This window comes from Algibacter amylolyticus, assembly GCF_014202225.1.
In the GTDB taxonomy this organism is placed as follows: Bacteria; Bacteroidota; Bacteroidia; order Flavobacteriales; family Flavobacteriaceae; genus Algibacter_B; species Algibacter_B amylolyticus.
In genome coordinates this window covers 735,378-850,720 of sequence record NZ_JACHGE010000001.1, presented here as the reverse complement: position 1 = coordinate 850,720, position 115,343 = coordinate 735,378, and the positions used below count along the sequence as shown (strand labels likewise).

General features: G+C 33.8%; 120 protein-coding genes and 1 riboswitch (2 of these 121 cut by a window edge). Of the genes, 45 read left to right on the top strand and 75 right to left on the bottom strand.

The window, feature by feature from the left end:
- Together dnaE and HNQ90_RS03675 are read right to left on the bottom strand one after the other, a co-directional pair.
- Positions 1 to 849, bottom strand: partial view of a DNA polymerase III subunit alpha gene (dnaE, locus tag HNQ90_RS03680; protein WP_144115283.1) — the 5' end (the start) only. Its footprint begins 3,540 nt before the window's first position; only the first 849 of its 4,389 coding nucleotides appear in the window; its start codon is at positions 847 to 849; its stop codon lies off the left edge, out of view.
- 167 nt (positions 850 to 1,016) lie between these two features.
- Positions 1,017 to 1,466: a ferritin-like domain-containing protein gene (locus HNQ90_RS03675; protein ID WP_144115282.1), complete on the bottom strand. Its 450-nt coding sequence runs from the start codon at positions 1,464 to 1,466 to the stop codon at positions 1,017 to 1,019.
- A 289-nt stretch (positions 1,467 to 1,755) separates the two neighbouring features.
- On the opposite strand from HNQ90_RS03675, the gene HNQ90_RS03670 reads away from it, so the two are divergent.
- The 3 genes from HNQ90_RS03670 to rimM all read left to right on the top strand — a co-directional run bounded on the left by HNQ90_RS03670 (position 1,756) and on the right by rimM (position 4,129).
- The gene (locus tag HNQ90_RS03670; RefSeq protein WP_144115281.1) at positions 1,756 to 2,823 is read left to right on the top strand and encodes a lactonase family protein; all 1,068 of its coding nucleotides are present in this window, start codon (positions 1,756 to 1,758) and stop codon (positions 2,821 to 2,823) included.
- Between the two features lie 96 nt (positions 2,824 to 2,919).
- The gene (locus HNQ90_RS03665) at positions 2,920 to 3,438 is read left to right on the top strand and encodes a 30S ribosomal protein S16 (RefSeq protein WP_144115280.1); all 519 of its coding nucleotides are present in this window, start codon (positions 2,920 to 2,922) and stop codon (positions 3,436 to 3,438) included.
- Positions 3,439 to 3,604: 166 nt separating this feature from the next.
- On the top strand, positions 3,605 to 4,129 hold the full coding sequence (gene rimM / locus HNQ90_RS03660; protein WP_144115279.1) for a ribosome maturation factor RimM: 525 nt from the start codon (positions 3,605 to 3,607) through the stop codon (positions 4,127 to 4,129).
- A gap of 71 nt (positions 4,130 to 4,200) precedes the next feature.
- Here the strand turns inward: rimM and HNQ90_RS03655 are convergent, their stop codons facing one another.
- The gene (locus HNQ90_RS03655) at positions 4,201 to 4,656 is read right to left on the bottom strand and encodes a DUF2383 domain-containing protein (protein ID WP_144115278.1); all 456 of its coding nucleotides are present in this window, start codon (positions 4,654 to 4,656) and stop codon (positions 4,201 to 4,203) included.
- Positions 4,657 to 4,802: 146 nt separating this feature from the next.
- Here HNQ90_RS03655 and HNQ90_RS03650 point away from each other — a divergent pair, with 146 nt between their 5' ends.
- From HNQ90_RS03650 to HNQ90_RS03630, 5 genes are all read left to right on the top strand, one after another.
- Positions 4,803 to 5,528 (top strand): tRNA1(Val) (adenine(37)-N6)-methyltransferase, encoded by a 726-nt coding sequence (locus HNQ90_RS03650; protein WP_144115277.1) that lies wholly within the window; start codon positions 4,803 to 4,805, stop codon positions 5,526 to 5,528.
- 100 nt (positions 5,529 to 5,628) lie between these two features.
- Positions 5,629 to 6,807: an acyl-CoA dehydrogenase family protein gene (locus HNQ90_RS03645; protein WP_144115276.1), complete on the top strand. Its 1,179-nt coding sequence runs from the start codon at positions 5,629 to 5,631 to the stop codon at positions 6,805 to 6,807.
- A 79-nt stretch (positions 6,808 to 6,886) separates the two neighbouring features.
- Positions 6,887 to 7,648, top strand: a complete 762-nt coding sequence (locus HNQ90_RS03640; protein ID WP_144115275.1) for an SGNH/GDSL hydrolase family protein — start codon at positions 6,887 to 6,889, stop codon at positions 7,646 to 7,648.
- A gap of 49 nt (positions 7,649 to 7,697) precedes the next feature.
- Complete coding sequence (locus HNQ90_RS03635) at positions 7,698 to 8,603, top strand: metallophosphoesterase family protein (RefSeq protein ID WP_144115274.1); 906 nt, start codon at positions 7,698 to 7,700, stop codon at positions 8,601 to 8,603.
- Positions 8,604 to 9,398 (top strand): DUF1853 family protein, encoded by a 795-nt coding sequence (locus tag HNQ90_RS03630; protein WP_144115273.1) that lies wholly within the window; start codon positions 8,604 to 8,606, stop codon positions 9,396 to 9,398.
- 184 nt (positions 9,399 to 9,582) lie between these two features.
- Here HNQ90_RS03630 and HNQ90_RS03625 read toward each other — a convergent pair whose 3' ends face one another.
- The 3 genes from HNQ90_RS03625 to HNQ90_RS03615 all read right to left on the bottom strand — a co-directional run bounded on the left by HNQ90_RS03625 (position 9,583) and on the right by HNQ90_RS03615 (position 11,496).
- Positions 9,583 to 9,912 carry a 2Fe-2S iron-sulfur cluster-binding family protein gene (locus HNQ90_RS03625; protein WP_144115272.1) on the bottom strand — a complete coding sequence of 110 codons (330 nt, stop codon included), beginning with the start codon at positions 9,910 to 9,912 and terminating at the stop codon, positions 9,583 to 9,585.
- A 198-nt stretch (positions 9,913 to 10,110) separates the two neighbouring features.
- Positions 10,111 to 10,353, bottom strand: a complete 243-nt coding sequence (locus HNQ90_RS03620) for a NifU family protein (RefSeq protein WP_144115271.1) — start codon at positions 10,351 to 10,353, stop codon at positions 10,111 to 10,113.
- 3 nt (positions 10,354 to 10,356) lie between these two features.
- Entirely contained in the window at positions 10,357 to 11,496 is a 1,140-nt protein-coding gene (locus tag HNQ90_RS03615) for an Mrp/NBP35 family ATP-binding protein (protein WP_144115270.1), read from the bottom strand.
- Between the two features lie 317 nt (positions 11,497 to 11,813).
- Between HNQ90_RS03615 and HNQ90_RS03610 the strand changes: the two genes are divergently transcribed.
- The 3 genes from HNQ90_RS03610 (at position 11,814) to HNQ90_RS03600 (ending at position 13,351) form a co-directional block, all read left to right on the top strand.
- On the top strand, positions 11,814 to 12,389 hold the full coding sequence (locus HNQ90_RS03610; RefSeq protein WP_144115269.1) for a hypothetical protein: 576 nt from the start codon (positions 11,814 to 11,816) through the stop codon (positions 12,387 to 12,389).
- Positions 12,390 to 12,518: 129 nt separating this feature from the next.
- Complete coding sequence (locus HNQ90_RS03605) at positions 12,519 to 12,932, top strand: hypothetical protein (protein WP_144115268.1); 414 nt, start codon at positions 12,519 to 12,521, stop codon at positions 12,930 to 12,932.
- 8 nt (positions 12,933 to 12,940) lie between these two features.
- Positions 12,941 to 13,351 (top strand): hypothetical protein, encoded by a 411-nt coding sequence (locus HNQ90_RS03600; RefSeq protein WP_144115267.1) that lies wholly within the window; start codon positions 12,941 to 12,943, stop codon positions 13,349 to 13,351.
- A gap of 115 nt (positions 13,352 to 13,466) precedes the next feature.
- On the opposite strand, the gene HNQ90_RS03595 is transcribed toward HNQ90_RS03600, so the two are convergent.
- The 8 genes from HNQ90_RS03595 to trmB all read right to left on the bottom strand — a co-directional run bounded on the left by HNQ90_RS03595 (position 13,467) and on the right by trmB (position 19,985).
- Positions 13,467 to 14,318, bottom strand: coding sequence for an SDR family oxidoreductase (locus HNQ90_RS03595; RefSeq protein WP_144115266.1), 852 nt, complete (start codon positions 14,316 to 14,318; stop codon positions 13,467 to 13,469).
- Between the two features lie 14 nt (positions 14,319 to 14,332).
- On the bottom strand, positions 14,333 to 14,995 hold the full coding sequence (locus HNQ90_RS03590) for an aspartate/glutamate racemase family protein (RefSeq protein ID WP_144115265.1): 663 nt from the start codon (positions 14,993 to 14,995) through the stop codon (positions 14,333 to 14,335).
- Positions 14,996 to 15,063: 68 nt separating this feature from the next.
- Positions 15,064 to 15,798 (bottom strand): flavodoxin family protein, encoded by a 735-nt coding sequence (locus HNQ90_RS03585; RefSeq protein WP_144115264.1) that lies wholly within the window; start codon positions 15,796 to 15,798, stop codon positions 15,064 to 15,066.
- Between the two features lie 46 nt (positions 15,799 to 15,844).
- A complete protein-coding gene (locus tag HNQ90_RS03580) occupies positions 15,845 to 16,792 on the bottom strand; it encodes an L-histidine N(alpha)-methyltransferase (protein ID WP_144115263.1) in 948 nt (315 codons plus the stop codon).
- 1 nt (position 16,793) lies between these two features.
- Complete coding sequence (gene egtB, locus HNQ90_RS03575; protein WP_144115262.1) at positions 16,794 to 17,942, bottom strand: ergothioneine biosynthesis protein EgtB; 1,149 nt, start codon at positions 17,940 to 17,942, stop codon at positions 16,794 to 16,796.
- Between the two features lie 403 nt (positions 17,943 to 18,345).
- Entirely contained in the window at positions 18,346 to 18,675 is a 330-nt protein-coding gene (locus tag HNQ90_RS03570; RefSeq protein ID WP_144115261.1) for an MGMT family protein, read from the bottom strand.
- 3 nt (positions 18,676 to 18,678) lie between these two features.
- Positions 18,679 to 19,308 (bottom strand): LysE family transporter, encoded by a 630-nt coding sequence (locus tag HNQ90_RS03565; protein ID WP_241678322.1) that lies wholly within the window; start codon positions 19,306 to 19,308, stop codon positions 18,679 to 18,681.
- A 2-nt stretch (positions 19,309 to 19,310) separates the two neighbouring features.
- Positions 19,311 to 19,985: a tRNA (guanosine(46)-N7)-methyltransferase TrmB gene (gene trmB / locus HNQ90_RS03560; protein ID WP_144115260.1), complete on the bottom strand. Its 675-nt coding sequence runs from the start codon at positions 19,983 to 19,985 to the stop codon at positions 19,311 to 19,313.
- Between the two features lie 329 nt (positions 19,986 to 20,314).
- Between trmB and HNQ90_RS03555 the strand changes: the two genes are divergently transcribed.
- The gene (locus HNQ90_RS03555) at positions 20,315 to 21,367 is read left to right on the top strand and encodes a glycosyltransferase (RefSeq protein WP_144115259.1); all 1,053 of its coding nucleotides are present in this window, start codon (positions 20,315 to 20,317) and stop codon (positions 21,365 to 21,367) included.
- Between the two features lie 18 nt (positions 21,368 to 21,385).
- On the opposite strand, the gene HNQ90_RS03550 is transcribed toward HNQ90_RS03555, so the two are convergent.
- Both HNQ90_RS03550 and HNQ90_RS03545 read right to left on the bottom strand, forming a co-directional pair.
- Positions 21,386 to 22,426: a sensor histidine kinase gene (locus HNQ90_RS03550; protein ID WP_144115258.1), complete on the bottom strand. Its 1,041-nt coding sequence runs from the start codon at positions 22,424 to 22,426 to the stop codon at positions 21,386 to 21,388.
- A gap of 2 nt (positions 22,427 to 22,428) precedes the next feature.
- Positions 22,429 to 23,109 carry a response regulator transcription factor gene (locus tag HNQ90_RS03545; protein ID WP_144115257.1) on the bottom strand — a complete coding sequence of 227 codons (681 nt, stop codon included), beginning with the start codon at positions 23,107 to 23,109 and terminating at the stop codon, positions 22,429 to 22,431.
- A 194-nt stretch (positions 23,110 to 23,303) separates the two neighbouring features.
- Here HNQ90_RS03545 and HNQ90_RS03540 point away from each other — a divergent pair, with 194 nt between their 5' ends.
- The 3 genes from HNQ90_RS03540 to HNQ90_RS03530 all read left to right on the top strand — a co-directional run bounded on the left by HNQ90_RS03540 (position 23,304) and on the right by HNQ90_RS03530 (position 25,382).
- Complete coding sequence (locus HNQ90_RS03540) at positions 23,304 to 23,645, top strand: T9SS type A sorting domain-containing protein (protein ID WP_144115256.1); 342 nt, start codon at positions 23,304 to 23,306, stop codon at positions 23,643 to 23,645.
- 239 nt (positions 23,646 to 23,884) lie between these two features.
- Entirely contained in the window at positions 23,885 to 24,865 is a 981-nt protein-coding gene (locus tag HNQ90_RS03535; RefSeq protein WP_144115255.1) for a LuxE/PaaK family acyltransferase, read from the top strand.
- Between the two features lie 46 nt (positions 24,866 to 24,911).
- Positions 24,912 to 25,382 (top strand): YHS domain-containing (seleno)protein, encoded by a 471-nt coding sequence (locus HNQ90_RS03530; RefSeq protein ID WP_144115254.1) that lies wholly within the window; start codon positions 24,912 to 24,914, stop codon positions 25,380 to 25,382.
- 99 nt (positions 25,383 to 25,481) lie between these two features.
- Here the strand turns inward: HNQ90_RS03530 and tyrS are convergent, their stop codons facing one another.
- A complete protein-coding gene (gene tyrS / locus HNQ90_RS03525; protein ID WP_144115253.1) occupies positions 25,482 to 26,777 on the bottom strand; it encodes a tyrosine--tRNA ligase in 1,296 nt (431 codons plus the stop codon).
- Positions 26,778 to 26,864: 87 nt separating this feature from the next.
- Between tyrS and HNQ90_RS03520 the strand changes: the two genes are divergently transcribed.
- A complete protein-coding gene (locus HNQ90_RS03520; protein ID WP_144115252.1) occupies positions 26,865 to 27,866 on the top strand; it encodes an NAD-dependent epimerase/dehydratase family protein in 1,002 nt (333 codons plus the stop codon).
- Here HNQ90_RS03520 and HNQ90_RS03515 read toward each other — a convergent pair.
- Genes HNQ90_RS03515 through HNQ90_RS03505 form a run of 3 tightly spaced genes read right to left on the bottom strand, consistent with a single transcriptional unit; the run spans position 27,841 to position 30,504 of the window.
- Complete coding sequence (locus HNQ90_RS03515; RefSeq protein ID WP_144115251.1) at positions 27,841 to 28,431, bottom strand: DUF4296 domain-containing protein; 591 nt, start codon at positions 28,429 to 28,431, stop codon at positions 27,841 to 27,843. The two genes, HNQ90_RS03520 and HNQ90_RS03515, sit on opposite strands and share 26 nt — an antisense overlap.
- Positions 28,428 to 29,768 (bottom strand): dihydroorotase, encoded by a 1,341-nt coding sequence (locus HNQ90_RS03510; RefSeq protein ID WP_144115250.1) that lies wholly within the window; start codon positions 29,766 to 29,768, stop codon positions 28,428 to 28,430. The genes HNQ90_RS03515 and HNQ90_RS03510 overlap by 4 nt, the downstream gene beginning before the upstream one ends.
- A 13-nt stretch (positions 29,769 to 29,781) precedes the next feature.
- Entirely contained in the window at positions 29,782 to 30,504 is a 723-nt protein-coding gene (locus tag HNQ90_RS03505; protein WP_144115249.1) for a polyprenol monophosphomannose synthase, read from the bottom strand.
- Between the two features lie 117 nt (positions 30,505 to 30,621).
- Here HNQ90_RS03505 and HNQ90_RS03500 point away from each other — a divergent pair, with 117 nt between their 5' ends.
- The 4 genes from HNQ90_RS03500 to HNQ90_RS03485 all read left to right on the top strand — a co-directional run bounded on the left by HNQ90_RS03500 (position 30,622) and on the right by HNQ90_RS03485 (position 34,312).
- On the top strand, positions 30,622 to 31,269 hold the full coding sequence (locus tag HNQ90_RS03500) for a DUF4271 domain-containing protein (RefSeq protein WP_144115248.1): 648 nt from the start codon (positions 30,622 to 30,624) through the stop codon (positions 31,267 to 31,269).
- 22 nt (positions 31,270 to 31,291) lie between these two features.
- Positions 31,292 to 32,041 (top strand): uroporphyrinogen-III synthase, encoded by a 750-nt coding sequence (locus tag HNQ90_RS03495; RefSeq protein ID WP_144115247.1) that lies wholly within the window; start codon positions 31,292 to 31,294, stop codon positions 32,039 to 32,041.
- A 228-nt stretch (positions 32,042 to 32,269) separates the two neighbouring features.
- On the top strand, positions 32,270 to 33,844 hold the full coding sequence (locus tag HNQ90_RS03490; RefSeq protein WP_144115246.1) for a T9SS type B sorting domain-containing protein: 1,575 nt from the start codon (positions 32,270 to 32,272) through the stop codon (positions 33,842 to 33,844).
- A 153-nt stretch (positions 33,845 to 33,997) separates the two neighbouring features.
- On the top strand, positions 33,998 to 34,312 hold the full coding sequence (locus HNQ90_RS03485; protein ID WP_144115245.1) for a hypothetical protein: 315 nt from the start codon (positions 33,998 to 34,000) through the stop codon (positions 34,310 to 34,312).
- A 49-nt stretch (positions 34,313 to 34,361) separates the two neighbouring features.
- Here HNQ90_RS03485 and pckA read toward each other — a convergent pair whose 3' ends face one another.
- Both pckA and HNQ90_RS03475 read right to left on the bottom strand, forming a co-directional pair.
- A complete protein-coding gene (gene pckA / locus HNQ90_RS03480; RefSeq protein WP_144115244.1) occupies positions 34,362 to 35,978 on the bottom strand; it encodes a phosphoenolpyruvate carboxykinase (ATP) in 1,617 nt (538 codons plus the stop codon).
- A 61-nt stretch (positions 35,979 to 36,039) separates the two neighbouring features.
- Positions 36,040 to 36,438, bottom strand: coding sequence for a DUF423 domain-containing protein (locus tag HNQ90_RS03475; RefSeq protein ID WP_144115243.1), 399 nt, complete (start codon positions 36,436 to 36,438; stop codon positions 36,040 to 36,042).
- A gap of 100 nt (positions 36,439 to 36,538) precedes the next feature.
- Between HNQ90_RS03475 and HNQ90_RS03470 the strand changes: the two genes are divergently transcribed.
- From HNQ90_RS03470 to HNQ90_RS03460, 3 genes are all read left to right on the top strand, one after another.
- On the top strand, positions 36,539 to 37,903 hold the full coding sequence (locus HNQ90_RS03470) for a saccharopine dehydrogenase family protein (RefSeq protein ID WP_144115242.1): 1,365 nt from the start codon (positions 36,539 to 36,541) through the stop codon (positions 37,901 to 37,903).
- 218 nt (positions 37,904 to 38,121) lie between these two features.
- Positions 38,122 to 38,592, top strand: a complete 471-nt coding sequence (locus HNQ90_RS03465; RefSeq protein ID WP_144115241.1) for a type II secretion system protein GspG — start codon at positions 38,122 to 38,124, stop codon at positions 38,590 to 38,592.
- A gap of 40 nt (positions 38,593 to 38,632) precedes the next feature.
- Positions 38,633 to 39,103 (top strand): Lrp/AsnC family transcriptional regulator, encoded by a 471-nt coding sequence (locus HNQ90_RS03460; RefSeq protein ID WP_092848265.1) that lies wholly within the window; start codon positions 38,633 to 38,635, stop codon positions 39,101 to 39,103.
- Positions 39,104 to 39,163: 60 nt separating this feature from the next.
- Here the strand turns inward: HNQ90_RS03460 and HNQ90_RS03455 are convergent, their stop codons facing one another.
- Positions 39,164 to 39,613: a GNAT family N-acetyltransferase gene (locus HNQ90_RS03455; protein WP_144115240.1), complete on the bottom strand. Its 450-nt coding sequence runs from the start codon at positions 39,611 to 39,613 to the stop codon at positions 39,164 to 39,166.
- A 155-nt stretch (positions 39,614 to 39,768) separates the two neighbouring features.
- A complete protein-coding gene (locus tag HNQ90_RS03450; RefSeq protein WP_144115239.1) occupies positions 39,769 to 41,310 on the bottom strand; it encodes a glycine--tRNA ligase in 1,542 nt (513 codons plus the stop codon).
- Positions 41,311 to 41,390: 80 nt separating this feature from the next.
- Between HNQ90_RS03450 and HNQ90_RS03445 the strand changes: the two genes are divergently transcribed.
- Together HNQ90_RS03445 and HNQ90_RS03440 are read left to right on the top strand one after the other, a co-directional pair.
- On the top strand, positions 41,391 to 42,068 hold the full coding sequence (locus HNQ90_RS03445) for a ComF family protein (protein ID WP_144115238.1): 678 nt from the start codon (positions 41,391 to 41,393) through the stop codon (positions 42,066 to 42,068).
- A gap of 62 nt (positions 42,069 to 42,130) precedes the next feature.
- Positions 42,131 to 43,735, top strand: coding sequence for an Ig-like domain-containing protein (locus HNQ90_RS03440; protein ID WP_144115237.1), 1,605 nt, complete (start codon positions 42,131 to 42,133; stop codon positions 43,733 to 43,735).
- Here the strand turns inward: HNQ90_RS03440 and HNQ90_RS03435 are convergent.
- The 4 genes from HNQ90_RS03435 to HNQ90_RS03420 form a co-directional block, all read right to left on the bottom strand.
- Positions 43,728 to 44,507, bottom strand: coding sequence for an amidohydrolase (locus tag HNQ90_RS03435; RefSeq protein ID WP_144115236.1), 780 nt, complete (start codon positions 44,505 to 44,507; stop codon positions 43,728 to 43,730). The two genes, HNQ90_RS03440 and HNQ90_RS03435, sit on opposite strands and share 8 nt — an antisense overlap.
- A 78-nt stretch (positions 44,508 to 44,585) precedes the next feature.
- The gene (locus HNQ90_RS03430; RefSeq protein ID WP_172625812.1) at positions 44,586 to 45,074 is read right to left on the bottom strand and encodes a hypothetical protein; all 489 of its coding nucleotides are present in this window, start codon (positions 45,072 to 45,074) and stop codon (positions 44,586 to 44,588) included.
- Between the two features lie 169 nt (positions 45,075 to 45,243).
- Complete coding sequence (locus HNQ90_RS03425; RefSeq protein ID WP_144115235.1) at positions 45,244 to 45,933, bottom strand: LytR/AlgR family response regulator transcription factor; 690 nt, start codon at positions 45,931 to 45,933, stop codon at positions 45,244 to 45,246.
- Between the two features lie 221 nt (positions 45,934 to 46,154).
- Positions 46,155 to 47,126 (bottom strand): sensor histidine kinase, encoded by a 972-nt coding sequence (locus HNQ90_RS03420; protein ID WP_241678321.1) that lies wholly within the window; start codon positions 47,124 to 47,126, stop codon positions 46,155 to 46,157.
- Positions 47,127 to 47,315: 189 nt separating this feature from the next.
- Between HNQ90_RS03420 and HNQ90_RS03415 the strand changes: the two genes are divergently transcribed.
- Complete coding sequence (locus HNQ90_RS03415) at positions 47,316 to 48,206, top strand: thioredoxin family protein (RefSeq protein ID WP_144115234.1); 891 nt, start codon at positions 47,316 to 47,318, stop codon at positions 48,204 to 48,206.
- Between the two features lie 43 nt (positions 48,207 to 48,249).
- On the opposite strand, the gene HNQ90_RS03410 is transcribed toward HNQ90_RS03415, so the two are convergent.
- The 5 genes from HNQ90_RS03410 to HNQ90_RS03390 form a co-directional block, all read right to left on the bottom strand.
- Positions 48,250 to 50,022 carry a MutS-related protein gene (locus HNQ90_RS03410; RefSeq protein ID WP_144115233.1) on the bottom strand — a complete coding sequence of 591 codons (1,773 nt, stop codon included), beginning with the start codon at positions 50,020 to 50,022 and terminating at the stop codon, positions 48,250 to 48,252.
- Between the two features lie 78 nt (positions 50,023 to 50,100).
- Positions 50,101 to 50,799, bottom strand: coding sequence for a zinc metallopeptidase (locus HNQ90_RS03405; RefSeq protein WP_144115232.1), 699 nt, complete (start codon positions 50,797 to 50,799; stop codon positions 50,101 to 50,103).
- A gap of 160 nt (positions 50,800 to 50,959) precedes the next feature.
- The gene (gene ald, locus HNQ90_RS03400; RefSeq protein ID WP_144115231.1) at positions 50,960 to 52,054 is read right to left on the bottom strand and encodes an alanine dehydrogenase; all 1,095 of its coding nucleotides are present in this window, start codon (positions 52,052 to 52,054) and stop codon (positions 50,960 to 50,962) included.
- Between the two features lie 168 nt (positions 52,055 to 52,222).
- Positions 52,223 to 52,483, bottom strand: a complete 261-nt coding sequence (locus HNQ90_RS03395; protein ID WP_144115230.1) for a SemiSWEET family sugar transporter — start codon at positions 52,481 to 52,483, stop codon at positions 52,223 to 52,225.
- A gap of 228 nt (positions 52,484 to 52,711) precedes the next feature.
- Positions 52,712 to 55,801 carry a leucine--tRNA ligase gene (locus HNQ90_RS03390; protein ID WP_144115229.1) on the bottom strand — a complete coding sequence of 1,030 codons (3,090 nt, stop codon included), beginning with the start codon at positions 55,799 to 55,801 and terminating at the stop codon, positions 52,712 to 52,714.
- Between the two features lie 139 nt (positions 55,802 to 55,940).
- Here HNQ90_RS03390 and HNQ90_RS03385 point away from each other — a divergent pair, with 139 nt between their 5' ends.
- Positions 55,941 to 56,855 (top strand): DMT family transporter, encoded by a 915-nt coding sequence (locus HNQ90_RS03385; RefSeq protein ID WP_144115228.1) that lies wholly within the window; start codon positions 55,941 to 55,943, stop codon positions 56,853 to 56,855.
- Positions 56,856 to 56,885: 30 nt separating this feature from the next.
- On the opposite strand, the gene HNQ90_RS03380 is transcribed toward HNQ90_RS03385, so the two are convergent.
- Positions 56,886 to 57,455 carry a porin family protein gene (locus HNQ90_RS03380; protein ID WP_144115227.1) on the bottom strand — a complete coding sequence of 190 codons (570 nt, stop codon included), beginning with the start codon at positions 57,453 to 57,455 and terminating at the stop codon, positions 56,886 to 56,888.
- A gap of 174 nt (positions 57,456 to 57,629) precedes the next feature.
- Here HNQ90_RS03380 and HNQ90_RS03375 point away from each other — a divergent pair, with 174 nt between their 5' ends.
- Positions 57,630 to 58,508, top strand: a complete 879-nt coding sequence (locus HNQ90_RS03375) for a cell division protein FtsX (RefSeq protein ID WP_092848300.1) — start codon at positions 57,630 to 57,632, stop codon at positions 58,506 to 58,508.
- 96 nt (positions 58,509 to 58,604) lie between these two features.
- Positions 58,605 to 58,859 (top strand): DUF3098 domain-containing protein, encoded by a 255-nt coding sequence (locus HNQ90_RS03370; protein WP_092848302.1) that lies wholly within the window; start codon positions 58,605 to 58,607, stop codon positions 58,857 to 58,859.
- 30 nt (positions 58,860 to 58,889) lie between these two features.
- Here HNQ90_RS03370 and HNQ90_RS03365 read toward each other — a convergent pair whose 3' ends face one another.
- The 5 genes from HNQ90_RS03365 to HNQ90_RS03345 all read right to left on the bottom strand — a co-directional run bounded on the left by HNQ90_RS03365 (position 58,890) and on the right by HNQ90_RS03345 (position 66,383).
- On the bottom strand, positions 58,890 to 60,020 hold the full coding sequence (locus HNQ90_RS03365; RefSeq protein ID WP_144115226.1) for a glycerate kinase: 1,131 nt from the start codon (positions 60,018 to 60,020) through the stop codon (positions 58,890 to 58,892).
- Between the two features lie 11 nt (positions 60,021 to 60,031).
- On the bottom strand, positions 60,032 to 61,678 hold the full coding sequence (locus HNQ90_RS03360; RefSeq protein ID WP_144115225.1) for a sodium:solute symporter family transporter: 1,647 nt from the start codon (positions 61,676 to 61,678) through the stop codon (positions 60,032 to 60,034).
- A gap of 12 nt (positions 61,679 to 61,690) precedes the next feature.
- On the bottom strand, positions 61,691 to 62,299 hold the full coding sequence (locus tag HNQ90_RS03355) for a GNAT family N-acetyltransferase (RefSeq protein WP_144115224.1): 609 nt from the start codon (positions 62,297 to 62,299) through the stop codon (positions 61,691 to 61,693).
- A gap of 14 nt (positions 62,300 to 62,313) precedes the next feature.
- Positions 62,314 to 63,624 carry an MGH1-like glycoside hydrolase domain-containing protein gene (locus tag HNQ90_RS03350; RefSeq protein ID WP_144115223.1) on the bottom strand — a complete coding sequence of 437 codons (1,311 nt, stop codon included), beginning with the start codon at positions 63,622 to 63,624 and terminating at the stop codon, positions 62,314 to 62,316.
- Between the two features lie 86 nt (positions 63,625 to 63,710).
- Positions 63,711 to 66,383, bottom strand: coding sequence for a TonB-dependent receptor domain-containing protein (locus HNQ90_RS03345; RefSeq protein WP_144115222.1), 2,673 nt, complete (start codon positions 66,381 to 66,383; stop codon positions 63,711 to 63,713).
- Positions 66,384 to 66,522: 139 nt separating this feature from the next.
- On the opposite strand from HNQ90_RS03345, the gene HNQ90_RS03340 reads away from it, so the two are divergent.
- The 4 genes from HNQ90_RS03340 (at position 66,523) to HNQ90_RS03325 (ending at position 69,985) form a co-directional block, all read left to right on the top strand.
- On the top strand, positions 66,523 to 67,545 hold the full coding sequence (locus HNQ90_RS03340) for a LacI family DNA-binding transcriptional regulator (protein ID WP_144115221.1): 1,023 nt from the start codon (positions 66,523 to 66,525) through the stop codon (positions 67,543 to 67,545).
- 51 nt (positions 67,546 to 67,596) lie between these two features.
- A complete protein-coding gene (locus HNQ90_RS03335; RefSeq protein ID WP_144115220.1) occupies positions 67,597 to 68,391 on the top strand; it encodes an undecaprenyl-diphosphate phosphatase in 795 nt (264 codons plus the stop codon).
- A gap of 12 nt (positions 68,392 to 68,403) precedes the next feature.
- The gene (gene truB, locus HNQ90_RS03330) at positions 68,404 to 69,120 is read left to right on the top strand and encodes a tRNA pseudouridine(55) synthase TruB (protein WP_144115219.1); all 717 of its coding nucleotides are present in this window, start codon (positions 68,404 to 68,406) and stop codon (positions 69,118 to 69,120) included.
- A gap of 109 nt (positions 69,121 to 69,229) precedes the next feature.
- The gene (locus HNQ90_RS03325) at positions 69,230 to 69,985 is read left to right on the top strand and encodes an energy transducer TonB (protein WP_241678320.1); all 756 of its coding nucleotides are present in this window, start codon (positions 69,230 to 69,232) and stop codon (positions 69,983 to 69,985) included.
- On the opposite strand, the gene HNQ90_RS03320 is transcribed toward HNQ90_RS03325, so the two are convergent.
- Positions 69,972 to 70,586, bottom strand: coding sequence for a thioredoxin family protein (locus HNQ90_RS03320; protein ID WP_144115218.1), 615 nt, complete (start codon positions 70,584 to 70,586; stop codon positions 69,972 to 69,974). The two genes, HNQ90_RS03325 and HNQ90_RS03320, sit on opposite strands and share 14 nt — an antisense overlap.
- A 129-nt stretch (positions 70,587 to 70,715) precedes the next feature.
- Here HNQ90_RS03320 and HNQ90_RS03315 point away from each other — a divergent pair, with 129 nt between their 5' ends.
- The gene (locus HNQ90_RS03315) at positions 70,716 to 71,279 is read left to right on the top strand and encodes a DNA-3-methyladenine glycosylase I (RefSeq protein WP_144115217.1); all 564 of its coding nucleotides are present in this window, start codon (positions 70,716 to 70,718) and stop codon (positions 71,277 to 71,279) included.
- Between the two features lie 7 nt (positions 71,280 to 71,286).
- Positions 71,287 to 71,970 (top strand): DUF2490 domain-containing protein, encoded by a 684-nt coding sequence (locus HNQ90_RS03310; protein ID WP_172625811.1) that lies wholly within the window; start codon positions 71,287 to 71,289, stop codon positions 71,968 to 71,970.
- A gap of 13 nt (positions 71,971 to 71,983) precedes the next feature.
- Here the strand turns inward: HNQ90_RS03310 and aat are convergent, their stop codons facing one another.
- From aat to HNQ90_RS03295, 3 genes are all read right to left on the bottom strand, one after another.
- The gene (gene aat / locus HNQ90_RS03305) at positions 71,984 to 72,613 is read right to left on the bottom strand and encodes a leucyl/phenylalanyl-tRNA--protein transferase (RefSeq protein ID WP_144115215.1); all 630 of its coding nucleotides are present in this window, start codon (positions 72,611 to 72,613) and stop codon (positions 71,984 to 71,986) included.
- Positions 72,614 to 72,710: 97 nt separating this feature from the next.
- The gene (locus HNQ90_RS03300) at positions 72,711 to 73,088 is read right to left on the bottom strand and encodes a DUF3127 domain-containing protein (RefSeq protein WP_144115214.1); all 378 of its coding nucleotides are present in this window, start codon (positions 73,086 to 73,088) and stop codon (positions 72,711 to 72,713) included.
- Between the two features lie 51 nt (positions 73,089 to 73,139).
- Entirely contained in the window at positions 73,140 to 74,009 is an 870-nt protein-coding gene (locus HNQ90_RS03295; RefSeq protein WP_144115213.1) for a flavin reductase family protein, read from the bottom strand.
- 212 nt (positions 74,010 to 74,221) lie between these two features.
- Here HNQ90_RS03295 and HNQ90_RS03290 point away from each other — a divergent pair, with 212 nt between their 5' ends.
- The gene (locus HNQ90_RS03290; RefSeq protein WP_144115212.1) at positions 74,222 to 75,376 is read left to right on the top strand and encodes a sensor histidine kinase; all 1,155 of its coding nucleotides are present in this window, start codon (positions 74,222 to 74,224) and stop codon (positions 75,374 to 75,376) included.
- Between the two features lie 8 nt (positions 75,377 to 75,384).
- Positions 75,385 to 75,735: a hypothetical protein gene (locus HNQ90_RS03285; protein WP_144115211.1), complete on the top strand. Its 351-nt coding sequence runs from the start codon at positions 75,385 to 75,387 to the stop codon at positions 75,733 to 75,735.
- Here HNQ90_RS03285 and HNQ90_RS03280 read toward each other — a convergent pair.
- A complete protein-coding gene (locus HNQ90_RS03280; protein ID WP_144115210.1) occupies positions 75,730 to 76,119 on the bottom strand; it encodes an HIT family protein in 390 nt (129 codons plus the stop codon). The genes HNQ90_RS03285 and HNQ90_RS03280 overlap by 6 nt on opposite strands.
- A 6-nt stretch (positions 76,120 to 76,125) precedes the next feature.
- Entirely contained in the window at positions 76,126 to 76,599 is a 474-nt protein-coding gene (gene greA, locus HNQ90_RS03275; RefSeq protein ID WP_144115209.1) for a transcription elongation factor GreA, read from the bottom strand.
- Positions 76,600 to 76,857: 258 nt separating this feature from the next.
- Between greA and HNQ90_RS03270 the strand changes: the two genes are divergently transcribed.
- A complete protein-coding gene (locus HNQ90_RS03270) occupies positions 76,858 to 77,286 on the top strand; it encodes a hypothetical protein (RefSeq protein WP_144115208.1) in 429 nt (142 codons plus the stop codon).
- Here the strand turns inward: HNQ90_RS03270 and HNQ90_RS03265 are convergent.
- The 15 genes from HNQ90_RS03265 to HNQ90_RS03195 form a co-directional block, all read right to left on the bottom strand.
- Positions 77,272 to 78,348, bottom strand: coding sequence for a HesA/MoeB/ThiF family protein (locus HNQ90_RS03265; RefSeq protein WP_144115207.1), 1,077 nt, complete (start codon positions 78,346 to 78,348; stop codon positions 77,272 to 77,274). The genes HNQ90_RS03270 and HNQ90_RS03265 overlap by 15 nt on opposite strands.
- A 21-nt stretch (positions 78,349 to 78,369) precedes the next feature.
- Entirely contained in the window at positions 78,370 to 79,479 is a 1,110-nt protein-coding gene (gene thiH / locus HNQ90_RS03260; RefSeq protein ID WP_144115206.1) for a 2-iminoacetate synthase ThiH, read from the bottom strand.
- Positions 79,480 to 79,488: 9 nt separating this feature from the next.
- Complete coding sequence (locus tag HNQ90_RS03255) at positions 79,489 to 80,259, bottom strand: thiazole synthase (RefSeq protein WP_144115205.1); 771 nt, start codon at positions 80,257 to 80,259, stop codon at positions 79,489 to 79,491.
- 50 nt (positions 80,260 to 80,309) lie between these two features.
- Positions 80,310 to 80,951 (bottom strand): thiamine phosphate synthase, encoded by a 642-nt coding sequence (gene thiE, locus HNQ90_RS03250; RefSeq protein ID WP_144115204.1) that lies wholly within the window; start codon positions 80,949 to 80,951, stop codon positions 80,310 to 80,312.
- A 1-nt stretch (position 80,952) separates the two neighbouring features.
- A complete protein-coding gene (locus HNQ90_RS03245; RefSeq protein ID WP_144115203.1) occupies positions 80,953 to 81,705 on the bottom strand; it encodes a hydroxymethylpyrimidine/phosphomethylpyrimidine kinase in 753 nt (250 codons plus the stop codon).
- The gene (locus HNQ90_RS03240) at positions 81,702 to 82,301 is read right to left on the bottom strand and encodes a thiamine phosphate synthase (protein WP_144115202.1); all 600 of its coding nucleotides are present in this window, start codon (positions 82,299 to 82,301) and stop codon (positions 81,702 to 81,704) included. Before HNQ90_RS03240 ends, HNQ90_RS03245 begins: the two co-directional genes overlap by 4 nt.
- Before the next feature lie 156 nt (positions 82,302 to 82,457).
- Entirely contained in the window at positions 82,458 to 84,317 is a 1,860-nt protein-coding gene (thiC, locus tag HNQ90_RS03235; RefSeq protein ID WP_144115201.1) for a phosphomethylpyrimidine synthase ThiC, read from the bottom strand.
- Between the two features lie 46 nt (positions 84,318 to 84,363).
- Positions 84,364 to 84,564, bottom strand: coding sequence for a sulfur carrier protein ThiS (gene thiS, locus HNQ90_RS03230; protein WP_092848353.1), 201 nt, complete (start codon positions 84,562 to 84,564; stop codon positions 84,364 to 84,366).
- A gap of 65 nt (positions 84,565 to 84,629) precedes the next feature.
- Positions 84,630 to 84,727, bottom strand: a riboswitch (TPP riboswitch).
- A gap of 37 nt (positions 84,728 to 84,764) precedes the next feature.
- Complete coding sequence (locus HNQ90_RS03225; protein ID WP_144115200.1) at positions 84,765 to 86,948, bottom strand: TonB-dependent receptor; 2,184 nt, start codon at positions 86,946 to 86,948, stop codon at positions 84,765 to 84,767.
- Positions 86,949 to 87,213: 265 nt separating this feature from the next.
- Positions 87,214 to 87,621 carry an alternative ribosome rescue aminoacyl-tRNA hydrolase ArfB gene (arfB, locus tag HNQ90_RS03220; protein ID WP_144115199.1) on the bottom strand — a complete coding sequence of 136 codons (408 nt, stop codon included), beginning with the start codon at positions 87,619 to 87,621 and terminating at the stop codon, positions 87,214 to 87,216.
- Positions 87,621 to 89,171, bottom strand: coding sequence for a DUF4301 family protein (locus tag HNQ90_RS03215; RefSeq protein WP_144115198.1), 1,551 nt, complete (start codon positions 89,169 to 89,171; stop codon positions 87,621 to 87,623). Before HNQ90_RS03215 ends, arfB begins: the two co-directional genes overlap by 1 nt.
- Positions 89,171 to 89,740, bottom strand: a complete 570-nt coding sequence (locus tag HNQ90_RS03210; RefSeq protein ID WP_144115197.1) for an AAA family ATPase — start codon at positions 89,738 to 89,740, stop codon at positions 89,171 to 89,173. The genes HNQ90_RS03215 and HNQ90_RS03210 overlap by 1 nt, the downstream gene beginning before the upstream one ends.
- Positions 89,701 to 90,333 carry a nicotinamide riboside transporter PnuC gene (pnuC, locus tag HNQ90_RS03205; RefSeq protein ID WP_144115574.1) on the bottom strand — a complete coding sequence of 211 codons (633 nt, stop codon included), beginning with the start codon at positions 90,331 to 90,333 and terminating at the stop codon, positions 89,701 to 89,703. The genes HNQ90_RS03210 and pnuC overlap by 40 nt, the downstream gene beginning before the upstream one ends.
- Positions 90,334 to 90,375: 42 nt before the next feature.
- Complete coding sequence (locus HNQ90_RS03200; protein WP_144115196.1) at positions 90,376 to 91,116, bottom strand: phosphoglycerol geranylgeranyltransferase; 741 nt, start codon at positions 91,114 to 91,116, stop codon at positions 90,376 to 90,378.
- Positions 91,117 to 91,169: 53 nt separating this feature from the next.
- Positions 91,170 to 91,796, bottom strand: coding sequence for a 4'-phosphopantetheinyl transferase family protein (locus HNQ90_RS03195; RefSeq protein WP_144115195.1), 627 nt, complete (start codon positions 91,794 to 91,796; stop codon positions 91,170 to 91,172).
- A gap of 130 nt (positions 91,797 to 91,926) precedes the next feature.
- On the opposite strand from HNQ90_RS03195, the gene ahcY reads away from it, so the two are divergent.
- Entirely contained in the window at positions 91,927 to 93,243 is a 1,317-nt protein-coding gene (gene ahcY, locus HNQ90_RS03190) for an adenosylhomocysteinase (RefSeq protein ID WP_144115194.1), read from the top strand.
- Positions 93,244 to 93,528: 285 nt separating this feature from the next.
- Here the strand turns inward: ahcY and murI are convergent, their stop codons facing one another.
- From murI to HNQ90_RS03150, 8 genes are all read right to left on the bottom strand, one after another.
- Positions 93,529 to 94,308, bottom strand: a complete 780-nt coding sequence (murI, locus tag HNQ90_RS03185; protein WP_144115193.1) for a glutamate racemase — start codon at positions 94,306 to 94,308, stop codon at positions 93,529 to 93,531.
- 71 nt (positions 94,309 to 94,379) lie between these two features.
- Positions 94,380 to 94,880, bottom strand: a complete 501-nt coding sequence (locus HNQ90_RS03180; protein WP_144115192.1) for an OmpH/Skp family outer membrane protein — start codon at positions 94,878 to 94,880, stop codon at positions 94,380 to 94,382.
- A 28-nt stretch (positions 94,881 to 94,908) separates the two neighbouring features.
- Complete coding sequence (locus tag HNQ90_RS03175) at positions 94,909 to 95,919, bottom strand: OmpH/Skp family outer membrane protein (protein WP_144115191.1); 1,011 nt, start codon at positions 95,917 to 95,919, stop codon at positions 94,909 to 94,911.
- A gap of 169 nt (positions 95,920 to 96,088) precedes the next feature.
- The gene (bamA, locus tag HNQ90_RS03170; RefSeq protein ID WP_144115190.1) at positions 96,089 to 98,770 is read right to left on the bottom strand and encodes an outer membrane protein assembly factor BamA; all 2,682 of its coding nucleotides are present in this window, start codon (positions 98,768 to 98,770) and stop codon (positions 96,089 to 96,091) included.
- Positions 98,703 to 99,443 carry an isoprenyl transferase gene (locus HNQ90_RS03165; RefSeq protein ID WP_144115189.1) on the bottom strand — a complete coding sequence of 247 codons (741 nt, stop codon included), beginning with the start codon at positions 99,441 to 99,443 and terminating at the stop codon, positions 98,703 to 98,705. The genes bamA and HNQ90_RS03165 overlap by 68 nt, the downstream gene beginning before the upstream one ends.
- 1 nt (position 99,444) lies before the next feature.
- Positions 99,445 to 100,131 (bottom strand): type IX secretion system protein PorG, encoded by a 687-nt coding sequence (gene porG, locus HNQ90_RS03160; protein WP_144115188.1) that lies wholly within the window; start codon positions 100,129 to 100,131, stop codon positions 99,445 to 99,447.
- 373 nt (positions 100,132 to 100,504) lie between these two features.
- A complete protein-coding gene (locus tag HNQ90_RS03155) occupies positions 100,505 to 101,392 on the bottom strand; it encodes an NAD kinase (protein WP_144115187.1) in 888 nt (295 codons plus the stop codon).
- Between the two features lie 9 nt (positions 101,393 to 101,401).
- Positions 101,402 to 102,061: a CBS domain-containing protein gene (locus HNQ90_RS03150; RefSeq protein ID WP_144115186.1), complete on the bottom strand. Its 660-nt coding sequence runs from the start codon at positions 102,059 to 102,061 to the stop codon at positions 101,402 to 101,404.
- A gap of 225 nt (positions 102,062 to 102,286) precedes the next feature.
- Between HNQ90_RS03150 and HNQ90_RS03145 the strand changes: the two genes are divergently transcribed.
- From HNQ90_RS03145 to clpX, 6 genes are all read left to right on the top strand, one after another.
- Entirely contained in the window at positions 102,287 to 103,000 is a 714-nt protein-coding gene (locus HNQ90_RS03145) for a pyridoxine 5'-phosphate synthase (protein ID WP_144115185.1), read from the top strand.
- Complete coding sequence (locus HNQ90_RS03140) at positions 103,000 to 103,770, top strand: alpha/beta fold hydrolase (protein ID WP_144115184.1); 771 nt, start codon at positions 103,000 to 103,002, stop codon at positions 103,768 to 103,770. Before HNQ90_RS03145 ends, HNQ90_RS03140 begins: the two co-directional genes overlap by 1 nt.
- Before the next feature lie 10 nt (positions 103,771 to 103,780).
- Positions 103,781 to 104,128 carry a phage holin family protein gene (locus tag HNQ90_RS03135; protein ID WP_144115183.1) on the top strand — a complete coding sequence of 116 codons (348 nt, stop codon included), beginning with the start codon at positions 103,781 to 103,783 and terminating at the stop codon, positions 104,126 to 104,128.
- 151 nt (positions 104,129 to 104,279) lie between these two features.
- Positions 104,280 to 105,608, top strand: coding sequence for a trigger factor (gene tig, locus HNQ90_RS03130; RefSeq protein ID WP_144115182.1), 1,329 nt, complete (start codon positions 104,280 to 104,282; stop codon positions 105,606 to 105,608).
- Between the two features lie 141 nt (positions 105,609 to 105,749).
- Complete coding sequence (gene clpP, locus HNQ90_RS03125; RefSeq protein ID WP_092848401.1) at positions 105,750 to 106,424, top strand: ATP-dependent Clp endopeptidase proteolytic subunit ClpP; 675 nt, start codon at positions 105,750 to 105,752, stop codon at positions 106,422 to 106,424.
- 71 nt (positions 106,425 to 106,495) lie between these two features.
- Positions 106,496 to 107,728 carry an ATP-dependent Clp protease ATP-binding subunit ClpX gene (gene clpX, locus HNQ90_RS03120; RefSeq protein ID WP_144115181.1) on the top strand — a complete coding sequence of 411 codons (1,233 nt, stop codon included), beginning with the start codon at positions 106,496 to 106,498 and terminating at the stop codon, positions 107,726 to 107,728.
- A gap of 171 nt (positions 107,729 to 107,899) precedes the next feature.
- Here the strand turns inward: clpX and HNQ90_RS03115 are convergent, their stop codons facing one another.
- From HNQ90_RS03115 to HNQ90_RS03085, 7 genes are all read right to left on the bottom strand, one after another.
- Positions 107,900 to 110,434, bottom strand: a complete 2,535-nt coding sequence (locus tag HNQ90_RS03115) for a T9SS type A sorting domain-containing protein (protein WP_144115180.1) — start codon at positions 110,432 to 110,434, stop codon at positions 107,900 to 107,902.
- A gap of 28 nt (positions 110,435 to 110,462) precedes the next feature.
- On the bottom strand, positions 110,463 to 110,966 hold the full coding sequence (locus tag HNQ90_RS03110; RefSeq protein WP_144115179.1) for a hypothetical protein: 504 nt from the start codon (positions 110,964 to 110,966) through the stop codon (positions 110,463 to 110,465).
- A 33-nt stretch (positions 110,967 to 110,999) separates the two neighbouring features.
- The gene (locus tag HNQ90_RS03105; RefSeq protein WP_144115178.1) at positions 111,000 to 111,590 is read right to left on the bottom strand and encodes a Riean_0653 family protein; all 591 of its coding nucleotides are present in this window, start codon (positions 111,588 to 111,590) and stop codon (positions 111,000 to 111,002) included.
- The gene (locus HNQ90_RS03100; protein ID WP_144115177.1) at positions 111,568 to 111,819 is read right to left on the bottom strand and encodes a hypothetical protein; all 252 of its coding nucleotides are present in this window, start codon (positions 111,817 to 111,819) and stop codon (positions 111,568 to 111,570) included. Before HNQ90_RS03100 ends, HNQ90_RS03105 begins: the two co-directional genes overlap by 23 nt.
- 14 nt (positions 111,820 to 111,833) lie before the next feature.
- Positions 111,834 to 112,349, bottom strand: coding sequence for a Riean_0653 family protein (locus tag HNQ90_RS03095; protein WP_144115176.1), 516 nt, complete (start codon positions 112,347 to 112,349; stop codon positions 111,834 to 111,836).
- 523 nt (positions 112,350 to 112,872) lie between these two features.
- Positions 112,873 to 114,495 (bottom strand): OmpA family protein, encoded by a 1,623-nt coding sequence (locus tag HNQ90_RS03090; RefSeq protein ID WP_144115175.1) that lies wholly within the window; start codon positions 114,493 to 114,495, stop codon positions 112,873 to 112,875.
- 436 nt (positions 114,496 to 114,931) lie between these two features.
- On the bottom strand, positions 114,932 to 115,343 hold the 3' portion of the coding sequence (locus HNQ90_RS03085) for an Rne/Rng family ribonuclease (RefSeq protein ID WP_144115174.1). Its footprint extends 1,136 nt past the window's final position; 412 of the gene's 1,548 nt are visible here — the last part of the coding sequence; its start codon lies off the right edge, out of view; its stop codon occupies positions 114,932 to 114,934.

The window sequence follows — 115,343 nt, the reverse complement described above, 5'->3', positions numbered from 1 at the left end:
AACAATATCGGCAACACCCATAGTAGATTGTAATACCGAAAATTGCGAATGATTGTGCAAGTGTACAAAATCAACACCGGCTAAATCGGAAACATTTTTATTAATTTCCTCCGAGGAAATATCAACCTCTTGCGCCTTTTTTAAACGTGCATTAATCTTAGCACTTTCCTTTTTAAGATTGATGTGCTTTAAACCAATAAGCTGAATAGTATCGGGGTTTTCCTTTTTGAAATCCTCAAAATATTCAGGTTCCACCTCTAGCTGCTCTTTGGTGTATTCGCCCAAACGAATTAACTCTAAAAAACAACGCGTTGTAGCTTCCACATCGGCAGTCGCGTTGTGCGCTTCAGAAAAAGGTACTTGAAATAAAAACTCGTGTAACTCTGTTAAGGTTGGGAGTTTAAATTTTCCGTAACGCCCACCAGGAATCTCACATAAATTTGCTGTATGTTCGGTACAGGTATCTAAAACCGGTAATTCTTGTAAAGGATTATCAACGGCACCACGAACAAATTCGGCACCCATAATATTTAAATCGAACTTTACGTTTTGCCCTACTACAAACTTTGTTTTTGCTAAAGCGATATTAAATTTCTCTAAAACCTCGGCTAAAGGGACACCTTGCTCTTGTGCTAACTCCGTAGAAATACCATGAATTTTTTCTGCATCATAAGGGATATTGAAGCCTTCTGGTTTAACCAAATAATCCTGACTTTCAATACAGTTACCCATACCATCGTGCAGTTGCCATGCAATTTGAATACATCTTGGCCAATTATCTGTGTCTGTAATTGGTGCATCCCAACGTTTTGGTAATCCGGTAGTTTCGGTATCGAAAATTAAATACATAAAAACATGTTTATTTATTGATGTGTGTATTCGTTTAGAGCAAAAAACGAAGTGTATAAAAATACATAGAATTTACACTACCATAAAGTGAATTTTTAAAGAGTTGTAAACAAAAAAAAGCGGAACCCAATGGATTCCACTCTTTACTAACCAAACTAACTATCATTTTATGATACTAACTCCTCGTGAACTTTTTCTAAATTTATTGCTGCTTGAATTTCGTTTCGTTGTTTAAATAACATCGAATCGATGGTTGGCGGTAAGGTTTTATCTTTTAAAATCTCATCGTATTCCTCAAGACTTGCTTTCTCGCCTCTTATGGCTTCCTGCAAAATAGCTTCTTCATCATTTGAAGAAAATAGCGATTTTAAACTCATCCAATTTCTGTGCATAGCGCCTTTAAAACTTCCTGAATCTTCCGGAATTTGTCCATATCTTAAGATTTCTGTCCTTAAGTTTTTGGCAAATTCACTGCGCTCGGTAGCCCTACGTTTAAAAAATATTTTTAAAGTTGGACTTCCTACGTTTTCAGCAGCATTAAGATACCCTTTTTCGGCATCATAATTTTTTACTAACAATTCATTTAATTTATTTGAAATTTCTTCTGTGTACTTCATAATATCGTTTTCATTTTAAATTTCATGTGTTTCATTTTATTGTTTCCGAAGGATATATAAATCCTTTGATGGTTAATTAAAGTATTAAACACAAATAAATAATTTTATTAGCCATTTCAATATCTTATTTATCGATGCATATTAGTGACATCGTTTACTCAAATATACATCTCAACAGGCCTTTTGTCAAGCGATTTAACAGGGTTTATGATGGATTTAAGAATCATTAACATTAAAGTACTCGATTTAACATAATTTATTATAATTTAGAAGCTTAAATTTTAACATTATGAACCCTAAACATTTAGTTTTACTGATACTACCACTAATTTTATTTAACTGTAAAGAAGAAAACATGCCACTTTACGTTGGCACCTATACATCGGGTGATAGCGAAGGGATTTATAAGTTTGATTTTAATACGGAAACAGGAGAGCTTTCCAATAGACAATTAGCAGTTGCCGTAGAAAACCCTTCATTTATAACATATTCGCCCAACAAAAAAGTTATATATGCTGTTGGCGAAGGACAATCGAGTGCTATTACAGCTTTTAAACGCAATGAGGACGGCAGTTTATCATTTATAAATTCTGGGAGTAGCCAAGGTAAAGGTCCATGTCATGTAAACGTTAATGAGTTGGGTAATAAAGTTGTGGTTTCAAATTATGGTGGTGGTACCGTTTCAATTCACGCTTTAAATGATAACGGCAGTATTGAAAAAGCACCTCAAGTTTTTAATCATAATGAAGCAGGCGAAAAACCAGCTCATACACATTCGGCACAATTTAGAAATGATGATTTATTCGTTTCCGATTTAGGCAGAAATAGACTCTATCACTACAAACTTAATAACGACATCTATAAATTAGAGTCTGAATCTATAATCAAAATTGAAGGCAATCCAGGACCAAGGCATTTTTCTATAACCAAAGACGGCAATTTCATGTACATCATTAACGAGTATGGCGGCTCTATAACTTCGGTTAAAAAAACAGATACTGGTTTCGAGCAGATAGACCACGATTCTACTCTAGACGAAAATTATAAAGGCCCAAACAAATGTGCGGATATTCATTTATCAAAAGACGAACGTTTTTTATATGGCTCTAATCGTGGCGAAAACTCGATAGCCGTTTTTAAACGCGATGTTAACACCGGAACTATTAATAAAATTCAAAATATTAGTGTACATGGCGATTGGCCTCGTAATTTCACGATAGATCCAACAGGGAAATTTCTACTTGTAGCCAATAAAAAAAGTAACAATATTGCAGTTTTTAACATTGACTCTGCAACAGGTAAACTATCATTTTCTCAGGACTTTAAAGCTCCTGAACCCGTTTGTTTATTGTTTTAAAATTCATCGAAAATAAACCGCTGGTAATTAAATATTTATATTATCTTTGCGCCCTCATTAATAACAGAGGTCGAGAACCTCAAATAATTAATTATTATGCCAGTAAAAATTAGATTACAAAGACATGGTAAAAAAGGGAAACCTTTTTACTGGATCGTAGCAGCTGATGCACGTTCAAAAAGAGACGGTAAATACTTAGAGAAATTAGGTATCTACAATCCAAACACAAACCCAGCAACTGTTGAATTAAACGTTGATGGCGCCGTAACATGGTTACAGAATGGTGCACAACCAACTGATACTGCTAAGACTTTATTGTCTTACAAAGGTGCAATGCTTAAAAATCACCTAGCTGGTGGTGTTAGAAAAGGTGCTTTAACTGAAGAGCAAGCCGAAGCTAAATTTACTGCTTGGGTAGAAGCAAAAGAAGCTAAGATTCAAGCGAAAGCTGATGGTTTATCTGATGTAGAAGCTAAAGCGAAAGCTGATGCTCTTGCCGCTGAGAAAGCTGTTAACGAAGCAAGAATTGCTGCAGCTGCTCCTGCTCCTGTTGAGGAAGAAGCAACTGAAGATGCTCCTGCTGCTGAAGCAGAAGCTTCAAACGAAGAAGAATAAAAAATATTTTTTTATACTTTTAAACTCCGATAGCAATATCGGAGTTTTTTTGTTAAGTAGTATTTTGGTTTACAAAATACATGATTGACCAAATCCCGCTGTAAAACGGGATCTAATTAAATTTGAAAAGATTTCCGCATTCACGGAAATGAAAAAATCACTTTCTATGAAAAAAGAAGACTGTTTTTATTTAGGTAAAATTGTAAAAAAGTACAGTTTTAAAGGCGAAGTATTAGCTAAGCTAGATACCGACCAACCTGATATTTATGAAAATCTAGACGCTATATTTTTGGAGTTAAGAAATAATCTTGTTCCATTTTTTATTGAAAGTTCTCAATTACATAAATCGGAATTACTGCGTATAAAATTTGAAGATGTAGATACAGAAGCAGATGCCGATTCTATTATGAAAAGCGGCTTATACTTGCCATTAGATTTACTACCCAAACTTGAGGGTAATAAATTTTACTTCCATGAGGTTATTGGTTTCACTATTACAGATAAAAACTTTGGAGATGTTGGTATCATTAAAGCTATTAACGACTCTACAGCGCAATCACTTTTTGAAATTGACAGAGATGGTATAGAAATTTTAATACCTATGAACGATGAGTTTATAATTAAAGTAGATAGAGATAACAAAACAATCCTTGTTGAAACTCCAGAAGGACTCATAGACCTATATTTATAACAACATGACAACACACAAAAAAAGCAACCCAATGGGTTGCTTTTTTTTATCAATTAAATAGAAACTTAATACTATGCAACAAGATTTTTTTCTATAATAATTGCATTTAAAGCTTTTTGAATTTGTGCTTTTTGACGCTCTAATACTGTAATGGTAGAATGCGGTAATTCCTTTTGATTTAACAAATCATCATACTTACTTATGGTCAACTCTTTTAATTTGCAAATCTCTAAATACAAATTAACTTTATCTTCAAATAGAAACAAACGTCTAAAATTCATCCATGTTACATAAAATCCGTTTTCTAATTTCCCATCAAATTTAAGCTCCATTTCGGTATTAAGATTTTCAATTTCTACCATTAAATCTTTGCCAAATTCATTACGCTCAAGCCCACGTTCTTTAAAAAAAGTTTTCAATTCGGTATCTGTAACGGCGTTCAATGCTTCTATATAAATTTTTTCAACCTCGTAATTTAAAGTCAACAAATCGTTTAATCCTTTTAACAATTTTTCAGAGTATTTCATAATATTATAATTTAGTTCTAAATAAGGGTTTATATTTCTAACTCTAAATAGACCGTTAATCGTATTTTATTTAACATAGTTTAATAAAATTTATAACACTTTAACACATTATTTCATACTATTGCCTAAATTTTTTAAAACCTATTATGTCTAAAAAGCCTTTTGTTTTCAAGGAATTTCAAATAAATCATGACCAATGCGCCATGAAAATTGGTACCGATGGTGTTTTATTAGGTGCGTGGACTTCACTTAAAAACCGTCCGTTTTCAATTTTAGATATTGGAGCCGGAACTGGCGTATTAGCTTTAATGCTTGCCCAACGTAGTGATGCCGAAATTATTGATGCTATTGAAATTGACGATAGTGCCTTTGAACAATGCGTCGACAATTTTGAGCAATCACCTTGGGGCGACCGCTTATTTTGCTATCATGCCTCATTAGCCGATTTTACCGAAGAACTAGAAACCGAAGAAGACCGATACGATATTATTATATGCAACCCGCCTTTCTATTCTGAAGATTACAAAACCGATAATAACCAAAGAGATTTAGCAAGGTTTCAAGATGCTATGCCGTTTAATCACTTACTGGAAAGCACTTCAAAATTACTATCAGAAATTGGTGTATTTTCAGTTGTAATTCCTTTTAAAGAATCATCAACTTTTATTCAATTAGCTTCAGAATTCAATTTATTTCCAAATAGAATTTTACACGTAAAAGGAAACCCTACCTCTGAAATTAAACGTGCTTTAATAGAATTTTCGTTCCGCAGTAGCGAAACCACTATGGAGTCCTTAATAATTGAAACCGAGAGACACCAATACACCGAAGCTTATATAAATTTAACTAAAGATTTCTACCTAAAAATGTAACAACATCTAGAAAGATTCTTTAAATTTGAGTTATTATATTGGTTTATTAATAAAAATAAAACCCTTTTACTAATAATTCTCATTTAAACACTCAAGCATAATGAAACCAGACTTATTCGAAGCTCCTGATTATTATAATTTAGATGAATTATTAACCGAAGAACACAAGTTGGTTAGAGACGCAGCCCGCGAATGGGTAAAACGCGACGTCTCGCCCATTATTGAAGACTATGCGCAAAGGGCAGAATTCCCTAAACAAATTATAGAAGGCTTAGCTAATATTGGTGCTTTTGGGCCTTATATACCAATGGAATATGGTGGTGCAGGTTTAGACCAAATTAGTTACGGTTTAATTATGCAAGAAATTGAGCGTGGCGATTCTGGGGTTCGCTCTACAGCATCGGTACAATCCTCGTTAGTTATGTATCCTATATGGAAATATGGTAACGAAGCACAACGCAGTAAATATTTACCAAAATTAGCTAGTGGCGAATGGATGGGTTGTTTTGGGTTAACCGAACCAGATCACGGCAGTAACCCTGGAGGCATGGTTACCAATTTTAAAGATAAAGGCGACCATTATTTGCTTAATGGTGCCAAAATGTGGATTAGCAATGCGCCATTTGCACAAGTTGCGGTGGTATGGGCTAAAGACGAAAGCGGACGTATTCACGGTCTTATTGTAGAACGTGGAATGGAAGGCTTTACAACGCCAGAAACACACAATAAATGGTCGTTGCGCGCATCGTCTACTGGCGAGCTTATTTTTGATAATGTAAAAGTACCTAAAGAGAATGTATTACCTAACAAATCTGGTTTAGGCGCACCGCTTGGTTGTCTAGATTCCGCACGTTTTGGTATAGCGTGGGGCGCTATTGGTGCGGCTATGGATTGCTATGCCACCGCCTTGCGCTACAGCAAAGAGCGTATGCAGTTTGGCAAACCTATTGGTCAATTTCAATTGCAACAAAAAAAGCTAGCCGAAATGATTACCGAAATTACCAAAGCCCAACTCTTAGCTTGGAGACTTGGCGTTATGCGCGAAAATGGTACAGCAACCTCAGCACAAATATCTATGGCGAAACGCAATAATGTGGATATGGCTTTAAAAATTGCACGCGATGCCAGACAAATGCTTGGTGGCATGGGTATTAGCGGCGAATATTCTATTATGCGACATATGATGAATCTAGAAAGCGTAGTAACTTACGAGGGTACACACGATATTCATTTGCTAATTACTGGACTGGATGTAACTGGGTTAAATGCTTTTAAATAGAAAGTAGTAATACATTTATAGCAACCATGAGATAAAACCAAGTAAAACATAGTTTCGTATATTTAGTAAAAAAGCGACTATGAAACTTCAAGTATATTTTCTAACCTTTTTAATTACCACGTGTTTAAGCTGCTCTAGCGAACCTATAAATTCGCAAGAACAAACACCCCCAAAAGTTTTACCGCCTATAGAAGTCTCAGAAGTTGAAGAAACAGACAATCCCGTAGGACCACAAACTATAAAATATTTAGCTTTAGGCGATAGTTATACCATAGGCCAAAGTGTCTGCGAAACGTGTAGGTATCCAGAGATTTTAAAGCGTGATATTCTAAAAAACCTAGATTCTGTTTCTAACTTAGTTCTATCCGTAATTGCAACAACAGGTTGGACAACCACCGATTTAATAAACGCCATAACAAACGAAAACCCTAGTTCAGATTTCGATTTGGTAACCCTTTTAATTGGGGTAAATAACCAGTATCAAAATATAGCATTTAACGTTTATCAATCGGAATTCCCAAAGCTTGTTAATACCGCTATTGCAAAGGCTAAAGGCAATAAAGAGCACGTAATCGTGGTTTCAATTCCAGATTATGCTTATACACCTTTTGGAAGAGGTAACACCAACATATCTGCCGACTTAGACAGATACAATACATTTGCTAAAAATTATTGCGACAGCAACAACATTACTTATGTTAACATTACAGATATTACTAGACAAGGGTTGGAAAACCCAAATTTAGTGGCTAACGATGGTTTACATCCATCGGAACTCGCCTATTCCATGTTTGTAGAGCGATTACTTCCTGTTGCTATTGAGAAATTAAAATTGGAATAATCTATATAAAACAGTTTCAATAGAAAGGCATTTTGTTTACATTTACTTCATGTTTTCATCCAAGAAAAGATTAGACAATGCTTATAAAAATGCTAAAATCATCGATTTTGATGATGATAGTAAATTTATTCTATTTAGCGATTGCCACCGAGGTGATAATAGTTTTGCCGACGATTTTGCCAACAACCGAAACATTTACTTTCATGCTTTAAAGCATTATTATACCGAAGGCTTTCAATATTGTGAAATTGGCGATGGCGATGAGCTTTGGGAAAACCTGTCGTTTAAATCTATACTTAATGCTCATAAAAACGTGTATATGCTTATGAAAGAATTTCATAAAAATGAGCGTTTACACATGATATGGGGCAACCATGATATGGTGTATAGAGATCCTAAATACGTTGAAAAATACCTTTCTACCTATTTTGACCCAAAAGTAGGAGAAGATGTAGAGCTCTTTAAAGATATAAAGTACCACGAAGGCATTATATTAAAACATTGCATGACTGGACAAGAATTATTTTTAACCCACGGCCACCAAGCCGATTGGTGGAATTTCTTATTTTGGAAATGGAGCCGTTTTATGGTTCGAGTACTTTGGAAACCACTAAATGTAATGGGTATTGCAGACCCAACAAGTCCTGCAAAAAACTACACCGAACTTATAAAGGTAGAACGTAGAACTAAAAGATGGATTATCGAAAACAATAATGTAATGACTATTGTTGGGCATACACACAGACCTCGCTTTCCGGAGCCTGGAGACATTGCCTTTTTTAATGATGGGAGTTGTGTGCACCCAAGAAGCATTACGGGTATTGAAATTGAAAACGGCAAAATATCACTTATTAAATGGCAAATAGATACTAACGATGATGGCGTCCTGCAAATTGTTAGAGTTTTGCTTGAAGGCCCAAGAAAATTGGCGGATTATAAAACGGCAAAAAATTAAATGCTCCAAAAAAGATATGAAGGCTTTTTAAAAACACCATGCTTATGGCAAGGTGAAGCTGTTTATAATTTACAACAATTTGAAGTAGATTCTAAAGTTGATAAAATTGATGTTGATATTGACGACAATTTACGTCTTGGAAAATATGTTGAGCGCTTTGTGTCGTTTGAAATTGAGCAACAGCCAGATATTTCTGTTTTAGCTGAAAACATACAAATACAAGACGGCAAAACTACTTTAGGTGAAATTGATTGTCTACTAAAACGAAATGGAAAACCTATCCATTTGGAGGTTATTTACAAGTTCTATTTGTATGACGCGTCTGTTGGCGATACGGAAATTGAACATTTTATTGGCCCGAACAGAAAGGACTCTTTAATTGAAAAGCTTACAAAATTAAGAGAGAAACAACTTCCTTTACTCTATACTGATGCTTGCAAACCATATTTAGATAAACTTGATTTAGCCCCTAAAGACATTACCCAAGAAGTGTATTTTAAGGCGCAGTTATTTTTACCTTTTGCTAAACAAGATACAGCGTTAAAAACGTTGAACCCAGATTGTATTGTTGGCTTTTACATGAACCAAAATGATTTGAAACATTTTGAGGATTGCAAGTTCTTTATTCCGAATAAAAAAGATTGGTTGCTTGAACCACAAACTTATGTAAACTGGTTAAGTTTTGATGCTTTTAAAATAAGTGCTAAAAATTATTTTGACGAGCAATTTTCTACGTTATGTTGGGTAAAATTTAAAACAGGTGAACTGAAGAAACTGTTTTTGGTTTGGTGGTGATGTTTGACTTTACTAAAAGGTTTGACTTTAGCAAATACGCCCGCGTTAGGGATTACAGCGGCATCCTTTTTTTGCTGTCATAAATGGCAAAAAAAGATACAGCGGAAAGCCCGACCCTTGTGGTAACGCCCAAATAGTTATTTTGAAAAATTAATTTAATGAGATTCCTGCTTACGCAGAAATTTTAGCTTTCTGGTGCCAACTCTACCTCTAAACCTTCCATTTCTGGAGTAATTTGGATTTGGCAGCCTAAACGACTGTTATCCTTAACATCGAAGGCTTCCGATAACATGGCCTCTTCATCGTCGCCCATTTCTGGTAATTCGGTTTTGCTTAACACATAGCATTGACAAGACGCGCACATAGCCATACCACCGCAAACACCAATGGTGCCTTCGGGCGCAAGCTCGTAAGAACGAACAACCTCCATAAGATTCATCGCCATATCGGTTGGGGCAACTATATCGTGAATTACTCCGTCTCTATCTGTGATTTTTATATTTACGTCTTCCATTACTTTATTTTGTACTTATGCTAAATGCATGTCATAATTCGTGCCACAAATTTAAGACTTGCAAATTTATTTTTTAATGATTTTTTAGCTAATTTAAATTGTGGGCTAAAAAATAAGGAATCGTCAAAATTTTGCAATTTTAAGATTCCTTTTTTATAAGATAGTATGTTTTAATTGAAACTTTTGTAGTTATTTACACTAAGCTTCAATATTAATAACTTGCTCTATTTGTGGCGCGTACTTTTTAATAGTCATTTCCACGCCCGATTTTAGTGTCATTTGATTTACACTGCAACCTACACATGCCCCTTTTAACTGTACTTTTACTAATTTATCGTCTTCGATAGACAGTAATGAGATATCGCCACCATCACTTTGCAGGAACGGACGAATTTCTTCTAGGGCGAATTCTACTTTTTCTTTTAGTTCTTCTGAGGTCATAATTTATTTTTTTACAGCTGCACAACCTGCCATAGTTGTAATTTTAATAGCTTCGGTTGGTGGTAAATCGTCATTTCGTCTTACAACTTCCTGCACAACATTTTGAGTTAATTTCTCGAATGCTTGCTCTAATGGCGTTGCTGTTTGTAATGCCGCCGGACGACCAACATCGCCAGCTTCTCTTATGCTTTGTACTAATGGCAACTCACCTAAAAACGGTACGTTTAAATCTTCGGCTAAATGTTTAGCACCTTCTTTACCGAATATAAAATATTTATTATCAGGTAATTCAGCAGGTGTAAAGTATGCCATATTTTCTATAATTCCTAATACTGGCACATTTATACTTTCTTGCTGAAACATAGCTACACCCTTTTTAGCATCGGCTAAAGCTACATTTTGCGGTGTACTAACTACAACTGCTCCTGTAATTGGTAAAGATTGCATAATACTTAAATGAATATCGCCTGTTCCTGGAGGTAAGTCTAGAAGCAAGAAATCTAATTCGCCCCAATGTGCATCAAAAATCATTTGATTTAATGCTTTTGCAGCCATTGGCCCACGCCATACTACCGCCTGATCTGGTTTTGTAAAAAACCCAATGGATAATACTTTTACGCCATAGTTTTCGACAGGCTTCATTTTTGATTTTCCTTCAATAGTAACTGCTAAAGGTTTCTCATTGGCTACATCAAACATTATTGGAATAGATGGCCCGTAAATATCGGCATCTAAAACACCTACTTTAAAGCCCATTTTAGCTAAAGTAACGGCTAAATTTGCTGTAACTGTAGATTTCCCTACACCACCTTTACCAGATGCCACGGCAACTATATTTTGAATACCCGGAATTGGTTTTCCTTTAATAACATTTGCTTTTGGCTTTTCGGCTGGAGCCTCAACTTTTACATTTACCGTAATTTTAGCTTTCTCATAAACCTTTTCGTGAATGGTTTTAAGAATATCAACCTCTGTACGCTTTTTAGCTTGTAGGCTTGGGTTTTGTATTGTAATATCAACAATGACCTCATCGCCAAAAGTGATGACGTTTTTTACCGCACCGCTTTCTACCATATTTTGTCCTTCACCAGGTACGGTAATGTTTTCGAGTGCTTTAAGTATGTCTTTTTTATCTAGTTTCATTTCTTTTATTCAGAATAATTCTAAGTGCAAAGATACGTAATAATGCCCGAAGAGATGAACCCAATGTTAGAAGATTTATTGATAGGATTATTAACTTTAGTTATAATATATCTTTGAGTAATAGGAAGAGCTTATTAAAATTTACTTGAAAAATTACCAAATTTTTTAACGTTATCTAAAAAAATCAAGATGTGTAATGCATTATTTACAATAATCAAGAAATACCTTTCAATACTACTAAAACATTTTATCTTTACTGTGTGTTATTTACATTAAATAGCATATAACAAATTAAATAATTAATTAAACTTTTTAAAATGTTAAGCAAAACACTTAAACGCGTAGTACTATTATTTTTATTTTCTACCACAATTTTTAGTTGCGAGAGTAGTGACGACACATTAGATACTTCTGGAGAGTTGCCAGGAAATTGGGAATTAATTAGCTACACAAATGATGGCAGCACATCCACCAATTTTCAAGGAAACCCATTAAGAACTACGTTTACTGGAAAAGCTATAAATATTGACTACATACTTACATTTACTGAAAACCCAAATAAAGCATTTACAGAGAATAGTAGTCTTGATTTTGAAATAACCTCTTCTGCTAATGGAACAAGCTCAACAGAAACTAGCACAATAAACAATATAACTTCTGAGTCAGATTGGAGTAGAGATGGTAATATTTTAACATTTTCTGGAGATTTTGGATCGTTTAACACTAGCGCTCCTGTTATAGACGATGAGATTTCTGCTAACCCAGAATATATTATTAAAGAGCTTACCGAAAACACTTTAGTACTCACAACAGGTGTATCAGAACAAGTTAGTGAATCTGGTTTTGATATAGATATTGATGTAAATTTAAGATTAGAATTTACTAGAATATAATTTACTAACTAGTTAAAAAGCCGCCTAAATAAACTTTAGGCGGTTTTTTTTATTTTTATAATCGCTCACTAAAATCAAAAACGGCATAATTTATGTGAAATTTTAATTCTGAATTTTCGAACTTAAATTATGAAGCACATTACTCTTTTTTTAATTACTATTATTTTTAGCATATCAAGTTACAGCCAAGGTAAAATTAAAGAGGCTGAAGAGAGCTTAAAAAAATCTAAAAACACAAGTAGTAACAGCCAAACTCAAACTACTTACGCAAACAACAATGGCACCTCGGATGGCAACTTTTTAACTGATGTTGTTGGTGGGTTATTTGTACAACTATTTGCTTACACCGCTTATGGTATTGCCATTGAAAGTCCTTTTGAAACCACACACCAAGCAAGTAATGCGTATTTAACTAAATATCCTAGAAAAACACTGATAAAGGCAACTTCTCTTATAATTGGGATGAAGACTCCGAAATTTTTACCACCTCTATTTCCACTAGATATATTTTTGAAACCAATAGATTATATGGCAATCATTTAAATGCCGATATGCGTTTTTTTAAACGCATAGGTTTAGAGTTAGATTATTTACAGCTTTGGGAAAACAGCCCAAACTTTGGCAAAAACGCTTTAGCTATTTACACAGCTTTAGCCAAATATAATCGGGTACGTACCGAACGCTTTAATGCGTATTGGGGTTTAGGTGCCGCTTATATTGATGGCGATGTGGATGCATTAGGTTTTACATACGGCTTAGGTGCCGAATGGTTTTTTGCTAAACCGTTTAGTTTGGCGTGTAATTTTAATCAGGTATTAGTTAATGATAATAACGTTAATAAATTTAATGGCCTTTTAAATTACCACAGAAAACAATATAAGTTTATTGGAGGCTACGAACACCTAAAAATTGGAAGTGTTGGCTTTAGTAATGTAAGCTTAGGCGTTGGCATTTCGCTTTAATTGGAGTTCTTATCATAAATTTAGAATAACAAACAATATGTGTTAGAACCTAACACCGCTCTTTACTTAAACGCGTACACCCTTAGTGTACTCCTACAATAAAATTACTTTAATTTTAATTAGCATTCTTATAAACCCTAATAACCTCCAAGATAGATTTATGCGGTCGACCAGCAACTTTTTCAAAATCTGAAGACACATTGTTAGCTCCATTTTTTATGCCTTCATAAATTCCAGCAATTACAGTGCCCAGAAAATCGCCCAACGCTGCTTTTCTTTCAGATAAATAATCTGCTACCGAAACCGATTTATAACTAAGTTGAGTTTTAAAAACTTGATTTATATAGTCTGCCAATTCACTTTGCGAAATAGCATCGCCCACTAAATTATAAGTTTTACCGTTGTGCTTATCTTCCATCAACATTTTAGTGTAGGCATACCCCAACTCTGCTCTACTTGTGTAGGCACATTTGCCATCGCCTGCACAGTTTCTAATCTCTCCTTCTTTAATGTAAGTATCTAAATATTCCAAATCGGGCTCAATATAAATACCGTTTCTACCAATAGCGTATTCAAGACCCGAGTTTTGGACGTCCTGTTCTGTTTTACGATTACTTTGTACAACAGGGCTAAAAGCGGTGTTTTTTTCATCGCCAACAATACTAGTATATACTATTTTTTTAACACTATTACTAACGGCAGCATCTATAACATTGCGGTGTTGTTGAATTCTTTTATCAGGCTCATCCATTCCTGAAAGCAACATAACAACATCTATACCTTGCAATGCGGCATCAAATTCTTCACGACTATTATAATCGCCTTTTCGTATTTCAATGCCAAGGTGTTTTGCTTTTTCTGGTGATCGGGCAATACCTATTACATGATCTTTTCCGATACTTTCAATTAAATTTTTCACAATGGTTGATCCTAATTTTCCATTTGCTGAAGTAACTGCTATTTTCATTGTATTAAAGTATTTTATAAAACGTTTATCGCTTCCATTATTTGAATTTCCACCATATCTAAAAGGCGCTTATTATTTTTAGGCTTAAAAACAGACAACTCTGTACAAGCCAACAACACTGTGGTTTTAACTGTGTATTTTTCAACAATTTCATGAAAATTTACTATAACTTCTTCGGTCTCTTTCTTAGCATAAACTTGTTTTCGAAAAGTATCAATTTGAAGTCGATCTTCTTCCGAAGGAATCTCTATTTCTATTTTATTTGCGTTGAAAACGGAACGTACATATGCTGAATTCATTGTGTATTCTGAAGCCATTAAAACTACTTTTGAGAGTTTTAAGATTTTAATTTTTGCAACCGTTAAATAAACAGGATGCAAAATAGTTTTCCGAACCTCAATTTGATCTATACTTTCGTGTAAAGTGATATTAGGAACTAAAATATGTGATATATCTAATTTTTCTATTTCGTTAATACAACCTTGAGTTAGCGAATTTAGTTCCTCTGATATATTTGGTAAAAGTGAATTTATAGCATCAAAATTTGCATTCCACATAATTAACGGACATGTACTATAACCTCCATATTTATCATTATATAATCTGTTTAACTCACTAATGTAAAACGTGGTCGTTTGACTTCCGAGACCTAAAACAGCAAGTTTTACGCTATCCATATTAAGAATATTTTAAAAGGGATTAACATTAGTTTTCTTCTAAAGCACAGGATTTCAATACCTTATTTTTAGCGGTATTCTGGATTTTCAAAATTCCACCTTCTACCATCATCCCAATCTTCTCTTGAGTTTCCATAACTTGGGTATCCACCTTGCTTTTTTAACATAGAGGCTAAATGTAGTAAATTATAGGTCATAAATGTTGTATTACGATTAGTGAAATCGGAGCCGAAACCCTTTGGTTTTTCTAGTTTTTCGCCCTTCCACTCTGTATCGCCATAACTTGGTCCGGGTCCTACTTCTCCAATCCATCCGCAATCGGCTTGTGGCGGTATAGAATACCCAACATGCTGAAGCGAATACAATATACCCATAGCACAATGTTTTACACCATCTTCATTACCAGTTACCATGCATCCACCAACTTTACCATAAAAACTATATTGTCCTTTATCGTTTGTTTGCCCGCTCATACCATACAATCTTTCAATTAATTTCTGAGCAATAGACGATTTTTCTCCAAGCCAAATAGGTGTACCAACAATAAGAATATCGGCATCAAATATTTTCTTAAAAAGCGATGGCCATTCATCTTTTTCCCATCCATGTTCCTTCATATCTGGATAAACACCAGTAGCAACATCATGATCAATAAATCGAATATCTTCTACCGAAACACCTTCGCTCTTCATAATAGATTTTGAAACCTCTATGAGTTTAGATGTATGACTCTCCATTGGAGATTTCTTCAATGTACAATTTACATAAATTGCTTTCAGGTCTTTAAATCTTTTCTCGCTCATAGCTATCGGTTTTATTATTAAATTCTATTATTCAAAACATCGTATTTTAATCTCTTCTAAGAATATAATCTGCAAAATAAGCTTTACTATCTAGTATTTTAGTTTCAAGATTAAAATCGGTTTTCTCGATTATTTTCTCAATTAACGCATCATTATATTTTCTAGATATTTCAGTATGAATTTTTTCTCCTTCAGTAAAATTATAGGTTTTTCCGGTGGCATTAATCTCGACAGACTGATTAACTGTGCTCACAATAAAGCTTTTGGCAACACCTTCGCGCTCATCATATTCAGGCTGATGTTTAAACTGGTTTAGATTAAAATTCCCACCTAATTCGTTATTAATTCTATCTAATAAATTAAGATTGAATTTTTCTGTTATTCCCCGACTATCATTATAAGCCGGAAGCACAACATGTCTCGCCTTTATTAAATCTACACCCAATAAGAGTTTATCTCCTGCTTGCAGGTTAGATCCTAAATTATAAATAAATTCGGCCGCCATATCATCGGACATATTCCCTATGTTAGACCCTAAAAACAGTACTATTTTAGGTTTCTTACTCTCCTTTAAGGACGCTAAAACCTTAAAATAATCGCCTTCTTGAATTTGTACAGACAAATTTGGAAGCTCGCTTTTTAAATCTTTTTCCAATAAACTCAATGCATTGGAAGAAATATCGATAGGAAAATAATCGAAATTATAATTTTGAGCACCTAAAGACCTAAGTAGTTCTTTTGTTTTTGTACCATCTCCAGCTCCTAATTCTATCAACTCAAAATAAGAATCTGTTGAAACGCTAAAGGATTCAATAAGCTCTTGGGTTTTATTCTGAAAAATATCTAACTCACATCGGGTTAGATAATATTCCGGTAGATTCATAATTTCTACAAAAAGCGCATCACCTATCTTATCATAAAAATACTTTGATGGCAATGTTTTGTTATCCTCTTGTAATCCTTTATCAACTTCATTTTTAAAAACTTCTGTCATATTACTTTACTAATCTTATTCCGGTAAACTGCCAACGTTCCGAAGGGTGAAAAAAATTGCGATACGTCTTTCGACTATGGTTTTGAGATGTTGCCACCGAAGCGCCTCTTAACACCATTTTATTACTCATAAACTTCCCGTTGTACTCTCCAACAGCTCCGTTTTCTTTCACAAAATTTGGGTAAGGCAAATAAGCACTACTGGTCCATTCCCAACGTTTGCCCCAATCTAACTTTTGAGCAGCAACTTCCCACTCAAACTCGGTTGGTAATCGCATACCTTTCCATTCGGCATACGCATTGGCTTCGTAAAAGTTAATGTGACTTAAAACAGCATTTTTATCTACTTTTTGTATTCCGGCAAGGGTATAAACATGCCATTCTCCATCTATTTGGTGCCAATACATGGGAGCTTTAATTTGCTCCTTATTTAACCAAGCCCAACCTTCATCTAACCAAAGATTAAAATCGGAGTAACCGCCTGCTTCCATAAAAGCCATGTAATCTCCATTGGTTACCAAAAAGTTATTAATTTCAAAATTGGGCACATAAACCTTATGCACACCTAATTCATTATCATAACAGAACCCATTATCCTGATGTCCTATCTTGTACACATCTGCTGATATTTTTACAGTATCGGCAGCTGTGTTTTCATCTTTTATTAAATTAAAATCTTTATTAAAAACGGGAAACAGCGCGTTATTACCAAGCATATACTTTACATCGGTAATTAGTAATTCTTGATGTTGCTGTTCGTGATTTAGACCTAAAACCACTAAATCTAATACGTTCTGCTCTAGCTTAGTTTCAAAGAAATTCAACATATGTTTATCTACATAATCTCTGTAAGCAAAAATAGCATCGGTACTTGGCCGAGACATATTACCTCTATTAGACTGGAGGACTCTGCTACCAACATTATTATAGTAACTATTAAATAAAAAGTTGAAATTTGAATCGTATTCGACATAACCATCCAATTCTGTTTTTAAGATAAAAGTTTCGAAAAACCAAGTGGTATGCGCCAAATGCCACTTGACAGGACTCGCAAATTGAACTACTTGAATAGCATAATCTTCTGGTTGCAAATAACTACAAAAATCAATAGTTTGTTGTCTAACACTTTTATAGCGTTCGTTTATATTCATAAATATTATTAACGTGAAATTTGTATTGTTTTATGAAGGTTAAAGTCATAATTTTTACCATAATTATGTCTCCGAAAAACAGATATACTTACAGAAAAGCTTAATTAAGCTTCACTTTTTTTCCTAAAGGACAATGATAAGATAAAACAAAAAATGGAATCAGTTGAATTTCAAAACTTTTAAAAGGGTTCTTAAACATTTTAAAAAGTTTATAATTGAGATAAACACGAATTTAATGGTACAATTTACCTTCGAAAATATCCCGATAAAACCTTCTGCTTATAAAAATATGATAAAATATAGCCAACTCCAAATCGTTAGAAACTTGATTTAATTGGCTTCCTACTATTATCAAATGAACTATAGAAAGAAATTAATCTTAAAAAAAGGATGAAATAAACCACTACAATTCCTTAGAAGGATCCCAATACACGGTTTCTAAGTTTTGAATTTGATTTTCTACAACAGTAACACCTTCACTTTCTAGTAGTTGTTGCATGAGGTTTGTACCATCAAAATGATGCTTACCTGTAAGCAAGCCTTTTCTATTTACAACACGATGCGCCGGTACATCTTTACCGTGAGAACCATTCATGGCATACCCTACCATTCTTGCACTTCGGGCAGCACCTAAATACTTAGCTATAGCGCCATAACTTGTAACACGACCGTAAGGAATTAACTTAGCTACCTCATAAACTTTATCGAAAAAATTAAGGGTTTCTTGTTTCATTCTTTAAAAATCTTGTATCATGTTAATAATGGTTACAATAGAAATAACCCCTGTAATTCCGCCAATAATACGGTTCATGTTTTTTTGAGAGGTGAAGGTTTTTCCTTTTATTTTATCGAAAAAGAAAATATACATATATAGGGTTACAAATGTACCTGTAGCCGCCCCAACTACATAAGCCATAATACTAGTTTGCTCGAAGGTCATCCAACCAAAAGAAGCTAAAGTAATAGTCATATAGGCTTGATATGGTATAGGAAACACATTAATACCAGATAAAAACATACCTTGAAAAAACCGACTATGTTTACTACGTCTTTTTGGTTCCTTTTGCTGCTTGGGTTCCGATTTGGCTATAAATAAAAAGTAAATGGTTATTAATATAAAAATAACCAAAGCAACGGCTCGTAAAATACCTATAACTTCGTGATGCTTGCTTAAATAGCGAGCAAAAATACTTGCTAAATACGTTTGTATAAAAACAATAACGCATACGCCTGCGGAAAACACAATACCTCGAACATGGCCTTCTTTTAGACTTATTTTTGCTGCTGTCATGTTTAACAACCCTGGCGGAATAACGCCAATCATTGCAAAAAATAAACCTAAAAAGAATATAAAGGTGATATTCACGCTTATTTTATTTTGAATTTAATGTAGGTAATGGCTTTGTTTTTTTCTAAATATTGCGACTCGTAAAAGGTTTGAATGCTTGTAACTTCCTCTGGGCTTCCTTCTTGCTTATACACATTGTGGTTAGCATAAAGCACCTCGTGTCCTGCACCATGTAATAAACCAAGCGTGTAACCATGCATAAATTCGCTATCGGTTTTTAGGTTAACCTCGCCTTCTGGTTTTAAAATTTGCTTGTAACGCTCCAAAAACGTAGCATTAGTCATGCGGTGTTTGGTGCGCTTATATTTTATTTGCGGATCTGGGAAGGTTATCCAAATTTCGTCTACCTCGTTTTCGGCAAAGGCATGGTCTATTAATTCTATTTGTGTACGTAAAAAAGCTACGTTAGGTATGTTTTCTTGAATGGCTGTTTTGGCACCTCGCCAAAAACGAGCGCCTTTTATATCGATACCTACAAAGTTTTTATTAGGATATTTTTTTGCTAAAGCCACAGAATACTCGCCTTTACCACAACCTAACTCTAAAACCAAAGGGTTATCGTTTTTAAAAACTACTGCTCTCCAGTTGCCCTTGTGCTTAAAATTTGAGTTTACCAAATCTTCTCTTGAGGGTTGAACGACATTTGAAAACGTTTCGTTTTCTTTAAATCTTCTAAGTTTGTTTTTACTTCCCAAAGTGTATTAACGATTTCTTATTATTATATAATTTTTGGTAAAAGTAGAGAATTTATTGGAACAAAAACGGCTACTTTAAATTCCTGTATTATTGTTTGGTAAATATTTTACATTTTACCGCCTTGTTTATTTTATTGAAAAGGTTAAGGTTGATACTAAGGGAATTTCTTAATATTATAGAAATATACCCGAACCATTATATCTTTATCTTTGAATTTAGCAAATAAGTGCGTGAGGGATTGAAGCGGTATCCTTTTTTTGCTGCCATAAATGGCAAAAAAAGATTTAGCGTAAAGCCCGACCCTTGGGGCACGCCCAAATAATTAGTTATGAAAAAACGCATTTTAGTTGCGCCTTTAAATTGGGGTCTTGGGCATGCCACACGTTGCATCCCTATAATTAACGCCTTAATGAGTGCGGGTTTTGCGCCTATAATTGCTAGCGATGGTGTGGCTTTATCGCTGTTACGGAAGGAGTTCCCGAGTGTTCCTACCATAGAGTTACCATCGTACAATGTAATGTACTCTAAAAACGGAAAACTTTTTAAGCTGAAATTACTTAAGGATTCGCCCAAACTTTTAAAGGCTATTAATGCTGAAAAAAAAGCGATTAAGGCTATTGTTGAAAACAATGATATTTGCGGGATAATTTCGGATAATAGATTAGGGGTTAGACATAAAAATGTGCCGTCGGTTTTTATTACACACCAACTGAATGTATTGAGCGGTAATACGACGTGGTTAAGCACAAAAATGCACCAGAAAATAATAAAAAAGTTTAATGTTTGTTGGGTTCCGGATGCTGCTGGCACTTTAAATTTGAGTGGTAAATTAGGGCATGTTGATGCGTTTGAGGTGCCAATAAAATATTTGGGACCGCTGAGTAGGTTTACAAAAATGGACCCAGAAATTAAAAATGATATTTTGGTTTTATTATCAGGCCCAGAACCACAACGCACTTTGCTTGAAGAAAAATTACTTACCGAATTTGAGAACTATAACGGTAAAGTGGTTTTTGTAAAAGGTGTGATGGAACCAGAACAAAGCATACAGCTTTTGGGCAACTTGACTATTTATAATTTTATGACCTCTAAATTATTAGAAAAGACCATAAATGAAAGTGCTTTGGTAGTATCTAGATCTGGTTACACTACGGTAATGGATTTAGCTAAACTGAATAAAAAGGCTTTTTTTATACCTACGCCAGGGCAGTTTGAGCAGGTTTATTTAGCAAACAGACTTAGCGAGATGCATTTGGTACCAACCTGCTCTCAAGATAACTTTACATTAGATAAATTGAATAACAACGGGAAGTATATGGGCTTAACGGCTTTTGATTTTGATACGGATTACGCGGACTTGTTTTCGGTATTTAATAGCTAATTTAAACGCTTGAGAAACCTATGCTTTTTCTAAAGTAAACGAGAACTCGCTACCCACACCAAACTCGCTCTCCACATATATTTTTTCGTGATGCGCCTCGATAATATGCTTTACTATAGAGAGTCCTAAACCAGAACCGCCTTCTTTACGAGAGCCACTTTTATCTACACGGTAAAACCGCTCAAACAATCTTGGTATATGCTCTTTAGCTATACCTTCGCCATTATCGGTTACACGAACAATAACTTTGTTTTTAATAAGGTTTTCTATACTAATTTCTGTGGTTCCTTTATCGGCGCCGTATTTTATAGAGTTTACAATTAAATTGGCTAATACTTGCTGTACACGCTCTCTATCGGCATTTACCATAATAGTATTTGGGTAATCTCTATCGAAAATTAGTGTTATTCTTTTCTTGTGGGCTTTCATTTCTAACATATCAAATACGTTATCTACAAGCTCAACAATATCAAAAACTTCCATATTTAAACTTAAATCGCCAACTTCTAGTTTGGTAATCATGTCTAAATCTTTAATAATATAGCCCAATCTCTCAATACCTTTACTGGCACGTTCTAGGTATTTTTCTCTAATATTTTTATCGTCCATGGCACCATCAAGCAAGGTTAAAATATAACCTTGTACTGTAAACAATGGCGTTTTTAACTCATGCGATACATTACCTAAAAAATCTTTTCGGTAAGCCTCTCTAACTTTTAAGGCTTCAATTTCGAACTTTTTGTCTCTAGCAAAACGATCTATTTCTTGGGTAAGTGTTTGCATATCGGTAGTAATAGCACCTTTAGCCAAACTTGCCGATTCTAAAAGCGTTAAATCGTCGTATATTTTTTTTACACGCCTATATATAAAGCGCTCTACGCTATATTGAATAATTAAAAAAGAAAACAAAAACACGGCTAGGGCAAACAAGATTGGAAAATACCATAGCAATTGGAAGTAGAAATACAAAAAAACACTCATTAAGAGTGTTGTGTATAACGTTATAAACAATGCTGTACGAGCAGCAAATCGATATGATTTTTTAAATTTTGCCTGCATTATTAATCTACAAACTTATAGCCTACGCCTTTTATTGTTTTAAAGCTTTTATCGCCTAATTTTTCGCGAAGTTTTCTAATATGGACATCAATAGTTCTGCCACCTACAACAACCTCGTTACCCCAAACAGCATCAAGAATTTCGTCTCTTTTAAATACTTTTCCTGGTTTGGATGCAAGTAAAGATAATAATTCAAATTCTTTTCTAGGCAAAACAAGCTCTTTACCTTTAGATATAATTTTATACTCGTCTCTATTAATAACCAAGCTACCAACCTTTAAAGTATCGGCAACCTCAGCCTCTTTAAAGCGTCTTAAAAGCGCTTTAACTTTACTTATTAAAACCTTTGGCTTAATGGGTTTAGTAATATAATCATCGGCGCCAGCATCAAAACCAGCCACTTGAGAGTAATCTTCGCCTCTAGCCGTTAAAAACGTAATTATAGAATTTTTTAGCTCCGGAATTTTCCTAATATTTTCGCAAGCCTCAATACCATCCATTTCTGGCATCATTACATCTAGAATAATTAAATGCGGAAGCTCACTTTTAGCCTTCTTAACTCCATCTAATCCATTCTCTGCAGTAGTAACTTGATATCCTTCATTGGATAAATTATAACCAACTATTTCTAAAATATCCGGCTCATCATCAACCAATAAAATCTTAATATCCTTGTTTTTCATTATAAAAATAATTGTTTCTTGAAGTAAAGATAAAGCTAATAATATAAGTTTATAAAAATATTAAAATAAATAACAATTACGTAACAATAGACTTACTTGGGGTTAACATTTCGACCAATTACGTTAATCTTTAACACAATTTTGGCATCACTTTTGTAGTAATTTATTACTTTTATAACACCAAATCGTATTATATGAAAAAAGTTTACTTTTTAATTTTATTTTTAAGCTTAGCGTGTTTTACCTCGCAACATGTCGGGGCTCAAGAGTATGCTCAAAACGCAGCTTCGCCTTCGAAAATTGAAGGTTTAAATATTTACCCTAACCCGGTAAGTGCATCAAAACCGTACATAAACATTAGCTCTAAACGTAGCCTAATTAAAAATATAGAAATTTTTGATGTGTTAGGAAAAAAGATTTTTACCACAATTTTGGCAGGAAAAGAGTTAAACGTTATTAACCTACAAAAAGGCGTTTACATTTTAAAAATTAGCGAAAATAACGTTAGCGAATCCAGAAAACTTGTAATTCGGTAATGCTTTAATTTAAAATATTACCAAGGCGTTGTTTATAACAGCGCTTTTTTTTGTTCTTTTTTGGGCGTTACCCTAAAGGGTCGGGCTTTACAATACAAGTCCTCGCACTTCCTTCGTCAGGATGTGGGCTTTCCTTTACAATCCCTAACGCAAATTCCAACTAAATTTCAACAGTTCTACTTGCATTAGAATACCCTATTAATAAATTGTATTACGTACTTTTGTTTCTTTGTTAAAGCATGATAGATATACAATCCATATTTAATATTAAAACCCAAACAGACTTTGAAGATGTAGCACTTAAAATCTTCAAGTTTCAGTTTGATAACAATAAAGTTTACAGATCGTTTTGCGATTTATTGTACATACACCCTAGCGATGTAAAAACACTTAAAGACATCCCTTTTTTGCCCATTCAGTTTTTTAAAACGCGAGACGTTTTAAGCGATTCTGCACCCACACAAACCACATTTACGAGCTCGGGCACTACCGGAAGTGAAACCAGTAAGCACCATGTTACCAATTTAGATGTTTACCAGCAAAGCTTTACAGAAGGCTTTCAAGACTTTTATGGCCCCATCGAAGACTTTGTAGTTTTAGGGCTTTTACCATCGTATTTAGAACGCCAAGGATCGTCGTTAATATACATGGTAGATGCCATGATAAAAACCTCTAAACATCCCGAAAGCGGCTTTTACTTAAATAACCTTTCGGAATTAAAAGACACTTTGATTACATTGGATGCAGCTGGTAAAAAAATTATTCTTATTGGTGTTTCGTTTGCCTTACTAGATTTAATTGAAACCTATCAATTTAATTTAAAAAACACCATTATCATGGAAACTGGTGGCATGAAAGGTCGTAGAAAGGAACTCATTAGAACCGAACTTCATGAAACGTTAAAAAAAGGTTTGGGTGTAAACCACATTCACAGCGAATATGGTATGACCGAGCTTTTAAGTCAGGCCTACTCCAAAGGAAACGGTGTATTTAATTGTCCGCCTTGGATGCGCGTTTTAACTCGCGATACCGAAGATGCACTTACTATTCAAAATCCTGGAAAAGCGGGTGGTTTAAACATAATAGATTTAGCCAATATTAACTCGTGTTCCTTTATTGCTACTCAAGATTTAGGACGCGTAAATAGCGATAATTCCTTTGAGGTTATTGGACGTTTCGATAATTCTGATATTCGTGGGTGCAACCTTATGGTGCTTTAATTTGTAAGGTATTGGTAATTTTTAGACTTATTATAAAACCTGTTTTATGAAAAGTTTAATTGCTCTACTTATATTAAGCATGACTACCGCAACGGCACAATCTATAGATTACAACTTAAAAAAAGGATTTATAGCCCATGGTTACGATGTTGTGGCTTATTTTAATAATAAAGCTGTTGAAGGGGATAAAACCTTTACCACCTCGTTTGATGGTGCCAAATACAAGTTTTCGAGCGCAGAAAATTTAAACACATTTAAAAAACATCCTGAAAAGTATATCCCGGAGTACGGTGGTTACTGCGCCTATGCTATTGGTGCAAAAAATGATAAAGTCTCTATAAACCCAAAAACATTTCAAATTAAAGACAATAAACTTTATTTGTTTTACAATGCTTGGGGCACAAATACTTTAGAGTTATGGAAACAGGAAAACGAAACTATATTAAAAGAAAAAGCCGATAAAAATTGGCAAAACATAAAATTTAAAAAATACTTTTTTAATCGTGTAAGTTCTTAAAAAGCATTACGACAAAAATAGAGCTAAGAAAAAGAAAAATTAGCTTTTAGTTAGTTGGTTAATTATAAAGCCTGAGTGAAAACTCAGGCTTTATTGATTTTATACAATTTGTAATACGAAGTAATTCTTTTTACCACGCTGCAGCAATACAAACTTATTGTTAATTAAGTCTTTTGCAGTAATACTATAATCGTCTTTTACTTTTTCTTTATTTACAGAAATAGAGTTTTCTTTTAGTGCTCTTCTTGCTTCGCCATTCGATTTTAAAAACCCTCCTTTTTCAGCTAAAGCTCCAATAATATCTAATCCGTTTTCTATTTCAGATTTCTCAATTTGCGTTTGTGGTACACCATCAAAAACATCTAAAAACGTTTGTTCGTTTAATTGCTTTAAATCTTCGCTAGTCGATTTTCCAAATAAAATACTACTGGCTTTAATAGCATTATCTAAATCTTCTTGCGAGTGAACCATTACAGTAATTTCTTCAGCTAAACGCTTTTGCAACACTCTTAAATGAGGTGCTTCTTTATGCTCTTCAATTAAGGCTGATATTTCTTCTTTTTCAAGAAATGTAAATATCTTAATGTACTTTTCAGCATCGATATCACTAGTATTTAACCAATATTGGTAGAATTTATAAGGTGATGTTCTTTTGGTATCTAACCAAATATTTCCACCTTCGGTCTTACCAAATTTAGTACCATCTGCCTTAGTAATTAAAGGCCATGTTAAAGCGTAACCTTTTCCAGCATCTACACGTCGTATCAATTCTGTACCTGTGGTAATGTTTCCCCACTGGTCACTTCCTCCCATTTGTAGAGTACATTGCTTGTTTCGGTATAAATGCAAGAAATCATATCCTTGTACTAATTGGTAGGTAAACTCGGTAAAACTCATACCTACCGAAGACTCAGAAGACAAACGCTTTCTAACAGAATCTTTCGCCATCATGTAATTAACGGTAATATGCTTACCTACATCTCTAATAAACTCAAGAAATGAAAACTTTTTCATCCAATCATAATTATTAACTATGATGGCTGCATTATCGGCATCGCTATCAAAATCTAAAAATCGAGACAATTGCTCTTTAATAGCATTTTGGTTATGCTCTAATGTTTTTTCATCTAGCAAATTACGCTCGGCAGATTTCCCCGAAGGATCTCCAATCATTCCCGTAGCTCCACCAACAAGCGCAACAGGCTTATGTCCTGATAATTGAAAATGTCTTAATCCCATAACACCTACCAAATGACCTATATGTAATGAATCGGCTGTTGGATCAATACCAACATAAGCCAAACGCATAGACTCTAATAGATGCTCCTCGGTACCTGGCATGCTATCTTGTATCATGCCTCTCCAAGTTAATTCTTCAACAAAATTCTTTATCATTATTCTTAAATTTTTACAAAACTATGCAAAGATAAAAATACAAGTATAATTCCTTATGGATTATGAATAATTCTTTAATTTAGTTGCATGATTTTAGTAACAGGAGGAACAGGACTAGTTGGAGCGCATTTACTATATAAACTTGCTTCCGATAATAAGAAAGTAAGAGCTATTTACAGAAATGAGCAAAAAATTTCTAACACTAAAAATGTATTTTCTTGCTATTCTGGAGATAGCGATACCTTATTTAACACCATAGAATGGGTTGAAGCCGACCTTTTGGATATTCCTGCGTTAATGGATGCTTTTACGGGAGTTACTAAAGTGTATCATTGCGCTGCATTTGTATCGTTTGAGCCCGATAAATACCAACTTTTACGAAAAATAAATATTGAAGGCACTGCAAATATTGTAAACCTTTGTATTTCTGGCAATATTGAAAAACTTTGTTATGTAAGTTCTATAGCTACTTTAGGCAATACTTTAAATAATACGGAGATTACAGAAGATACCATTTGGAACCCTGAAGACGACAATAACGTTTACGCCATTACAAAATATGGTGCCGAAATGGAAGTTTGGAGAGGCACACAAGAAGGTCTTAATGCTGTAATTGTAAACCCTGGTGTTATTTTAGGCGCAGGCATTTGGCGTTATGGCACAGGGAATTTATTTAAAAAAGCTAAAAAAGGTTTTAAGTACTATACTTCTGGCACTGTTGGATTGGTAGCCGTAGATGATGTCGTAGATATAATGATTGCTTTAATGGATAGCGAAATTAAAAACGAACGCTTTATTTTGGTTGCCGAAAACTGGACTTATAAATCCTTTTTAAATGCTTTAGCAAAGGCTGTAAACGGAAAACCTCTTAAAAAACAAGCGAGTAAAAACCTCTTAAAGATAGCTTGGAAAATGGATTGGCTAAAACATAAATTAACAGGTAAACGAAGGCTTATAACTAAACATTTAGCCAAATCGCTAACCACAGAGACGCATTATAGTAGTGCTAAAATAAAAACAGCTTTAAATTATAAATTTAAAGCTGTTGATAAAACTATTAACGTTATTGGAAATCTTTATCTGAAATAGGTTCTACTAAACCTTCTATTTCCTGAATACTTTCCTCTAATAATTTTTCTTCGTCTATGTCGTGAATTTGTTTCTTTAAAGCTTCGCCTTCTTGCATTTGAGAAAGCTTTTTATCAATTTTCTTCAAATCTAAAGAATCGCCATTACTCTTTTTTTCTTTTAAAACGACTTGCAAAGAATCTGCTTCTTTTTTAGTTTCTTCTTTCCACTCTTTAGCCTCCTGATCCTTTAAAGCTTCTTTTAATGCTTTTAAGCTATCGGTTAATTTGGTATAAATATCCTCGTACTCTTCAACATAATAAGAGTAATAACTATTACTTAAGGCAAATTGCAAACTATCAATATTATGTTTTTCAAATACATAATTATTCATATCCAAACCACTATTTCTCATGATCAGCTTGTTTTTAGAATTGGCAGAAGTAATGAGTCTCGCGTCAATTAAAATGTCCACCATTTTCTCCTTAGAGATTAAGTTTTTTGGCTTTTCCGGACCTTTTAAATTAGTGCACGCTAATGCCATAAAAAGTATTCCAACTAGAAGTAAAAGTCGTTTTAAAATCATCTATTAAAAGTTAAGCGTTTTGCTGCTTTAACATCATTAAACTTTGCATTATGGTATACCAAGGTACCATTTAAAAATGTATGTGTAATTCTAGATTTAAAAGTCGCACCTTCAAAAGGAGACCATCCACATTTATATAAAATATTATCTTGTGTTACCGTCCATGGATTATTTAAATCCACCAAAACTAAATCGGCAAAATAACCTTCCTTAATATACCCTCTTTTTTCCACTTGAAATAAAATAGAAGGGTTATGGCACATTTTCTCTACAATTTTTTCTAAAGATATTTTTTCTTTATGAAACATTTCTAACATGGCTGGTAAAGCATGCTGCACTAAAGGCCCACCTGAAGGCGCACTAGTATAAACGTTATTTTTCTCTTCCTTAGTATGTGGCGCATGATCTGTAGCAATAACATCAATTCTGTCATCTAAAAGCGCTTCCCATAATTGGTCTCTATCACTTTTAGTTTTTACCGCAGGATTCCACTTAATTAAGGTTCCTTTTTTATCGTAATCTTCATCAGAAAACCATAAGTGATGGATACAAACCTCTGCTGTAATTTTCTTTTCGGCTAAAGGAATTTTATTGGTAAATAAACTTGTTTCTTTTCCGGTAGATAAATGGAACACATGTAACCTTGCTCCTGTTTTTTTCGCTAATTCAATAGCTTTAGATGAAGATATATAACAAGCCTCCTCACTTCTAATTATTGGATGGTACTTTATAGGAATATCGTCTCCAAACTTATCTAAATGATCCTTTAAATTACTTTTTATTGTGCCCTCATCTTCGCAGTGTACAGAAATAACCATATCGGTACTTTCGAATATTTTCTCTAAAACTTCTGGATTATCCACCAACATATTTCCTGTGGACGACCCTAAAAACAGCTTTAAACCAGCTACTTTAGTTTTGTCTACTTTTAAAATCTCGTCTAAATTATCATTAGTACCACCAAACATAAAGGAATAGTTTGCAGACGATGTTTTTGCTGCAATATCAAATTTCTCCTCTAACTTTTCAATGGTTGTAGATTGCGGGTTTGTATTTGGCATTTCAATAAAAGATGTAATACCTCCTGCAATTGCAGCTCTAGATTCGGTTTCAATATTACCCTTATGGGTTAAACCTGGTTCTCTAAAGTGAACCTGATCGTCTATAACCCCAGGTAAAAGATATTTTCCTTCGGCATCATAAACTTGAACATCGGCAGATTTAGGACTAATAAACTCCCCAATTTGCTTAATATAGTCGCCTTCAATTAATACATCGCCATTAAAAATAGTATCTTCATTTACTATTTTAGCGTTTTTAATTAGTTTAGTTTTCATTTGCATACGTTTCTCATTTCTTAAATAAACTTTTCAACTTCATTGAGATAACCCCAAAAATAGCTTCAGAAATAATTCCTGAATGTAATTTTGATTCACCTAATGTTCTATCTGTAAATATAACTGGTACTTCTACTATTTTAAATCCTTTTAAGTAGGCCTTAAATTTCATTTCTATTTGAAAGGCATAACCTATAAACTTTACAGTATTTAAATCTATGGTTTCTAACACTTCCTTTTTATAACACACAAATCCTGCTGTGGTATCATGTATTTTCATGCCTGTAATAAGTCGCACATATTTTGATGCGCCGTAAGACATTAGAACTCTATTCATTGGCCAATTAACCACATTTACCCCGGTTTTATAACGCGACCCAATGACTAAATCCGCACCTTCATTATGGCAAGCATGATAAAGTTTTAAAATATCTTTTGGATCATGCGAAAAATCGGCATCCATTTCAAAAATATAATCATAACCTTGTGCTAAACTCCATTTAAAACCATGAATATAAGCTGTTCCTAAACCAGATTTTTCTTTTCTAACTTCTAAAAACAATTTATCATTAAATTCTTTTTGAAGTTCCTTAACCTTTAAAGCCGTTAAATCTGGAGAATTATCATCAACAATAAGAATGTGTAACATAGGCGATTGCGAAAACACCGCCCTAATAATGGCTTCTATATTTTCAATCTCATTGTATGTTGGAATAATTACAACCGTTTTCGACATATCCTTTGTTTGGTCAATCTTTTTTATTTTGGCAAATGTACATTAATCGATTTTTATTTATTTTAAATATTCCTTAATAATATCCAGTAATATTAAAAATTATGATAATTTTATGGCATGCTTCGACACCTCGTTTCAAACGAAATATTCACGGTCCTGTTAGTTATAGGCTTAATAATTGTAGCTATAGCAAAATTAACAGCGCCTAAACGTTTTGACGATTTTATTTTAGTACTAGGAAATGATAAGTATTTAAAGATTTACTCAAGAGATCAGAAATTTTTCGACAAATTTGATGCTTTACTTTTTACCAACTTAATTATTTCTGTTTCAGTATTCTGTTTTATTAGTTACAAACAACTTACCGACACCCAAACCATTTCTGCCAATACCATGTTTAAACTCACTTTTAGCATTGGTGTTTTTATCCTTATTAAAGTACTTTTAGAGCGATTAATTGGCAGTTTATTAGAAATTGATAAACTTATTGACCAATATATTTTTCAAAAAATAAGTTTTAAAAATTATTTAGGCCTTTTATTACTCCCAATCAACGCCTTATTATTGTACACCTTTACGCCAACATTAACAGTAATTTACGTAATTGTTTCCATAATGCTAATTGTTAATATTATTGGCTTAATTAGTTCATTTAAAACACATCAAAGTTTAATTAAAAACAACTTGTTTTATTTTATTTTGTATCTTTGCGCTCTCGAAATCGCACCCTATATCATTTTGTATAAGGTATTTATTTCAAATTAAAAGATAAAAAACGCTAGCGCTTATGAAAGTGAAAACCATTTTAGTATCTCAACCAGAACCTAAAATAGAGAACTCGCCCTACTTTGACTTACAAGAAAAGCAACGTGTGAAAATTGATTTTAGACCATTTATTCATGTTGAAGGTGTGTCTGCCAAAGAAATTAGGCATCAAAAGATTGATTTAAGCGATTACACCGCAATTATTTTAACAAGTAGAAATGCGGTAGATCATTTTTTTAGAATTGCTGAAGAAATGCGTTTTAAAGTTCCTGACTCAATGAAATACTTTTGTCAGTCTGAAGCTGTTGCTTACTACCTTCAAAAGTATGTAGTATACAGAAAACGTAAAATTTATGTTGGGAAACGTACTTTTGCTGAATTATCGCCTTTAATTAAAAAATACAAAGACGAAAAATTCTTACTACCTAATACAGACAAAGTAAAACCTGCTGTTCCTGAAACACTTGACTCTTTAGGTGTTAACTGGAAACAAGCTACTTTTTACAAAACTGTAGTTAGTGACTTATCTGATTTAGCTAACGTATCGTATGATGTGTTGGTGTTTTTCAGTCCTTCTGGAATTGAATCTTTATTTCAAAACTTTCCAGATTTCAAACAAAACGAAACTAGAATAGCTGTTTTTGGAAACACCACTATTAAAGCTGTTGAAGAAAAAGGATTGCGTGTAGATATTTCTGCTCCAACTCCTGAAACTCCTTCAATGACTATGGCGCTTCAAAAATATATTGAAAAAGCTAATAAAGGGAAATAAGACTTTATTATAACATTATAAAAAGAGGATGATTTTAAAAAATCATCCTCTTTTTTTGCTCTAAACTTTGCCTTAACCAAAACCAATAAACTATCAAAAATAAGACTATCACAAGGAAACTAAACGATAATTTATAACAATTGAATTTTAATTTATAATCAATCCCTTAACTATTCTGTATTATTGGGTATACTAAAACAATTCAATTATTCTGTCGAAATCAAATTCATGATAAAACATTGTTTAAATACATACTACATTTCTATTTTGTACTTAGTCCTATCAACAACAATGTATGGTAGCGTTTTATTAAATAGCGTTTCAACTTACAATGATACCTCAATTACAACTACTTTAATTCCTCCCAGCTGCACCACCTTAATTCAGCCATTAAATGGGGACACTAATGTACCCGTAGAAACCAATTTTACTTGGAATTTTATTCCAGATGCCACAGGATATAAACTTACCCTTGGCACAACACCTGGAGCAACAGATATTCTAAATAATTTTGATGTTGGCAACTCAACCTTTTACAACCTGCCGGTTAACTTACCTGGAAGCTCTAATATTTATGTTAAAATTACGCCTTATAACTCCGATGGTGACGCTACCACCTGCATTGAGGAAAACTTTATTACAGGAGCAACGGCACCAGGACTTACTTGCACGACACTTGTACAACCCTTAAATAATGCTGTAAACGTATCTGTTGCGACCGATTTAACTTGGCTTAAAGTTCAAAATGCAACAGGATATAAATTATCTATCGGCACAACGGTTAGCGGAGCGGAACTTTTAAACAACTTTAATGTTGGTAATACCACTACGTACAATCTATCTGGAAACTATCCAGCCAACACAAGTATCTATGTAACCATAATACCTTATGATGCATCTGGTGATAATTCCACGTGTTTGCAAGAACACTTTATTACAGGAGGTTCAGGTTTAGCACCAGATTGTACAACACTTTCTATTCCCATGGATGGTGATACCGATGTTCTTTTTAATACAAACTTAACATGGCTTACTGTACCCGAGGCCACAGGATACAGATTAAGTTTAGGAACTACAGCTGGAGGCACTGATATTTTAAATGCTTTTGATGTAGGTAATACTAACTTCTACGAACCAACTAGCGATTTCCCTGGAAACACACGAATTTTTGTTACCATAACCCCTTATAACAATCAAGGAAATGCCACAGGTTGTATAACAGAACGTTTTACAACAGGAACCGTATTTCCTGTTCCTAATTGTACCAAACTAATATTACCTTTAGCTGGAGCCTTTGAAGTTCCTGTTGATACCGATTTAGAATGGCTGCCCGTTGCAGACGCCACAGGTTACATATTAACAGTCGAAACATTTACCGATAATATTGATATTTTTAATCGTTTTGACGTTGGAGACATAACACGCTATAATATACCTGGCGATTTACCTGAAAACAGAAGAATCTACGTTATTATAGAGCCATACAATTTAGCCGGAGAAGCTATTGGATGTACTGAAGAAATTTTTACAACCGGAAAAGCCGGCATTCACGCACCTCCAAAGTTTTTCACACCAAATAACGACGGTGTCCATGACTATTGGATAACACCAAACCCTGTTAACCGGATAGCACAAGTGCATATTTACAATCGCTATGGCAAGCTTTTAAAAACAATAATTGAAATAGAAAAAGGTTGGGATGGCACAAGCAATGGCAACATATTACCAACAGACGATTATTGGTATCAAATCGTTTACACCGATGGTTCTACCCTGCAAGGTCATATGAGTTTAAAACGCTAAAAACTTCAACTTTACAAGATATCAAGCTTGAAAAAGGAATGATTTGTAAAACCACCTTTTATATTTTACTCTAAAATAAGGTCTATCAATTCAATTCGTCATTTATTTATTAAATTGTATATTTAGTAAATAACTAATTGAAAAACATAAATTATGAGAAAAAAAATTATTTGCTTGGTAGTGATCGTTTTATCATTATGTGTAGTTCCTAATACTGTTTATGCTTCTGAAACACCACCCATAAATAATACTGCTAAGGCTGAAGACATTCCGGAGGAGATTAAAATAATGTTAGACCGCTTAAATGAAATAAAAAGTATTGAAAAATCTTCATTAAGCCGTTTGGAAAAAAAGGAATTAAGAAAAGAAGTTAGAGCAATTAAAAAAAGCATAAAAGCTTCAGGTAATGGTATTTACATATCAAGCGGAGCAATTATTATAATTTTACTTTTAATTATTATTCTTTAAATAATTAAATCATAAAAAAAAAGCCGATTTAATTAAATCGGCTTTTTTTTTAAAACGCATAACGTTGTGGGCCACCACGTCTTATTTCTTCAGTGCAATGCGCTTCAAACTTTTTAAAGTTTTCTCTAAACGCATTGGTTAGTTTAAATGCTGTGGTATAATAGGCTTCATCATCATTCCACGTAGATCTTGGACTTAACACACTTGTTGGTACACCTGGACAACTTCTTGGTTGCGCTACACCAAATACCGAGTGAATGTGGTAATCATCATAATTATAAAGTCCTAAATCGCCATTTAAAACGGCATTAATCATGGCGCGCGTATACTTTAATTTCATTCGTGTACCAACACCGTATGGACCACCAGTCCAACCCGTATTTACTAGCCAAACATTAACACCAGCCTTAATCATTTTATCACTTAACATTTCGGCGTACTTAGCAGGATGCAAAGGCATAAAAGGTGCTCCAAAACATGCCGAAAACGATGGCACAGGCTCTTTAACACCGGCTTCTGTTCCTGCTACTTTAGCGGTATAACCCGATATAAAATGGTAAGCCGCTTGACTAGGTGTTAACTTAGAAATTGGAGGAATAACACCAAAAGCATCAGCCGTTAAAAAGAATATATTTTTTGGGTTTTTACCTATAGAAGGCACTTGTATATTTTCAATATGATGAATAGGGTAACTTACTCGTGTATTTTGTGTTATAGAGGTATCAGCAAAATCCACATCACCCTTATCATTTAAAATAACATTTTCTAGAATAGCTCCTTTTTTAATGGCATCGTAAATTTCAGGTTCGTTATCTCTAGATAAATTAATAACCTTAGCATAACAACCACCTTCAAAATTAAATACGGTGTTTTCGTTTGTCCATCCGTGCTCATCATCGCCAATTAAACTTCTATTTGGATCTGTAGATAACGTTGTTTTTCCCGTACCCGATAAGCCAAAAAAGATAGCCGTATCACCATCCTTACCCACATTAGCACTACAATGCATAGGCATAGTGTTCTTAAAAACAGGAAGTATAAAATTTAATGCCGAAAAAATACCTTTTTTAATTTCGCCGGTATAACCAGTACCACCAATTAAGGCTATTTTTTTTGTGAAATTTAAAATCGCAAAATTATGTTGTCGGGTTCCATCTTCTTCGGCTACAGCCATAAAACCAGGTGCATTAACAATGGTCCATTCTGGATTAAAATCTTCTAGCTCCGCCTCGGTTGGGCGTAAAAACATGTTGTATGCAAACTGATTACTCCAAGGATATTCATTTATAACACGAATTTTTAACTTATAATTTTCGTCTGCACAGGCATAACAATCGCGAACAAAAAGTTCCTTTTCAGATAAATAATCGACAACCTTATTATATAATTTATCGAAAGCATGAGGTTCAAACGGAATATTGACATCGCCCCACCAAATCTTATCTTTAGTTACATCATCTTTAACTATAAATCGATCTTTTGGAGAACGCCCCGTAAATTCACCAGTATTAACTGCCAAAGCACCAGATGCAGCCTCTACACCTAATCCTTTTGATACCGTAATATCATGCAATTCTTCGGGCGTTAATTGATAGTTTACATTAGCGTTTTTAATACCGTATTTTTCTAACGCAATCGTTTTCGTAACTTCACTGTTGTTTCCCATAACCTGACTCTAAATTATACTAAAACACAAAATAAAGACATTTTTTTCAAGTATCCTTAAATTAACCGACTTTTTTCGAAGAAAAATTCAAAAAAGACCCTAACATAAAACACCATGCCATAATTAATAACAAACCACCAATTGGCGTTATAAAACCAATAGATTTAAAATTAAAACCAGATAAACAATTTGTTGCCAATCCATAAATAGAACCCGAAAAAAACAAAACTCCTATAACCACCAAAAAGAAAATAATGCGCTTTGTTTTTTCCTTAATCAAAGGACTATGACCTATAAATAACAAAAACAATGCATGATACATTTGGTAACGCACCCCGGTTTCAAAAGTTTGTTGTGCCGTTTCGGGTATTAATTCCTTTAAAGCATGTGCGCCAAAAGCCCCCAAAATAATACTTAAAACACCCAAAATAGCACCGGTAACCAATATTGTTTTATTCATCTTCCTTTAATTATTCTTTAAAATTACACTTAATAATTAGTAAATTGGTACAATAAAATGCCAAAACAGCATATCTATAATCACAACAAATTTACTTAATATGCGAAAGATTTTAGTCATTGGTTCAGGAAAATCAACAGCTTACTTATTAAAATATCTGCTAGATAAATCGGCTTCCGAAAATTTATTTATTACCGTAGGCGATTTAAATTTAGACCACGCAAAATCCTTAATTGGCAGCCATAAAAACGCCAAAGCTATTCAGTTGGATGTGTTTGACAGCCCATCAAGAACACAAGCTATTAAAGATGCAGATATTGTAATATCCATGCTTCCGGCCCGCTTTCATATTGAAGTTGCTAAAGATTGCATTACATATAAAAAACACATGGTTACGGCTAGTTACGTAAGTTCAGAAATGCAACATCTAGATCACGATGCCAAGGCCAACAATCTAGTTTTAATGAACGAAATTGGAGTCGATCCCGGAATAGACCACATGAGCGCTATGCAAGTTCTAGACCGCATTAGGGATAAAGGTGGCAAAATTATTTTGTTCGAGTCCTTTACAGGTGGTTTAGTAGCTCCCGAAAGCGATAACAACCTATGGAACTACAAATTTACTTGGAACCCTAGAAATGTTGTGGTTGCAGGTCAAGGTGGCGCCGCCAAATTCCTTCAAGAAGGCGCTTACAAATACATTCCGTATAACCGATTATTTAGACGCACAGAATTTTTAGAAATTCCCAATTTTGGACGCTTTGAAGTGTATGCCAACCGCGACTCCCTAAAATACCAAAGCGTTTACGGCTTAGACCATGTTAAAACCCTATACCGTGGCACCATGCGTCGTGTAGGTTTTAGTCGTGCATGGCATATTTTTGCCACACTTGGAATGACCGACGATAGCTACACCATAGACGATAGCGAAAACATGAGTTATCGCGATTTTGTAAACGCCTTTCTGCCATACAGCCCTACAGATTCGGTCGAGTTAAAACTACGCCACCAACTAAAAATCGATCAAGATGATATGGTTTGGGATAAACTCATAGAACTCGATATTTTCAACCCTAATAAACCCGTAGAGCTCAAAAAAGCAACTCCGGCACAAATACTTCAAAAAATATTAATGGACAGCTGGACCCTATCAAAAACCGACAAAGACATGATCGTTATGTATCATAAATTCGGTTACGAGCTACACGGAAAACAACATCAAATAGACGCCAATATGGTTGTACTTGGCGAAGACCAAACCTATACCGCTATGGCAAAAACGGTGGGCTTACCCGTTGCCATTGCCACACTTGCCATTTTAAATGGCAAAATAAAAACTCCTGGTGTTCAAATTCCTATCACCAAAGAAGTCTATAACCCCATTTTAAAAGAACTCGAAAACTACGGTATTAGGTTTCAAGAAAAAGAAGTTCCTTATTTAGGCTATAACCCTTTAAATATTTAGTGTTTGGGCACCTGCCTACCGGCAGGCAGATTACCCATCCTTCATCTATGCTCAGGGCAAAGGGTCGGGCTTGAAGCCTGTCTTGAGCAAAGTCGAAAGGCTGCAAGTCCTCTCACCTCCTGCGTCGGGCTTTGGGCTTTCCACTGCAATCCATAACGCAACTTATAGTTTCAATTTAATATCAAATACTTACTTTTATATTTTAGAGTGAAATTTTAATGGTACAAATACTAGAATTTATTGGATTTTTCTTAGAGATTTTTGTTGATATCCAATTCTGGAGAGACAAAAAGAAAAGAAGGCAATTCGAGAAGGAGCACAATCTTCCTAAAAAATTAATGATTCATCCATACGCTAAAGCTGTATTTTATTCCATTGTAATAACAATCCTATTAGGAATTTCATTTTCACTTTACCAACACTATTTTTCTAATGCGAAAAACACCATTAAAAAACTAATTAAAGTTGAAGCCCTAATTATTGAAAATAAAGAAGTGGATGGCTATTATCCTAAAAAACTAGAAGATATTATTCGAAACAATCCATTACGAAAGAACATCACTCTAGACGCATGGGGCAATGAATTCCATTATATCGTATTAGCAGACACAAACACGTTTGCTTTAATTTCGAAAGGAAAAGACGGCATTTTAAATACTAAAGACGACTTAACTACAGCAAACAAATAAAATTCCCTCCTTAACGGGAATTAAAAAACAAGTGCTTTTTATGAAACAAAAAAACAAAGTAATTACTATAGATGGCATCGACAAAAAAATACTTCGAGCCTTAACCACAGATGCCAGAACACCTATTTTAGAAATTGCTAGAAACGTTGGTATATCTGGAGCAGCCATCCATCAACGTTTACGTAAACTGGAAAAATCTAAACTAATTTCTGGTTCAAAATTTATAATAAACCCAGAAGTTTTAGGGTTTACAACCTTAGCCTTTGTTGGTATTTATCTGGATAAAGCCGCCAACACAGACGATGTGGTTAGAGCCTTAAAACGCATACCCGAAGTTTTAGAGTGCCACTACACCACTGGTAATTACAGTTTATTTATTAAACTTTTAAGTAAAGACAATGCCCACTTAATGCGTTTATTACATGAAAAAATTCAAACCATAACCGGCGTACAGCGCACCGAATCCTTAATATCTTTGGACCAACAAATAAATAGGCAAGTGCATATATAACCAACAGGCTTTTGTAAAAAAAAGGGCCGTTTTACTTCAAGTACGCGACTATGCGATGTTTTATTCATTTTGGTAAACCTTCGGATTGTGTTTCTCCATATAAATTTCAGGTTGAGGCAATTTTGTAAAGCCGTACTTTTCATAAAGCCATTCCGCTGTGCTTGTTAATAGAATCCAACGTCTTAAACCTTGTAATTCTTTGTGTTCCATAATAACTTCCATAAGCCATTTACTCAACCCGAGTCCGCGATGTGCTTTCAAAATAAAAATATCCCCTAAATAGGCGATCGTAGAAAAATCGGAAATTACTCGTGCAAATCCAATTAAATTGTCGTCAAAATAGATACCAAAATTTAAAGAATTATTAATTGATTTTTCAACCTTTTCATAGGGTATCCCATTACTCCAACCCGACTCATTAGTTAAAAAATCATGAATTAATGCCACGTTCAACTTTTTTCTATCGGTTGAAATCACATAGCCATTTTTGTGGTTCTCTACAATTTTCAAATCTAGTTACGTTTTTTAATTAATACTACCCATCAACATATCAGGATATAGCAAATACATAGTTGTTGCCCTGTAAATATAATTAATTTATAACGCAAAAAACCCAAGCAATGCTTGGGTTTTTATTTTATGAGATTCCTGTTTACACAGGAATTTTACATTTTCATTAACCAAGTACGCACATCTACTTCTTGCTTAATAATAGTACGTAAATCTTCAATTTTAACACGCTCTTGCTCCATAGAATCTCTATGACGAATCGTTACTGTGCCATCTTCTTTCGAGTCATGATCTACAGTAATACAAAACGGTGTTCCGTTGGCATCTTGTCTTCTGTAACGACGTCCTACGGCATCCTTTTCATCATAAATAACATTAAAATCCCACTTTAGCTCTTCAACAATTTGTTTTGCTATTTCTGGCAAACCATCTTTTTTAACCAATGGTAAAATAGCTGCTTTTACTGGCGCTAAAACACTTGGTAATTTTAAAACGGTTCTAGTTGTTCCGTTTTCTAGTTCTTCTTCTTGTAAAGAGTTTGAAAAAACAGCTAAAAACATACGGTCTAAACCAATGGATGTTTCTAAAACGTATGGTGTATAGCTTGCATTATCTTCATGATCGAAATATTGTAATTTCTTTCCAGAATGCTCTTCGTGTGCTTTTAAATCGAAATCGGTTCTAGAATGAATCCCTTCTAATTCTTTAAAACCAAACGGGAATTTAAATTCTATATCGGCAGCGGCATCAGCATAATGCGCTAATTTCTCATGGTCGTGAAAACGATAATTATCGGCCCCCATTCCTAGAGATAAATGCCATTTCATTCTGTGCTCTTTCCAGTAATCGTACCATTCTTTTTGAGTACCTGGTTTTATAAAAAACTGCATTTCCATCTGCTCAAACTCACGCATTCTAAAAATAAATTGTCTTGCAACAATTTCATTTCTAAAGGCTTTACCTGTTTGCGCAATTCCAAACGGAATTTTTAGTCGGCTTGTCTTCTGTACATTTAAAAAGTTAACAAAAATACCTTGTGCCGTTTCTGGACGCAAGTATAAATCCATTGCAGATTCTGCCGAAGCTCCTAACTTTGTTCCAAACATTAAGTTAAACTGCTTAACGTCTGTCCAGTTTTTACTTCCTGTTAATGGATCGGCAATTTCTAACTCTTCAATAAGTGCTTTAACATCGGCTAAATCTTCGTTTTCTAGAGATTTTGCCATTCTAGAAAGAATTGAATTTATCTTTTCTTGGTAACCAACTACACGTCCGTTAGTTGAAACAAATTCTTCTTTATTAAAGGCATCACCAAAACGTTTTTCGGCTTTTTTAACTTCCTTTTCAATTTTTGCTTCAATTTTAGCACAATAATCTTCTATTAAAACATCTGCTCTGTAACGTTTTTTAGAATCTTTATTATCTATTAAAGGGTCGTTAAACGCATCGACGTGACCAGAAGCTTTCCATGTGGTTGGATGCATGAAAATTGCAGCATCAATACCTACAATATTTTCATTCATTTGCACCATGGCTTTCCACCAGTAGTCGCGTATATTTTTCTTTAGTTCTGCGCCGTTTTGTGCGTAATCGTATACTGCACTTAAACCGTCGTAAATCTCGCTACTTTGAAACACATATCCGTATTCCTTTGCATGCGAAATTACCTTCTTAAATTGATCATCTTGATTTGCCATAGGTGCAAAAATAAAAAACCGCTTAAAACAAACGTCATTTTGTTAAAAATAATTAAGTTTACAAGACTACATTTTTTATCATGCTTAAATCTATAGTAAATTTACTTTTCCCTAAAGTATGCTACGCATGCCATAATTTACTAAGTGATAACGAGAAAACCATCTGTTTAGACTGCCGACACGACCTACCCATTACCAATTTTCATTTTGATAATAACGATAGCGTAAAAAAGGTGCTTTACGGTCGTGCCCAAGTGGAAAATGGCACTGCTTTATTCCGGTTTGAAAAGAAAGGCCATGTGCAACGCCTTATCCACAACCTAAAATACCGAAAGCATGAGCATATTGGGTTTGTTTTAGGAAATTGGTTGGGTGGCGAATTAAAAACACTAGAAGCTTACCAAGATATTGATATCGTTATTCCGGTACCGTTACATAAAAACAAATTAAAAACAAGAGGTTTTAATCAAGTTGCTAAATTTGGACAACAAATAGCGGAAGCGCTTAATGCTCAATATGTGGATGATGTTCTGCTAAAGGTAACCAACACCAAATCGCAGGTTACTAAAAAACGTTTTGCGCGTTGGACCAACGATAATCAGCTATTTACACTTAAAAATCCACAAAAAATTGAAAACAAACATATTTTAATTGTGGACGACCTTATAACCACAGGTGCCACACTAGAAGCTTGCATTTTGGTTTTAAACGAAGCTAAAAACATAAAAATAAGTATTGCTGTTATGGCAATAGCATAAATATATTATCGTTATATTTTTTAACCGAATTCATGTACTTTTGCTAAAAATTTAAGTTGTTGATGAATAAGACCCTTTCAAATTTTATTTTCGCCTTAATTATTGGCTTAGTTATTATTAGTTGTGCTAATCGTGGAACACCACAAGGTGGACCAAAAGATGATACACCTCCTAGAATTGTAAAATCTGAACCAGAAAATTATTCAACCAACTTTAAGGGCGATGAAATTAAGGTATACTTTGATGAGTACATTAAAATAAAAGACATTAAAAAACAGCTTATTATTTCGCCACCAATGAATACTCCACCAGACGTTTCACCTTTAAGTGGCGGAAGTAAATATATTACCATTAAAATTTACGACACCTTACAACCTAATACCACTTACGCTTTTAATTTTGGAAATAGTATAACCGATAACAACGAAGGCAACCCGTATCCATATTACCGTTATGTCCTATCTACTGGCGATTATATTGATTCGCTATCTGTAAAAGGAAACATTGTTGATGCTTTAAAAAAGAAGCCAGAAACCTTTGTAAATGTTGCATTATACGAAGTAGATTCTACCTTTAGAGACTCTGTGGTTTATAAAGCTGCTCCAAAATATATTACAAATACTTTAGATAGTATTACCACCTTTTCTATAGATAACTTAAAACCTGGCAAGTATTTATTAATGGCCTTAAAAGATGGTAATGGCGACAACAAGTTTCAACAAAAAACAGATCAAATAGCGTTTCACAAAAATTATATTGAGGTGCCAACCGATTCATTATACACCTTACGCCTTTTTAACGAAACGTTAGATTTTAAGGCGACGAGACCGCGTTTAATTGCTGGCGAAAAAATTGCTTTTGGTTTTGAAGGTGATTATAATGGTATGCAAATAGACCTACTTTCTGATGCGCCTTCGGATTTTAAATACCGCATCACAAAAGATCCCGTTACAGATTCGTTAAACTATTGGTACAAACCTAAATTTGAAACCGATTCTTTACTTTTTAAAGTGACCAATACCGATTACGAAAAAGAGTTTACTGTTAGACTGAGTAAAAAAGACAAAGACACTTTAGTTATTGGAGCCTCGCCTTCTGGTAATATTGGGTACGACGAAGATTTTAAAATAGCAGGTACCACGCCACTTACAAAAATAGATGTTTCGAAGATTAGCATGATAGATAAAGACTCTACAGCTGTAAGCTTTAAAACAGATTTTGATACGCTAAACAACGCCTATTTATTTAAGTTTGATAAAACTGAAGACAACAATTATAAAATTAAAATTCTTCCTGAGGCCTTTGAAGATTTTTATGGCGACAAAAACAAGGACACTTTAAATTTAAGTTTAAGAACTAAAAAAGCTTCCGACTTTGGTTATGTGAGATTTACCATTGTAAATGCTACTTACCCACTTATTATTCAATTAACAAATAAAAAAGGAGAAGTTAAAGAAGAACGTTACGCCACAGAAGCAGGCCCCATAGATTTCTTAAATTTAACGGCAGGCATGTATTCTATACGCGTTGTGCATGATGTTAATGGCAATAGCATGTACGATACTGGAAACTACCTAAAACAGATTCAACCAGAAAAAATAAGTCATTTTCAAGAAATTGAGATTAGATCGGATTGGGGTATACAAGAAACACTTACGTTTAAGTAAATTCAAATTGATCTTTATCGTTTAAAAATTTAAACTTGTTTCTGTAGGCTTCCACATGTCTTTTTTCGAGTGTAGCGATTTTTATAGTGTCTTCATTTGGAGCACAGGTTACTAATTGCTGTCCTAGCACGTCATATACAGCCGAGTGACCAGAATACACAGCGTTCACACCATCAACTCCAACTCTGTTCACACCAACACAATAACTCATATTTTCTATAGCGCGCGCCTTTAATAAAGTATCCCATGCTGAAACTCTAGGTTTTGGCCAGTTGGCAACGTAAAGTAATACATCATAATCTTCGGTATTTCGCGCCCAAACAGGAAAACGCAAATCGTAACAAATTAAAGGGCAAATTTTCCAACCTTTATAATCTACAATCACTTTTTTGATGCCCGAAGTATATACTTTTTCTTCGCCAACTAAGGTAAACGAGTGGCGTTTATCATAATGCGATACCTGGCCAGAAGGCATTACAAAAAGCAAGCGATTATAAAAAGCATTCCCTTCTAAAATAACCATACTACCAATAATGGCAGCATCTACTTGTAAGGCTAATTCTTTTAACCAAGTTACTGTTTTACCATCCATAGTTTCGGCAACAGCCGAAGCATTCATGGTAAAACCAGAAGTGAACATTTCGGGAAGTACGATAATATCGACATCCTCTGAAATGTTTTTAATTTTCTTTGTGAAGTTTACACGGTTTTGTTCAGGGTTTTCCCAAACTAAATCCGTTTGAATTAACGCTATTTTAAGGTCTTTTTTCATAGATATTAGATCTAAACCTTAAAATAACGTTTTTTAATTCTATTTTAAAACAGAAACAGATTATTTATAATTAGCACCTTATAGTTTTTTCTTTGCTTTTGCTGAAGCTTCTTTATATTTTTCAATTTTGTCTAACCATTTTTCTTCATCAACTGGCGACAATTTCCCTTTACTTTTTAGCTTTTCGTATTTAGAAAGTGCGTCCTTATGCTTTTTAGCCGCTTTGTCGTAATTAGATTGTGCTTTTTGGCTTTTCTTTAATTCCTTTTCTGCCTTTTTTTGCTTCTTTTCAGCTTGTTTTTGTTCCTTTTCCGCTTTTTCCTGCTCTTTTTCAGCCTTTTCTACACGTTTTTTAGTTTCTTCAGCGTTTTTAATTTGAGCCATTTTACTATCAAAAGCTGCTAAAACACCTGCTTTATCTTCTTCCGATAAGGTTTCAGTAACATCGACCCCAGCTTTAAAAATTTTATCTTTTTTAATTTCATATGGCTCCCCATTAAAATTAACATCTTGGGCATTAACAACAAACCCTAAACCTAAAAATAGTACTATCAATAAATATTTCATTATGTCTTCTTTTTTTATATTAAATGTACTAATTAGACCCAATACTTTTACAAAAGTTACTTAAAATAACGTTAATAAATTCAAGGTGTTTAAGACGTGTACCCTTTAGGTAGATTTACTAACACGTAATACACTAAAGCTTTGCTGTTTAAGAAAAAAAAACTAGAGCTTAAACACCTAATACACGTAGCAGATCTTGCTTGTATGTTCTTCCAATTGGTATTTTATTCGCGCTTATATAAAGCGTGTTTCCTGAAATTTTATCGATAAACTTACTATTAATAATAAACGATTTATGCACTTGAATAAAATCGTTTTTAGGCAATTTTGTGTTCCAGTTTTTTAAGGCATCAATATAAGACAGCCGTTGAGTCTCTGTAACTACAGTAATATAATTTCGCTGAGATTCAATATAAAGAATTTTACTTATTACAATTTTATGCAGGGTTTTATCGACATTTAAAAAGATGGTCTCTTCATTTACATTGTTGGTTACTTGGGCAACCTCTAACTTATCTTTTGCTTTATTAACGGCTTTTAAAAATCTATCAAACGAAAAGGGTTTAACTAAATAATCTACAATGGTATCTAACTCAAAACTAGTAACAGCATATTCTGAATACGCCGTTGTCATGATTATTGCTGGTGGGTTTTGAATAGTTTTTATAAAATCGAGTCCAGACATATCTGGCAAATTAATATCTAGAAAAACAACATCGACGCTTTGTGTGTTTAAATAGGTGTTTGCCTCAATAGCAGCTTTAAAAGTCGCCAACAACTCCAAACTAGGCATTTTAGCTATAAAGTTTTTTAAGATGTTTTGCGCTGGTATTTCGTCTTCAATAATAACACACTTCATAGTTTTGTAATTGATTGGTTCTCGATACAATTTCGATAAAAATCGAAATCACTCGAACTGACATTTTAGTTTAAATTAAGCTCATTATTTATATTACTAAATTCTGTCAATTCGAGTAAATTTTACGATTGAAATGCGTAAAACTTGTATCGAGAATAAGAATTTTGGTTCTATATGGGTTCTCGATACCACTTTTTATCAAAAATCACTCGAACTGACATTTAGTTTAAATTAAATTTTAAAGTAACCTTAAACACCTCGTCTTTACTAATTTTAAACTGGTAATTACTTTTATAAATAAGCTCTAAACGCTTTTCAAGATTTTGTAAACCAATTTTTAAGTCGTTAGTACTTAGCTTGTTTTTATCAAAATTATTTTGGCACGTAAAATATAAAACACCTTGCTCTACTTTAATATCTACTACAATTTCGCTATTTAAAGTACTGTGTTTAAAAGCATTTTCAATTATAGTAATTAATAGCAAAGGTGCTATTTGATGGTTTAAAGCATCTATAGATTTATTGTAACTAATACGCTTTACGCCTTCGGTTCTTATGGTTTGAAATTTAATGTAATTATCGATAAAATGGATTTCCTTTTCTAAAGTAATGGTTTTCTCGTTGCTTTCATACAACACATGTTTTAGGTTATCTGAAAGCATTAAAATAAGCTCGGGTGTTTCGTTAGGTTTTTCAATGGAATATGAATAAATGGTATTTAAATTATTAAATAACACATGCGGATTTATTTGTGATTTTAAAAACTTAAGCTCCATTTCGGCATGTTCTTTTTTAATGTTTTCCACTGCTTCTTGCTCATCAATAAACCGATATAGAATCCATACAAAAGAGAAGAATATTAGCGGTACTAGGGTTTGCCATAAATAATCGCTTAAACATTTTGGTATACTACAGCCACATTGTGCAAAGGCATAGCAATATAATTGTGTGGCCGAAAAAGAAATTCCGGCAAATACAAAAGCGTAAAACAGATACCACTTTTTTTTAACAAAAAAAGGCAGTAAAAAAACGTGGTTTACATAAACAATGGCCACTAAAAGGATGACGTATTGTAAAAACGGATTTTCTTTCCAGTAATAATCTGAAAACAGAAATAAGGACACAAATACAAAGAGCATCCAAAACAAAATATGGACCAAAGCCTGCGAAGTGTGTTTTTTAGTAATCGTCATTTTTTAAAAGTAAACAGAAAAGCCAAAACCATCAAACATTATGTACAAAAGTCGGTTTTGTAGTTACCAACGTTAGTTTTGCTGTTTATAAACGCAAAACATCCATTAGTATGGTTGACATGGCTATGTATCCAGATTTTTAAAAATAGAAGTTTTATAGTTCTATTTTTGGTTAAAACAATCAAAATCATGCAACGAACAGGTATTACATTAATCATTTTATTGATTCTGAAACTCGGATTTTCGCAACCTTTAAATCATATTGAACTAGATACAAAGGGAAATGAGGTTTTACTAGGGAAAATCGATAAAACCGGACTAACAAGCCATACATTTAACTCGTGGTTTTCAAAAAACTATGAGGCGTATTTGGTTAACAATGCTATTACTAAAAATCTAAAAGACGCTTTAAAACCATACCATATAAAAGTTTTTCTAGGTAGTTGGTGTGGTGATAGTAAACTAGAAGTACCGCGTTTTTATAAAGTTATTGAAGCGGCAAAATTCCCAGAAAATCAGCTAGAAGTTATTGCTGTTAATAACACTAAAGAAGCTTACAAACAAAGTCCCAACCATGAAGAGAGAGGATTAAACATACACCGTGTACCAACCTTTATTTTTTATAAAAACGGAAAAGAAATAAATCGCATTGTAGAACACCCTAAAGAAACTTTAGAACGCGATATTCTAAACATTGTTACCAACAACACATACAAACCTAACTACATGACTGCAAACTACATGGATTATTTATTAAACTCTAAACCCATAGATAGCCTAAAACTAAACGAAGCTAATTTAGTGCCTAGACTTGCCGAATTTGTAAAAGGAAGCAGAGAATTAAATACGTATGGCTATTCGTTATTGCGATCTAACCAATTTGAAAAAGCTTTGTATGTATTTGATTTAAACACCAAAATTTTTCCTTACAAATACAATGTTTACGATAGTTTGGGAGAAGCACACTTTGAGGCAGGTAACAATAATGAAGCTTTAAAAAACTACTATAAAGTTTTAAGTTTAAAACCCGATGATGAGAATGCACTTGAAATGATTGGGAAGATGAAAAATGACCGATGACCGATGACCGAAGACTGAAGACTGAAGACTGAAGACTGCTAAATTATACAATCTCCATTTTCTTCAATAAAAACGATGCATTCATATTTTGGCAAACACCTGTTTTTAAAGTATAATCAAAATGAAGCTCATCGTTAATTATTTCGGCGTCAAAGTAATAATTTTTAACAGCCTCTAATTCCTTCTCGATTTCACAAAGACTTAAATCGTGGGTTGCTATAATTCCTGTAGCGTTCGATGCCACTAACTTTTCAACAAACTTTCTAGAGCCTATAGCTTTATCGGTACTATTGGTACCTTTTAAAATTTCGTCTAAAATTATAAAATAAGGTTCTTTTTGAATGGCATCTACAATGTATTTAAGCCGTGTTAATTCCGAAAAGAAATACGAACTATCATCGGCTAAAGAATCTGTTGTACGCATGCTCGTAATTAGTTTTACCGGCGAATATTGCGTTGATTGTGCACAAATAGGCAACCCAACGTTAGCCATTACAATATGTAGCGATACGGTTCTTAAAAAGGTACTTTTACCAGCCATATTTGCCCCAGTAACTATAAAAAACGCTTCGTTTTCTATGGTTAAATCGCTATCCACACGCTTGTTTTTATTTAATAAGGGATGCCCTAAACCTTTAGCTTTTATAACCGCTCCTTGTTCTAAAATCTCTGGAAATACAAATTCCGGATGGTTATAAACATAATTACCAAAAGAATTATAAGCATCGAAAAACGAAACCACATCAAACCAATCGGAAACCTTATTGCCATACTGCGCTATCCATTGTTCTATTTTATAACTATTTCTAACATCGGTTAAAAAATAACCGTTACCAAAAATGGCACCTATTAGGTTGTTTCTATTATCTAGAGCATCTAAGGACTTTGAAAACACTTTAAAAATTTCGGAAGCTTTCTTATTATCCGACTGAATTTGCTTCTGCTTTTGTTGTAACAATTCCGAAGTAAAGGATTCGTTTTCAATTAAATCTAACAAACTAGCATACTGCCTAAAGGTATCTTTAATCTTATCGGTATTAGACGCTAATACATTTATTTTTTTAAGGTAACGCCCTGTTATAGCTAACCCAATAAATAACCAATAGCCAATTATTGCCTTATTTTCAATAACATTTAATACCGTAAGCGCTAATAAAACAAGCGTTCCTAAACTAAATACTAGTGGCAACCCAGACATTATTTTTGGTAAAAATGATTTATGACTTTGTAACCACCCAATAATCTGTTTTGCTGGAGTTTCAACATGAACCAAACTCGATGTTGCTGTATAATGCTGGCGCCATTTAGGTTTATTATTTAGCTCATTAATAGCTTCTTGTCTAGCCTTAATACCATCTACATTATTAGCTTTAAGTGCATTTGCTAATTGCGCTGTGCCTTCTTGTATAGTGGTTCTGTTTATAAATTGAAAAAACGAACCACGACCAAACAAATCGATATCTAAACTATAATAATGTGTTGGGTCTTGATATTGTAAACCATCATTTCGGTCGTGAAAATCACCCGAGGCAATTTTAATTTCATCTTCATTAATCTGCACCAAAGCTTTATTAAAATCGCGTTGCCTTTTAATATCGGTATGCTTTGATAATAAATAAATGAACAAAACAACGCCAAAAACAGCTGTTGCCACTGCAATTTGCCACTGGTTAAAAAAGAAATACACCCCAAAACCAATACCCACAAACACCGCTAATCGATACAAGCTAAAAAGCGTCATGGTATTAGTTAAGCGTTGCACTTGCGCTTTATAAACCTGTAAATGGGTTTTATAGTATTCTAATGGATTTTTCATGACCTGTTATTATGCAATAAAGAAACAAAAAAGCCCTGAAAATATTCAGAGCTTTTAATAAGTAATTTTTATATGGTTTTAATCGCGCCCTCCAAAAACTTGAAGTGCCCAATACATTAGTGAAGCAATGGCACCAATGGCAGCAACCAAGTATGTTCTAGCCGCCCATTTTAAGGCATCTTCAGACCCTTTATATTCTTCTGGAGTTACTATGTTTTTATTTTTTAACCAAGCTAATGCTCTATTACTAGCATCGTACTCTACAGGTAAAGTAATAACACTAAATATGGTTGCAAAACTCATCATTACCAAACCAGTAATAGCCACCCATTGTCCGGCACCGCCTAAAGCGTTAGAAGCCATTAAAGCAACACCACCAAAAACGACCCATTGCGACATACTTGAGGTAATTTGTACCACGGGTACTAATTTAGACCTCATAGTTAAATAACTATATGCCGTAGCATGTTGCACTGCATGTCCGCATTCGTGAGCAGCAACAGCCGCCGCTGCCGCATTACGTTGGTTATAAACCGACTCACTTAAATTAACCGTTTTATTAGTAGGGTTATAATGGTCTGTTAATTGTCCTGCTGTAGATATAACCTCAACATCTCTAATACCATGATCGGCCAACATTTTTTCGGCAATTTCTGCACCACTCATACCGTTTCTTAAATGTACTTGCGAGTATTTTTTAAACTTCCTTTTTAATTGACTACTTACTAACCAACTCATTAAAGAAATGGCACCAATTAATATATAATATCCAATCATTGTTTTTATTTTAAAATTATAATTAAAGATAACAAAAATAACGCCAAATTTATAAACTGAATAAATGTCAGTTAAATAAAACACTAGGCATTAAAACAAAAAAACGCCTAAACCTTAACTAATAAGTATTTAGACGTTTTAAAATATAGTTAAAAAAGGCTTAAGCCATTTCCATATCAAAAGCTTCGGCAATCTCTTTATATACAATCTCGCCTTTTACAATGTTTAATCCTTTAGCTAAAGCCGCACTATTATCGCAAGCTTTTTCCCAACCATCATTAGCTAACTTAATAACATAAGGTAATGTTACGTTAGTTAAACCCATTGTAGATGTGTAAGGTACAGCTCCAGGCATATTGGCCACACTATAATGCACAACCTCATCTATAATATAAGTGGGATCTTGGTGTGTAGTAGGTTTTGTAGTTTCAAAACAACCTCCTTGATCTACAGCTACGTCAACCATAACGGTTCCTGGACGCATTTCTTTAAGCATATCTCTAGTAATTAATTTAGGTGCCTTAGCCCCTTTAATTAACACACCACCAATAATTAAATCGGAATCTACAATATGTTTTCTAATATTATACTCACTAGAAAACTCACTTATAACGTTATTTGGCATCACATCACTTACATGGCGTAACGCTTTCATATTAATATCTAAAACATGTACGCTAGCACCCAATCCAGAAGCCATACGTGCCGCTTGTACACCAACCACACCAGCACCCAAAATCAATACTTTTGCAGGAGGCACACCAGGAATTCCACCTAATAAAACACCACGACCCATAATTGGTTTTTCAAGATATTTAGCACCTTGTTGCACAGACATTCTACCTGCCACCTCAGACATAGGTATTAACAAAGGTAACGATCCATCGGCATCCTCAACCGTTTCATAAGCAATACAAACAGATTTACTTTCAATCATCGCGTTAGTTAACACCTCGCTACTAGCAAAATGAAAATACGTAAACACAATCTGGTCTGCTTTAATTAACTTGTATTCTGGCTCAATAGGTTCCTTAACCTTTACAATCATATCGGCAACACTATATACTTCCTCGATAGTATCAAGAATTGTAGCTCCGGCTTCAATATAATCTTCGTCTAAAAAACCACTATTAAACCCTGCGTTTTTTTGAATATAAACGTTATGGTTTCGCTTAGTAAGTTCAAAAACACCAGAAGGTGTCATGCCTACTCTATTTTCATTGTTTTTAATTTCTATAGGAACTCCAATTTTCATAATTAAGTTGTTTAGGTGTGAAAACTAAAGCAAAATTAAAACAATAATTTTAAATATTATCTGTAAAATACGCTTTTCGTTAAATTATTTTCATGCAAAAACAATTAATTCTAATTTTTATATAATTTACATCAAATTGGTAGGAATTACAATTGTGTACCTAAACAGCTATTTTTTAGAGTATTTTATTTTAAAAAACATCAGTAAAAAAGCAGATACCACTGTAATACTGTTAGCAAAAATCATAGATGGGCTATCCTTTAAAACCCCATAAATTAACCAAGCCACAATACCAGCAAAAAACATTAATAACATAGGTAAAGACAAACCGGTAACATCTTTAGTTTTCCAAGTTTTAAATACCTGCGGAAGAAAAGCAGCAGTAGTTAAAATGGCTGCTACAAATCCAATAGTTTCAGTATAATTCATTCTTATTTTTAATAAAATTATTAGGGCATTACCCAAGGGTCGGGCTTTCGGTAGTCGCTTTTTTGTGTTGCATAAGTGCAACAACACAAAAAGAGCTTCAACAAAACCTCAATCCCTAATGCGGGTTTATTTGTTAATGGTAGTACTTATTTTAAATTAAAACCAACCTATTTTAGTCCTTTTTACGACAACCAAAACTATGAAATAGCGCAGTAGTTAGTATTTAACTTACCCTACAATATTCACAATTTTACCAGGAACTACAATAACCTTTTTAGGTGTGCGTCCTGCTAATTGTTCTTGTGTTTTTTCGTTTGCTAAAACAGCAGCTTCAATATCGTCCTTACTCATATCCAGTGGTAATTCCATGGTAAAACGCGTTTTACCGTTAAAAGAAATTGGATAATTCTTGCTGCTTTCAACCAAATGGCTCGCATCAAACTCCGGAAAAGGTGCCGTTGAAATAGACTCACTATTCCCTAACTGGCTCCATAACTCCTCGGCAATATGTGGCGCATAAGGAGATATTAAAACCAATAGTGGTTCTAGAATGTCTTTCGAGGTACATTTTTGAGCCGTTAACTCGTTAGCCGCAATCATAAAGGTAGACACCGAAGTATTAAAAGAGAAATTCTCGATATCTTCCTGTACCTTTTTAATGGTTTTATGTAAGGTTTTTAGGTTGTCTTTAGTTGGCGCAACATCAGTAATTTTAAGTCCGTTATCATCGGCATACAACTTCCATAGTTTTTTAAGGAAATTATGAACTCCTGTAATACCAGCCGTATTCCAAGGTTTGTATTGCTCTAATGGGCCTAAAAACATTTCGTATAAACGTAAACTATCAGCACCGTAATCTGAAACAATATCATCAGGATTAACAACATTGTATTTGGATTTAGACATTTTTTCGACATCTCTACCAACCTTGTAAACGCCATCTTCTAAAATAAATTCGGCATCTTTATAATCTTCACCAAATTCTCTATCAGATTTTAAACCTTCAATATCTAATTCATCAGAAGCATTTACGTATTGAACCTTTACATGAATTGGTTTCAAATTAAAATTATTTAACTCTAATTCAACATCATAAAAATTCAACACTTGCTTATCTTCAACATTTTCTAAAACCTGATTCATTATACGATTCTTCCAGTATTCTTTATTAAAGTCAAATACAAAGGTTAAAGTATCAATACTAGGGTTAGTTCCTTTGTAACTTTCATAAATTGACTTAGAAACCAAATAATTACTATCAACACTTCCATCTTGTTCTTTCACTTTTCCAAAAGGTTGTGCATAGTTTAGTAATATTGTTTCTGGTAAAGGTTTTATCGTATAAATCAATTTAAATTCTAAATTAATTTTGTAAACAAAAGCACTTGTCCCCAAAATCATACCTTGGTTAATCAGTTTTTTAGCAAACTCATCAACAGGAACAACACCTTTATCAAACAAGAATTTTTGCCAAAAACGAGCATATAACAAGTGTCCTGTAGCATGCTCGCTTCCTCCAATATACAAATCGACATCTTTCCAATAGTCCATAGCTTCTTTCGATGCTATGTCGTTTTGGTTTTCCGGGTCCATGTATCTATTAAAGTAAAATGAGCTTCCTGCCCACCCTGGCATGGTATTCAATTCTAAAGGATGTATGGTTTCATTATCAATCAAGTCATTTGAAACCACTTCGTTTTTATTGGTATCCCAAGCCCAAACCGTAGCATTTCCTAAAGGTGGCTCGCCGGTTTCGGTTGGTAAATATTTTTCAACTTCTGGTAATTTTATAGGTAAGTGCGCAGCATCAATCATTTGTGGCATTCCCTTAACATAATACACAGGAAAAGGTTCTCCCCAATAACGCTGACGGCTAAACACCGCATCGCGCAAACGGTAATTCGTTTTACCTTCGCCTTGTTCAATTTGCTCCAACTCGTAAATAGCACGTTTGGTTGCTTTTTTATAATTCATTCCGTTTAAAAAATCACTATTTCCTATAACGGTTTTTTGTTTATCTGTAAATGGTTCTTCCGAGATATCAACACCTTCAAAAATATTAATAATTGGAATATTAAAGTGTTTTGCAAAGGCATAATCGCGCTCATCGCCACAAGGAACAGACATTACAGCGCCTGTACCATAACCCGCTAACACGTAATCGCCAATCCAAATAGGAATCAGTTTTTGAGTAAATGGATGTATAGCATAAGCCCCTGTAAAAACGCCTGAAATGGTTTTAACATCGGCCATTCTATCGCGCTCGCTACGTTTAGCAGTTGCTAAAATATATGCATTAACAGCTTCCTTTTGTTCTGGTGTTGTAATTTGTTGCACTAATTCGTGCTCTGGAGCAAGTGTCATAAAACTTACACCAAATATAGTATCGGGTCTGGTTGTAAAAACTTCTAATTCTGGAGCTTCTTTAACCTCGTTTGAAACTACCTTAAATTTTACTTGAGCACCAACCGATTTCCCTATCCAGTTACGCTGGCTTTCCTTTAAAGAATCGGTCCAATCAATAGTTTCTAAACCTTGAAGTAAACGTTCTGCATAGGCAGAAATTCGCATACTCCACTGTGTCATTTTTTTACGAATAACGGCATGTCCACCACGCTCTGAAACGCCATTTACAATTTCATCGTTAGCCAAAACGGTTCCTAAAGCAGGACACCAGTTAACTTCAGTTTCGGCTAAATAAGTTAATCTGTATTTTAATAAAATATCTTGTTGCTTTTCCCAAGAGTAAGCATTCCACTCCTCTGCTGTAAAAACCTCAACATTATCATCGCAAACGGCATCAATATTTCCATTTCCTGTTTCTTCAAAGTACGTTATAAGCTCCTTAATCTCGAATGCTTTTTGAGCATGTTTACAATACCAAGAATTAAATAATTGGATAAAAATCCATTGTGTCCATTTGTAATAACTAGGATCGGATGTGCGTACCTCGCGAGACCAATCGAAAGAAAATCCAATTTGATCTAACTGGCGGCGGTAGGTTGCAATATTATCTTTAGTTGTAATAGCCGGATGTTGCCCAGTTTGAATAGCGTATTGCTCTGCAGGCAACCCAAAACTATCATACCCTTGAGGATGTAAAACATTAAACCCTTGGTGACGTTTATAGCGTGCATAAATATCGGAAGCAATATAACCTAACGGATGCCCAACGTGCAATCCTGCACCGCTAGGGTAAGGAAACATATCCAAAACATAATATTTTGGTTTTTCGCTACCATTTACCGCTTTAAAAGTTTGGTTTTTTGCCCAATATTTTTGCCATTTGGCTTCAATTTCATTGAAATTGTATTTCATCTTCATCCGTTTTAAGAAGTTGCAAATTTACGTTTTATAAATCAACTTAAAAATCTTTTATTTTCATAAGTTAAAACCTTTAAAAAACATGCTGTTTTAACGAGATACTTTTACTTTTACACGCTTAAAACAAGACGAATTGAACGCAAACATCTACAAGGCCCATTTTGCACTTTTTGTTGCAAATGTTATTTACGGGCTCAATTATATTATTGCCAAAGGCATTATGCCACATAAAATTAGCCCGACGGCTTTTGTATTTGTCCGTTTAGCTTGCTGTGTGGTATTGTTTTGGGCAGTAAAATTTATATTTGTAAAAGAAAAAGTAGAACGTAAAGACTTATTACGTTTGGCCCTTTGTGGTTTACTTGGTGCAGCGGCCAATATGCTGTTTTTCTTTCATGGCATTAATAAAACCTCTCCGGTAGACGCCTCTATTATTATGACGGTTACACCTGTTTTGGTTTTTATTTTTAGTTTTTTCATTCTGAAAGAACGCATGACGAAGAATAAATTTACAGGAACCGTAATTGCGGGTATTGCGGCTATTTTTCTTATTGCATATGGTAATAAAGCTGAAGGCACGAGCTCATTACTAGGCAATTTTCTGGTGTTTTGTAATGCTGCCTGCTACGGACTTTACTTAGTTCTTGCAAAAACTTTAATGCGAAAATACCATGCTCTAACGGTTATTTGTTGGATGTTTTTGTTTGGATTACTATTTGTTACTCCGTTTTCCATTCAACCCATAATGGATACCGATTTTGCGGGCTTTACAACCAACACGTATTTAGTAATTGGTTATGTGGTGCTGTTTACCACGTTCTCCACTTACCTACTTAACTTGTATGCGCTAAACCACGTTATGCCATCGGTTACCAGCAGCTATATTTATTTACAACCCGTAATTAGTTTTGCTATGGTAAGTATTTATGCTTTTATATTAATGCAAGATGAATATGCGCAGGACATTAATCTAGTTAAAATACTAAGTTGCTTTATGGTTGTTGTTGGCGTCTACATAATAAGTAAACCAGAAAAAAATAAGGTCTAAAAATTTTTAGACCTTATTTTTTTTACGCACTTAAAACTTACGCCCAATGGAAAATTGAAATATGCCATTTTTAACATCAGGGTTTTCTGCAATGGTTGTAACACCGTAACTATATCGTATTTGAGAAAACCACTTATCGCTAATATCAATTCCTAAACCCGTATTTAAGGCAAAATCAAAAGTACTGGCATCAGTATCGAATTCTGGAACATTATCATCTTCAAACTTAGCTTTATCACCTACTAAAAAACCAAATTGAGGCCCAACATCTATACTCAACCTATCGGCTACATAAAATTTAAACATCACCGGAATTGAGATATAATCGAGTTGAAACTTTACTATATTTTCTTCTTCTGCACCTCCTCTAGAATATATTATTTCGGGTTGCAGGTTTATAAAATCATTAATCCGAGTTTCTGCAATTAAACCTGCATGAAACCCTATTAAACTATTCCTATTTATTTCATCTCCGGAACGATTTCCATTAAACGTAGAAACATTTAAACCTGCTTTAGCACCAAAACTAATAGTTTGCGCTTGGGTTGTTTTAAAAAATGTAACAGCAGCTATTACCCCTAAAATAATCGTTTTCTTCATAATAAATTGTGATTTTAAGATTGTTTGGCAATATTTTCAACAATCATGCCAACAAAATTATTTTCAACAACAACATTTATTATTAAGAGAAGTTATAGTAATATTAATGACACTAATTAATTATCCTTTTTCGTATTACTTTTAGTATTTTTACGCCGTTAATCCAATTAATTTATGAGTTCATCATTTGAGAAACACCAAAAACGCAGACTTATTTCTTCTTACTTTTCAGTGGTATTAAGTATTGCTTTGGTTTTATTTTTATTAGGATTACTAGGCATGCTTATTTTAAATGCCAAAAAAGTTTCAGACCATTTTAAGGAACAAGTTGTAGTTACAATTTATTTAAAAGACACCGCCAAGGAAGTGGAAACCAAGCAACTTGAAAAAAGTTTGGCTATGGCAGATTATGTAAAATCTACCGAATATGTTTCAAAAGAACAAGCTGCCGAATTTATGAAAGCTGAAAACGGTGAAGATTTCATGGACTTTGTTGGTTATAACCCATTGCAAAATTCTATAGATGTACATCTAAAAGCCGATTTTGTAACGTCGGAACATCTTGAAAAAATTTCAGCGGAAGCGACAAACAAAAACTTTGTTGATGAAGTAACTTATGATAACGACTTGGTTAACCTCATGAACGATAACGTTAAGAAAATCAGTTTTTGGGTGTTGGTTATAAGTGGCATTTTTACTTTAATTGCTGTTTTATTAATTAATAGCTCTATAAGATTAGCGGTTTACTCTAAACGTTTTACCATTAAAACCATGCAAATGGTTGGAGCAACAAAACGCTTTATAAGACGTCCGTTTGTATGGAAAAGTGTCCGTTTAGGCATGATTGGCGCTTTTTTAGCCTTAATTGGTATGGCCATTGTTTTATATTATTTAGACAAAACCTTTGCAGAACTCGAACTGCTTAGCAACCCTATTTTAGTTGCAGCCCTTTTTGTTTTTGTTTTTGCTTTAGGTATTATAATCACTTGGATAAGCACACACTTTGCAACCCAACGTTTCTTAAATTTAAGAACAGACGAGTTGTATTATTAAACGCAAAAAGTAAAAAACGATAATTTAGAAAATCATTAACAGCATTTTCTAAATAAATCTTTTACTTTGCACTAAATTATTCTGCGGAATTTAATCATGGGAGAAAAAAAACGTAAAGAAGAAGCAAAACCAATTTTTGTATTTGGAAAGAAAAACTACCAATTCATGTTTATTGGCTTAGCTATTATTGCACTTGGGTTTATTTTAATGTCTGGTGGCGGTAGTGATGATCCAAACGTTTTTAATCCTGAAATTTTTAGTTGGAGACGTATTCGATTGGCACCAACATTAATTCTTATTGGTTTTGGTATCCAAATTTATGCGATACTTTTAAATCCTGATAAAAAATAGATTAATTACGATACTACGTATATCTATAATTTATTCTTTTAAACATTTTCCGGAAAACACATTAGCTATTTCTTTTAGGTAAGAATACCCGTTTTTCATAGCATCATCTAGGTTTTTAGCATAATTGATAATTGCATCGGCATATTGAATTCCGAATTCGTCTGGACTATTACCCTCTAAATCTATTGCGCCGCAAAAGGCAGCCACTTTTATTTTTTCCGCTTTCGCGGAAGACAATACGCCTTGAATAGTCTTACCAGACATGGTTTGCGTATCTAACTTTCCTTCTCCAGTAATTATCCAGTCGGCACCTGAAATTTGACTATCAAAATTAGCCAAGTTTTTTATGAGTGTTATACCCGGTTCTAAAACGCCATTTAAAAACACTTTTGAAGCTATTCCCATGCCACCAGCAGCACCTGCTCCTTTTACAGATTGAGCGTCTACATTAAAAACGGCCTTTAAAAGTTTAGCAAAAGATTCCAAGCCTTTATCAAGCATTTCAATATCTTTACTTGAGGCTCCTTTTTGTGCGCCATAAATATATGCTGCTCCGTTTTTGCCGTGTAACGGATTGGTTACATCGCAAGCAATACTAAAATTAACATCAAATAAATTAGGATTAACATGGCTAATATCTATATCTGCAATTTGAGATAAATTTGCACCTATAGGCACTACTTCTTTATTATTTTTATCTAAAAAACGATAGCCTAATGCCGTTGCCATTCCAATACCACAATCATTAGTAGCACTGCCACCAATTCCTAAAATTATGTTAGTTGCTCCTTTATTAATAGCATCGAGAATCATTTCGCCAGTACCTAATGTGGTTGCGTTTTTACAATCAAACTGTTCTGGCTTTAAAAGTTTTACACCAGAAGCTTCAGCCATTTCAATGAATGCCGTTTTAGACCTTTCGGCATACAAATAAGTAGCCATTACAGGCTTAAAAAACGGATTATTCACCTCTACTTTTACAACAGATCCTTTTAGATAATAATTTACTACCTCAATAGTGCCATCTCCTCCATCTGCTAATGGAAGCTTTAAAATTTCAACATCTAAATTTAAAACTTCTATAGCATCTTTAACGGCATTACAAAACTCTAATCCTGTTAACGAATTTTTAAACTTATCTGGTGCTAAAACAATTTTCATGTACTTAGAATTTAACTTAAAAATGAAGGTAGAAAATAACTAAACACTAAAATGAACACAAAAAACGCCAAGAGAATATAAACCTCTTTAATCATGAAATCCTCTTTTTTAATGGCAACATTAAAGTTTGAAATGCTTTTAACTTCAGTTTTACGAGTTAGCGCAGTAACAGTATAAGCCACTACTAAAGCTATAATTACACCTGTAAAATTAAGCCAAATCCAAAAGATATTAAATCCTAAATCGATATGGAATAGCTCTTGTATCGTTTTTGAAAATATTAAGTTAATAAGAACTGCCGAAATAATTGCCGCATTCATTCCAATATGGTTTACTTTTTTTGAAAAGAATGCTAAAAAGAAGGTTACTAATACCGGCCCGTAAAACACAGATCCTATAGCGTTAATAATTTCGATAACAGCACTTTTGCTTCCTCCAAAAAGAAAGGCCGCTGCAATACAAACCACACCCCAAAATACTACCGAACCTTTAGAAATTAGCATGTATTTTTTTGAACTTAACTTAAGTTTTCCTCGGTTAAAAAAATCCTCGACGGTTACGGCAGATAACGAATTAACTGTTGAACTTAGCGAAGACATGGCCGCAGAAAGAATACCAACCATTAAAATACCTATTAAACCATGTGGTAAATATTTAAGTATAAAAACAGGCACCATTAAATCTGCTTTAACGCCATGAGCTGCATACTCGTCCGGGAAATATTTTTGAGTAGTAATGGCTATATCTTCTAGGAAATCGGGTGCTAATGTTATTAAACCGCCTATTACTAACCCCATAATGCAGTATATTAAAACCACGGGGAATCTTAAAAGTCCATTTGCCATTAAAAGAGTTCTAATGGTTTTTTCATCTTTTGCAGAAAGCAAACGTTGTGCTTGCGTTTGGTCGCAGCCATAATACGAAGCATAAAGAAAAAAGCCTCCAATAATCATGGGCAGTAAGCCATATTCATTGCCTTCGCCTATACCTAAATTATGATCGATAACCTGTAATCTTTCAGCATCAAACCCAGCGGCTAACCCACCATGTTCTTGTAAAAGATTCCATCCAAAATACAAGCAAATAATTAAGCCTGCGAACAAAATAATCATCTGTATAGCATCTCCCCAAACAACCGCTTTCATACCGCCTTGCCAAGAATAAATTATAGTAATAACACTTATTATTAAAATGGTGTAAACAAAATCTATATTTAAAACAGCTTGTAAAATAATGGCAATGGTATACACCATAACACCGGTACCTAATGCACGACTAATTTGAAATACAATACTTAAAATTAAACGTGTTGATGTGCTAAAGCGTTTCTCGACAAACTCATAAATACTTACTACTCCCGATCTAAATAAAGGCGGTATTATCACAATCATTATAAAAATCATGGCCAACGGAACAGCAAACTCGAAAGTTAACCATTTCATGCCTCCGCCTATTTTTAAACCGACAAAGGCTGGGGCCGAAATAAAACTAATTGCCGATAATTGGGTTGCCATTGTAGACAAACTTAAAGGGAACCAACCCATACTTTTTCCTCCTAAAAAATAATCTTTAGAATCTTTATTATCCTTAAAAAAGAATCCCATTCCTAAGAAAAATACAATATAAAATATGACGATACTATAGTCTAGCCAATTCATAATCTTTAAGTTTTAGTCTGTGTTAGTTAGTTTGTTTTTCAATTTAAATTGAATTGTATTATCCCATTCTTCTTTTAAAACGCTTAATAAAATAATGTTAGCTCTTCCTGTATTGTTTAGTGAAGGCATAAAACTTCTTAAAACACCTTCCTCCTTACACCCTACTCCTTTCATTGCCGCTATACTCACTTTATTTTCGGCATGTGCTCCAAAGCCAACACGCTCAACCTTTAGTTTTTCAAAGGCAAATTCGAATAATAAATACTTAGTATGTTTATTTAAACCAGTACCTCTAAATGATTTGCCATACCAAGTATGGCCTAATTTAATATTTTTTAATTCTTTGGAGTAGTCATAAAATCGAGTTGTACCAGCATATCTGTTTTTAATTTTATCGAAAACGATAAAAGGATATTCTTTTTTATGCTTTCTGTTATTAACAGTGGACGATATATAGTTTGTCAAATTTTTTAAACCATTTCCTTTTTCAAGAAAATAGGTCCACAAATTGGTTTCTTCTGAAATATCTAGCAAAGATTCAACATGTTCCATTTTAAGAGGACTTAATCTTACTTTATCATTTTCTAAAATGTAATCTTTTGAAAAGTCCAACTCGCTCATTATTCACGTTATTATTATTCATTTAATAAATCAATAATTAAAGCTGCACTCCAAGAAAAATTATTCCCGCCATAACCTGCTTTTCCATGGTTATGCATGTCTTTTCGCGAATCAAAATACTCATAAAACCCATTTTTCTCTATAATTTCAATAGAATCCTGTTTTACTCTATTGGCAATATCTAAAAAACCGTATTGTTTTAAACCATTATACAGCATCCAATTAAGGTTTATCCAAACGGGACCTCTCCAGTACTTTTTAGGATTAAAACGTTCGCTTGTAGGATCGAAAGACGCACATAAATATTGGTGCTCGCCTCCAAACTTTTCCATCATAACATTTACCATAGACGCTGCCCTTTCCTTACTTGGAATATTAGCAAACAATGGTGAAAATGAAGATGAAGACAAATATTTTAATGGTTTTTCGTTTCTTAAATCGTAATGAATGTAAGCCCCAATTTCGTCGTCAAATAACTTATTATTGAAGGATTGAATACTCTTTTCTTGCCAGGTTTTAAGCTGCGCTATTTTATCGGCATTATCTCCAATAAGTTCGTACAGTTTTATTAAACTCTCATTCGATTTAATAAGCATAGCATTAAACAATGGATCTTGAACTAAAAACGGCGATAATTCGGCTATTTTTTCATCGCTATAGTTATGTTCTTTAGCGATATCAATAATGTATAAATAGTGGTCGTACTCTCTTTTTGATGGTCTTTCGGAAGCATCAACATGTGTAGTATCTCGTCTTTCAAAAGTATATTCTGGAGGATTCATGGTTTCCCAAATATCATCCCAAATAGGTGAATTATCGGTTCCTGACTCCCAATTATGATAGATATATACTAAGCCTTCATTTTGAGGATCTCTATTTTTATAAAAATATTCATGATTAAAATACACCTTATCAATCACGGTTTCTAGAAACTTTAAAGTTGCCTTTTTATCGGTACTAATTCTATATAATTCCTCTAACACAAAACCTGTAACTGGCGGCTGTGTCATTCCGGTAGATTTATATTTTTTTGAAGACAGCGGGTGTAAATCCGAACGATGAAAATCTGGTCCTGGAAAATACGTATCACTTTCGGTATGAAAAATAATATGTGGTATAAAACCATTACCCCATTGAGCATCTAGTAAAGTCTCAATTTCTGCTTCAGCTTTATGCATATCAAAATGCGCAAAACCAATAGCTATTAAACCAGAGTCCCAAAACCATTGAAATGGATATAGGTTTGCACAAGGTATACTAAAACCAACCTCATCTTTCCAGTTTCCTTTTAATACTTCAATTGCCTTATTTTTTAATTCTTCCATTATATATATTTTTTAAAAAAACTCACCACCTACACTTAGCTGTATAAGTGATGAGTAAACAAATCAAACTAAACTAATTATATTACTTAAAAGTTAAATGTTGCTGTTAAGAAAAATCTACGAGGTAAAATAGGTCTTCCGAAGAAGAACTCTGCGTCTCCTGCTTGATTTACATTTCTAGGATCGCCCTCCGTAACACCTTCATCATTGAATAAGTTGAAAACAGAAAACCCTAACCTTAACGTATCATCACTATCGTTATCTCCCATTGCAAATTCGTAACCAGCACCAATTCTAGCAATTGTAATGGCATCCAACTCTACTGTATTATTATCGGCCGCGAACTTACTTCCTGTATGGTTAAAAGAAAATAAAGCATCGAATGCACCATCATCATAATAAGCTCCTAAACTTCCTAAAAAGTTAGGTTGTCTTGCTAATTCATTCCCTTCGTTGGTTGTAGAAGATGTATTGGTAGTTAAATCTGTAGATACGTTTTTAGAAATCTCATGATCTTGGTAAGTAGCCGTTCCTCTTAAACTAAGGTTATCGGCTAAACTATAATCAAAAGTGGCCTCTAGACCTATAGTTTTAGTACTTTGTTCAGATCGAGTTAAATCGACTAAAGATCCGCTAACAAAACCTTGATCTATTTTAATCCTGTCGCTTAAACCTACGTAATAAGCTGCAACAGATCCTTTTAATTTTTCTGTTCCTAATTTGGCTCCAACTTCAAATTGAATAATTTTTTCTGAATCGTACTTACTTCCTGTAACGCCTGTTGCTATAGGAGCAAAACCTCTAATTTGTGGAAAAAAGAACCCTCTTGAAAAGTTGGCATATAAATTCACTTTATCGTTTAATTTATATAAACCGGCAGCAGAAAGTGCCCAATCTGTAGCGCTAACATCTGCTCTTGTAAAACTACCATCGGCAAAATTAACGTTTGCTAATTCTGGAGTTAATGTAGCATCATCATAAACTTGACTTTCTACAATGTTACCTTTACTAAAAGTACCTTGAGTATTTTCAATTCTTAAACCAACATCAAAACGCCATTTATCTAAAACCATCTCATCTGTTAAATAAACTGCTGTTTTATTTTGAGATAAAAAATTATTTGAAGTCATACCAATTCTGTTATACAATCCACCTGTAGAAAAGGTAACATCATTTCCGCCTGCATCAACATAGTTTAAGTTTACCAATTTAGGATTGTTATTAAACTCAGATAATACTCTGTATTGGTAATTAACATCTTCAGCTTCTGTTCTTGCCAAATAAACACCTCCAGTAATATTGTGTGTTCCGTTAGTTACCTCTATAGTTTTAGTTAACGACGCTTCTCCAGAATAATCTGTCATAGGACGTAATCTATCCACATGCAAATTATCTACAACTAAATCCGACCCATTAATAGCTGCACTAGTGCCTTGGTATTGTGCTGTAAACCCTAGGTTTCCGGGAGCCACATTTTCTACATATTCATTTAAAGTAATTGGGTTGTTGTTAGCACCATTACCACCAACATACAATGCAAAATTGTGCTTGTAATTTGCATATTTTACTTTCGATTTAAATTTTAAATCATCAGCAAAATCATATTTAAAATCTGCCATTAAATAACCACCTTGCGTAGAAACACCATCTTCAATAGGACTTTCGTAAGCACCACCAGCAGTTAAAAACGACGTGTTTGCTAACTCGCCAGATAGTAGCTGCTCCACAGCCTCACCATCATTACCGTTTATTCTTTTTCTGTTTCCATCTAATGGTAATGGCATAATAAATTGCGCATTATCATTTATAAATTGTCCATGCACTGTAAAAGATCCATTTTCGAACTTCTTTTTAATATTAGCTCTAAACTGCACTCCTTTTGTTGGCATTCCCGTTTCAATTGGCCCATCATCTTTTCTAACAAAACCAGTAAATGCGTAATATGTGTTAGAATCTTCGCCCCCTAATTTACCACCAGTATAAAAGTCGGTTTTTAAACGGCCTTTATCTGCCCATTCCATGTTAATAATATTTTCTTCGTTGGAATCTCCTGTTTTACTTGTATAGTTAATAATACCAGCTACAGACCCTGCTCCATATAATACAGCAGCACCACCACGAACAAACTCAACACCTTTAAAACCTATATCTGGTCTTGCATACACATCATGCGCAGAAGAGTTTAAACCAAACGTACTCATTAATGGCATTCCATCATATTGAAGCGGGTTAAATACATATTGCCCTCCAGATGGTAAACCTCTAACAAAAACATTTGAAGCTGTTTCTCCACCACCACCTTCAGCGGTAATACCAGGAATACTTCTTAAAATATCAGCTTGACTATTTGCAGAAAGCTTGGTTATTTCATTCTGCTTTAGCGAGCTAATAGACATTGGCGTGTCCTTTTGCGACCTAAAAGTTGCCGAAGCAGTAAGTACTACTTCATCTAAAGAGTTACCACCCTCTACCAATACAATTTGTAATGTAATTGGTGTTCCGTTAAGGGTTACGGTTTGCTCTTGAGCCTCATACCCTAAATAGGATATTTTAATTTTTTGAACTCCAGTTAAATTTGTTGAAAAACTAAAATTTCCATCAAAATCTGATGTGGCTCCAGATGTACTTCCAATAATAAGAACATTAGCCCCGGTTACTGGCACACCTAAATTGTCTTTAACAGTTCCTGAAACATCCGTTTGTGAAAACGTTGCAGCAATGCTAAACATACATAGTAGTGTAAAAATAATTTTTTTCATTTTATTTAGAATTAGTTAATTTAAAGACAAATTTATAATCACTTTGACAATATAAGTGCTAATTATTTATGATATTGTCACGCAAACGATTGCGGGAACGATTGCAATTTGCTTTTTTAACAAAAAAGAAATAAAAAACATGAAAAAAGAGCTAGTTACCTTAAAAAAAATAGCACAAATACTTGATTTATCGACCTCTACAGTTTCTAGGGCGTTAAATGATCATCCAGATATTAGTGAGGCCACTACTAAAAAGGTAAAACAACTTGCCCAATCCCTGAACTATGTACCTAATATTTTTGCGAAGGGGTTTAGAAAACATCGTTCTAACATAATTGGCGTTATTGTACCTAATATTACCCATTATTTTACAACCACTATGGTAAGAGGTATTTTAGAAGAAGCTGCCATAAAAGGCTATCGTGTTATTATATCTGAATCGAATAACGATGTATTAAAACAAACCGAAATGCTAAACACCATGATGCAATTTGGTGTAGATGGCATACTAGCCTCGTTAACTAAAATGACAAGAGATATAGATAACATACTACCTATACTAAATAAAGTTCCATTAATTCTATTTGATAAAGTATCCAATAAAATACCATGTACTCAAATTACAATTAACGATGAAGAAGCAGCATATAATGCTATTGAACACTTAATAAATATTGGAAAAAAGCGCATTGCCATTATTAAAGAGCGTGAGTTCTCATATACCTCAGAAAAACGATTTTCTGGATATTTAAAAGCCTTAAAAGATCATGATATTGAAATTGACGAAAAAATAATTATTAGTGTAGACGATATTTCCTTAATACAAGGTAAACGTATGGCAAATCATTTATTGAGTATTAAAAAGAGGCCCGACGCAATTTTTGCCATTACAGATAGTGCAGCAATAGGTGTGATACAAACCTTAAAAAAATTCAACATTAATATTCCTGAAGATATTGCTGTGGTAGGTTTTAGTAATTCCTCACACTCAACAATAATAGAACCTAAACTTACAACCGTAGACCAACCGGGAGAAAAAATTGGTAAAAATGCTGTTAAATATTTAATAGAAGAAATTGAAAGTACCACCGATATACTTACCAATAAAATGATAGAAATAAAAGGAAACCTAATAATTAGAGATTCTACTTTTAAAGTTTAATATTTTTATTCGAAATACATTTTACTTACTCAATTTTAATACTTTTGCGCCATGGAAATTATAGACGCAATCATATTAGGGATTATTCAGGGACTTACAGAGTTTTTACCTGTATCATCTAGTGGACATTTAGAATTAGGAAAAGCCATTCTTGGCGATAATTCGGTGCCAGAAGAAAGTTTATTATTTACAGTTGTGCTTCACTTTGCCACAGCATTAAGTACCATAGTTATTTTTAGAAAAGACATTTTAGATCTTATTAAAGGTGCTTTAAAATTTGAATGGAATGACGATTTACAATTCATTTCTAAAATTGCTATTTCCATGATTCCGGCAGTTATTGTTGGTTTATTTTTTGAAGAACAATTAGAAGCGCTTTTTGGAGGTAACATTTTATTAGTTGGCTGCATGTTAATCGTTACAGCTGTCCTTTTATTTTTGGCAGATAAAGCAAAAAACACCGAAAAAAAAGTAAGCTTCCAAAATGCATTTGTTATTGGAATTTCGCAAGCTATTGCTATGCTACCAGGAATTTCGCGTTCTGGAGCCACAATTTCTACATCGGTTTTACTAGGAAACGATAAAACTAAAGCAGCTCGTTTTTCATTTTTAATGGTCGTGCCTTTAATTTTTGGGAAAATCGCTAAAGATGTTTTAAGTGGCGATTTAACCTATGACTCTGGAAACTTTACGGCACTTTCTATTGGATTTGTTGCTGCCTTTGTTGCGGGCTTATTTGCTTGTACTTGGATGATAGCTTTAGTAAAGAAAAGCAAACTTTCTTATTTCGCTATTTATTGTGTGGTGGTTGGTATTATTGCCATTGTTTATTCACTATTAAACTAAAATCTAACACACTTGAAAACACTTGACGATTATCTTTCTGGAGAAGTTTTACTTATAGACAAACCCTTAAACTGGACGTCCTTTCAAGTGGTTAATAAATTGCGTTGGGAGATCCGTCAAGCTTTCAAAATAAAAAAGATAAAAGTAGGACACGCGGGTACTTTAGACCCATTAGCTACTGGCTTACTAGTGATTTGTACCGGAAAAATGACCAAGCAGATAGATACGTTTCAAGGTCAAGTAAAAGAATACACTGGAACTATTGTTTTAGGAAGCACCACACCATCTTACGATTTGGAAAGCGAGATAAACGAAACCTTTCCAATCGTTCATATTTCTGAAGATTTAATCTACAAAACTACCGAGCAATTTATTGGCGAAACGCAACAATTTCCTCCTGTATTTTCGGCATTAAAAAAAGATGGCAAACGTTTATACGAATTTGCTAGAGCTGGCGAGCATGTAGATATTCCATCGAGAACTGTAAACATTTCAGAATTTGAAATCACTAAAATTGATTCATCCATCAAAGATTCTATACACGTTAATTTTAGAGTGGTTTGCAGCAAGGGCACATACATCCGCTCCTTGGCAAACGATTTTGGAAAAGCCTTAAACGCTGGAGGTCATTTATCGGTATTAAGACGTACAAAAATTGGAAATTTTGATGTTTCAAATGCTAATTCTATTGAAGGTTTTATTGCCGGTTTAACTACCGAAAAGCAATAAATCTTTCTTAAAACTTGCTTCTTTCAGCATAAAAAAGAATCCTAAAGCCTTTAAATTTAACAGCCTAAAACGTTTAGAAGCTGTGCTAATTAAAACTTTTTACCGTATTTTGCCGTATATACTAATACGCCCCCTAATTGATAACAACGTATTGCACCTTAATAATCAACATAAATCCCTACTTATTACGCTTCTAATTTCTGGAACTGTAGTACTCTCTGTTTTCAATTTAAGCTTAAAACAACAAGATAAATATGCCTCTGAAAGTTACTACCTTATGGAACCGGAAGAAGAACCTACTGAAGAGGACATAAAAGCTATTGAAGCTTTGGAAAATCGTAACAACGCCAAAGCCGAAACTAACGACGCTTTTAATGAAACCCAAAAGGCAAAGCATTTTGCTCAAGCGTACAAAACCATAGCCCCACCCGAGGATTATGTTCCTAAAACGAACACCTCATCTAACGAATCTGCTCCCGCTAGGAAAACATATGAAATACCAGAAGTATCTAGTTTAAACAGCGAGGAACTATCTAAATTTAGTAAAGTAAATGATTTACTAAAAAAGCAGCAATCCGACGGAAACAACTCAAAAAGTTCTATTCGCTATTCATTATTAAACAGAAAAAAAATACACATACCAATACCAGTTTACTTATGCGAAGTAGATGGTAAAATTGTAGTTAACATTACGGTTAATGCCAACGGAAAGGTGGTTGATGCGTATGTAAACAATTCGTCTACATCAAACAATGCCTGTTTAATGGAACACGCTATCGATTATGCTAAACGTTCCCGCTTTACTCCCGATGCGGCTAAAGAGAGCCAAATAGGCACAATTACCTTCTTTTTTATTGGTAAATAGGTGTTACAGCCGTAAGTATTTCAACCACATCACTAATTATATTTTGCCCTTTATCCTTGTTATACCAGTGTTGTAAATCTTCTTTAAACTCTGGGGTAAGCGCACCATGTTTAGCCTTAAATCTATTTACATAACTTGTAGCTTCACTTGGTCTAGGTCCATAAGTATTTAAAACCTCGCCCGTTTCATTATCAAGTATAATAAGTTTTGCTATCGCTCTTCCTCCGTTGGTTAAAAACATATCCATAAGCTCTAAATTCTCATCACGAAACACGATTTTCACATCAATATTAGGATTTAATTCGGCTATTTTATTTAATGCAGGCACCACATGCGCCGCATCACCACACCAACTTTCCGTAATAATTAACCACGTTGTTTTTCTATTAAAAGCTTCTATTTTTTCCTTAGCCACTTCGGCTACCTTAATGGTTTTATCCCAACGCTTCATGCGCCTATCGTTAAGCTTTGTATAATTTGCTAAAGCTTCCGTTTTTTCTAATCCTGTATTAGATTTTTCTTCTGCTAATTGCTTTACCAAAGCTCTATATTCCTGATAAGTAATACTTTTAGCTAAACTTTCCTTTATAATTTGATTCATAATACGCGTTTTTAAAAAAATCCTTCAACAAAATTAAAGTCTTCAGATTTTATATAAGGTGATTTTTGTCATACTTTTACTTTAAACCTTACAGTCTTTTTAAGAAGATTGAATTATAGTGGTATCAAGATGAAAAAACACAGATGCGGTTGGTGTGAAGGCGACGCTTTATATGAAGCTTACCATGATAATGAATGGGGTGTTCCCGTTTATGATGATGACACCTTATTCGAATTTTTAATTTTAGAAACATTTCAAGCCGGTTTAAGTTGGATAACCGTGTTGCGTAAACGCGAAAACTTCAGAGCCGCTTTTGATAATTTTGACTACAAAAAAATAGCCAATTACCAACAAACTAAAATTGATGCTTTACTTCAAGATACCGGAATTATAAGAAACAAACTAAAAGTTAATGCTACCGTTAGTAACGCTAACGCCTTTATAAAGGTTCAAGAAGAATTTGGTAGTTTTAGTAAGTATATTTGGGGCTTTATTGATGGTAAACCTATTAAAAACAGAGTAAATCATTATAAAGACGCTCCAGGAAATACCCCTTTAAGCGATACCATTAGTAAAGATTTAAAAAAACGTGGATTTAAATTTGTTGGTTCTACAGTAGTTTATGCACACATGCAAGCTACAGGAATGGTAAATGACCACGAAGTGGATTGTTTCAGGTACCAAGAAGTTTAGTTTTTTTATGCTGAAAACATTTCTAAATAGCATTATACTGTTACACCTTTTAACCTGTTTTAATGGCTTTTCTCAAAACAACTTTAATGTTTTAGGTGAATCGTTAGTAGCCATAAATCATAAGACAACAGAAACATACAGTTATAACTTCACCTTTAGAAGTCGCTATTTTTTAAACCTAACCAATAATTTCAGCTACCAACAGCAACAGGTTGATGTCTTTCATTTTTCGCATTTTAAATTAAATACAAATACTAAACTTAGCCTTGGGGTTTATTACAGAAATCGAGATTGGTTTGAATCTGGACCCGACGAGTTACGTTTTACGCAACAATACAATTACACTAAAAAGAAATTAGGTAAAAGTTACGGGCACCGATTTAGAACCGAACAACGTATTTTAGGTAACAAAACTATTTACAGACAACGATACCGATTTTCTTTAAACAGCCCTTTAAAAGGTAATACTTTAGAAATAGGGTCTGCGTATTTAACAAATGCTATTGAAGGCCTTTTAAGTTTAAGTAAAGCCTATAAACCCGAAACGGATATAAGGATTTCAAGCCAAATTGGATGGCTTATTACAGAAGCTTTAAAACTTCAAACCGGATTAGAACACCGCTATGAAGCTTTTAATTTAAAGGCTAAACATAATTTATTTGTGTTGACTTCGGCGGTTTTGAGGATTTAGAAAAACAACCTTTTCACTCCTTCAAAAACTCCAAAAAAGTATCTCTAGAAACCTCTTCTGCACCCAGGCTTTCTAAATGATTCGTGTAGACTTGGCAATCTATAAGTTTATAATTAGTGTTCTGTATAAACGATATAAATCCCACTTTACTAGCGTTACTTACTTTAGCAAACATGCTTTCGCCACAAAACACGCCATTATTTAAATCGACTCCGTAAAGCCCACCAACTAACTCGTTATTTTGCCATACCTCAATCGATTTGGCAAATCCTAATTCGTGAAGTTTTACATAAGCCTCAATCATATCGTTAGTCACCCAAGTGCCATCTTGTCCGTTTCGCTTTACCAAAGCACATTGGGTAATTACAGCTCTAAAATCTTGGTTTACGGTGACTTTAAAATCTGAGTTTCTTAGCACCTGCCTCATACTTTTTGAAACCTTAAGCTTTTGGGGATATAGCACAAAACGCGGATCTGGAGACCACCACAAAATAGGGTTACTATCATCAAACCAAGGAAAAATGCCGGATTTATAGGCGAGTAGTAATCTTTCGGTAGATAAGTCGCCTCCAACAGCTATAATGCCTTCGGCGGATGCATTATCCACATCTGGAAACCATATTTTTTCAGTTAGATATTGCATAGTAGTAAATATAAAAAAACCTCAACATTTAGATAAATATTGAGGTTAGTGTTTTTATGACCCTTCCGTCTTTTAATTCTTTAAGGAATTAAAAAATTTAGAACGGTAAATCGTCGTGATCTTCTTCTTTTAAATCTCCTGCAGGCTCAAAAGCATCTGCTGGTGGTACTGGTGGTACATTTCCTGATGCACCTTCAGCTTGTGCAGCTTCAATTCTCCATCCTTGAATAGAGTTAAAGTATTTAGTTTCACCTTGAGGGTTTACCCACTCTCTACCACGAAGATTAATGCTTATTTTAACTTGTTGTCCTTCTTTATAGCTGTTTAACAAATCTGTTTTATCTTGAACAAATTCCACCATAATATGTTGTGGATATTGCTCTTCAGTTGTTACAACAATTTCTCTTTTTCTAAACCCATTACTACCAAAAGTTTGAGTTTCTCCTACCATTTTTATTCTACCTTGAACTTCCATTTAATCTATAATTTAATCTTTATTAATATTCTTTATGATCTGCCTTATTGTTTAAGACAAAAGTACTTTAATTGCGCTTTCTACATCACCAAAACTAAGATAGTTTTTAGCTAACTTATGTTTCTCGATGGCTGTTACCGATGCTATATTAGGATATCGTTCTGCCACGTCTTCAATAAAAGTTGTTATACTTTCTTGGGTTGGTAAGGCCTCAATATTCCCTAACATTCCTAAATCATTTCCGGTTAAAACCGTACTGTTTTTAACACCCTCTGGTAAAGCATCAACACCAATACCTAATGTAGCTATGGGCTTTGGTATTTCAAAAAAACCATCTTTAGCTCTGCTATAATAACTACCGCCTGCTCTGGCAATCAAATCTAACTTGTTTTGGTCTATAGCCCCATTTTCATCTAGTACAGCATCATCAATATGAAGTTTTACAACTTCGCATATTATCAAATTACCTGCACCACCTTGGCTACCTAATTTCACTATTTCATTTACCTTACACTCAAATTGTACTGGTGCTTCGGCTACTCTAAACGGTTTTACAAGGTCTGATTTAAGCATGGTTAAACCCGCTTTTTCAAACTCATTAACACCTTCAGGGTATTCTGTACTACTTAATGACATTTGGTGCACCATGTTATAATTTACAACGTTAATAACAACTTCTTTTGTTATTTCAGCATTCTGTAACGTATGCTTTGTTGTATTATTTTTTACGCGTCTTGCTGGCGAAAAAATTAAAATTGGTGGGTTTGCACTAAATACATTAAAAAAACTAAATGGCGACAAATTTGGGTTTCCCTCGGCATCCATCGTACTCGCAAAAGCAATAGGTCTTGGAGCAATAGCACTTAACAAATAACCATGTAATTTACTGGTTGATAAGCTTTTTGGATCTATTGACGGCATTAGTTAATTTTATTTTTACAAAACTAATCAAAATAAAGGTGAAAATTTAATCTAGTTTTCAACATTCCCCTAGTCTCTGTCAACAATCTAACTTTATTTAGCATTTTAAGCTTCATATGTAAGCAATAAAACATCTTAAAACAGAGTTACTAACAACTTGAACAATAATATTAGCAGATTTGCATTATATTACCACAAAATATCTATTGTAAATGATTTTCACCAAACATAGCAATGCATTCCGTTGGGCTATTGTTATAGCATCCTTTATTGTTGTTTCCCTTATACTCTGGAAAACTTACGAATTTTTTCAGCATTTTAAAGATGAGGAACGCACCAAGATGGAAAACTGGTCGTTTGCCCAAAATGAGATTATAAACTCGGATATAAATACAAGTTTAGAACTTACGTTACAAATATTAAACAGTAACAAAACAACACCCATGTTGGTTATTAATGAAGATGGCTCGCTATACAGCTCCAACAATATTGATGAAACTAAACTAACCGATTCTAAATATGTAAAAAAACTTATTGAAACTTTTAAGGAAGAAAATGAGCCCATTCCTGTAAAAATTGGAGATAGCATTTCTAGCACCATTTACTATGGTAATTCGCCTTTGCTTAATAAATTAAAATACTACCCTTTGGCGTTACTACTAATCATAGTGCTGTTCGTAGCACTTATTTTCTTTTTTTACAGCAGTAACAAAAACGCTACGCAAAACAAATTATGGTCTGGTATGGCTAAAGAAACGGCACACCAAATTGGTACGCCTTTATCTTCTTTAATAGGTTGGACCGAAATCCTTAAAACCGAAAACGTAAATCCGGATTACATTGTTGAAATGGAAAAAGATGTAGACCGGTTAAAAACCATTACCGAGCGTTTTAGTAAAATTGGCTCTTTACCTGTTTTAGAAAAGGCAGATATTATAAAAGAAACGTTAGACTCTTATGATTACTTAAAAACAAGATCTTCAAAACTTGTAAATTTTGACATTATAGTCCCTGAAGGCGAAATTTACGTAAATTTAAACAAGCAACTATACAGTTGGACTATTGAAAACTTAATTAAAAACGCTATTGATGCCATGAAAGGCAGAGGAAAACTTACTGTAGAAATTTCTCAATTAGAAAATAATGTAATGGTAAGTGTTACTGATACTGGAAAAGGTATTGCAAAAAAGAACTTTAATAGCATTTTCGAACCGGGCTTTACCACAAAAAAACGTGGTTGGGGATTAGGCTTGTCTTTAGCCAAACGTATAATTGAAGATTTCCATGATGGAAAAATTAAGGTCCTTCAATCTGAAAAAGATAAAGGGAGCACCTTACAAATAAGTTTAAAACGCGCTAGCCAATAGTTAAACATATGCCAGAAAAACTCATTGATATTAAACAAGTAGCACTACCAAACAACTGTCCGGAGTGTTTTAGTAAAGAAGGTTTGCGTTTAACTTTCAAACAAAAAATAAAAGAATCTAATTTTTATAAATCAATAACTACAGATATTAGTCATGAACTAAACTGTACCACCTGCAATTCTGTTATTTACCCTGTACAATGGACGGATGATATTGAACGTGTTTTTGAATATCAAAAGAAGGCCTTTACACCAAAAAAGGCATCAACTTACATAAAAAAAGCGTTGTGGATTATTATTATTTCAAGCGTTGTACTAATAGCTTTAATACTAGCTTTAGTGTTCTATTTAAAACTATAATTCAGCATTAATAGCTTCAGCTAAAGCATTAAATTCTTCAGTGGATAATTTAACCTTTTGAATAAAACGCGCATCTTCCATAGACTGTAAAGGAATTAAATGTACATGTGCATGAGGCACCTCTAGCCCAATTACAGAAACACCTATACGTTTACATGGCACCGCTTTTTTAAGCGCTAATGCTACGGTTCTAGAAAAAGACATTAATCCATTATAATCGGCTTCATCCAAATCAAAAATTTTATCAACTTCTTTTTTAGGAATACATAGCGTATGCCCTTTTGCATTAGGATTTACATCTAAAAATGCTAAAAAGTCTTCTGTTTCTGCTACTTTATAACATGGTATCTCACCATTAATAATTTTTGTGAATATAGATGCCATAATAATTTATCTAGTAATTTCTACGATATCAAATTTAATAACGCCATTAGGCACTTGAATTTCTGCAACATCTCCAACCGATTTACCTAACAAGCCTTTACCTATTGGTGAGTTTACAGATATTTTACCTGTAGCTAAATCTGCTTCACCATCTGCAACCAAGGTATAATTCATTTCCATACCGTTGGTTTGATTTTTTATTTTAACTTTCGATAACACCAATACTTTTGAGTTATCTAATTGCGATTCATCAATTACACGTGCTCCTGCTAAAGCATCTTCTAATTTAGAGATACGCATTTCTAACATACCTTGCGCCTCTTTAGCCGCATCGTATTCTGCATTTTCACTTAAATCACCTTTATCTCTAGCTTCTGCAATTGCTCTTGAAGCTTTTACGCGCTCAACATCTTTAAGTTGTCTTAACTCGGCTCTTAACTTTTTTAACCCTTCTGGTGTATAGTATGATACTTTACTCATTTCTTCATCGTTTAACTTAATAAAAGATGCTGATAAACTTCAAAAATTATGCTTTGAAGTATTCAGCAAATAAAAAAATCCCGCTTACACGAGATTGTAAAACAAAAGTACAAAATTTTAGTTAATTATGTATCGAAAACATTAATATACTTTACCTTAGACATTGATTGAAAAACTATTAAAACCTACTAAGGAAAAACGTTAAACTAACAAGTAGAAATACAATTTATTGTAAATTGCAATCCTATTCTTTTGATTATGAAACTATTTATTTGCTCCTTATTATTGTTAACATTAACCGCTTGCAGTAGCAATTCTGTAGATGACAGAAACTGTAATTTTTTGCTAGATATTGGAGTTAACTTCACCATAGATTTAAGTTTACCACAATACAGCCAATTAACGTTTGCAGGAAATTCGGTTTACCTGGAAAACCAAGGTAATGCCGGCATTATAGTGGCTAGTACAGGGGCAGATTTCTTTGCTTGGGATGCAGCGGATCCAAACCATGCGCTATCCGATTGCTCTGTAGTAATACCTTCTGGACTAAACGGCACTTGCGGTTGTGGTGATGAGAACACCTATAATTTTGTTACCGGAACCTTGGCTGGAAATAACGGATTGAACTGTCCGCTAAAAAACTACCGTGTTCAAGTAAATGGTAATTCGCTTTTAATTTTTAATTAAAAATTTAGCAGGTAAACCGTTTCTTAAATTTATTAGAATCGTGTTTAACAATACATCTCGCAAAAACAAAATAGCCTTTTTACTGCGCGTACCAGATTTACAATACACCACAAGTGGCTTGTTTGTGCTTATTTCATGGTAACGTTCTGGAAGCTGACTTAAAGGTATATGTAAACCACCTATATCATACTGTTCGCGTTCCGAAGTTTCACGAACATCTAGCAGATTATAATCGGATGTATTTTTAAGTAATTCGTCTATTAAAATATCTTGATCTACTGATTCTATCCCACAGAAAAAATTATAATCTTCCTCTAATATTAGGATATTTGATTCATCGGTTTTAGAGAAACTTAAAATTATCTGACGCATAGATAATACATCAAAAACCAATAATTTATTAACTAGCACGCCTTTTAAACCACAAATTATTTTAATAACCTCATTGGCTTGCAAACTCCCTATTATACCCGGTAAAACTCCCATTACACCAATATCGGAACAATTTGGCGATGTGTCTGGTTTTGGAGGTGTTGGATACAAACATCGATACGTTCCGCTGCCATTAAAATTAAACACACTTACTTGCCCTTCAAACTTAAATATGGAGCCATAAACCAATGGTTTATTTGTAATTACAGCAGCATCATTGCACAAATAACGCGTTTGAAAATTATCGCTTCCATCCACTATAATATCGAAGGCTTTAAAAAGTGAAAGGGCATTTTTTATGGTAAGCTTATCCTTAAAAATCTGAAATTGAACAAAAGGATTTAACCTAGCTAATCGCTTTACAGCAACCTCAACTTTTGGCTTACCAACATCATCTAGTGTGTATAAAATTTGACGTTGTAAGTTGGTTTGGTCTACCACATCGTCATCTATTATTCCTAGCGTTCCCACACCGGCAGCCGTTAAATATTGTAATATAGGGCAACCCAATCCGCCAGCACCAATAACCAAAACCTTAGCTTCTTTAAGTTTTAATTGCCCCTTAACACCTATTTCATTTAAAAGTATATGGCGACTATATTGCACCTGCTCTTCTTTGCTTAACATTATATTTATCTATTTATGATGCGTCTAATTGAAATGCTGCCAATCTTTCCAAACAACTTCTAAACCTTGGTTTTTAAGCATTTTGGTGAATGCTTCGGTACTTCTTTCATCTGAAATTTCAAACTGTTCTAGCGATTGCGGTTCTACAGCATATCCGCCGGGATTTGTTTTAGATTCCGAACTAATAGACGTTATACCTAATTGCACAATATGGTCTCTAAAGGTTTCACTTTCTCGCGTAGACATGGAAAGCTCTAAATCTTCATCCAATAATCTATAGGCACAAATAAGCTGTACCAAATCGGCATCGGTCATTTCAACCTTAGGCTCTAAACCTCCGGAGTGTGGACGCAGCCTTGGAAAAGAAATAGAGTACTTTGTTTTCCAATACTGTTTTTGTAAATATTTTAAATGGAGTGCTGTAAAAAAACTATCTGCTCGCCAATCTTCTAAGCCAAATAAAGCTCCTAAACCTATTTTATGAATACCCGCTTTACCCAAACGATCTGGAGTATCTAGGCGATATTCAAAATTAGATTTTTTGCCTTTTGGATGATGTTTTTTGTACTCATTTTTATGATAGGTTTCCTGGTAAACTAAAACCGCATACAACCCATTTTCAATTAGCAATTCATAATCATTTTGCTCTAAAGGCTGAACTTCAATACTGATATTAGAAAAATGCGGTTTTACTAATTTTATGGCATTGTTTAAATAATTGACTCCTACCGTATTATTAGCTTCTCCAGTTACCAACAACACATGATCGAAACCTTTATTTTTCAAGAATTTAACCTCTTTTAAAATTTCACTATCGGTTAAAGTGCGCCTGGGTATTTTATTAGTAAGACTAAAACCGCAATAGGTACATATGTTTTGGCATTCGTTACTTAAATATAAAGGCGCATACATTTGAATGGTGTTACCAAAACGCTTTTTAGTAAGCTCGCGACTCATTTGTGCCATTTGCTCTAAAAACGGCTTCGCCGCAGGAGAAATTAAGGCCTTAAAATCTTCTAAATTTCGTTTATTACTAGCCAAAGCCACTTCTACATCGGCTTTTGTTTTGGCGTTAATACTAGCAAGTGTATCGTCCCAATTAAAAGTATTAAAGTGTGTTTCAAATGTTGCCATAGCCTAAGTTTAATTCAAAAATGAGGTTAACGGACTACTAGCTTCGGCTTGTTTTTTAACTGGTGCTAGTTTTGCTTGGTATGCCATTCGGCCAGCTTGAACCGCCATTTTAAAAGCCTGAGCCATAGCTACAGGATTTTGAGAAACTGCAATGGCTGTGTTTACTAAAACAGCATCGGCACCAATTTCCATGGCATGTGCGGCATGAGAAGGCGCCCCAATTCCAGCATCTACTATTACCGGTACGTTTGATTGTTCGATAATAATCTCTAAAAAATCTTGTGTTTTTAAGCCCTTATTACTTCCAATTGGTGCACCAAGCGGCATAACACATTGCACGCCTACCTCTTCTAACCGTTTGCATAGTACAGGATCGGCATGAATGTATGGCATTACAACAAAGCCTTTTTTAACTAAAGCTTCGGCTGCTTTTAACGTTTCAATGGGGTCTGGTAATAAATATCTTGGGTCTGGATGAATTTCTAATTTTACCCAGTTAGTTTCTAGTGCTTCGCGCGATAATTCGGCTGCAAAAACAGCTTCTTTGGCATTTCTTACACCCGATGTATTAGGTAATAAATTAATTCGGGAGTGGTTTAAATGCAGTAAAATATCATCGTCTTTATCTTGAACATCTACACGTTTTAAAGCCACAGTAATTAACTCACTTTCGGAGGCTAACAAAGCGGATTTCATTAATGCCGAGGAGCTAAATTTTCCGGTACCAGTAAATAATCTAGAGGAAAATATTTTATCTGCTATTTGTAATTTATCATTCATAATAAAAGCAACTTTTATTAAAAGGTTGAGTTTTTTTTTTAATTTTTAGTTTATTCCGGTTTCCAGCGTTGTTCTGGTGCTGTACCGCCGTTAATTAGTTCTTTAAACTTTGTTATTTTGTTAAAATCGCGTGTAATATCGCCTGAAACGGCAATACCAAAAACTCCGGTAATCATGAGGTCCAACACATCATTTAAAGTAATGCCCCCAATAGCAATAATTGGCGTATTGGTGTTTAAAGCTGAAATAATTTCGGTATACCCTTTTTCTCCTAAAACAGGACTTAAATTATCTTTTGTTTCGGTAAAACGAAAAGGCCCTAAGCCAATATAATCCACACCCTTATCGATAAGCGTTTGGCAATCTTGAAGGGTATTTGCGGTACCACCAATAATTTGCCAAGAGGCTAATGCTTTTCTGGCTACCGTTGGGCAAGTATCCTTTTTGCCTAAATGCACACCATCGGCTTTAACTTCTGCGGCCACTTTGTAGTGGTCGTTAATAATTAAACGCGTTTGGAAATGACTGGTAATTTCTCTTGCTTTTTTTGCCGTTTCTAAAATGGTTTTGGAGTCGCATTTTTTTAATCGTAACTGAACCAACTCCGCTCCCGCTGCACAGGCACTATGAATATTATTTAAATGGTCTTGTGGCGTAGCGCCTTGCGATATGTAGTGTAATGTTGTTTTCATGTTATTTTTTAGAATGAAAGCCTAATAATGAGGTATTAGAACTTAAAAATTTTTCGGTGTATTGTTTTCCTTTTAAACACGCTTTAAATATTGGAAACTCTAAGGCTAAATAGCTTGTTATAGCAGATGATAATACACAACCGCTTCCATGTTTTTCGGTACAATTTTTAGATTTAGCATTGAACACAACATGTTTTTTGTTTTTAAGATGAAGTGTGTCTTGCCCTAATTTTTCGAGATGATGCCCACCTTTTAAAAACAGATTGGTTTTAGATTGAATATATGTAATAGTTTCGCTGATGGTTTTCTCTGGGTATAATTGTTGAATTTCGTTGTAGTTAGGTGTAAGCAGATAGATTTTAGATAAAATAACATCTAGTTTTTCTGTAGGATTGCTATGAAAATTAAAATTAGAACTCGATTTTAAAATAGGATCTAATATGATTTTCACATCAGGGTTTAGGCTATGTAATTTGTTGATGATAATTTCTAAAACATCCCAGTTTTGTACAATACCAATTTTTACGAAGTTGATTTGAAACCGTTTGAAAAGCACCTCTATTTGATTTAAAATAATTGAAACTGGCATCCAATGGCAAGTAATAAATGCCTTATCATCTTGTACTGTATTTGCTGTACAAACCGATAAACCATAACATTTTAAGGCTTCGAATGTTTTAACATCGGCGGTTAATCCGGCACCGTTGGTGGGATCGAAACCTGCAATGGTTAATATGTTTGGTCTATTTTTCAAAGTTTGATATTACTATGTGCTGTTTGTAATTGGATGAAACTTTTTACTGGGTTTTCTGCATTCCAAACACCACCTAAAACACCAACGCCTTTAAAACCGAGTTTGAAGGTTTCCAAAATGGTATTGGCATTGATACCGCCCATACCAACAATAAATTTATCGATATGGTTGACGTTAAAACCACGACCCTGGTAACCTGCTTTAGAAATAGATGAAAACACCGGACTTAACAAATGGTAATCGAACTCGAAATGACAGTCGATAAGATCTTGAATTTCATGAAAGGATGAGCTTATGGTTTTACCAAACATGCTTAGGTTTTTAAAATATTGCCCAGGATTATCAATGTGGTCTATTCGCTTTTGTTCTTGAAAATGAATGCCTTTTAAGGGATATGTATTAACAAGCTCATGAAAATAATGCACTACAACCCGGTTGTGATATTGGGCATCTATCTGGTTTAAATATGTACAATGCTGCTCGTAATTTTTTTCGGGTTTTCTAAGATGATAGTATTGCAAACCATGTTGAAATAACTGATTAAGTATTTCGATTTCGTTTGGAATATCGTGTTCTGGTGAAATTAAGACTATCATTTTCTTTATTTTTTGTTTGGCGTTGTGCTATGCCGTATCGCTGAGTTAGGGATTGCGGTGTAAAGCCCACAGCCCGACGTAGGAGGAGCGAGGACTTGCAACGGAAAGCCCGCCCGTGCTTTTAATAAAAAGCACGGGAACTCCCTTATTATTTTGTTAAAGATACACTTGCGATCCTTTTTCTTTGAATTCTTTTGATTTTTCTTTGAAACCTTTTGCAATAACCTCGTTATCGACAATATCGTTTTCTGCGGCAAAATCTCTAACTTCTTGAGAGATTTTCATGGAACAGAATTTTGGTCCGCACATGGAACAGAAATGGGCTATTTTGGCGCCTTCGGCAGGCAGGGTTTCGTCGTGAAATTCGCGTGCCTTTTCGGGGTCTAAACCAAGGTTAAATTGGTCTTCCCAACGGAACTCGAAACGCGCCTTACTTAGCGCATTATCGCGATGTTGGGCTCCTGGATGTCCTTTGGCTAAATCGGCTGCATGGGCGGCCAATTTATAGGTAATAACGCCTTCTCTAACATCGTTTTTATTGGGTAGCCCTAAGTGCTCTTTTGGGGTAACGTAACACAAAACGGCACAACCATACCAAGCAATCATTGCAGCACCAATGCCGGAGGTTATATGATCGTAACCCGGAGCAATATCTGTTGTTAGTGGACCTAAGGTGTAAAATGGAGCTTCGTCGCAATGCTCTAGTTGTTTGTCCATGTTTTCTTTAATCATGTGCATTGGTACGTGTCCTGGACCTTCGATAAAGCATTGTACATCGTGCTTACGTGCAATTTTGGTGAGTTCGCCTAGTGTTTCTAGCTCTGCAAATTGGGCTTCGTCGTTGGCATCGGCAATGGAGCCTGGGCGTAACCCATCGCCTAACGAAAATGCCACATCGTATTGTTTTAAAATTTCGCAAATATCTTCGAAATGGGTGTATAAAAAGCTTTCTTTATGATGCGCTAAACACCATTTTGCCATAATGGAGCCGCCGCGAGACACAATACCTGTTACACGTTTTGCCGTCATGGGTACATAACGCAATAAGACACCTGCGTGTATGGTAAAATAATCGACACCTTGTTCTGCTTGCTCAATTAAGGTATCTCTAAAAATTTCCCAAGTTAAATCCTCAGCTACACCATTTACTTTTTCTAAGGCTTGATAGATAGGTACCGTACCTATTGGAACGGGCGAGTTACGTATAATCCACTCCCTAGTTTCGTGTATATTTTTACCGGTTGATAAATCCATAATGGTATCGGCGCCCCAACGGCATGCCCAAACCGACTTTTCCACTTCTTCTTCTATGGAAGATGTGGTGGCAGAATTACCAATATTAGCATTTACTTTTACTAAGAAATTTCGACCCAAAATCATAGGTTCGCTTTCTGGGTGATTAATGTTATTTGGTATTACCGCACGACCACGAGCCACTTCGCTTCTTACAAATTCTGGTGAAATTTTATCGGGAATTGAAGCTCCAAAATTTTCGCCTTTATGTTGTTTTGCAATTTCGGTAATTTGGTCTATGCGTTGGTTTTCTCGAATTGCAATGTATTCCATTTCTGGAGTAATTATACCTTGTTTTGCATAATGTAACTGGGATACATTTTTACCTTTTACCGCTCTTTTAGGTTTGTGTTTTAAATTGAATCGTAAATCGTCCAAACTTGCATCGTTTAAACGTTGGTTACAATATTTTGAGGTAAACTCATTTAAGGTTTCCACATCGCCACGATCTTTAATCCATGCTTCGCGAATACGCTCTAAACCATTATGGATATTTATTTCCTTTTCTAAATCTGTATAAGGCCCCGAAGTATCGTAAACGGTTACCGGTTGGTTTTGGGTTAATTTTCCTGTTATGGAATCTTTGGTATCACTTAAATAAATTTCGCGCATGGCTACTTTTATTTGTGGATGTAATGTTCCTGAAACATATATTTTTTTAGAGTTAGGAAATGGGTTTCTAGTAACGCCGTTTTGTTGTGGTGCAGTATCTTTTTTCTTCATGTTTTTACCTTATGTTGTTAAACTTATACGTGATGTAACTATTTAATTAACCGCCTTGTGTAGACTTTATAATTAGGATATCATCCTGATTTTTAATAATGGTTGAAGGCCAATTGGTGTTTTTTACAACGTGTTGATTTATAGCCACAGCAATGCCGTTTGTGGACATTTTTAATTGCTCCACAAGCTGTTGTACCGTAGTTTGTTCTGGTATTTCGTAAGCGGTATTGTTTACTTTAATATACATGCTGTTGTAGTTATATAAAGTAAACTCTAAGAAGAATAAAATAAAGCACGACGGCTGAATCTAATATTTCGAAAATAACTTTTCCCTACGTTGGTATTAGCCAAATCAGGTTCAAAGGATATGTCTCAAACTAGTATAAAACTAGCCACTCCTAAAGTTTACTATGTGTTTATGAACTAATACTAATTCATTTTATAATTTTAAAATCCTAATGTTAAACCTACTAAAAAGTTTCGGGTTGCTTGCGGGTAATACCCAGCATAATACCCTGTAGCTATTCCTGTTGGCATACCTGGATCTTCGTAAGTATACGACCCAAAGTATCCGTTTGAAACATATTCTTTATTAAAGATATTATTAACCAAAACCGATAAAACGATAGATTTAAATAACTTATTAGGTTTAATTTGATAGTTAACATTAAAGTCGTTAACAAAATAGCTATCTAATTTTGATGATGCCTCATCGATATTACCCATGTATTGCTCGCCAACATATTTACTAAGTAATGACAACTGTAAACCCTCTACAGGATAGAAATTTAAAGCATTACCGATAACTAAATCTGGTGAGAATGAAATATTTGTATTTCCTAAATCGACTAATTCTCCATTAATTTCGGATGAAAAATCTCTATTTTTATTACTACTTAAGCCAATATTTGTTGATGTGCTAAACTGTTTACTAAATTGAATATTAGCATCGACCTCAAGACCTAATCTAAAACTTTTTCCGCTGGTGGCTCTAAGTGGGCTTCCAACATCATCCAACTCGCCCGTTAACACCAATTGGTTTTGGTAAAACATGTAATACAGGTTTGTATTAACGCTTGCTTTCCCTTTGTTGTAACGCCATCCTAACTCAATATCATTAAGGGTTTCGTTTTCGGTTACGCCGTTTTCAAAATCATCGCGATTTGGTTCTCTATTTGCACGCGCATAAGAGATATAATAATTATTAAACTGCGATGGTTTATAGGTTAATCCTAATTTTGGATTAAAGAAACTAAAATTAGCATCGGTAGTAAACTCTACTCTATCAGAATTTAATCCATTTGTTTTATAGCTTACAAAACGCCCTTGTAAATCTACAAAACCTGTAATTTTATCGGCAAGTTTAAATGTAGCTTTCGAGAACACACTAAAGTCATTTTTTGTAGCATCGCCATCGTAATAATGATCTCTAATACTTGTTTCTGCTGCCAAATCGCTTCCCCAAATTACTTCACCAAAATGATCGCCATCATATGAGCTATACGATATTCCAGAGATAAGTTCCAGTGCGTTTTTCTTGTATGTAACATTAGCGTTTAGTACATAAAAGTTATTATCTAACCACCTACGAACAATAACATCGGAACCTTCTTCAATTAAATTATTAAAATCTTCTGCAGATTCCTCCGCCTTATACTGCTCAAAATAGCCTTTTCCTTTGGTATAATTTAAACCTAAATTAGTAGACCAATTATTATCAAAACGTTCATTCCAATGCAATTGGTAATGGTCTTGCCAGTAGTTATCGGTTTCATTATCGTAAGTATATGGGTTTTGGCGGCGGTCTTCCTTTAATTCATCTTCCGTTAACCCGTACCAAGCTTGATATGTACGCTCAACATTACCAAAAGTTAAGGCTTTAATTATAGTACCACCGTCCTTATACACACCTTGTAAGAAATACGATTTTAAATCGGTAAAGGCACGATCCACATAACCATCTGAATCTATTTTTGAAAAACGTCCTGAAATTTCAAAATGATCATTTAACAAACCTGTACTTAATTTTACAGTATGTTTTCTTGTACCGTAACTCCCGAAACTATTAGCTATTAGCCCTGAAGCTTCTTGAGAGGTAGCATCGGTTAACAAATTTAAACTAGCACCAAATGCACCTGAACCATTAGTAGAAGTTCCTACACCTCGTTGTAATTGTAAACTTTCTGTAGACGATGCAAAATCACCTAAATTTACCCAAAAGGTTCCTTGACTTTCTGGATCGTTATAAGGAATTCCATTAATGGTTACATTTACTCGGGTTCCATCGGTACCACGAACTCTAATTCCTGAGTAACCAATTCCGGCTCCGGCATCACTGGTTGTAACCACCGATGGTAAAAAATTTAATAACGTTGGAATGTCTTGCCCTAAATTTCGCTTAGCAAGTTCTGCCTTAGTAACATTAGAATGCGTAATTGGCGAATCGGCATCTACACGAACTGCTTTTACTAAAACTTCTTCTAGGTTTTCTGTTGTTGTTGAATCGCTTTCAACTTGGTTTTGTTGTGCATTTACTCCTATTGAAACTAGGAGTATTAAAAATGTGAAAATCTTCCTTTGACGAGATTCCTGCTTTTCTAGGAATGACAAACTGCTGAATACATTTTTCATTACGATTATCTTTATAATCGAATAAAAAGAGGTCATTATTCTTTACTATTAATACTTATTTTGTGAGGTGTTTGGCTTTATTTACATAAATGCAACCTTGCCAAACATTACTCGTTAACACAAAACTGTGTTTACATTTCCTTAGCAGCATTACCTGCCCAGGTTCAATGGGTATGATCTCAGCCGATAATAGGCACCCCTTTTTTGAGAACGCTGCAAAGATATGTTAGAATAATGAATTTCGATTTAAGAATTTGAGATTTTTTTAATCGAGATCTGGTTTTTGCCTATTACTCTTTTTTTCAGACTGTTTGCGCTTACTTTTAAGACGCTTTTTAATTACAGACTTGGGTACTTTTGTTGGTTTTCGCTTTTTTGGAACTTTTAAAGCATCTTTTACAAGCGCAATAAACCGCTGGATAACGAGCTCTTTATTTTTATGTTGACTTCTACTTTCGCCACATTGCAGAATTAAAACACCTTCTTTTGTTAGTCGATTTTGAAGTTTAATAAGAATACGTTCCTTTTGGCCATCATTAAAAACTAAGGACACTAACACATTAAAAGTTAGCTCCACTTTTGAAGACACTTTATTTACGTGTTGCCCTCCACTACCCGAACTTCTAATAGCTTTAAAAGTTAATTCATTTAGTATGGCTTCTTCACTAAACATTAAATTCCTTGATGTACAGGCTTAAGTAAATCGTTTACTGTTTTAACCGGATTAAACGTTTCAAGAGGTACTTCAACAAAAATAGAATTCCAATACGCCATACTACCATTCCATAACCCAGGAAGTTCTAGAGCATCAATATCTACTCCATTCTGCGTTTTTGTGGTTATAAAAGCAGCCTCGGTGTCTACAAACTTAGTTAGATCAAACTTTTCACCTTTATAATTTTTAATGCCACAAACTAAATCTGTAGGATTAAAATGTGTGGCTTTATACACAATACCTTGTTGGTTTGTTTTACTGAAGTTAATTTGCGCAAATTCTACAATTTGTAACGACGTATTCCCTTTGGCATCCTTAACCCAAAACGGTCCTCCTCCTGGTTCGCCTTGGTTTTTAACCATCCCACAAACACGAATTGGACGGTTTAGTTTTTCTTTTAAATATTCGATTTTTTCTTGAGCTGTATACCTCTCAAAATCTGAAATAATAGGCACATTTAATCTATATCGTAAAAATAAAGCGATCACTTTAAAATCTGTATCAATTAAATCGCCAGTATCTAATTTGTGTAAATATTCAAACAACTTTTCTTGGGCCTCAACTAAAACTCCTGCTAATAATTTTTTATAATTAGATACCGCTATATTTCTATCGGCAACAACAATATTATCTATATTTTTAATAAAAACAATATCGTTATCTAGAGTGTTTAAATTTTCAAGAAGTGCTCCGTGTCCTGCTGGTCTAAACAATATAGAGCCATCTTTTTTTCTAAAAACTTCGTTTTCACTTGTAAGCGCAACGGTTTCTGTAGCTTCATTTTGATAAGAAAAGGACACATTAAATGTCGTTTTAGTGTGCCCTTCTATATGCTCTCTAATTTTATTTAATGTATTAGAAAAATATAATTGATGGTTTTTAGAAACGGTAAAATGAAGGTTAGCCACTCCGTTGGATGCCGCATATAAAGTCGATTCAAACAAATGCTCTTCAAAAGCTGTTTTTACTTGATCTTCATACTTATGAAATGGCAACAAGCCTTTTGGCAAAAAACTATAATTAAGCCCTTTAGCGTCCAACATGGTTTTAACAAACGCGACCTTTTGTTCATCATCTGACAACGATTCGAAGTTAGATTGTGTTTGTTTGATTTTCGAAATAACTTCGTTATAGAACGGAAAACGATCTATGTTTTCGACAAATTTTACTATTAGCGCATCGTTATTTCTTTCTGCATACTTTTTAATACTTAATTTTGAAGCCTCAAAATTATTCAAAAATTGAAATAAAAATTTAAACATTCGAGTAGCCGCGCCCGAAGCTGGCACAAACTTAACAATAGATAACTTGCTTAGTTTTGCTTCGTAAAAATTGATATACTCTTGCACCTCATTATCGTCATAACTTTCAATACCCTTACCAATGTTAGCCGCGGCTACCAAATTAGAAAAAGTCATTCCGTTTTTTAATCTAGATATTTGTGCCTCGACATCTTTTACAGCAATACCTTTACTTTTTAATTGTTTAATATCTTGTTCTGTAAACATTATACTTTGGAATTTAATAGTTTATCTATATGTTTAATAGCTGTTTCTAAACGTGTTTTTATATCACCTTTTAATAGCACGTATGGTTTGTTATATTTATCTAATGCATCTTGAAAAGCATTAAACATGGCTTCGCGTTCCTCAGGTCTATCTCTTAAATCATCTGCTTCCCAAGGCGTATCAATATAAGTTAAAAAATACAAATTGTACGAATTTTTCACTGCATATTTCTCTAGCATAGCATCACAACTTTCAGAATAAAAAGCTTCGGAATACACTTTGGTCTCCAACAAATCGGTATCGCAAATTAAAACAGATTCTGTTTTTTGAGCCAATTCATTTTCAAGTCTTATTTGTCCTTCGGCAATAGGCAATAAATCTTCTAACTCACAGGTTTTCCTATGGTCGTTCCATTTTTTTTGAAGATACTCACGCGCATATTCTGGAACCCAAACGGAACTATAATACCGTGCTAACTGACGAGATAGTGTCGTTTTTCCCGTAGATTCTGGCCCAAATAAAACTACTTTTATGCAGTTAGCGGGTTGCTGTTTATATTTTTCTTCCATGCTAAATAACCAAAAATTGCAATAACTGTAAATCCTAAATATTGAAAACTAGTAAATGTAAACCCCTTATAAAAATATAAAGGAATAGAAATAAGATCTCCAATAATCCAAAAAATCCAATTCTCTAATTTATGCCTTGCCATTAACCACATTCCAACAAAAAATATAGCTGTTGTAAAAGTATCAACATAAGCTACCCAACTTGTCCATTTACCAAAGGCTTGATAAACTAAGTAAACAAACAATAAGGTTGCTAAAAATATAATTACACTTATTTTTTTTTCGCTAAAGGACATTTTTGAAATGGGTGATACTTGCGTGTTGTTTTCCGTTCTTGTCCAAATGTACCAACCATAAATACTCATTATAAAATAATAGCCGTTAATCATCAAATCGCCTAACAACTCCCATTTATATAGCAAATACACAAAAATAACAGTACTTATCATACCCGTAGGAAACACTAAAATATTATTCTGTTTTGAATACCAGACAGAAAGAAAGCCAAAAATTACGGCTACAATTTCAAGAACTACATCAGTTGTTTGGTAATCGGAATATTGACCAAAGAAAAACTCAAAAAAGGCATTCATTATTAACATTTAAAGTTTTACTTTTTTATTTATAGAGTGGGATTAATTAATCATTTTCAGGTCTTCAAAAAACAAATCATCATCTTCAAAAGCGGTACCAATAACAACTAAATCTGCTCCTGCTTTGTAAGCTTGTTCCAATTGTGCCTTGCTTCGAATACCACCTCCAACTATTAATGGAATGTTTAATTCATTTTTAACAGATTTGATTATCTCTCCAGAAAGTGCATTTTCGGCACCACTACCAGCTTCCAAATATATAAGTTTCATTCCTAATAATTGACCTGCTTTGGCTGTATTTATGATTTTCTGAACTTCATTTCTGGGTATAGGATTGGTTTTGGTAACACGTTGTACAGCGGTTTCCTTGCCACTTTCAATTAAAATATAACCTGTAGAAATAACCTGTAATTCGGTTTTATCTAATTTTGAAACGGCTTCAACATGTTTACCTATTAAATATTCGGGATTTCTACCCGAAAGCAAAGACAAAAACAAAATAGCATCAGCTTTTCCTGTAATTTGAGTAATATCGCCAGGAAATAAAACTATGGGCAAACCTGTGTGTTTTTTAATTTCGGCAACCAACGTATCGGTTACAAAATCATCAACAGTACTACCGCCAACAAAAACGTGAGTGGCTATGGATGCGTTTACCTTCTCTATAAAAGCTCTTGTGTTTTCAACTAAAAACTTATCTGGATCAATCAAAACGGCTAATAGTTTTTCTTTTGCAGAAACCGATTTTATTATATCTTGATATATATCTTGTCTTTTTACCACGAATTCATTAATAATTTTCTTTGCGCTATGCTCTAATTTCTCTTTTCTTGTTTCTACTGTATAGCATAAGCACAGGTAAAACCTTCAAACTCTAAAAAGTGAATATTATATCGGTATTTTCTATTATTATAATCAATCCACGCTACGGTTTCATGATCACCATCAGAAAACGGAATCACTAAACAATGCTGTTTAAAACTAAGTCCTGGCGTACAAAAAAGCTTGTATAAAGATTCCTTAACACACCAAATAGCGGTTAATTTCTTTACATAACCTTCTGCCTTATCATTTAAATAATCATTTTCGTAATCAATAAACTTATGGGCAATTACGCTAATTTTATCACGTTGCTTCTCAATATCAATACCAACAATTAAATCGCTTATAATAACCGCTGAGAAAGTAAACGAGTGTGTAATAGAAATTTGCTTACCATCCTTTAAATGGGGTTTTCCATTTTCATCATAAAACAAATCGGCATCAGCGTATCCAAATTCTTGTAATAAGCAACGTACACTTAAAAACCCACGTTGGTGCAACTCACTTTTCATACCTAAAACACGATTTAACGCCATTTCTTTCAAATTAACAGCTGCCATTAAATCTGTGTAAGACTCAGTAATCTTCCAGATTTTAACAGTAGTTTGTGAATTTGGGGTAATGGTTTTGTATAAAGGCATTTAATATTCTAAAAGTTAATAGTTATCTTTGCAAACTCTAAGTTAATAATGTGTTTTTCAAAAGCGAATTTAAGTATTTTAAGTTCTAATCACAATGAAGCTTAGCATTAAAAAACAAAAGAAAATTACTATGAGTACAAAAACAATTCCTTACGTAGCTAGTAAAGTAAAAGACGCATCTCTTGCAGATTGGGGTCGCAAAGAAATAAATTTGGCAGAAGCTGAAATGCCAGGATTAATGAGTCTTCGTGAAGAGTATAAAAACGAACAACCATTAAAAGGAGCACGAATTGCTGGTTGCTTACACATGACTATTCAAACAGCTGTTTTAATTGAAACCTTACAAGCTTTAGGAGCAGAAGTTACTTGGAGTTCTTGTAACATTTTCTCAACTCAAGATCAAGCAGCAGCAGCAATTGCAGCAGCAGGAACATCAGTTTACGCATGGAAAGATATGACCGAAGAAGAATTTGATTGGTGTATCGAGCAAACACTTTTCTTTGGAGAAGATAGAAAACCATTAAACATGATTCTTGATGATGGTGGCGATTTAACTAACATGGTTTTAGATAAATACCCAGAATTAGCAGCAGGAATTAACGGACTTTCAGAAGAAACTACAACAGGTGTTCACCGTCTTTACGAGCGTGTAAAAAACGGAACATTACCAATGCCTGCAATTAACGTAAACGATTCTGTAACAAAATCTAAATTCGATAACAAATACGGATGTAAAGAATCTGCAGTAGATGCAATTCGTCGTGCAACCGATATTATGCTAGCTGGTAAACGTGTAACTGTTTGTGGTTATGGCGATGTTGGTAAAGGTACAGCTGCTTCATTTAAAGGTGCTGGTTCTATAGTAACAGTAACCGAAATCGATCCAATTTGTGCGTTACAAGCTGCAATGGACGGTTTTGAAGTTAAAAAACTAGAAACTGTTGTTGCAAATTCAGATATTATTATCACAACTACAGGAAATAAAGATATTATCCAAGGGCGTCATTTCGAAGCCATGAAGGATAAGGTTATTGTATGTAACATTGGCCACTTCGATAACGAAATCGATATGGCTTGGTTAAACAAAAACCACGGCAACACAAAAGATACCATTAAGCCACAAGTAGATAAATATAATATTGCTGGAAAAGACATTATTATACTTGCCGAAGGGCGTTTAGTAAACTTAGGTTGTGCAACAGGGCACCCAAGTTTTGTAATGAGTAACTCATTTACAAACCAAACTTTAGCGCAAATCGAACTTTGGAAAAATGCCGATGCTTACGGAAACGATGTATATATGTTACCAAAACATTTAGACGAAAAAGTAGCAAAATTACACCTAGCAAAAATAGGCGTTGAGCTTACCGAGCTTCGCGAAGAACAAGCGAGTTATATTGGTGTAACTGTAGATGGTCCATATAAGCCAGAACATTACAGATACTAAAAATTCCAATTATAAAATTCCAAATCCCAAGCATTCGTGTTTGGGATTTTTTTTTGCTTTAATTAGTCCTGAAATAAGATTAATTGAAGCTAGAAGTTGGGCGTTACTTTTTACTCATACCTACAAGGTTTTTTTTGTAAACCTTGCAGGATCGCAAAAAGTCGGGCTATCCGCTACAAGTCCTCGCACCTCCTACGTCGGGCTGCGGGCTTTCCACTATTATCCCTAACGCGAGTGCAGTACTTAAAACCACATTATAAGTTTAAAAGTATAATATGGGTACAATTAAAAATCTAGATAAGACACATTAAACCCGTTACCTAAAAGCGTTTTCATAACCTCGGGATTTCCGTTAGTAAAAAATTGCGATTTAGATTTAGCCTTTGCATTATTTAAAAGATTATGTTCTTTTAACACAGCCTTGGTTTGTCGTGCTACAGCTTCACCAGAATCAATAATTTTAACATGTTTTGGCAATAATTCTAAAAGAATAGGCATTAAGTAAGGGTAATGTGTGCAACCCAAAACCAAGTAGTCAATATTAGCTTTAATCATAGGCTCTAAATAGTCCTTTAAAAGCAATTTCATGGCTTCTGTATGCAGTTTACCAGCTTCAATTAACTCTACAATACCATCGCCTATTTGCTCTACAATAGTAACATCTTTAGCAAACAGTGTAGCCGTTTTAGAAAATAAGGCACTACTTAAAGTCCCTTTAGTTGCTAGGATGCCAACTGCATGCGTTTGGGTTTGTAAAGCTGCTGGTTTTATTGCTGGCTCAATACCAATAATGGGCACATTATATTGCGCTCTTAAATACGTTATAGCATTTGTTGTGGCGGTATTACAAGCTACTACAATTAGCTTACAATCTTTACTAAGTAAATATTCGGTATTTTTTATACTTAAGGCTAAAATAGCCTCTTTACCTTTTGGTCCATAAGGCGCGTTAATACTATCGGCAAGATACATAGTATGCTCATGAGGTAAAAGCGCGTGTATTTCTTTCCAAATGGAAGTTCCTCCAACCCCAGAATCAAAAATACCAATAGCTTGTTTACTCATAAGTTTAACAAAAATAAAAAAGCTGCCTTTATAAAAGACAGCTTTAAAATTTATTTTATAGTAATTTTATATTAGATACCTAATTGCTTCTTTACATCAGCAAGAATATCTGTTCCGTTAGCTACAATTAATGTTGCTCTATCAATTACATATTCGTATCCTTTAGCTTTTGCTACTTCGTTAATAGCGTTCATAGCAGCTTCTTGAATAGGTTTAAATAACTCAGCTTCTTTAGTTGCTAAATCTTTTTGAGCATCTGCTCTAAATTGTTGAATACGTTGTTGCTTTTCTTGAAGTTCTAAACCTCTTTTTTGGTTTTCTTCATCTGTCTTTGTAGATGCTTCAGCTTCGTATTGTTTTACCGTGTTTTGGTATTCGGTAATTGATGCTTGAATATCTGTTTGGTACGTTTTACCTAAAGCTTCAATTTCAGCTTGTGCAGTTTTAGCTGCTGGCATTGCTGCAATCAATTCTTGTGTGTTTATATGCGCAACTTTACTTTGTGCTTGCGTAAAACTAACGGTTGCAAAACATAGTGTGATTGCTAATAAAAGAGTTTTAAATTGTTTCATTTTTAAATAGTATTAAGTGTGTTATAAATTAATTATTGTTGTTTATACTGTCTTTTGCCTTTTGGCGTTCTTCTAATATTTGTTTTTTTCTTTCTTCAAGGGCTTTTTTTCTAGCTTCCCTTTCTGCTAATTTTTTTTGTCTGTTTTCTTCAATTAGTTCTGCCTTGGTTTTAGTAGCTGCAGCTTCTGTTTTATAACTTGCCTCCGATGCTTCTGCATTACCTGCTCCTGGTACACCTGGAGGTCCCGAAGTGCTATTTCTAGCATCTAATTTAGCTTGTTTAGCATTTTCTCTGTCTTCTAATACCTTCTGGCGTCTAGCTTCTGCTTCTTTCTTTTTAGCTTCTCGAGCAGCTAAAATTTCTTTTCTGCGTTTTTCAACAGCACTTTCTCTTTCGGCTTTCTTTTCTTCTAATGCTTTTTCTCTAGCTTCAAGTTCTTCGTTAATTTCCGGAATTAACTCTTCCTCTTCTGCCGCTTTACGTTCTGCTTTGGTTGTTGCTTGCTTACGTTTAGAAGTTCGCGTTATACTTCTTAAAACTTGCTCGCTAACATCAAATTGTTTTGCCGAGAATAACATAACGGCATCTGAAGATTTATCGAAAATAAAATCATACTTTCTGCCTTCTGCCATATCTTGAACGGCTGCAAATATTTGATCTTGTATAGGCTGCATTAATTGCCTTTTTTGAATAAATAAATCGCCATTAGGACCAAAACGTTTTTGTTGATAATCTAAAATTTCATTTTCTTCAAAAGTGATATCCTCTTCACGTTCATCAACAAGCTCTTTTGTTAAAAGTGCTTTTTCATTGCTTAAGTCTTTTCGCTTTTGCTCGACTGTTGTTAATTTAGATTGAATCTCATTTTTCCATTTTTGAGCTTTATCATCTAACTGTGCAGTTGCTTCTTGATACTCAGGAACATTCTCTAAAATATACTCGGTATCTATATAAGCTATTCTTACACCACGTTGGGCGTTAGCATAAAAGCTTAGCATAAAAACTAATGTCAGTAAATAAAGAACGTTATTTTTCATCTGTTAATATTTTATAATTTTTTGGTTATAAATTCTAAAATGACAGATGATCTTTCTGTCTTTTGGAATTGCATCTTCAAAATTAACGAATTTTAACGTTAAAAATTTCAATTCTGTTGTAAATCATCAATGTGTTATTAGAAAATATCGTGCCAAAGTATTTTTTTACCTAAAACTGTTGTCCAATTATGAAATGTGTTTCCCATCCATTTTTAACAGTTTGCCCTGGTAATGGGTCGAAACCGTGACCAAAATCAATACCTAATAATCCAAAGGCTGGCATAAATATACGTATACCTAAACCGGCAGATCTATTGATGTTAAACGGATTAAAATCTCTAAAAGAATCGGAAGACGCACCACCTTCTAAAAATCCTAAGGCATAAATTTTAGCAGATGCTTTTAAAGTAATTGGATAACGTAGTTCTAATGAAAATTTATTGTAAATACTAGAACCATCTTGCGATGCTTGACCAGTACTTTCATCTAAATGTGTTAACGATTGGTTTGGATATCCACGTAATTGAATAACTTCTCTACCATCTAAAGAGTAATTTGCTAGTCCATCACCACCTAAATAAAAACGCTCGAATGGTATAACACCTCTATCTTGATTATAAGCCCCTAAGAAACCAAACTCTATTTTTGGTCTTAAAACTAAATTTTTAGTGATTTGAGTATACCACTCTCCAGAAAACTTAACTTTATAAAATTCTAACCAGTTATAACGCTTTTGATCTATTTCTGTAATATCGTTGTTAGCTGCAATATAATTAGGATCGGTTGTACTTGTTGCATTAGATCGACGCTCTAAGGCTTCATCATAATCTTCTGATAATTGCTCATAATCTACACCATTAAATAATGAATACGGAAATGAGAATTTTGTTGAGAACGAGAAGTTAGAACCACCTGTTGGGAAAATAGGATCTACACTTGTATTGTTTCTACTTAAGCCAAAGGTATATGATAAGTTATTTGAGAAACCATCACCAAATGTAAATAACCCAGTGTTGTAGTTATTTAAATCGTAACGTTGGTAACTAATAGCTTGCGATAATGTAAAATAATCATCTGGCACTTGTAAACGTTTTGCTAAACCAAACGTAATACCTGTAATATTAAAACTTTTACTTTTATCTGCATTACCAGTTGTGTAATCGTATAAAAACTGCTTAGTATGCGATAATGATGTAGAAAACTGTACAGGTCGTTTACCTCCTAACCAAGGCTCAGAAAATGAAAAGCTATAGGTTTGATAAAAACGACTGGCTTGTAACCGCAACGCTAGTTTTTGACCATCTCCCATAGGGATTGGCTTATACGCTTCCTTTTTAAACATATCTTTAATAGAGAAGTTATTAAAGGATAAACCAAGTGTACCTATAAAACCACCACCACCATAACCACCTTGTAGTTCGATTTGGCTAGATCCGGTTTCTTTAACCGAATATTCCATATCGATAGTACCTTCAACAGGGTTAGGATTATTAAAATTTGGTGAAATTTCTTGAGCATCAAAGAAACCTAATTGCCCTAGCTCTCTAACTGTACGTACTACATTTGCTTTACTATATAGTTGTCCTGGACGTGTACGTAGTTCTCTATAAATAACGTGATCGTTAGTTTTATCGTTACCAACAACACTTACCGTGTTAAAATATGCTGGTTTACCTTCAGATATTCTTACCTCGATATCAATAATATTATCAACTGCACTTACCTCAACTGGATTGATGCTTGAAAATAAATAACCGTTGTTCTGGTATTGATTTGTAATATCCTGCGCATCTGGCTTAGAGTTATCTGCAATACGTTCTTGCAATAAAATTCCGTTATAAGTATCACCTTCTCTAATACGTAACAATCTACTTAATTGATCGTTAGTATAAACCGTGTTACCAATAAATTTAATTTTACCAAAGGTATATGGCTCACCTTCATTTACATCGATAACTAATGATATGGTTTTATCATCATTATAAATAATACTATCTGCTAATATTCTAGCATCTCTGTAACCATTCTCTTTGTATGTATCTATAACATGACCTAAATCTGCTTGATACGATGAATCAATAAATTTTGAACGTTTTAAAAGTCTTATACGCTTAATTTGTTTGGTCCCTTTCATGCTTTTTCTAAGCTGCTTATCGCTTAGTACATCGTTACCATTAAACGTAATCTTTTTAATTTTTACTTTTTCTCCTTTATCAATATTAAGCACCATATTTACTCTTGCTGTTTCAATAGAATCTTGAACTTCAATAGTATTTATATGCACCTTAGTATTAAGGAAACCGTCTTTTTTATACTTTTTAGTAAGGAAATTTTTGGTAGTGGTAATTAAATTTTCGGTAACCTTAGTTCCCTTTCTTAATTTGTTATCTTTAATAATACCTTCGTGCTTTCCCTTTTTAACGCCGTTAATTTTAAGCTCGTTAAGTTGTGGTAAATCGGATAGTTTTATTTGTAAATATGCTACATCGCCTTCAATTTTAGTAACATAAACTTCAATGTCGCTAAATAATTTAGAGTTCCAAAGTTTTTTAATGGCATTACCAATATCCTCTCCGGGTATAGTTATTACTTTACCTTTTCTTAAACCAGAATACGTGATAATGGTTTGCTCGCTAAAGGTTGTATTACCTGCTACTGTTATTTCTGCTAAGGTGTATTTAGTACCCTCGTTGAAATTTGAATTTTGGGCATAAATATTTAAGCAACTGATAAAAAATAATATTGATAAGCAGTGTTTTAAATAGGTATGCGTAGGTAATTTTTTAGCTAAGTTGTTCACTTGTTTTCCCAAATCGTCGTTCTCTTTTTTGATATTCAATAATAGCTTCATACAAATGTTGCTTCGTAAAATCTGGCCATAAGACACTTGTAAAGTATAATTCGGCATAAGCGATTTGCCATAGTAAAAAATTGCTTATACGTTGCTCTCCGCTTGTTCTAATAAGCAAATCTACGTCTGGTAAATTTCGCGTGTAAAGATGCTCATTTATAATTGATTCATCAATATTTTCGGCCGAAATTATATTATTTTTAACTTTAATACTAATTTCTTTAACACTGTTTATGATTTCGGCTCTAGAGCCATAGCTAAGCGCAAGAGTTAAAGTCATTCGAGTATTCTGCTTTGTACTTTCAATAACTTCGGTTAATTCTTTAAACACTTTTTTAGGCAACGTCTCTAGAGATCCAATTGCGGTAAGTTTAATATTATTATCTTGAAGTGTTTTAATTTCTTTTTTAAGCGAGGATACCAAAAGCTTCATTAAAGTTTGTACTTCTAGCTTTGGTCTGTTCCAATTTTCGGTAGAAAAGGCATAAAGGGTTAAGTTTTCTACACCTAACTCTGCACAAGCCTCTACGGTTTGTCTTACTGATTTTGTACCATTTTCGTGTCCAAAAGCACGTAACATACCTTTTTGTTTGGCCCAACGCCCGTTACCATCCATAATTATGGCAATGTGTTTTGGTAGTGCTCCTTTTAGTACGTTGTTTTTTAAATCCATTTTAATCTATGCAATAGCAAGGGTTTTCTCCAAATGTATAGGTAAGTGTAATTCCTGTAAACATATACCAATCATTATTATTTATATTTCCAAAACGAAATTGCTCTAAGGATCCAGAATCTGGCATACTACCATCCAACTCGTCTGAAAATGTATATCGTGCTCCTACTTCCAGACCCAAGATAAAGTTTTCCAATACATTGGTTTTAAAACCTAATGCCATTGGAATACCAAATGCCCAGCTTGAGGTATCTTCGGAAGTTTGAATACCGCTTCTAAAATAAGAATTATCATGATAGGCCATTGTAATTCCAGAAAACAGATACGGCGTTCCTAATCTTTTACCTGAATGTAAGTTAAAATCTATAAAGGTAAGCTCCATACCTAAAGACAACTCTGTAATTTTAGTTGAAAACTCGTAACCACGCTGAATACGCCTAGGATCGTCTGAGTTAGTATCTACACCTTCTAAATCGCTAAAAATTATTGAGGCGCGATACGAGTGCCTTTTACTTCTATTCCATCTATACATACCACCAATGGCTAATTGGTTTGGCGATATATAATCGGTAGCACCAACGTCTCCAATAAAATTACTTCCTCCTAAAAAAACACCAATTTCGTTAATTTGTGCGCTGCTTAGTTGGATGCATAAGATGCTTAATATCAATATGGTTAAATGCCTCATAAATATTCAAAAGTTTGCAAATATAATTAAATAACATTAGCTCATTATAATTTGAGCCTATTTGTATGGGTTTAAAACAGAAAATCTCTTAAATTATTGCTTTTTATTGAAACGAATATTGAAGACTATAAGTACTTTCTGATAGATTATTGGTATTAGATTTTAAAACAACGTGTTATTTAATTTGCATATAGAAACTGACTTATGGTTTTACTCCCAAAATTAGCGTACAGGTTTGCGTTAGGGATTGTACTGAAAAGCCCACAGCCCGAAGCAGGAGGTGCGAGGACTTGTAAGGGAAAGCCCGACCGCTTGTCCTGAGCGGAGTCGAAGGGTGTGGCGACCTTCCTGCCGGCAGGCAGGCGCCCAAAACTTATTTATTACGTTTATCTTCGCCCCAAAGGAGCTTTTTTCGGAGGGTGTCTAGAAAGCTTTCGTCTAATAAATCGATCATTTTAATTTTAAAATCGGCTTTCTTAATTTTAATAAGCGTTCCATTATCTAAAGTTGCAATTCTAGAGTCTAGAGATATTAAATGTTGTTTTTCGCGACCATGAACTCTTAAATGCACCTCGGTTGAATCTGGGATAACAAGCGGGCGCGCACTTAAATTATGTGGTGCTATTGGAGTTAACACAAAACTACTTGAACCTGGTGTTATTACGGGTCCGCCGCAACTTAACGAGTAGCCTGTTGAACCTGTTGGTGTGGATACAATTAAACCATCGCTCCAATAGGAATTTAAAAATTCATCGTCTAAATAAGTATCGATAGTTATCATTGCCGTGGTGTTTTTACGACTTACCGATATTTCGTTTAGTGCAAAACTCATGGCCTCGATATCTTTATTGCCCGACGATGTTTCGACGGTTAATAAACTGCGTTCGGATATGCGATATTTACCATCGATTATATTTTGAATGGCTTTTTCGATTGCATCTACTTGAATGGTTGCCAAAAAACCTAAACGACCTGTATTTATTCCAATAATTGGAATACCCATATCTTTTACAAACATGGTCGCTCTTAAGATGGTTCCATCGCCACCTATACTTACCAGAAGATCGAAACTTGGATCGAGTTCTGTAAAGGTTTTATATTTGTGATAATCCTCAATAGCATGAGACTCCTTATCTATTAATTTATGAAATTCAGTTTCGATATAAGCTTCGATACCTTGGTTTTCAAGATAATTAAATAGGGTTTCAACAGATTTTGGTGTTGTGGTATTATAATATCTTCCGAAAATGGCAACCTTCATAAATTAAAATTACATGTTTAAATATTTGTTTAAATAATCTGATCGCTCCTTTAAGGTTTCAATATAACCATCTTCTTCGTGGCCAGACACTATATTATAGCTGTACCTACGAAAGGTTTGAATAATTTCGTTTAGTCCAGTGTTTCCTATTTTTAAAGTGACTTGAACTAGGTCGGTATTCATTTTAGAAACAAAGGCTCCTAATAGTTTACCATCGTTAGACTCTACAATCTGGCTAATTTCGCTAAACGAATAATCGTTAATTCCTTTTTCGACTACTAGAATACCTCCTGCTTCAGAGAAAAAAGGAGATTCGCTAAATAAACTAATTACGTCGTTAAGTTCATAATAGCCTAAATACTCGTTTTGCTCATTTAAAACTGGCATAATATTGGCCGAATTTACCGCAAAGGCTTCTAAAACATCTAACCAAAGAGTGTTGCTTCTAACATAAAAATCTTCTAAAGCATACAAATAGGTTTCAATAGCTTTTTCACTATCAAAACAATGCGCATCAGTATCTGAAAAACAGCCCATATAGGCACCATTTTCGTTTTTAACCGGAATATGCGAGTACGTAAGCTGATTAAACAATTGTTTTAAATCGCTTGTTTCACTCTGGTTGCTTAATGGCGTTATGTCGTTTATAATAAGCTCTGAAAGTTTCATTTTGTAACTCCTATTTTATTAATACTATAAAATGTATTTGATTTACACTGATAAATTCTAACTGTAATTTATTGAAAAGCGTATTTTGTTGCAATCCTTTATAGAACTGCAAATTAATCAAAAAAATAGTATCTATGGCTGTTCTACTTTGTATTTTTGTACAATTAATTTGAGGTTTTCTTAAATTAAAAAATTTCAAATACATTCTATTTTAAAATTTGTTAGATGACTAAGTTAAGTGTTAATATTAATAAAATTGCGACTTTAAGAAATTCTAGAGGTGGCGATGTGCCTAATGTTGTTGAATTTGCAAAAGATGTACAGCGTTTTGGCGCCGAAGGTGTTACCATACACCCAAGACCAGACGAAAGACATATTCGTTATCAAGATGCACGCGATTTAAAACCGGAGGTTTACACAGAATATAATATTGAAGGCAACCCTATTGAATCTTTTATGAATTTGGTTTTAGAGGTTAAACCAACACAGGTTACTTTAGTGCCAGATGCGGTTGATGCTATAACTAGTAACGCTGGTTGGGACACCATTAAACATAAAGATTTCCTGGTTGATGTTATTAAGGAATTCCAAAACAACGGCATAAGAACTTCCATTTTTGTAGATCCTATTTTAGAGCAAATTGAAGGCGCTAAAGCCACCGGAACCGATAGAATTGAATTATACACCGAAGCCTTTGCACACCAATACAGTTTAGGAATTAAAGATGATATTGCGCCCTACATTGAAAGCTCTAAATTAGCAAATAGCTTAGGTTTAGGTATTAATGCAGGCCATGATTTATCTTTAGATAACATCCAGTTTTTTAAAGAAAATATTCCTGGTTTATTAGAAGTATCTATAGGACACGCTTTAATTGCTGAAAGTTTATACTTAGGTATCGAGAACGTTATACAAATGTATTTACATAAATTAAAATAATGCTTTTACACTCAAACATTTTAGGAGAAGGAAAACCATTTATTATTCTTCATGGCTTTTTAGGCATGAGCGATAACTGGAAAACCCTAGGAACTCAATTTAGCGAACTTGGTTACCAAGTGCATTTAGTAGACCAACGTAATCATGGTCGTAGTTTCCATGATGATGCTTTTAATTATGAGGTTTTAGCCGAAGATTTAAAGCAGTATTGTGATGCACATAATTTATCTAATATTGTTTTACTAGGTCATTCTATGGGAGGCAAAACAGCCATGTTATTTTCTACAATATACCCAGAACTAGTTTCAAAACTAATAGTTGCCGATATTTCTCCTAGATTCTACCCAGTACATCATGATGCTATTCTAGAAGGCTTAAGCGCTTTAAATTTCGATACTATTAAATCTAGAACCGAAGCAGACAAAGCTTTAAGTCGTTACGTTTCCGACGTTGGAACACGTATGTTTTTACTAAAAAACCTATACTGGATTGAAAAAGGAAAATTGGCTTTACGAATTAACTTAGAGGTTTTAAAACAAGAAGTTGCCGAGGTTGGCGAATCCTTACCTAGTTACGCCAGGTTTGAAAAAGACACTGTGTTTTTACGCGGAGATCGATCTGAATATATTGGTGTTGGCGATGAAGCAATAATTAAAAATCATTTCCCAAAGGCTGATATTACTACCATCTCCAACGCTGGACATTGGTTACACGCCGAAAACCCTAAAGATTTTTCGAAAGCTGTAATTAATTTTGTAAATTCAAATTAAAATATCAATTATGAATTTAATTTTAAGACTATTACTAAATGCCGTAGCTGTATTTGCTTTGGCTAACCTATTATCTGGTGTGCAAGTAGATGGTTATGTAACTGCAATTATTGTAGCAGTCGTACTATCTATCTTAAACCTTTTAGTTAAACCACTATTGGTCCTTTTAACTTTACCTGCAACCATACTAACTTTAGGATTATTTCTATTAGTTATTAATGGGGTAATGATACTTTTAGCAGATGAATTTATTGATGGATTTTCTGTAGATAGCATTTGGTGGGCCATCCTGTTTAGCATCTTACTATCTATACTTCAATCAATTTTACAGTCTTTACTTCAAACCGATAAAAAGTAGTTAAACAGCTATTGTAAATCAAGTAATTAAAAACTTTGTTAGGATGTAAAAATATACTATTTTTGCATCCCAATTTTGGTAACAAAAATTGCAGGTTTTAAAACAAACCTTTATTGTTAAATGCCTGATTTAAGGCTTTATATCATTTAAAATGAATATTACAAGAGAAAACGTTGATGCATTAAATGCTGTAGTAAAAGTAGATATCGCTAAAGAAGATTATAGCGATAAGGTTGAAAAAATATTGGTAGATTACCGTAAAACAGCAAACATTCCTGGATTTAGAAAAGGACATGTGCCAATGGGTATGGTAAAAAAACAATACGGTAAAGCTGTTTTAGTTGACGAAGTTAACAAACTATTACAAGATGCTTTAAACAAGTATTTAACTGAAGAAAAATTAGATGTTCTTGGACAACCATTACCAAAAACTCAAGATGAGATTGATTGGAATGCTGATAAATTTTCATTTGAATTTGAATTGGGTCTTGCACCAGAATTTGAAGTTGAATTAAAAGGCAAAAAAGCAATCACACAATACAACATTGTTGCTGATGATAAAATGATTGATGAGCAAATTGAACGTATTCAAAAACAATACGGAAAATTAGTATCTCAAGATGTTGTTGAAGCAGATAGCGAAATCACTGGAGCTTACACAAACGAAGAAAAAGAAATAAACAACACTGTAACACTAACATTAGATAAATTTAAAGGCAAATCAACTGCAAAACAATTTATTGGTGCTAAAGCTGGCGATGTTATTACATTAAAAACTAAAGGTCTTTTTGAAGATGATCACGATTTAATGCACGCCTTAAAACTAGGTCATGATGATGTTCACGGTTTAGATATTGAAGTAAACTTTACAATTACTGAAATTAACAAACGTGAGTTAGCAGATTTAGATCAAGAGTTATTTGATAAACTTTTTGGTAAAGATGGAGTAACCTCTGTAAGCGAGCTTAAAGCAAAAATTAAAGAAGATGCTGAAAAGCAATTCGTGCAACAAGCCGATCAAAAGTTACTAAACGACGTTACTGAGTATTTAGTAGAAAACACAAAATTCGATTTACCTGCAGAATTTTTAACGAAGTGGATGCAAACTGCTGGCGAAAAAGAAATGGATGCAGAACAAGCTAAAGAAGAATACGAAAAGTCTGAAAAAAGCTTACGTTACCAGTTAATTGAAGGTAAATTAATCGAAGCTAACAATGTGCAAGTAACCATGGAAGACATTAAAGGTCATGCCAGAGAAATGATTAAAGGTCAAATGGCTCAATTTGGTCAAATGAACCCTTCTGATAAAGAATTAGATGATATTGCTGCACGTGTATTAGGAAATCAAGATGAGGCACGTCGTATCTCAGAGCAGTTAGTAAGTCAAAAATTACTAAATGTTTATAAAGAAAAAGCAAATCTTAAGGTTAAAGAATTAAGTTACGAAAACTTTGTTAAAGAAGTGTACGGCGACAAATAAATAAATTAAAATTGCTTATATTTAAGCGCTTAAATCTGCGGGTTTAAGCGCTTTTTTATTCAAAAAGAAGTTTTAATTTAATTTTCATAAGCTCACTTACATGTAAGTCAAGAGTTTAGCACATAAAATTTAGAAAAGATTATGGATTACGCTAAAGAATTTGAAAAATTCGCGATAAAAGATCAAGGGATAAGCAGTACGTATTACAATAAGATTATTAGTAGCATGTACCCTACCAACTTAACACCAAACATTATAGAAGAACGCCAAATGAATATTGCCGTTTTTGATGTGTTTTCGCGTCTAATGATGGATAGAATTATTTTTCTTGGCACCGGAATTAATGATCAAGTAGCCAATATTGTACAAGCTCAACTTTTGTTTTTAGAAAGTACAGATGCGAACAAGGATATTCAAATCTACATTAATTCTCCAGGAGGTAGCGTTTATGCAGGTTTAGGTATTTATGATACGATGCAATTTATTAAGCCAGATGTAGCCACTATTTGTACAGGAATGGCAGCTTCAATGGGAGCCGTTTTATTATGTGCAGGTGCAAAAGGTAAACGTAGTGGCTTAACACACTCTAGAGTAATGATTCACCAACCATTAGGTGGTGCACAAGGGCAAGCTAGTGATATTGAGATTACGGCTCGCGAGATTTTAATTCTTAAAGAAGAACTATATAAAATTATAAGTAAGCATTCGGGGCAGGATTACGACAAAGTATATGCAGATAGTGATAGAGACTACTGGATGAAGTCTGATAAGGCCAAAGAATACGGTATGATTGACGAAATTTTGGCTCGCAAATAAATTATTTGTAATTTTAAAGAATTGTTAGAGAGGTATTTAGAACCTTTCCCTCCAAAAAAATAATAAGATTAATGGCAAAGGAAGAATTAGAATGTTCGTTTTGCGGTCGTAAAAAACCTGAAACTAACTTGTTAATAGCAGGCTTAGATGCTCACATCTGCGATAGATGTATTGAGCAAGCACATGGTATTGTAATAGAAGAGTCTAAACAAAGTGATAGCAGCGATTTATCTGCAGAATTAAAATTACGTAAACCTCAACAAATTAAAAATTTCCTTGATGAGTATATTATTGGCCAAGGCGCTACTAAAAAAGTAATGTCTGTTGCCGTATATAATCATTACAAACGTTTACTACAACCACCTTCAAAAGATGATATTGAAATACAAAAAAGTAATATCATTATGGTTGGGCAAACTGGTACCGGAAAAACCTTAATGGCAAAAACCATTGCTAAAATGTTAAACGTGCCATTAGCTATTGTTGATGCTACTGTTTTAACCGAAGCTGGTTATGTTGGTGAAGATGTAGAAAGTATTTTAACACGTTTATTACAAGCCGCAGATTACAACTTAGAAAAAGCCGAAAAAGGCATTGTATTTATAGACGAGATCGATAAAATTGCACGTAAAAGTGATAACCCATCAATTACGCGCGATGTATCTGGTGAAGGTGTACAACAAGCCTTATTAAAACTTTTAGAAGGAACCGTTGTAAATGTTCCGCCAAAAGGAGGACGTAAACATCCAGACCAAAAATTTATAGAAGTAAATACAGAAAATATTTTATTTATTGCTGGTGGTGCTTTCGATGGTATTGATCGTGTTATCTCTAAACGATTAAACATGCAAGCGGTTGGTTACAGTGCTTCCATGTCAGATGATGTTGTAGATCAAGAACATTTACTGCAATACATTATACCAAAAGATCTAAAAGATTTCGGGTTAATTCCAGAAATTATTGGTCGTCTACCGGTTTTAACATATATGGATCCTTTGGATGCCGATACATTAAGAGCCATTTTAACAGAGCCTAAAAATGCCATTATAAAACAATACAAAAAGTTGTTTGAAATGGATGAAATAGAATTCTCTATTTCTGATGGAGCCTTAGGGTTTATAGTTGGTAAAGCTATCGAATATAAATTAGGAGCTAGAGGTTTACGTTCTTTATGCGAAGAAATTTTAACTGATGCTATGTTTGAGTTACCAAGTAGCAACGAAAAGAAATTAAATGTCACTAAGGCTTATGCCGAAGAAAAGTTAACAAAAACAACTTTAAAGAAACTGAAGGCAGTATCATAACATATTAATAATTGGGGCGTTACCTATATCCTGAATTTAGTTCAGGATATAGGTCGCGCTTTCCACTATATCTTTTAAATAGAAAAAACTGCCCAAAAGCAGTTTTTTCTATTTAAAAGGATGCCGTTTCAATCCCTAACGCAAAAAAAGCGATTTGTAACTTAAAACAGCTTAATGTTTAATAATAAAACTCTTTGTGACTTTCTCCTCTCCATCAGATAACATTAATATATAAAAACCTTCTTTAAGGTTTTCTGTTCCAATGTTTACAGATTTGCCTTTATGTTGTTTTGAATATAGTTTATATCCATAAACATCATAGATTTCATAATTTAAATTTATTTCATCTTTAGATTTTTTACTCGATTCATCTTCAGAAACTATGGTAGTAAGAATATTTATCTCTGAACTTGCAGGATTAGGAGAAATTCTAGCACTATATGGTGGTTGGTTAGTAAATGTTCCACATTTTTTAATAGGCTCATCATAAAAACTTCCTTTAGAACCGCAACTATTGGTTATGGTAACAAATAGTTCGAAAGAATTAGATTGATAAAATTTTGGTAATTCTACATTTAGCGTGTTACCATTTGGATAAAAATTCGCTCCCGAGATTGGGAAGTAACTCCAATTTATTGAAGCATCAGGATCATTAGTATTGGCTTCAAAGTTTATGTAATGGTATTTACCTTGGCAATACTCATAGATTCTTACGATATTTATGGATGGCTTTCCTATTAAGATATTTTTATTTAAAATAATATCATTACAATCAGTATATATTGTACTTGTTAATGTTGCCTCGCCAGAGAAACTGCCATTTGGAGTAATAGTGACACTGCCATCATTATTAGATATTAAATTAAAACCTCCCGCAGGAGAAATGCTCCAACTTGGTGTTATATTAGGCGATAAGTTATCTAAAATATACGTTTCAGGATTTGATTCGCATGCTTCATTTTCTCCTAGAATAGTTAAATCTAAAGTTTCAGAACAAACTATTGAAGCGCATGAATAAAATGCATTATTATCTCTAAGCTCTTCTAATAACCAATTACCATTATTTAATGTAAACTGAATATGTTGCTCATTAGCTAAATCATTAGTAAAAAAATTATCAAAAGGCGTGTTTTTTGGAGCACTGGGCGGAGATAATGGCGAGTATGTTTTATTTAAATCTCCAGCACCTATAGTTTGGTTACCACTGCCAATATCTAAACTACTAAAAGTAGGAATAAAATTAAATTGGCCTTCTAATAGATAGTCGTTTAAATTTGGTGGTAATGTAACTAGCTCATTAATGTCATAAATACCACCACTAACATTATCAAATGGTAACATAGTTGATGAAGAATTAATATTTTCCTCATCAATTAAATCTTCTTCAATATTTATAAACCCTAAAACTTTCTTTTTAATGAAAATTTTCCCTTTATAAATATTTTTGGATTCTTGGTTTGGGAGTGCTTTTAAATTAAACTTGGCTTTAATATCTGTATTTGTAGAGAGAAATGTAGATACTACTTTTAAAGGATTTAACGATAATGCATTAATAGTCCCTAAAGCAAAAACGGAAATCACATACGGTAAATCTATAGTTTCATTGACATCAAATAATGTAGCATTATCTGCAAAACCAACTGGTATACCACACTCAGATCCATTAGCTATAGCAATATTTCTTATACCATTTTGTTGTGGATAGCCCATGTTGCTATATTCCGTAATAAAACTATTATGCAATGTATTGTTATTTATAGACACATTATCTCCTGTACCTTGTAATTGGTAAAGCAACATCTGTTGCGCGGCAGGGGTTTGTAAAAGGGCTATTCCTTCTTCCAAGTCTGGAGCAATATCTGTAATATCAAAAATATTAACATCAAAAAGGCTAAAAAATACAGGTAAGCTAATGTTTTCTCCTACTAAATGCCTTACTAAAGCTTGATAAGCTAATGGTATATTAGCGCCTTGGTGTGGTGCATCATGGCTTATATATAATTTTGTATCATGAATTTCTGATTTGATTTCCATATCCCGCAAGGCATAGCGCGCTACCAAACCACCCATACTCATACCCATTACAACGTTTTTCTCCGTACTGCCAGCTGCGGCTTTTCTAGTATTTACGGTGTCAATTACAGCTTCTACTACTAAAGCATTACGCTGTATAAAATCGGTAGCGTTTAAAAAATCTATAAACACCAAATCATAATCTTCATCTTCGATGGCTTCATTTAAACTATAGAGTATACTTGGGTCTGGATTTATATCCACTTCGATACCTCCAGGATCATCTCTGTTGATAAAACTAAAATAATTAAACCTTCCATCTGGGTCAAAACCTTCAACCACAATCAACGGCTTGGTTAATTGGGTATGCCCAGGTGCCAGTTCTATGGTAACATTGGCTGCTCCAGAAATTCCTTGCCAAGCATCTCCAGCAATAATTTCCGGAGTAGCTCCAAAGCCATTAAACCTTGCTGCATAATTACCTTGAGGGGCAATATAATCTATCCAAATTTTAGAATGACTGTAAAGCGTAGTGCCTCCAGCATATACAAACTTTACTTTAAGTTCTTTTTCTCCTCCAGAGGTATAGGTAATTGGGTAAGTTGTATTTAAATTTATGGTTTGATACCCTGATCCATTACCAAAATCTACTTGCACTTGATTTAGCGATGCGCTAGAATTAGTATACACCATATTACTAGGTAGTTTAAACGAAAAGGTATTACCTTGCAGTTGCTTTTTTAATGGCGTTACAGCAAACACTGTTTTGGTATCGTAAGGGTTTCCCAGCTACGTCATAAATACGATCATTGCTTACGGTAACATCGCCATTGGTGTAAGCATTGGTTTTGTATTGTTGATATGTGTAATATTGGGTTGCTAAAAGCACATCTGTATTAGCATTACTTTGTTGAGACTTCAAGAAATCAAATACACTATCGGGAGCTTGCATACCAGAAGCTACATTGCCTACACGCATGGTATAAAGTGAACTGTAAAGGGATTGCCATTGCGTGTTGTCTACCAAATTAGTAGTACTTATTGTACCATTGTAAGCTTCAACTTCATTAAAACGAATCCCGAATTCCTTTAAATAACCAGTAGTGACCTTTGTTTTGTCAATATTACCGAATACGTGTTGCATACGGTTATAATAGTCGTTGTTTTGTGTGTGACCATAAAAAAAGGACATACAAAGTACTGTAAAAACGAGTAGTTTTTTCATAATAAGAATGGATTAAAGGTTAAAAAAAGTTATCTATGGAATATATTTCATATCGAAACGACCATCTGTTATATTTATGGTTTCACAATTATCTGTTACTGTTGAAAATTCAAACGTGCCTGAAACTATGTAGTTAACTCTATCAAATTTTGACAGCTTAATGCTTCCTTCATATGTATCAAGATACTCATACGAGCAGTTTACGTTGTTTAAGATTTTTCTGAATTTTGATATATAATTTGGATATGAAGTCAAATCATAACTGGTATCTATATCTAAAGGAGCTTCCAAGTTAATAGTAATATCTATATCTTCATTACTATTCTCTTCCCCCCCACCCAATTGTAAAACTCCTCCTTGGTAAATTGCTGTAATTTCTCGACTGTTTGAAACGCTTAATGGCTTTCCATTAATCAAACACCCAAATGTATTCTCCCCAGTTTGGGTCCCAAGTGGTAATTGGTCTATGGGATCTTTTGAAACATCATCATCGTTTATACAACTTGTAGTATTTAAAGTTATTAGAGGTATAATAATTAGTATTAAAATTAATTTTTTCATGGGTTTTATTTTTATTTTAAAATTAAGTAATTTCTTTAATTTAGAAATACGGGTTTTCCGCATTTGGTGTTATGTTATTGTCAAATTTAGAATTTACATCAACTAATTTAGTAGCAACATGAGCTTCAACTTCATTAAAACGAATCCCGAATTCCTTTAAATAACCAGTAGTGACCTTTGTTTTATTAATATTACCGAATATGTACTGCATACGGTTGTAATAATTGTTATTTTGTGTATGCCCATAGAAAAAGGCCATACAAAGTACTGTAAAAAAGAGTAGTTTTTTCATATTTAAAATTTAATTTATGGAGTGTATTTTACATCAAAACGTCCATTTGTGATTTTTATATCTTCACAGTTATCAGTAACAATTGAAAAACTAAATGCTCCTGAAATTATATAATTAACTTTATCTATCTTTGAAAACATAATAGATCCCTCATAAGCATCTTCTATATTATATTTACATTTATCCAAAATATTAAAATCAGTATATTTTGAAACCTCTACTAGACTGTAAGGCGTATTTTCTTCTATAGGTCCTCCAACAAACATTACTATATCTATATCTATGTTATCATTTTCTACCCCCCCTCCTAATTGTAGTTGATTTTGTTGATAAATTGCAGTTATTTTTCTAGTATTAGAGACAACAACAGGTTTTCCATTAACTAAATATCCAAATGTATTCTCACCAGTTTGAGTTTTAGGGGGTAGTTGGTCTATAGGGGCTTTTGAAACATCATCATCGTTTTTGCAACTTGTAGTGTTTAAAGTTATTAGAGGTATAACAATTAGTATTAAAATTAATTTTTTCATGGGGGTTTATTTTTATCTAAAATAAAAGTAAGAAAAAAAAAACAGCGCAGTTAATAAGTAGAAGTGCTTGTTTTATCAAATAACTCAATATTTAACATTTTTTTATTGCGGGAAAACCGTAAATAGGAACTTTGTAACATAAAAAACCACGCAAATAGCGTGGTTTTTTAGTTAGGAAAATTAATTAATAATGGATATCTATATAAAAATGTTTATGTCTGTTTCAAAACTTTTGTAAATATATATCTAATAAAGGGCTGAGCAATATCAGTTTCTTGTCTTTTAGACTATAAGATAAAATACTCGACTAAAAACTTTTTGAGCAACACGTTATCGATTTTGATGTATTTAATCGGTTTAATATGTTTTAAATAAAAACCATGATTGTACGACTAAATGTATTTGAATTAGAGCAAAGCTATTATGCTACATTAGATTTACATGAATATAGAAATAAGAATTTCAGCTGTCTGTCAGTTAGTTGAAATCAAGTCTTTATTCTTATATCTATGTTCTTAATTTTTTATTCAACAATTACAAACTCCACACGCCTGTTGGCTTGTAAATCACCATCAGAGCAGCTCGTTTTACAATCAATAAGTGGTTTAGTTTCTCCATAACCTTTAGATACTAAACGATCTTTAGAAATACCGTTTTCAATTAAATAGCTAACTGCAGATACCGCACGTTTGTTAGATAAATTTAGGTTATAAGAATCTCTACCTTTATTATCCGTATGTGCGTTAACCGCTAATTTCATGTCTGGGTTGGCCTTTAAAACTTTTATCACTTTATTTAATGATATAAACGACTCTTCCTTTACATTCCATTTATTAAAATTAAAATAGATATTTTCTAATACAATACGCATTTCATTTTCTACTTTAGCAATTACTGGTTCGGTTGTATGTAATTCAATGTCCTTTTTATAAGTGGTTTCACTGCCGCTATTGGCGAAAAACTGTACCGTAGTGTCTTTAAACCCATCTTTTTGTGTCGATATGTTATAGGATTCAAATGGTGATACATTAAAGCTAAACGTAGCATCCTCTGCAGTTATTGTTTTGTCAATTTCGTTACCTTCATCATCCTTCAATATTACTATTGTATTTGGTAATTTAATTTGCGTTTCTAAATCTAAAATTTCCCCTTTAATAAATTGAACAACTTCATTATTGATTGCCGTATAAATATCGTAACCTCCTTTACCGTTTGGTCTGTTAGAAGATACATACGCTTTATTTCTAGCCGCTAAAAAATAGGCTATTTCATCGTATACCGTATTTATAGTATTCCCCATATTTCTTGGCACCTGAAATTCATTTTTAGAGTTCTTGCTCACAAAAAGATCGTAACCGCCAATGTTTTCGTGACCTTTAGAAGAAAAATATAAGTATTTATTATCTATGGATAGAGAAGGATACTTTTCGTCGGCCACCGTATTAACGGTATTACCTAGATTTACAGGAGTTCCTAAAGTACCATCTGCGTTAATAGTTGACACATATAAATCGAACCCACCAATAGCGTCTGGGTAATTAGCCGAAAAATATAATTTATCGCCTGTGTTATTTACAAAAGGCGTTTCAATAGAAACATTAGTATCGTTAACACTTAAAAGTTGGTTATTAATCCAATTACCATGAGAGTCTTCTTCTAATTCAGCTTTGTATAGTTTAAACTCAAGTGAATTGTCTTTACTACTTCGAGTATAATAAACGGTATTTTCGTCAGGAGAAAAGGTTAATTGATCTTCGCTGGCATTGGTGTTTATAATTCTACTGAATAATAATGGCGAACTTAAAGAACCGTTTTTATCGATATCCAAACAAAATAATTCTTTAAAAGCCTCATGCGTATTAGGATCGATTTTAGCCAGTCCTCCAATTTTTTTTGAGGATACCATAATGAGTTTATTTTTAAAGAAACCTGAACCAATTTCGGCATATCGCGTACTAACACCAGCATCTAATAAATCGAAATTAAAACCGTTAGCGCTTATTGCAACTGGTTTAGCCACAGTATATGTAGGCAATGTATTTGTAGAATTGTATGGCGAGTTATTAAAAGCGATGGAATTGTTAGGGCCTTGAGCAATAATAAAATTGCATGCTAGGACAATGAAAAAACAAAGTTTAGTTTTCATTTTGAGAGGGTTTAGGATTAATTCCTCGAAATGTAATATGGAACTAAAAGAATATTAAATTTATTTGATTAAATGGTGTTTAAAATCGTTAATTACCTGTTTTAGAGGGGAATCTGACAATAAAATTGATTAATCGTATAATTATAGTAAATGGGCGAAATAGCCGCTAATACTGAACTCTAAGCCCTTATTTTATGGTGATAAGCTGTGTAAATACTAATTACTTAAGATAATTACTAAACCCGCGTTAGGGATTGCAGTGAAAAGCCCACAGCGAAGGAACGTAGCGCGGACTTGTAATGGAAAGCCCGACCCTTGTGGTAACGCCCAAATATGTTTCAAAAAATTACTTTTAAAATACGTGTGGCAATGCCTAAAGGTTTAGCTAAACTGTATAAAAAAACCCGCTAACTATAAAAGTAGCGGGTTTTTTAAATTATTTAATTTGATTACCATCTTTATCGAAAAAGTGGTACTCTAAGTATGTGTAAGCATCTCTTGGTAAAATTTTAACCCATTTTTTGTGCTCTAAAAACCATTTAGTTCGCACAGATGGAATACCTTTTGTTAAAAAGGCTGCTATAAAAGGATGTGTGTTTAATGTCAACCTTTTATAGTCTTTTTTAATTAGTCTTTCAAGATCTTGATTGATTTTTTCAATCAAACCTATTGGTGCTTCTACCTCAGAGCCATTAATAATCTCATCGGGGTTTTCCTCGCGAGTTTTAATGTTCATTTCTGGGCGAACACGCTGTCTTGTAATTTGTATCAACCCAAATTTACTTGGGGGCAATATTTTATGTTTAGCTCTATCATCTTTCATTTCATCACGAAGATGGTTGAAGAGT

What these genes read in the sequence shown, in the direction of transcription:
- HNQ90_RS03315 (WP_144115217.1), top strand. Translation starts at nt 70,716, where the DNA reads ATGAAAAAACACAGATGCGGTTGGTGTGAAGGCGACGCTTTATATGAA.
- HNQ90_RS03465 (WP_144115241.1), top strand. Translation starts at nt 38,122, where the DNA reads ATGGTACAAATACTAGAATTTATTGGATTTTTCTTAGAGATTTTTGTT.
- HNQ90_RS03310 (WP_172625811.1), top strand. Translation starts at nt 71,287, where the DNA reads ATGCTGAAAACATTTCTAAATAGCATTATACTGTTACACCTTTTAACC.
- HNQ90_RS03380 (WP_144115227.1), bottom strand. Translation starts at nt 57,455, where the DNA reads ATGAAGAAAACGATTATTTTAGGGGTAATAGCTGCTGTTACATTTTTT.
- HNQ90_RS03605 (WP_144115268.1), top strand. Translation starts at nt 12,519, where the DNA reads ATGAAGCACATTACTCTTTTTTTAATTACTATTATTTTTAGCATATCA.
- HNQ90_RS03555 (WP_144115259.1), top strand. Translation starts at nt 20,315, where the DNA reads ATGAAAAAACGCATTTTAGTTGCGCCTTTAAATTGGGGTCTTGGGCAT.
- HNQ90_RS03585 (WP_144115264.1), bottom strand. Translation starts at nt 15,798, where the DNA reads ATGAGCGAGAAAAGATTTAAAGACCTGAAAGCAATTTATGTAAATTGT.
- HNQ90_RS03345 (WP_144115222.1), bottom strand. Translation starts at nt 66,383, where the DNA reads ATGAAAAAAATTATTTTTACACTACTATGTATGTTTAGCATTGCTGCA.
- rimM (WP_144115279.1), top strand. Translation starts at nt 3,605, where the DNA reads ATGAAAAAAGAAGACTGTTTTTATTTAGGTAAAATTGTAAAAAAGTAC.
- HNQ90_RS03640 (WP_144115275.1), top strand. Translation starts at nt 6,887, where the DNA reads ATGAAACTTCAAGTATATTTTCTAACCTTTTTAATTACCACGTGTTTA.
- HNQ90_RS03405 (WP_144115232.1), bottom strand. Translation starts at nt 50,799, where the DNA reads ATGATTGGATATTATATATTAATTGGTGCCATTTCTTTAATGAGTTGG.
- HNQ90_RS03135 (WP_144115183.1), top strand. Translation starts at nt 103,781, where the DNA reads ATGAATTTAATTTTAAGACTATTACTAAATGCCGTAGCTGTATTTGCT.
- HNQ90_RS03180 (WP_144115192.1), bottom strand. Translation starts at nt 94,880, where the DNA reads ATGAAACAATTTAAAACTCTTTTATTAGCAATCACACTATGTTTTGCA.
- HNQ90_RS03600 (WP_144115267.1), top strand. Translation starts at nt 12,941, where the DNA reads ATGCGTTTTTTTAAACGCATAGGTTTAGAGTTAGATTATTTACAGCTT.
- HNQ90_RS03270 (WP_144115208.1), top strand. Translation starts at nt 76,858, where the DNA reads ATGAAACTATTTATTTGCTCCTTATTATTGTTAACATTAACCGCTTGC.
- HNQ90_RS03295 (WP_144115213.1), bottom strand. Translation starts at nt 74,009, where the DNA reads ATGCCGTCAATAGATCCAAAAAGCTTATCAACCAGTAAATTACATGGT.
- HNQ90_RS03225 (WP_144115200.1), bottom strand. Translation starts at nt 86,948, where the DNA reads ATGAAAAATGTATTCAGCAGTTTGTCATTCCTAGAAAAGCAGGAATCT.
- HNQ90_RS03535 (WP_144115255.1), top strand. Translation starts at nt 23,885, where the DNA reads ATGATAGATATACAATCCATATTTAATATTAAAACCCAAACAGACTTT.
- HNQ90_RS03430 (WP_172625812.1), bottom strand. Translation starts at nt 45,074, where the DNA reads ATGAAATATTTATTGATAGTACTATTTTTAGGTTTAGGGTTTGTTGTT.
- HNQ90_RS03280 (WP_144115210.1), bottom strand. Translation starts at nt 76,119, where the DNA reads ATGGCATCTATATTCACAAAAATTATTAATGGTGAGATACCATGTTAT.
- HNQ90_RS03320 (WP_144115218.1), bottom strand. Translation starts at nt 70,586, where the DNA reads ATGAATCAAATTATAAAGGAAAGTTTAGCTAAAAGTATTACTTATCAG.
- HNQ90_RS03615 (WP_144115270.1), bottom strand. Translation starts at nt 11,496, where the DNA reads ATGAAACTAGATAAAAAAGACATACTTAAAGCACTCGAAAACATTACC.
- HNQ90_RS03570 (WP_144115261.1), bottom strand. Translation starts at nt 18,675, where the DNA reads ATGAAACAAGAAACCCTTAATTTTTTCGATAAAGTTTATGAGGTAGCT.
- HNQ90_RS03145 (WP_144115185.1), top strand. Translation starts at nt 102,287, where the DNA reads ATGACTAAGTTAAGTGTTAATATTAATAAAATTGCGACTTTAAGAAAT.
- HNQ90_RS03395 (WP_144115230.1), bottom strand. Translation starts at nt 52,483, where the DNA reads ATGAATTATACTGAAACTATTGGATTTGTAGCAGCCATTTTAACTACT.
- tyrS (WP_144115253.1), bottom strand. Translation starts at nt 26,777, where the DNA reads ATGATAAAGAATTTTGTTGAAGAATTAACTTGGAGAGGCATGATACAA.
- HNQ90_RS03445 (WP_144115238.1), top strand. Translation starts at nt 41,391, where the DNA reads ATGCTTAAATCTATAGTAAATTTACTTTTCCCTAAAGTATGCTACGCA.
- bamA (WP_144115190.1), bottom strand. Translation starts at nt 98,770, where the DNA reads ATGAAGCTATTATTGAATATCAAAAAAGAGAACGACGATTTGGGAAAA.
- HNQ90_RS03495 (WP_144115247.1), top strand. Translation starts at nt 31,292, where the DNA reads ATGAAAGTGAAAACCATTTTAGTATCTCAACCAGAACCTAAAATAGAG.
- HNQ90_RS03675 (WP_144115282.1), bottom strand. Translation starts at nt 1,466, where the DNA reads ATGAAGTACACAGAAGAAATTTCAAATAAATTAAATGAATTGTTAGTA.
- pckA (WP_144115244.1), bottom strand. Translation starts at nt 35,978, where the DNA reads ATGGGAAACAACAGTGAAGTTACGAAAACGATTGCGTTAGAAAAATAC.
- HNQ90_RS03095 (WP_144115176.1), bottom strand. Translation starts at nt 112,349, where the DNA reads ATGAAAAAATTAATTTTAATACTAATTGTTATACCTCTAATAACTTTA.
- HNQ90_RS03425 (WP_144115235.1), bottom strand. Translation starts at nt 45,933, where the DNA reads ATGAAGTGTGTTATTATTGAAGACGAAATACCAGCGCAAAACATCTTA.
- HNQ90_RS03435 (WP_144115236.1), bottom strand. Translation starts at nt 44,507, where the DNA reads ATGAAAAAAGACCTTAAAATAGCGTTAATTCAAACGGATTTAGTTTGG.
- HNQ90_RS03155 (WP_144115187.1), bottom strand. Translation starts at nt 101,392, where the DNA reads ATGAAGGTTGCCATTTTCGGAAGATATTATAATACCACAACACCAAAA.
- HNQ90_RS03510 (WP_144115250.1), bottom strand. Translation starts at nt 29,768, where the DNA reads ATGAAAACTAAACTAATTAAAAACGCTAAAATAGTAAATGAAGATACT.
- HNQ90_RS03360 (WP_144115225.1), bottom strand. Translation starts at nt 61,678, where the DNA reads ATGAATTGGCTAGACTATAGTATCGTCATATTTTATATTGTATTTTTC.
- HNQ90_RS03300 (WP_144115214.1), bottom strand. Translation starts at nt 73,088, where the DNA reads ATGGAAGTTCAAGGTAGAATAAAAATGGTAGGAGAAACTCAAACTTTT.
- thiH (WP_144115206.1), bottom strand. Translation starts at nt 79,479, where the DNA reads ATGGCAACATTTGAAACACACTTTAATACTTTTAATTGGGACGATACA.
- aat (WP_144115215.1), bottom strand. Translation starts at nt 72,613, where the DNA reads ATGCAATATCTAACTGAAAAAATATGGTTTCCAGATGTGGATAATGCA.
- greA (WP_144115209.1), bottom strand. Translation starts at nt 76,599, where the DNA reads ATGAGTAAAGTATCATACTATACACCAGAAGGGTTAAAAAAGTTAAGA.
- HNQ90_RS03140 (WP_144115184.1), top strand. Translation starts at nt 103,000, where the DNA reads ATGCTTTTACACTCAAACATTTTAGGAGAAGGAAAACCATTTATTATT.
- ald (WP_144115231.1), bottom strand. Translation starts at nt 52,054, where the DNA reads ATGAAAATTGGAGTTCCTATAGAAATTAAAAACAATGAAAATAGAGTA.
- HNQ90_RS03240 (WP_144115202.1), bottom strand. Translation starts at nt 82,301, where the DNA reads ATGATAGTCTTAATTTCACCAGAACACGATATTCCAAACGAAATCGAA.
- HNQ90_RS03440 (WP_144115237.1), top strand. Translation starts at nt 42,131, where the DNA reads ATGAATAAGACCCTTTCAAATTTTATTTTCGCCTTAATTATTGGCTTA.
- pnuC (WP_144115574.1), bottom strand. Translation starts at nt 90,333, where the DNA reads ATGAATGCCTTTTTTGAGTTTTTCTTTGGTCAATATTCCGATTACCAA.
- HNQ90_RS03390 (WP_144115229.1), bottom strand. Translation starts at nt 55,801, where the DNA reads ATGAAATACAATTTCAATGAAATTGAAGCCAAATGGCAAAAATATTGG.
- HNQ90_RS03290 (WP_144115212.1), top strand. Translation starts at nt 74,222, where the DNA reads ATGATTTTCACCAAACATAGCAATGCATTCCGTTGGGCTATTGTTATA.
- HNQ90_RS03550 (WP_144115258.1), bottom strand. Translation starts at nt 22,426, where the DNA reads ATGCAGGCAAAATTTAAAAAATCATATCGATTTGCTGCTCGTACAGCA.
- clpX (WP_144115181.1), top strand. Translation starts at nt 106,496, where the DNA reads ATGGCAAAGGAAGAATTAGAATGTTCGTTTTGCGGTCGTAAAAAACCT.
- murI (WP_144115193.1), bottom strand. Translation starts at nt 94,308, where the DNA reads ATGAGTAAACAAGCTATTGGTATTTTTGATTCTGGGGTTGGAGGAACT.
- HNQ90_RS03355 (WP_144115224.1), bottom strand. Translation starts at nt 62,299, where the DNA reads ATGAGCGAGTTGGACTTTTCAAAAGATTACATTTTAGAAAATGATAAA.
- HNQ90_RS03545 (WP_144115257.1), bottom strand. Translation starts at nt 23,109, where the DNA reads ATGAAAAACAAGGATATTAAGATTTTATTGGTTGATGATGAGCCGGAT.
- HNQ90_RS03580 (WP_144115263.1), bottom strand. Translation starts at nt 16,792, where the DNA reads ATGACAGAAGTTTTTAAAAATGAAGTTGATAAAGGATTACAAGAGGAT.
- HNQ90_RS03635 (WP_144115274.1), top strand. Translation starts at nt 7,698, where the DNA reads ATGTTTTCATCCAAGAAAAGATTAGACAATGCTTATAAAAATGCTAAA.
- HNQ90_RS03410 (WP_144115233.1), bottom strand. Translation starts at nt 50,022, where the DNA reads ATGAAAAATCCATTAGAATACTATAAAACCCATTTACAGGTTTATAAA.
- HNQ90_RS03375 (WP_092848300.1), top strand. Translation starts at nt 57,630, where the DNA reads ATGAGTTCATCATTTGAGAAACACCAAAAACGCAGACTTATTTCTTCT.
- HNQ90_RS03285 (WP_144115211.1), top strand. Translation starts at nt 75,385, where the DNA reads ATGCCAGAAAAACTCATTGATATTAAACAAGTAGCACTACCAAACAAC.
- HNQ90_RS03210 (WP_144115197.1), bottom strand. Translation starts at nt 89,740, where the DNA reads ATGGAAGAAAAATATAAACAGCAACCCGCTAACTGCATAAAAGTAGTT.
- HNQ90_RS03620 (WP_144115271.1), bottom strand. Translation starts at nt 10,353, where the DNA reads ATGACCTCAGAAGAACTAAAAGAAAAAGTAGAATTCGCCCTAGAAGAA.
- HNQ90_RS03540 (WP_144115256.1), top strand. Translation starts at nt 23,304, where the DNA reads ATGAAAAAAGTTTACTTTTTAATTTTATTTTTAAGCTTAGCGTGTTTT.
- thiS (WP_092848353.1), bottom strand. Translation starts at nt 84,564, where the DNA reads ATGTATATTAAAGTAAACAATACCGCTTACGAAATACCAGAACAAACT.
- HNQ90_RS03175 (WP_144115191.1), bottom strand. Translation starts at nt 95,919, where the DNA reads ATGAAAAATAACGTTCTTTATTTACTGACATTAGTTTTTATGCTAAGC.
- HNQ90_RS03475 (WP_144115243.1), bottom strand. Translation starts at nt 36,438, where the DNA reads ATGAATAAAACAATATTGGTTACCGGTGCTATTTTGGGTGTTTTAAGT.
- HNQ90_RS03150 (WP_144115186.1), bottom strand. Translation starts at nt 102,061, where the DNA reads ATGAAACTTTCAGAGCTTATTATAAACGACATAACGCCATTAAGCAAC.
- HNQ90_RS03365 (WP_144115226.1), bottom strand. Translation starts at nt 60,020, where the DNA reads ATGAAAATTGTTTTAGCACCAGATAAGTTTAAAAATTCGTTAACAGGA.
- clpP (WP_092848401.1), top strand. Translation starts at nt 105,750, where the DNA reads ATGGATTACGCTAAAGAATTTGAAAAATTCGCGATAAAAGATCAAGGG.
- HNQ90_RS03520 (WP_144115252.1), top strand. Translation starts at nt 26,865, where the DNA reads ATGATTTTAGTAACAGGAGGAACAGGACTAGTTGGAGCGCATTTACTA.
- HNQ90_RS03100 (WP_144115177.1), bottom strand. Translation starts at nt 111,819, where the DNA reads ATGAAAAAACTACTCTTTTTTACAGTACTTTGTATGGCCTTTTTCTAT.
- HNQ90_RS03335 (WP_144115220.1), top strand. Translation starts at nt 67,597, where the DNA reads ATGGAAATTATAGACGCAATCATATTAGGGATTATTCAGGGACTTACA.
- HNQ90_RS03485 (WP_144115245.1), top strand. Translation starts at nt 33,998, where the DNA reads ATGAGAAAAAAAATTATTTGCTTGGTAGTGATCGTTTTATCATTATGT.
- HNQ90_RS03460 (WP_092848265.1), top strand. Translation starts at nt 38,633, where the DNA reads ATGAAACAAAAAAACAAAGTAATTACTATAGATGGCATCGACAAAAAA.
- thiE (WP_144115204.1), bottom strand. Translation starts at nt 80,951, where the DNA reads ATGAAAACAACATTACACTACATATCGCAAGGCGCTACGCCACAAGAC.
- HNQ90_RS03505 (WP_144115249.1), bottom strand. Translation starts at nt 30,504, where the DNA reads ATGTCGAAAACGGTTGTAATTATTCCAACATACAATGAGATTGAAAAT.
- HNQ90_RS03215 (WP_144115198.1), bottom strand. Translation starts at nt 89,171, where the DNA reads ATGTTTACAGAACAAGATATTAAACAATTAAAAAGTAAAGGTATTGCT.
- HNQ90_RS03500 (WP_144115248.1), top strand. Translation starts at nt 30,622, where the DNA reads ATGCTTCGACACCTCGTTTCAAACGAAATATTCACGGTCCTGTTAGTT.
- HNQ90_RS03350 (WP_144115223.1), bottom strand. Translation starts at nt 63,624, where the DNA reads ATGGAAGAATTAAAAAATAAGGCAATTGAAGTATTAAAAGGAAACTGG.
- HNQ90_RS03090 (WP_144115175.1), bottom strand. Translation starts at nt 114,495, where the DNA reads ATGAAAACTAAACTTTGTTTTTTCATTGTCCTAGCATGCAATTTTATT.
- HNQ90_RS03110 (WP_144115179.1), bottom strand. Translation starts at nt 110,966, where the DNA reads ATGAAAAAACTACTCGTTTTTACAGTACTTTGTATGTCCTTTTTTTAT.
- HNQ90_RS03490 (WP_144115246.1), top strand. Translation starts at nt 32,270, where the DNA reads ATGATAAAACATTGTTTAAATACATACTACATTTCTATTTTGTACTTA.
- HNQ90_RS03105 (WP_144115178.1), bottom strand. Translation starts at nt 111,590, where the DNA reads ATGCGGAAAACCCGTATTTCTAAATTAAAGAAATTACTTAATTTTAAA.
- tig (WP_144115182.1), top strand. Translation starts at nt 104,280, where the DNA reads ATGAATATTACAAGAGAAAACGTTGATGCATTAAATGCTGTAGTAAAA.
- thiC (WP_144115201.1), bottom strand. Translation starts at nt 84,317, where the DNA reads ATGAAGAAAAAAGATACTGCACCACAACAAAACGGCGTTACTAGAAAC.
- HNQ90_RS03450 (WP_144115239.1), bottom strand. Translation starts at nt 41,310, where the DNA reads ATGGCAAATCAAGATGATCAATTTAAGAAGGTAATTTCGCATGCAAAG.
- HNQ90_RS03610 (WP_144115269.1), top strand. Translation starts at nt 11,814, where the DNA reads ATGTTAAGCAAAACACTTAAACGCGTAGTACTATTATTTTTATTTTCT.
- HNQ90_RS03515 (WP_144115251.1), bottom strand. Translation starts at nt 28,431, where the DNA reads ATGATTTTAAAACGACTTTTACTTCTAGTTGGAATACTTTTTATGGCA.
- HNQ90_RS03195 (WP_144115195.1), bottom strand. Translation starts at nt 91,796, where the DNA reads ATGCCTTTATACAAAACCATTACCCCAAATTCACAAACTACTGTTAAA.
- HNQ90_RS03625 (WP_144115272.1), bottom strand. Translation starts at nt 9,912, where the DNA reads ATGGAAGACGTAAATATAAAAATCACAGATAGAGACGGAGTAATTCAC.
- HNQ90_RS03655 (WP_144115278.1), bottom strand. Translation starts at nt 4,656, where the DNA reads ATGAAATACTCTGAAAAATTGTTAAAAGGATTAAACGATTTGTTGACT.
- HNQ90_RS03470 (WP_144115242.1), top strand. Translation starts at nt 36,539, where the DNA reads ATGCGAAAGATTTTAGTCATTGGTTCAGGAAAATCAACAGCTTACTTA.
- HNQ90_RS03530 (WP_144115254.1), top strand. Translation starts at nt 24,912, where the DNA reads ATGAAAAGTTTAATTGCTCTACTTATATTAAGCATGACTACCGCAACG.
- arfB (WP_144115199.1), bottom strand. Translation starts at nt 87,621, where the DNA reads ATGTTTAGTGAAGAAGCCATACTAAATGAATTAACTTTTAAAGCTATT.
- HNQ90_RS03645 (WP_144115276.1), top strand. Translation starts at nt 5,629, where the DNA reads ATGAAACCAGACTTATTCGAAGCTCCTGATTATTATAATTTAGATGAA.
- HNQ90_RS03420 (WP_241678321.1), bottom strand. Translation starts at nt 47,126, where the DNA reads ATGACGATTACTAAAAAACACACTTCGCAGGCTTTGGTCCATATTTTG.
- HNQ90_RS03370 (WP_092848302.1), top strand. Translation starts at nt 58,605, where the DNA reads ATGGGAGAAAAAAAACGTAAAGAAGAAGCAAAACCAATTTTTGTATTT.
- HNQ90_RS03595 (WP_144115266.1), bottom strand. Translation starts at nt 14,318, where the DNA reads ATGAAAATAGCAGTTACTTCAGCAAATGGAAAATTAGGATCAACCATT.
- HNQ90_RS03650 (WP_144115277.1), top strand. Translation starts at nt 4,803, where the DNA reads ATGTCTAAAAAGCCTTTTGTTTTCAAGGAATTTCAAATAAATCATGAC.
- HNQ90_RS03590 (WP_144115265.1), bottom strand. Translation starts at nt 14,995, where the DNA reads ATGGATAGCGTAAAACTTGCTGTTTTAGGTCTCGGAAGTCAAACGACC.
- egtB (WP_144115262.1), bottom strand. Translation starts at nt 17,942, where the DNA reads ATGAATATAAACGAACGCTATAAAAGTGTTAGACAACAAACTATTGAT.
- HNQ90_RS03630 (WP_144115273.1), top strand. Translation starts at nt 8,604, where the DNA reads ATGCTCCAAAAAAGATATGAAGGCTTTTTAAAAACACCATGCTTATGG.
- ahcY (WP_144115194.1), top strand. Translation starts at nt 91,927, where the DNA reads ATGAGTACAAAAACAATTCCTTACGTAGCTAGTAAAGTAAAAGACGCA.
- HNQ90_RS03115 (WP_144115180.1), bottom strand. Translation starts at nt 110,434, where the DNA reads ATGGTGTATACTAATTCTAGCGCATCGCTAAATCAAGTGCAAGTAGAT.
- HNQ90_RS03255 (WP_144115205.1), bottom strand. Translation starts at nt 80,259, where the DNA reads ATGAATGATAAATTACAAATAGCAGATAAAATATTTTCCTCTAGATTA.
- HNQ90_RS03415 (WP_144115234.1), top strand. Translation starts at nt 47,316, where the DNA reads ATGCAACGAACAGGTATTACATTAATCATTTTATTGATTCTGAAACTC.
- HNQ90_RS03340 (WP_144115221.1), top strand. Translation starts at nt 66,523, where the DNA reads ATGAAAAAAGAGCTAGTTACCTTAAAAAAAATAGCACAAATACTTGAT.
- HNQ90_RS03670 (WP_144115281.1), top strand. Translation starts at nt 1,756, where the DNA reads ATGAACCCTAAACATTTAGTTTTACTGATACTACCACTAATTTTATTT.
- porG (WP_144115188.1), bottom strand. Translation starts at nt 100,131, where the DNA reads ATGAGGCATTTAACCATATTGATATTAAGCATCTTATGCATCCAACTA.
- HNQ90_RS03665 (WP_144115280.1), top strand. Translation starts at nt 2,920, where the DNA reads ATGCCAGTAAAAATTAGATTACAAAGACATGGTAAAAAAGGGAAACCT.
- HNQ90_RS03165 (WP_144115189.1), bottom strand. Translation starts at nt 99,443, where the DNA reads ATGGATTTAAAAAACAACGTACTAAAAGGAGCACTACCAAAACACATT.